Origin of the sequence: Cribrihabitans marinus (assembly GCF_900109035.1) — a bacterium.
In the GTDB taxonomy this organism is placed as follows: domain Bacteria; phylum Pseudomonadota; class Alphaproteobacteria; order Rhodobacterales; family Rhodobacteraceae; genus Cribrihabitans; species Cribrihabitans marinus.
In genome coordinates, this window is the sequence record NZ_FNYD01000008.1 from 1 (window position 1) to 109,814 (window position 109,814).

Sequence of the window (109,814 nt, forward strand, 5' to 3'; positions counted from 1 at the left end):
GACGGTCATCCCAGAAGCCGCATCGACGATCTCATGCCCTGGAACTTTGCGGCCGCGTCAAGCCGCGCCGCGTAGGGGATCGCCGAGGCGCTTACACCTAGGCACGTGTTGCCGCCCCTCTTTTATCTTGCGCTCCCATTGTTGGGCGCAAGATACCATCTCTTGATGCTCGGACTCGTCGACTCGTCTATGGAGTAGCTGCCAAGAGTGGGTTTCCGCAGTGTGCATACCAGAGGTCTGAAAACACTGCGCAATTGCAGGAAACCTGCACACGACCGATTTGCATGCACGCGAAAACGCTAGTCACGTCAGTGACTTGCAGCATTCGTGGCAGGCGTTTTTATCTTGCCCTTCTTCCTGTTGTCTTCCGCAGTCCTCCGAAACCAGCTCTTGGCGCGCGTTCAAAGTCCCAAACATGCAGTCTCAGGCGACGCTACCAGATGCATGAGTCGAGGGCCGGGCGCGACCGCCAAGATGCCAACTTCGGTGCTTCGATTTGAGCCGTGAATTTGGGAAGCTCCCCATCCGATTTGCACGCTGTGACAGGCCGCTTTGCGCGGCGCGTTCGCTTGCTCTGCACAAGACGCCCGCGCCGCCTCATGCTGCTCGACATGGCACCGTCACGCCCATCGGCAACACGCACTGAACCGGTCCAGCCGGTCGATGCTGCGCGGATCGAGGCGGCGTTGATTAAGGTCGCGATGCTTGTCGCGGAGGACCCGGCCTTCGCGCCGATCTTCGAGCGGTTGGAGGCAGAACTGGCCGCGGCCTGGAAGAAGGAGAAGCGGTTGTCGGAAGCGCAGCGCCGCGCGCGGGCGCTGCTGGCTCAGAAGGCGATGCGAGCGACGAGTTCGGCAACGTGTTCCAGCGACGCGCCCTTGCCGTATCGTTCCCGGTCGAGCCGGTGACCGAAGAGGTCGCGGCGGATGCGGTCGTCGATCCCGGCGGCAAGCATGCGGTCTTCAAAGGCATGTCGCAGGGAGTACATCGAGTGGCGCGGGGTCTCGAGCAGGCCGTTTGCGCGGAGGAACTTGTTCACAACCGCACTCAGGGTGGCGCGGTTCCGGTAGCGGGGAAAGCCCTCGGGGTACTGCTTCAGGGCTTCCAGCGAGACACCGGTCAGCGGGATCACCCGGCGGGCGTAGTGGCTCTTCAACTGCCGTCCCTCCGGTTCGATGGAGATATGGGGAACGTCGCAGTCCAGCCGGATCGTGTCCGCCGTCAGCGCGGCGCCTTCGGAGGGGCGGTAGCCCGTGTTGATCATCCCGAGCAGCAGAGCGCGGGCCTGACCGTTCAACCCGTCCAGCGCGCCTGGGGCGAGCAGGCGCGTCCTGATCCACTCCTCGCTGAATGGCGGGCGCGTCAGCTTCTCGCCCTCCTTGAAGGACAACTCGCCGAGCGGCAGCGAGAGGCCAAGCCGCTTCATCATGTTCACGGTCTTCAACACGTCGCCCAGGTGGATCAGATCCTTGTTGGCCGAATTCGCCGTGACCTCGCCTGCCTCGATCCGGTCGAGCCAGTGCTGGCGGAAGTCCAGCATGTCGTCGCGGGTGATGTTGGCGATTTCCTTGTCGCCGACGACCGCGACGAAGTTCTTAACCGCCTTCTTGCGCGGCGCTTCCCAACGGCGCAGCTGGTCCTCGCTCTTGCCGAGGGTCTTTTCCTTGGCGAGGCCCCAGTAGAGTTCCAGTGCCTTGGTGACCGACATCCGGGGTTCCGGGACGGTGCCGAGAAGGGCCGCGGCCTCGATGGCATCGGGTTGCTTCGCCGGGGCTGGGATCGCCTCGACGCGCTCGACGACTTCCTCAACCGGCAACTTGGCCACCGTCCCCGCATCCAGATACCGAAAGCCGCGCGCCCGGGCGAGGTCGCGGGCGGCTTCGTAGCGGGCCTCTGCATCTTCACTGTTCCCAGCCAGGCGCGCCTCCCAAGCCTCGATCATCTGGCTCCACGCCCGATCCGCCTTGCTCCGAGCGATGGTCTCCGAGTCGGTGTGCAGGCTGATCCAGACGGTTTCGCGCGGCTCAATGTTCCGATACCGGCGTGGGACGCGGCGGCGGAGGTGGTAGAGACGGCCCCGTTTCGCGGTGCTCATGGCGGAGAAATTCCCCATTTGTGCAGCAAATTGTGTAGCAAAACGTGCAGCAAATCAAGCGGACCAAAAACCGCCGTCAGCGCGAAAACGCCGAATTCCGCCCTACTATCAGGCGGTTGTGAAATATAGATCTTGGAAAAATGGCGGAGACGAAGGGATTCGAACCCTCGAGACGGTTTCCCGCCTACTCCCTTAGCAGGGGAGCGCCTTCGACCACTCGGCCACGTCTCCGCCGACCCGTTTAGAGGCGTGGCGGCCGGGAAACAAGGCGAAAATTCGGGTGGGCGGAGATCGGGCGGGCATTGTGCCCGCGCCGTCGGGTCAACGCCCTTGCGCGCGGCGCCGGCGCAGGTTGCGGCCCATTTGGCGTGGCCTGCCCGTCTTGCGGGGCTGGACCAAACGTGACAAGGAGGCTGCCAATCGCGCCGGATTCCCGACGCGCTCGACCGGGGGGGGCCGGCTTTGCCTCCGACGTTCTGTCACGGCGCGTGACGCGGCGGTCGGGGAAAGGTGATGCCCGCGGCGGTGTGGTGCGGTAAAGACGGAGGAACCGGGGCTGTTGTCGCCGCTCGTATTTCTGGCCCGGCACGGAAAGCTGATCCTGATCGCCGGGTTGGTGGCGGGCATCGCCTTGCCGGGTGTCGCGGCGACCCTGCGGCCCTGGATCCCGGAAATGGTCGCGCTGCTTCTGTTCCTGACGGCGTTTCGCATTGGCCCGTCGGACACGATCGAGACCTTGGATGCGGTGGCCCGGACAACGAGGGCGGTGCTGATCCTGCAGCTTGTCCTGCCGCTGGGATTTCTGGGCCTGCTGTACCTGCTGGGCCAACCCTTGTCGCCGTTGTCGCTGGCCGTCGCGCTGATGCTGTCGGCCCCGTCCGTCACCGGGTCGGCCAATTTCTCCATCCTGCTCGGGCATGACCCCGCGCCGGCGCTGCGTCTGCTGATCCTGGGCACGGCGTTGCTGCCGCTGACCTGTATCCCGATCTTCTGGCTGATGCCGCAATTCGGCGCGCTGGGCGCCGTGCTGGAGGCCGCCGGCCGGCTATTGGCGGTGATCCTCGCGGCGGCGGTCCTGGGCTTTGCCCTGCGGCACTGGGGCTTCCGGTCGCTGGGCGACCGCGGGCGGCGGGCGACCGACGGGCTGACCGTCATCGCCCTTGCGGTGATCGTCGTGGGGCTGATGTCGGCGGTGCGGCCGACCTTCGACCGCGACCCCGCGCTTCTGGCGTTCTGGATGGCGGCGGCCTTTGCCGCGAATTTCGGGATGCAGATCGCGACCTTCCTGGTTCTGCGCGCTCGCGGGCGCCGGGCGGCGGTGCCGACGTCGATCGTGGCGGGCAACCGCAATTTCGCGCTGTTCTTCGTGGCTCTGCCACCCGAAAGCACCGACGCCCTGCTGGTCTTCCTGGGATGCTACCAGGTGCCGATGTACCTGACGCCGACGCTGCTGCGGCGGCTATACGATACCGCGTGACGGCACCGGCCCTGCCGGGCCATCATCGTCACCAGAGTGAAGGAGTGAATGGACATGAGCCACGTCGACCTGAACGCCGACATGGGCGAGAGCTTTGGCCCCTGGACCATGGGCGACGACAACAGCCTGCTGGGGATCATCACCAGCGCCAACATCGCCTGCGGCTTTCATGCCGGCGATCCCGATGTCATGGCCCGGACGATGGCCAGGGCCGCCGAGCATGGCGTCGGGATCGGGGCGCATCCGGGATTTCCCGATCTGCAGGGCTTCGGCCGGCGCAACATGAAGCTGCCGGCAACCGCGCTGCGCAACCTTGTGCGCTATCAGCTGGGTGCGGCGCGGGGCATGGCCGCGGCGCTGGGGCTCAGGGTCCGCCATCTGAAGCTGCACGGCGCGCTGGCCAACATGTGCTCGGTCGATGCCGGGATGGCGCGGGCCTGTTACCAGGGGGCGCTGGATGTCGATCCGGACATCATCGTGATGGTGCTGGCCGCCACCCGCCAGCAACAGGCCGCCGAGGAGCTGGGCTGCGCCTGGGTGGGCGAGATCTTTGCCGACCGCGCTTACAACGACGATGGCACGCTGGTCGACCGGTCCTTGCCGGGAGCGGTCATCCATGACGCCGATATCGCCGGTCCGCGGATCCTCGAGATGGTGAAGGAAGGCGCGATCATCACCGAAAGCGGGAAACGCATCGACACCCCGATCGACACGATCTGCATGCATGGCGACACGCCCGAGGCGGTGGCTATCGCCCGCTCGGTCCGGCGCTGCCTGGAAGAGGGCGGCGTCAGGGTCGGCATGTTCGGCGATTGACACGCGCACTGCTTGGCGACGGCGCGGGCGCGTGTCGAGCCGCGGCGATCAGGCCGCCTGCATGTTATGCGCGCCGAGCGCCGCGTGCAGGTCGGCGATGATGTCGTCCGCGCTTTCCAACCCGACGGAAAGGCGTACCAGGCCCTCGGCGATCCCGTGTTCGGCCCGCTCTTCCGGGGTATAGGTCGAATGGGTCATGCTGGCCGGGTGCTGGATCAGGCTTTCCGCATCGCCGAGGCTGACCGCCCTCTGGATCAGCCTGAGGCGGTTCATCACCGCGATACCGCCCGCCTTTCCGCCCTTGACCTCGAAGGGGATCATCCCGCCGAACCGCGCCATCTGGCGGCGCGCCACGTCCCCCTGCGCAAAGCTGTCCAGGCCGGGATAGGAGACGCTCAGCACGGCGGGGTGCGCCTCGAGCGCGCGGGCCACGTGCATGGCCGTTTCGCAATGGCGCTCCATCCGCAGCTCAAGCGTCTTGATCCCGCGCAAAAGCAGCATCGCGGTCATCGGCGACATCACCGCGCCGGTCATGTCCTTGAGCCCGACCAGTCGGATCCGGGTGATGTCCTCGGAGCTGCCGACAATCAGCCCGGCCACGACATCGCCATGACCGCTGAGAAACTTGGTCGCGGAATGCAGGACGATATCGGCGCCATGTTCCAGCGGCCGGGTGACAACCGGGGTGGCATAGGTGTTGTCCACCACGACCCGCGCCCCGGCGTCATGGGCGATCCGAGAGATCGCGGGAATGTCGACCAGCCGGTTGTTGGGGTTTGCCGGTGTCTCGAAATAGACGATCCTCGTGTTCGAACTGATCGCTTCGCTCAGGTTGCCGGGATCGGTCAGGTCCACCAGCCTGACCTTGACGCCAAAGCGCGGCAGGCCGTGCGTCATGAAGGCGAAGGTGCAGCCATAGAGCGTCTTGTCGATGATGACCTCGTCGCCCGCCTCGAGAAAGGTCCAGAGCGTCGATGTGATCGCGCCCATGCCGGACGCGGTGCACAGGCCCGCTTCGCCGCCCTCCAGGTTGGCGATGCGCTGTTCCAGGTGATCCAGCGTCGGGTTGGAGATGCGCGAATAGAAATGCCCCTCCTGCTCACCCGCGAACATCGCGCCGCCGGCCTCGGCCGTGTCGAAGGTAAATGTCGACGACATATAGATCGGCGGGTTCAGAGCGCCCTGGTGGGATTGCGGATCATACCCGTGGTGAATGGCGCGGGTGGCGAAATCATAATCGTTGGCTGACATGCTGACCTCCTCGAATCTGATAGGTATTATCTGCTATGGTTGGGGGTCATTTGTTGCTATCTTGGGCAAAATACAGTTACTAGTTGGAACTAAATGCCAAACTTGGACGCCACCGACCGAAAAATCATCCGCGCCCTTCAGAAGAACGGCAGGATGACCAACCTCGATCTGGCGGCCGAGGTGAACTTGTCGCCATCGCCGTGCCTGCGCCGGCTTCGCCTGCTGGAAAAGTCCGGCGCGATCACCGGCTACAGCGTGGACGTGGACGCCAAGGCCTATGGGCTTCCGGTGACGGTGATGGTGCGCATCAGCCTCGAGCGTCACAACGAGGATCTCGTGCGCCATTTCGAGGCTCAGATGAAGTCGATCCCCGAGGTTCTGGAGTGCTTCGTGATGACGGGCCTGTCCGACTATCTCCTGCGCGTGGTCGTCAGTGACCTGGAAGGCTATGAGCGGTTCGTGCGCGACCGGCTGCACCCGATCGGAGGCATCAGTTCGATCGACACCAGCTTCGTCTACGGCGTGGTCAAGCGGACCCACGTATTCCCGGACGTCGGTTAGCCGGCCGTCCGGATCATGCGCAATAGATCTGGTCACAAAAGGGAAGGGGCGGTAGTTTTCCTTGGCTCCAAGTTCTCGGAGGCGGGCATGATCGTGCGCGTCGGCGTCGGCGAAGACCGGGCACCCTGGCAGTGCATCGCCTATGGCGACGGAACGACGGCGGGGATTGAATCGCTGACCGACGAAGGGGCGCTATAGGATGCCAGTGTCCCGTTCCCGCACCGCGGCGCTGCTCTGCGCCCTTGCAGGCGCCGCCCCGCTCGCGGCGCAATCCACGGCCGAGGTGAGGTTCGAGGCGGGCAGCGACACCGCCGCCGTGAACGGCGCGATCATCGGTGATGAATATGCGAACTATGTTCTCGGCGCCAACGAGGGGCAGACCATGTCCGTCGCCCTGACGGTCACGGAGTCGAACGGGCTCGGCACCGCCTATTTCAACATCCTGCCGCCCGGTAGTCATGGTGTGGCGATCTACGACGGGTCGATGGACGATGACGGTTTCGCCGAGGTCCAGCTGCCGGAAAGCGGCGACTACACGATCCGCGTCTACCAGATGGGCAATGACGCCGACACGGGCAAGACCACTAGATACGCGGTTTCTTTCACCATCGACTAAGGAGCGCCACATGACCGAAGTTCTGCACGCCCTGATTTCCGGCCTTCTGGCGGCCGGGGTCTATTATGGACTGAGATCCGCCGGAATGCTCGACGGCAAGACCAGGATGCAGCAGTTCCTGTTCCTGGCGCCGATCTTTTTCGTGGTGGTGCTGATCTTCAACCTGATCTGGCCCTACGGGCCGTAACCGCGGTGGGCTAGACCCATTTCGCCAGCGGCGGCAGGCTCATCAGCACGGCATTGGCGTCGTGGCCGGTTTCCAGCCCGAACTTGGTGCCCCGGTCATAGACCAGATTGTATTCGGCGTAGAGCCCGCGATGGATCAGCTGCGTGTCTTTGTCGGTTTCGTTGAAGTCCTGTGTCCTGCGCCGCTCGACCAGCGGCAGGAAGCCCGGCAGGAAGGCGCGGCCGATATCCTGCGTCAGCGCGAAATCCGCTTGCCAGTCGCCGGTGCAGTAATCGTCCATGAAGATCCCGCCGACACCCCGGGCCCGTCCCCGGTGCGGGATGAAGAAATACTCGTCCGCCCAGGCCTTGAGCCGCGGGTAATGCGCCGGGCCGTGCGGGTCCAGATGCGCCTTTTGCGTGGCGTGAAAATGCGCGTTGTCCTCGTCATATTCGATGCAGGGGTTCAGATCCGAGCCACCGCCGAACCACCAGGCATGCGGGGTCCAGAACATGCGGGTGTTCATGTGGACCGCCGGCACATGCGGGTTCTGCATATGCGCGACCAGGCTGATGCCGCTGGCCCAGAACCGGGGATCCTCGGCCATGCCGGGGATACCCTTGCGCGCGGCCATCGCCGCCTGCGCCCGCTCGCCCAGCGAGCCGTAGACGGTCGAAACGTTGACGCCGACCTTCTCGAACACGCGCCCGCCGCGCATCACGCTCATCAATCCGCCGCCCGCATCCGATCCGTCGTCGGACCGGCGGCGAGTCTCGCTTACGTCGAAGGCGCCGGGGGCCGCGTCCGAAAACGGGCCCGTGTCGTGGCTGGCCTCCAGCGCCTCGAAGGCGGCGACGATCTCGTCCCTCAGCTGTCGAAACCAGGCGGCGGCGGCGGATTTCTCGGTATCGAACATTCTGGCCTCAATGTGCCGGGGCGGCGACCGGGTCAAGCAGGGTCCGCCCGCCATCCAGTGTCAGGATCTGGCCGGTCATGAAGCCCGAGGCCTCGGAGGCCAGGAACTGCGCGGTCTCGGCCAGCTCGGTCGCGGGCGCGATCCGCGCCAGGGGCGTGTGCTTCTCGATGTCGTCGCGGAAGGTGCGGTTCTCCTTGAGCGTCGATTGCAGCGAGGCGCTCATCACCGAGCCCAGGGCGATGGCGTTGACCCGGATCCGGTTCGGCGCCAGCGCCACCGCCAGCGACCGCGTGAGCTGGTCCAGCGCCGCCGAGCTGACCGAATAGGCCAACAGATTGGGATGCGTCCGCCGCGCCGCGATCGAGGACAGGTTGATGATCGTGCCGGCGGGCTGGTCCTCGTCGCTCTCGTCCTCCTCGGTCTGCTTGATCATGCGCTTGGCGACGTGCTGGGACAGCCGAAGGGCGGGCATCAGGTTCTGGTCGATCAGCTGGCGCACGCTGTCGTCGTCGCCGTCCAGCGGATCGGTGGCGATCACCTGGCGCGCGCCGTTGACCAGAATGTCGATCTGTTCATAAGCGTCGATGGTGGCCGAAATCAGGTTGGCGATGGTCAGCCGTTCGCGCAGGTCGCCGGCGAAATAGCTGATGTTCTCCTCTTCGCTCCGGCCGCCCAGCTCGTCCAGCAGGCGGGATTCGTCGATGTCGGCGAACATGACATTGGCGCCCTTGTCGGCGAAGTGCCGGCCGATGGCCAGGCCGATGCCGTTGGCGGCCCCGGTCACGATGGCGGTCTTGCCGGCGATGGAAAAGGACATGGGCGGCCTCCTGATTTGCGGCGCAGCCTAGCGCGGTTCAGCGATGGGGGCGAGAGGGGCGCGCGGCATGCAGAAGCTTGAAGCGGCGGTCGCCGCCGATCTCCTCGACATGCGCGAAGCGCTCGGTCAGCGCGGTCTCGTAGGGCAGGTGCCGGTTGGCGACCATCCAGAGCCGGCCGCCCGGCGCCAGGATGCGGGCGGCGGCGGCGATGAAGCCGCGGCCGAGGTCGCTGTCGGGCGCGCGCCCGGTGTGAAACGGCGGGTTCATCACCACCGCGTCCAGCGTGTCCGAGGGCGTCCAGGTCAGCGCATCGGCCCAGTGAAACCGGGCGCGCGGATCGTTCACGTTCTGCCGCGCGCACTCCAGCGCCACGTGATCGGCCTCGACCAGGTCCAGGCCTTCGATCCCGCCGGCCCGGTCCAGCAGCGCGGCCGAGAGATAACCCCATCCGGCGCCCAGGTCGGCCACGCGGCGGCCCGGTTTGGCCGGCAACGCGGCGGCGAGCAGGGCCGAGGCGGGATCGATTCCATCCGCCGAGAACACGCCCGGCGCGGTGTGGAACCCTTGGGCCATCTGCGCGTCGGGCGCGCGCCAGTCGGCAAAGGCGGACGATTCGGAACGGAACCAGAAGATCTTGCCATGTGCCTTGGATATCGGCCCCTCGACCGGCACGCGCTTGCGGATGTCGCGCAACAGGCTGTCGATGCCGTCGGTCTTGGCGCCGTCCACGACCACTGTGCCGCTGGCCCGGTCGCAGGCCCTGGCCACCAGCGCGCGGGCCTGCGCCTTGGCGCGGGGCAGGAACAGGATCGCGTCCCGACAGGGCGCATCGGTCGCCGGCACGCACTCGAAGCCGCGCGATGCGAAATGGTCGTGATGGGGCCGGAACGGCTGCACCACCTGCACCGGGACGGGCAGGCCGGCCAGATCGGCCTCCGGCGGTGGCGCGAGAACCGACACCGGACCCTCCAGGGACAGGCCGGCATCCAGCGCGAGCGAAAGGCGGATCGACATGCGGGGGTGTCCGTTCCGGAAGGTGGACGGCGGCGTCAGGCGCGCGCGATCACTCTTCCTTTTCCATGGTGCATTGCAGCGGGTGCTGGTGGCGCCGTGCGAAATCCATCACCTGGCCCACCTTGGTCTCGGCGATCTCGTGGCTGAACACGCCGACGACCGCGACGCCCTTCTTGTGGACGGTCAGCATGATCTCGAACGCTTGCGCATGGGTCATGCCGAAGAACCGCTCCAGCACGTGGACAACGAACTCCATCGGGGTGTAGTCGTCGTTCAGCAGAAGCACCTTGTAGAGTGGCGGGCGCTTGGTCTTGGGGCGCGTCTCGACCAGGATCGAGCTGTCGCCGTCGCCATCCGTCTTGTCCGACATGGTCAGGGGCTTGAGCAGCATTGGGCAACGATGTCCGGTTCACGCTTAAGGTTTCGTATAGAGGCTTATATATCTTTCACCCCCGGATGGAAAAGGGGCCAGCGGTCAGATCGCACATGCCAGCACGACTTACCACCATAGGATTCGATGCCGACGACACGCTTTGGCACAACGAACGCTTCTTCCAGCTCACGCAGGAGAGATTTGCCGGGCTGCTTGCCGATCATGCCGGCCGCGACCACCTGATGGAGCGCCTGCTGGCCGCCGAGCGGCGGAACCTGGGGCATTATGGCTATGGCATCAAGGGGTTCGTCCTGTCGATGATCGAAACCGCCCTTGAGGTGACGGAAGCGCGGGTTCCGGCCCCGGTCATCGGTGAACTGATCGCGGCCGGGCACGAGATGCTGGCACATCCGATCGAACTGCTGCCCCATGCCCGGGAGGCGGTCGAGGCCGTGACGGACACGCACCGGGTCGTGCTGATCACCAAGGGCGACCTGCTGGACCAGGAGCGCAAGCTGGCGCAATCCGGGCTGGGCGACCTGTTCGACGCGGTCGAGATCGTGTCCGAAAAGACGCCCGAAACCTACCGCGCGGTCTTTGCCCGCCACGGCAACGGTGCGGACCGCTCGATGATGGTGGGCAATTCGGTGCGCTCGGACGTGGTGCCGGCGCTCGAGGCGGGGGGATGGGGCGTGCATGTGCCGCATGAGCTGACCTGGGCGGTCGAGGCCGCCGAGCCGCCCGCCGCCGCTGAGAGATTCCATTCGCTGGCGGATCTGGGCGGGTTGCCGGACCTGGTGCGCGGTATCGGGTGACGCCCCGGTTTTGCGGCAATCGCCGGTGTCGTGTCCGGCCGATTCATGGGCGCAAGACCTTGATCACACAACTTCAGGAATTCGACGCAAATGCCGAAACCCGTTGTTTATTCCGCGGACTTGCTGTGTTAGCCTCAAGCAAATCACAAAAAAATCGTCAGTCGGAAGAATTCGGCGGCATTGAGGCAGACAGAGAAAATGATCGTGCAGGTTCGGCGTTTCCGCCCGGCCCGTTTGGGCTTCGTAATTCTCGCCTTTATCTGGTTGTGCGTCCTACTGCCGCTCAGCGCGGCTGCGGCCCCTTATGCCGCGATGGTGATCGACGCGCGAACCGGCGAGGTTCTCCACTCCCGCAACGCGGACACAAGGCTGCATCCCGCGTCGCTCACCAAGATGATGACGCTCTACATCGCGTTCGAGGCGGTCCGGAACGGTGAGATCGACCTGGACACGCAGGTGCGCATCACCCGTGAGGCCGCCGCCGAGCCACCCTCGAAACTGGGCCTGCGCACCGGCCAGAGGATCGCATTCCGCTACCTGATCCGGGCTGCGGCGGTCAAATCGGCCAACGATGCGGCCACGGCCATCGGCGTGGCGCTCAGCGGGTCCGAGGCGGCCTTTGCCCGCCGGATGACACGGACCGCCAAGGCGATGGGCATGACCCGGACCACGTTCAAGAACGCACACGGTCTGACCGAATCCGGCCACCTGAGCACGGCCCGCGACATGACGCTTCTGGGGCGGCATATCCTCTACGACTATCCCGAATACTATAACCTCTTCTCTCGCCGCTCGACCCATGCCGGGATCAAGACTGTCAGCAACACCAACCGCCGGCTCCTCGCGGCCTACGAGGGCGCCGACGGGATCAAGACCGGCTATACCCGTGCTGCCGGCTCCAACCTGGTGGCCTCGGCCAAGCGCGGCAACGAACGCGTCATCGCGACGGTGTTCGGCGGCCATTCGAGCGCCTGGCGCAACGCGCGGGTGGCTGAGTTGCTGGATATGGGATTCCGTCGGGCGCCGTCGCGCGCGCCGATCCGCCGCCCCGACCGGCCGGTCTATGCCGGCAACAACGGCATCGGCGCCGGCACGTCCAAGACCGTGCGGGTTGCCGCCGGCCCGCCCAAGTCCAGCCTGCGCCCGCGCCTGCGGCCCGGCGGCGAAGATCAGCCGGTGGTCGTGGCGGCCGCAACCGACGATGGAAGCATCGAAGCTGCCGTGGTCGAGGCGATCGTCTCTGCCGAGGCGACCACATCGGATCCGGCTGCGGCCCCCGTCGCCAGCGCGAAGCCGGTGACGGTCGCCACGCGCCCGGCCATGCGGCCCGAAGACCTGGTGCTGGCCGCCGCGCGTGGCGGCACCGACGACGTCGCCGAAGAGACCGAAGCCGAGCAGGAGGTCGTCACCCGGCTGTCCACCTCGGGCGGACATCTTTGGGGCATCAATGTCGGGCGCTACTCGACCCGCTATGATGCCGAGAAGATTCTGCTGCGCACCGCGCTGGCCGAGATGGCCACGCTGGACGGCACCCTGCGCAAGGTGAACCAGTCCGCGCGCGGGTTCGACGCCACCTTCCAGGGCATGACCCGCGACCAGGCCGACCTGGCCTGCCGGCGGCTGAGTGCGCGCAACGTCACCTGCTTCATGATCGGACCGTCCTGAGGCCGGCAAACGGCCTCAGCCGCGCCAGTCGAAGAACCCCTCGCCTGCGCGGGCCAGCAGGTCCCGTGCCATCTCGGCCCCCAGCGCCGCGCCGTCCTCGACCGGGCAGCTGCGGTCGTCGTTCAACGCCTCGGATCCGTCGGGGCGCAGCACCTCGCCGCGCAGACGCAGGGTTCCGCCATCCAGTTCGGCCAGCCCGGCGATGGGCGTCTCGCAGGAGCCGTCCAGCGCCGCCAGGAAGGCGCGTTCGGCGGCCAGCCGCCGTGTGGTGGTGGCATCGTGGATCGCCTCGAGCATGGACGCGGCGCGGCTGTCCTGCGCCCGCCGCTCGATCCCGATGGCGCCCTGGGCGATCGCCGGCAGCATGTCGTCGGGCGAGATCGCGATGGCGGGCACGTCCTCCATGTCCAATCGCCTGAGGCCGGCCATCGCCAGAAACGTGCATTCGGCCACGCCTTCGGCCAGTTTCCGCAACCGGGTCTGAACGTTGCCGCGGAACTCGACCACCTTCAGGTCGGGCCGGCGGTTGAGCAGCTGAGACCGCCGCCGCAAAGACGAGGTGCCCACGACCGCACCATCGGGCAGGTCTCGGATCGACCCCAACCGGGGCGAGATGAAGGCGTCGCGCACATCCTCGCGCGGCAGGAACGTGTCCAGCACCAGCCCCTCGGGCTGTTCGACCGGCATGTCCTTGGTCGAGTGCACCGCGATGTCAATGTCGCCGCGCAGCATCGCCTCCTCGATCTCCTTGGTGAACAGGCCCTTGTTGCCGATTTCCTTCAAGGGCCGGTCGGCCTCGATCATCGCCCGGTTGTCGCCGGTGGTCTTGATCACGACGACCTCGAAGGCGTCCTGCGGCAGGTCGAATGCGGCGGCCAGCCGGTCGCGGGTCTCGTTGGCCTGGGCCAGCGCAAGCGGCGAACCGCGGGTGCCGATCTTCAAGGGTGTCGCGGGGGTTGGAAGCGATGCTGTCATGGCCGACAGCTTTAGTCGCGTCATAGTGCCCTGACAATGGGGGCCATGCTTGACAAAACGCCGCCGAGGCGGGAACCCCTGTCGCGAACAGGAGAAAGGGGCGGACATGGCCGAGACGAAGAAGCTGCTGCGGGCGCTGGCGGGCGAGGTGCAGAAGGTGCCGCCGATCTGGATGATGCGCCAGGCCGGGCGGTATCTGCCGGAATACCGCGCCACGCGCGAGCAGGCGGGCGATTTCCTGTCGCTGTGCTACACGCCCGACCTGGCCGCCGAGGTCACGTTGCAGCCGATCCGGCGCTTCGGCTTCGATGCCGCGATCCTGTTCGCCGACATCCTGCTGGTGCCGCAGGCGCTGGGCGCGGATCTGTGGTTCGTGACCGGCGAGGGGCCGCGCCTGTCGACCATCACGCGCCAGGCCGGGTTCGATGCGCTGAAACCGGCCGACGCGATCCACGACACGCTGGGCCCGATCTACGAGACGGTGCGGATCCTGTCGCGCGAACTGCCCGCGGACACGCCGTTGATCGGCTTTGCCGGCGCGCCCTGGACCGTGGCGACCTACATGATCGCCGGGCGTGGCACGCCGGACCAGGCGCCGGCGCATGCGTTGATGCGCGAGGAGTGCGCCCTGTTCGAGGCGCTGCTGGAGCGGATCACCGAGGCCACCATCACCTACCTCTCGGCGCAGATCGAGGCGGGGGCCGAGGTCGTCAAGATCTTCGACAGCTGGGCCGGCTCGCTGCGCGGCGACGATTTCGACCGCTATGCGGTGGAGCCCGCGCGCCGGATCACGGCCGCGCTGAAGGAGCGTCATCCGGGCATCCCGGTCATCGGCTTCCCGCGCGAGGCGGGCGAGCGTTATGTGGGGTTTGCGAGCGCCACCGGGGTGGACTGCGTGGCGCTGGACAATTCGGTCGATCCCGCCTGGGCGGCGGCGCATGTGCAGGCGGATGGCTGCGTCCAGGGCAACCTGGCGCCGGGCCACATGGTCACCGGCGGCCGGGCGCTGGTCGACGAGACGCGGGCCATCGTCGAGGCGTTTTCCGGCGGGCCGCACATATTCAACCTGGGCCACGGGATCACGCCGGATGCCGATCCCGATAACGTGCATCTGATGATCGAAGCCGTGCGCGGCGGCTGAGGGCGGGAGCGAGGGGCCAGCCCCTCGCGCTCCCCGAGGTATTTTCGGCAAGAGGAAGAGCGGATCAGGACGGTTGCGAGGACCGCAGTTCGGCGCGGATCTCGGACCCGTGCTGGTCGCGGGCCGGGCTTTCGCCTGTTTCGCTCCGGTGGGTCGAGAAGCGCGGCGCGGGGCGCGGCTGCGGTGTGGCACCGGTCGTGTCCCAGGCGCCTCGGGCAGCGTTCATCGGGTGAGCCGCGGCCTCGGATGGGCTGAGCACCGGGGCGACGCAGGCCTCCGTCCCGGCGAAATGCGCGGCCCAGTGGTCACGGGGATGCCGGGCGAAGAGCCGGGCCAGTCGATCGGTGAGCGCGGGCCAGAGTGCCCGGTCGAACTGGCGCCGGAAATCGGGGTCCCCGGCGAGGCCCATCCGGTCCAGGAACGCGGCGTAGAATTTCGGCTCGAGGCATTGCACGGTCACGTGGCCGCCATCGGCGCAGGCATAGCTGCGGCTCCAATGCGGGCCGTCGAGCAGGCTGTGGCCCCGGGTCTCGGACAGGTTGCCGCTCTGCGCCAGGCTCATCAGCAGCGACATCATATGTGCCGAGCCGTCGTAGATCGCGGCATCCACCACGGTGCCCTGTCCGGTGGCGCGGGCATTCAGCAGCCCGGCCAAGAGCCCTGCGACCAGGTAGAGCGCCCCTCCGCCGATATCGCCCAGCAGGGTGGGTGGGGTCTGTGGCGGCTGGCCCGGCGGCGAAGCATACCAGAGCGCGCCCGACAGCGCGACATAGTTCAGGTCGTGCCCCGCCGTCTGCGCCAGAGGGCCGGTCTGGCCCCAGCCGGTCATGCGGCCATAGACCAGCGCCGGGTTGCGCGCCAGGCAGGCGTCGGGGCCGAGGTCCAGGCGCTCCATCACGCCGGGGCGGAAGCCCTCGATCAGCGCGTCGGCGCCGTCAACCAGCGCCTGCGCCGTGGCGCGGTCGTCGGCCTGCTTGAGATCCAGCGCGATGGACCGCTTGCTACGGTCCAGCGGCGAGGGGTCGGGCATGCCCGGCGCCACCGGCCCCGTGGCCCGGTGGATCACGATGACATCGGCGCCCAGCTCCGCCAGCATCATGGCGGCGAAAGGCGCGGGGCCGAGCCCCTCGAACTCGATGATGCGAATGCCGGACAGCATGGGTTCCTCCGTTTCGAATGGTGTTTGGCCTGTGCGCATGGTGTCAGAACCGGGCCTTGAGCCCGGCGCGGGCCGGGCGGCGGGTGCGTCCGCGCTCGCGCAGGAAAACGAACAGGCCGGCGCCGACGATCAGCATCATGCCCAGCCAGACCTGCCAGCCCGGCAGTTCGGACCAGATCATCCAGCCCCAGAAGACCGCCAGCGGCAGACCGACATATTCGAACGGGGCCACGGTGGCCGCATCCGCCATCCGGTAGGCGGCGCTCAGGCAATAGGCGACCACGGCCGAGTTCATGCCCAGCACCAGAAAGAGCGGCCAGTCCGGGTCGTCGGGCCAGGTCCAGGCGCGCAGCAGGAATTGCAGGCTGGTGCTTTCGGTGCCGGTGGCAAAGCGCCCGTCGCCGGCCACCAGGAAGAACCCCACCGAGATCGCGAGGAACATGCCCTGGGTATAAACCGCCAGCGCCGAGGCCTTCATCGCGACCCCCAGCTTGCGGGTCAGAAGCTGCATCAGCGCATAGGTCAGCGCCGCCAGGACCGGCAGCAGCAGCACCAGCCGCGGCACGTCCAGCGCGGCGCCGCTTTGCCAGGGGCGCTGCATCAGCAGGACACCGCCGAACCCCACCAGCACCGCACCCAGCCGCATCGGGCCGACCCGTTCGCCGAGAATCGGGACGGAGAGCAGCGTAATGAAAAGTGGCGCAACGAAGAACAGCGCGGTCGCCTCGGCGATGGGAAGGGCGGCCAGTGCCACGAAAAACGTCATGTTGGCAATGACGATCAAGAGCCCGCGCAGCAGGTGCAGCCCGGGCTGGCGCGTCTTGAGGATCGACCAGCCGCCCTCGATCCGGACCAGGGCAAGGCTGAACAGCAGCCCGATGCCGGACCGGGTAAAGACGATCTGGTGCAGGGGATAGTCGCCCGACAGCTGCTTGATCAGCATGTCGTTGACCGAGATCGTGAACACGCCGGCGATCACGAAGGCAATTCCGGCTGCCGGATTGTTTGACCTGACCTGCATCATCTGAATCTCCCGCCCACGCGGCAGGGCCCCTCGGTTGACCCGTCCAACCGCTAGCACAGGCCGGGTTGCAAGTGGATTTCTGTTTTCCGGCGGACCCTGCGGCGCCGCGCAGCCGGTTGTGCGGCGGCCCCCCTGTTCCTGCCCCGGCGGGCAGGATAGGATCGCCGGCGCAACGAGGGGGGCGCATGAGCACAATCCTGTCCATCGAGAACCTGCGCAAGTTCTATGACGGCGGCTTTGAGGCGCTCAAGGGCGTGTCGCTGGACATCGCTGAAGGCGAGATCCTGGCGCTGCTGGGGCCGAACGGTGCGGGCAAGACCACGCTGATCTCGACGGTCTGCGGGATCACCACGCCCAGTTCCGGCCGTGTGACCGTGGGTGGCCACGATATCCAGAGCGATTTTCGCGCCGCGCGGCAGATGATCGGCCTGGTGCCGCAGGAGATCGCGCTGGAGCCGTTCGAGAAGGTGATGAACACGGTGCGGTTCTCGCGCGGGCTGTTCGGGCATCGCAGGGACGACGCGCGGATGGAGGAGATCCTGCGCAAGCTGTCGCTTTGGGAAAAGCGCAATGCCGCGATCCGCGAGCTGTCGGGCGGCATGAAGCGGCGGGTGCTGATCGCCAAGGCCCTGGCGCATGAGCCGCGCGTGCTGTTCCTGGACGAGCCGACCGCCGGCGTGGATGTCGAGCTGCGCAAGGACATGTGGGACATCGTGGCCGAGCTGAAACGGGCCGGTGTGACGATCATCCTGACCACCCATTACATCGAAGAGGCCGAGGCCATCGCCGACCGTGTCGGTGTCATCAACAACGGCGAGTTGCTGCTGGTGCAGGACAAGGCCAGCCTGATGGCGCAGATGGGCCAGAAACAGATCGAGGTGATGCTGGTCGAGCGGATCGATGCGATCCCCGACGCGCTGTCTTCCTATGAGCTTGCGCTGAACGGGGCGGGCGATTCGCTGATCTATACCTATGACGTTCATGGCGAGCGCACCGGCATCACCGCGTTACTCAACGACGTGGCGCAGGCCGGTCTGACCCTGCGGGATGTCTCGACGCGGCAGTCCAGCCTGGAAGAGATCTTCGTCTCGCTGGTTTCGGAGGATGCCGCATGAACTGGGCCGCCATCGCCGCCATCTACCGGTTCGAAATGACCCGGTTCTTTCGCACGTTGCTGCAGAGCTTCTTTTCGCCGGTGCTCAGCACCTCGCTCTACTTTGTGGTCTTCGGCACCGCCATCGGCAGCCGGATCCAGGAGATCGAGGGCGTGAGCTATGGCGCGTTCATCGTGCCGGGCCTGATCATGCTGTCGGTGGTGATGCTGGCGATCTCGAACGCGTCTTTCGGCATCTACTTTCCGAAATTCCTGGGCACGATCTATGAATTGCTGTCGGCGCCGGTGAACTTCCTGGAGATCGTCATCGGCTATGTCGGTGCGGCGGCGACCAAGGCGCTGTTTGTCGGGCTGGTGATCCTGGCCACCGCCACTCTGTTCGTCGAGATCCGCATACAGCATCCGCTGGCGATGGCGGCGTTCCTGATCCTGACCTGCCTCAGTTTCTCGCTGCTGGGCTTCATCATCGGCATCTGGGCGGGCAATTTCGAACAGATGTCGCTGGTGCCGCAGCTGGTGGTGACGCCGCTGATCTTCCTGGGTGGCACGTTCTATTCGATCACCATGCTGCCGCCGGTCTGGCAGACCGTCACGCTGTTCAACCCGGTGGTCTACCTGATCTCGGGGTTCCGCTGGTCCTTCTACGGCCTGGCGGATGTGCCGATCGGGCTCAGCCTGCTGGCGATCGCGGCCTTCACCGGCGGGTGCCTTGCGGTGATCTGGTGGATCTTCAAGACCGGCTGGCGAATCCGCAGCTGACCTTTCGTTGCATATTTGCCGTTCGAAGGCCGGAAAACCGCTGCCGTCGCGTTTCTGTCGCGGGCGACACCTTGTTTGCGGTCGGTGCGCAATCTACATCGGCATCCATGAAACTCAGGCTGCCTTTTCTGAAGAACCCGCCATTGGTGTCCGTTGTGCGCATGGCGGGAACCATCGGCATGGCCGGTCGCGGGTCGCTCAGCGACGCGGCGCTGGCGCCGGTGTTGGAGCGGGCGTTCCGGCGCGGCAAGCCGGCGGCGGTCGCGTTGCAGATCAATTCGCCCGGCGGCTCTCCGGCCCAGAGCGCGCTGATCGGCGCCCGCATCCGGCGGCTGGCCGAGGAACACGGGATCCCGGTTCATGCCTTCGTCGAGGACGTCGCCGCCTCGGGCGGATACTGGCTGGCGGCTGCGGCGGACGAGATCTGGGCCGACGACAATTCCGTTCTGGGCTCGATCGGGGTGATTTCCTCGGGCTTCGGCGCGCATATCTTTCTGGCCCGGCAGGGCATCGAACGGCGCGTGCACACCGCCGGCAAGTCCAAGTCGATGCTGGATCCGTTCTCTCCGGAAAAGGAAGAGGACGTCGCCCGGCTCAAGGTGGTCCTGGAGGACATCCACGAGAATTTCATCGCCCATGTAAAGGCCCGCCGGGGCAGCCGCCTGGACGGCAAGACCGATCTCTTCACCGGCGAGATCTGGCTGGCGCGCCGTGCCGCCGAACTGGGGCTGATCGACGGCATCGCGCATCTGAAACCCAAGATGCAGGAGGTCTTTGGCGACAAGGTGCAATTCCGCCAATACGGGCTGCGCCGGCCATTCCTGTCGCGGCTGACCGCGGGCGTCCTGAACGAGGCCGCAGCCGGCATCGAGGAGCGCGCCGCATATGCGCGTTTCGGGCTTTGACGTGATCGTAAAGGTCGTTCTTCTGTTTCTCATCGGCATGGCCGTGCTGGCCATGTTCGGCAAGCTGCGCCTGCCTGGGCAGGACAAGCTGGCTGCGCGCAAATGCCCGGGCTGCGGGCGCTACCGGATCGGCAAGGGACCGTGCGCCTGCGGCAAGGGAGGCCGGTCATGATGCCATGGCTGCTGTCCGGGCTGGGCCTGGTGATCCTGCTTCTGGCCGGTGACGCGCTGGTGCGCGGCGCGGTGAACCTGAGCCTGCGGCTGGGCGTTCCGGCACTGATCGTCAGCCTGACGATCGTTGCATTCGGTACCTCGGCGCCCGAGCTTCTGATCGCCATCAAGGCGGTGCAGGAAAACGCGCCCGGCATCGCGCTGGGTAATGTGGTGGGGTCGAACACCGCCAATATCCTGCTGGTGCTGGGGGTTCCGGCGCTGCTGGCGACCATGCACACCAGCGAGTGCAACACCCGCAAGACCTATGTCTTCATGCTTGCGGCTTCGGTCCTGTTCATCGCGCTGGCCTTTCTGGGCACCTTCACGGCGGCCACCGGCGTCATCCTGCTGCTGGCGCTGGCGCTGGTCCTGTGGGACGCCTTCAGGGACGCACGCGCCCACCGCAATGCCTGCGGTGCCGAGGACGACCTGGAGGGGCTGGAAGAGGCCGACCCCGACATGCCCTACTGGCGGATCGCGGTCTACCTCGTGCTGGGCCTGATCGGCCTGCCGATGGGCGCGCATCTGCTGGTCGAGAACGCCAGCATCATCGCCCGCACCTATGGAGTCAGCGAGACCGTGATCGGCCTGACCCTGGTGGCGGTCGGCACCTCGTTGCCCGAACTGGCCACGACGGTCATGGCCGCGCTGCGGCGGCAGGCGGATGTCGCGCTGGGCAATGTCATCGGGTCGAACATGTTCAACCTGCTGGCCATCGTCGGCATCGCGACACTTGTCGGCCCGATCCCCGTGGATCCCGAGTTCCTGCGCTTCGACCTCTGGGTGATGCTGGCGGCCTCTCTGCTGCTGATCCCGTTCGTGTTTTTCCGCAAGGATCTGACGCGGATCTGGGGGGTGGCCTTGACCGCGATGTACGTGGCCTATGTGATCGCGGTATTGACCTAGGTTCCGAGCGAGGTAGACCCCAATGAGCCGAGCCCTTGTCACCGGCGCCGGTGTCCGGCTGGGCCGCGAGATGGCGCTCTACTTGGCCCGTCGCGGGCATGACGTGGCGGTGCATTACGCCCGCTCGGGCGAGGCCGCGGCGCAGGTCGTCGGCGAGATCCGCGCGCTGGGCCGCTCTGCCGTCGCCCTGCAGGCCGATCTGCTGCAGGAGGACCAGTCGACTGCACTGCTGCCGGCGGCGGCCGAGGCGCTGGGCGGGCCGGTGACATGCCTCGTCAACAACGCCTCGATCTTCGAATACGACACCGTGGAAAGCGCCACCCGGGACAGCTGGGACCGGCACATGGAAAGCAACCTGCGCGCGCCCTTCGTGCTGACCCAGGCGATGGCCGCGCAGGGCCTCTCTGCAACGCGCGATGCGGCGGGTGAGCCGGTGGCGGCGGGGCTGGTCCTGAACATGATCGACATGCGCGTGCGCAAGCCGACGCCGGAATTCATGAGCTACACCATCGCCAAGATGGGCTTGTGGGCGATGACGCGGACCACCGCCCAGGCGCTGGCGCCGGCGATCCGCGTCAATGGCATTGGCCCCGGCCCGACCCTGCAGGGACACCGCCAGTCGGACGCCCATTTCGCTCAGCAGCGCGACAAGACGATCCTGCAACGGGGCTCTAACCCCGCCGACATTACCGCCGCGCTGGGTTATTTCCTGGACGCGCCGGCCGTGACCGGGCAGTTGCTTTGCGTCGATGGCGGTCAGCACCTGGCGTGGAAAACCCCGGACATACTGGGCCTTGAATAGAGGTTCTGGCTGCAAGTTTTGCACCGGTCACCGTACGGTTACGAAAGCGTTACAAAAATGCCTTTGTTTTCATAAGCTTGCTTCAGATCGATAAAAGTTTTATTGAAAATCAATCACTTGAGTTTGTGCCTATTTATTAAGCAAATTAACGAAGCCAGCCGGATTCAAAGGAAATTTCAGCGTGACGCAAAGATATCAGCAGAGTTGTCCACAGGAATCGTGGATTTGTTTTCTCTTGAACCCGGTCGCGGTTGATTGCAGCCCGGGGCAGGGAATCATATCTCGTAGCGATGGATGAGTCCCTCGACAGAAACGGCGCCACAGCCGCAAGCGGGTATGCCTGCATCCAGCAGCACCTGAAGACGCTGGACAGCTCGCCCGGTGTCTACCGTATGCTCGATGCCCAGGCCCGGGTGCTATATGTCGGCAAGGCGCGCAACCTGCGGGCGCGGGTGGCCAGCTACTCTCGCCCCGGGCACGCGCCGCGGATCGAGCGGATGATCTCCGAGACCGCCTCGATGATGTTCCTGACCACGCGCACCGAGACCGAGGCGCTGTTGCTGGAACAGAACCTGATCAAGCAGCTCAAGCCGAAATACAACGTGCTGCTGCGCGACGACAAAAGCTTTCCCAACATCCTCGTGGCCAAGGATCATGCCTTTCCGCAGATCAAGAAACATCGCGGCGCGAAAAAGGAGAAAGGGGCCTATTTCGGTCCCTTCGCCAGCGCCGGGGCGGTCAACCGCACGCTGAACCAGTTGCAGAAGGCGTTTCTTCTCCGCAATTGCTCGGACGCGGTGTTCGACAGCCGCACACGGCCCTGCCTGCTCTACCAGATCAAGCGGTGTTCGGGGCCATGTGTCGGGCTGATTTCCGGCGAGGACTATGCCGAAAGCGTCCGCGACGCCGAGCGGTTCCTCTCCGGTCGTTCGACCCGCGTACAGGAGGAGCTTGCCGAGCAGATGGAGGCCGCATCCGAGGCGATGGAATTCGAACGCGCCGCCGCGTTGCGCGACCGTATCCGGGCGCTGACCCAGGTGCAGACGGCGCAGGGGATCAACCCGCGCGGCGTGACCGAGGCCGATGTCGTCGCGCTGCACATGGAAAGCGGGCAAGCCTGTGTGCAGGTGTTCTTCATCCGCGCCAACCAGAACTGGGGCAATCGCGACTTCTATCCCCGTGTCGGCGCCGATGTCGGCGCGGCCGAAGTGATGGAGGCGTTCCTGGGACAGTTCTACGACAACAAGGAACCGCCCCGGCAGCTGATCCTGTCCGACGCGATCGAGAATGCCGACCTGATGACCCAGGCGTTGAGCGACAAGGCCGGGCGCAAGGTCGAGATCCTGGTGCCCCAGCGCGGTGAAAAGGCCGAGCTGGTCTCGGGCGCGCTGCGCAACGCGCGCGAGGCGCTGGGCCGGCGGATGGCCGAAAGCGCGACCCAGGCCAGGCTGCTGCGTGGCGTGGCCGAGGCGTTCGAGCTGGACGGTCCGCCGCAGCGGATCGAGGTCTATGACAACAGCCACATCCAGGGCGCCAACGCCGTCGGCGCGATGATCGTGGCCGGGCCGGACGGGTTCATGAAGAACGCTTACCGCAAGTTCAACATCCGGGGCGACGACCTGACGCCCGGTGACGATTTCGGCATGATGAAGGAGGTTTTGACCCGCCGTTTCACCCGCCTGCTCAAGGACGATCCCGACCGCGACAAGGGGCTGTGGCCCGATCTGCTGCTGATCGACGGCGGCGCCGGACAGGTCAGCGCGGTGGCCGAGATCATGCGCGCCCACGGGGTCGAGGACATTCCCATGATCGGCGTCGCCAAGGGCATCGACCGCGATCACGGCAAGGAGGAGTTCCACAGGGTGGGGCGGCGGCCCTTCGCGCTGAAACGCAACGACCCGGTTTTGTATTTCATCCAGCGCCTGCGCGACGAGGCGCACCGCTTCGCCATCGGCACCCACCGCGCCCGTCGCGCCAAGGCGGTGGGCGCGACGCCGCTGGACGAGGTGCCCGGCGTGGGGGCCACGCGCAAACGGGCCTTGTTGGCGCATTTCGGCAGCGCCAAGGCGGTCAGCCGGGCCAACCTTGCCGATCTCAAGGCGGTCGACGGCATCTCGGACACGCTGGCCGAGACGATCTATGACTACTTCCACGACCGTGGCTGAGCCGGGCGTCCAACCGCTCCGAAACACCGCCGGCGACACCAGGCGCATGGCGGGCACAGATTTTCCGGCCACCGGCTTTCAAGTTTCCGAACGCCGCTATAGTGTCCGCTCATGACGTGGAACCTGCCCAATATCCTGACCTTGCTGAGGCTGCTTGCGGCGCCCGGTATGGCGGTGATGTTTCTCTATTTCACGCGACCTTATGCCGACTGGTTCGCGCTGGTCCTTTTCGTCACCGCGGCCGTCACCGACTGGTTCGACGGCTACCTGGCGCGGGCCTGGAAACAGGAGACCCGGATCGGCGCGATGATGGACCCGATCGCCGACAAGGCGATGGTGGTGATCGCGCTGATGATCATCGTGGGCTATTCCGCGGAGCACTGGACGCCGTGGCTGGTGCTGCCGGCGACGGTGATCCTGTTTCGCGAGGTCTTTGTCTCGGGGCTGCGTGAATACCTGGGTGACGTGGCGGGCACGCTCAAGGTCACCAAACTGGCCAAGTGGAAGACCACGGCGCAGATGATCGCCATCGCGGTGTTGTTCAGCCAGGGCATTTTCGAGCATTACCTAGGTATGACGTCATGGAGCGTGGTCTGGTCGGGGCGTATCGGCCTGTGGCTGCTGTGGATTGCCGCGGCGCTGACATTGATCACCGGCATCGACTACCTACGTAAATCCCTGCCGCACCTGAAGGAGACGCGCTGATGGATGTGCTCTATTTCGCATGGGTCCGCGAGCGGATCGGGCTGCCTCGGGAAACCGTCGAGACCAATGCCGCGACCGTGGCCGACCTGGTGGACGAGCTGCGCGCCCGCGAGCCGCGCTATGCCGCCGCCTTTGCCGAGACCGATGCGCTGCGCGTGGCGCTGGACCAGGAACTCAGCGATTTCGACGCCCCCCTGAGCGGCGTACGCGAGGTCGCCTTTTTCCCGCCCATGACCGGCGGGTGACCGCGTGCGCATCGTCGTCCAGCAGGAACCATTCAAACCGGGCGCCGAGATGGACGCTTTCGCCGAAGGTGCCGCCGGCAGCGGCGCGGTTGTGACCTTCACCGGCATCGTGCGCGACATGCCCGGCGGCGGTCTGCAGGCCATGCAGATCGAGCATTATCCAGGTATGACCGAACGCTCCATCGCCGAGATCGCGGGTCAGGCGCGGGAACGCTGGTCGCTGGCCGATGTCCTGGTGATCCACCGTCACGGGTCGCTGCGGCCGGGCGAGCAGATCATGATGGTCGCCACGGCGGCCCCGCACCGCAAGGACGCGTTCGAGGCGGCGGAATTCCTGATGGACTATCTCAAGTCCCGTGCGCCGTTCTGGAAAAAGGAAGTCACCGCCGACGGCGCCGATTGGGTGGCCGCGCGGGACGAAGACGAGGACGCGCTGTCACGCTGGTAGAGGCGGGCGCGCGGCCCTATTGCAGGCGGCCGAGTTTCGCGCGCAGCTCTTCGGCGTCCTGCCGGGCCGCGCGCAACCCGTCCATCGCCGCGCTCAACTCGGCCTCTGTCTGGGTCAGCTGGTTGGTCAGCTCGGCCTCACGCTGCTGAAGATAGGTGATCGCCTGATCCCGGGTTTCCTCTGCCTCGTGCAGCTCCTGGCTCATCCGGTCCAGATCGGCAACGTCGCTTTGGCGGACGCGGCTGAAGCGGTGCAGCAGCCAGTTGGTGAACCATCCCATCGCAAAAGCGACGAAAAGGATGATCGCAGTCGTAATGATGAATTCGGTCCGGTTCATGTCATTCGCTTTCCCCGTCCGGGTCCGCCTCGCCGGCCCCGTCATTGCCCTCGGGCTGCGGTTCTATCGCCTCCAGCCCGGTTTCCCGTTCTACCACCGGTTCCGGCCGGATCAGGCGGAACTCGATCCGTCGGTTGGCCTCGCGCCCGTCCTCGGTGTCGTTTTCGGCGATTGGCTCGCTCTCGCCATAGCCAACCGCGACAAAGCTTGACGTCGGCACCCGGCGGGCGCGCAGTTCGTTCAGCACCGACTGCGCCCGCGCCTGGCTGAGCTGCTGGTTCATCTCCTCGCGACCCTGGCTGTCGGTATGGCCCTGGATCTCGAGCCGGATATCGCCGCATTCGCGCAGCACGTCGGCGATCCGGTTCATCGTGTCCAGCGACTCGGCGGCCACGTCGGTCGAGCCGGGATCGAAGGTGATCTTGGTGCCCGACTGGATTTCGGCGATCCGCTCCTGGCAGATTTCCGGATCGACCGGGGCATCCTCCGGCTCGGGCGGCTCCTGATAGGTGATCTCCAGCTCGAATTCCTGCGCCTCTCCCAGCTCTTCCGACAGCAGGCGGGCGATCACCGCCTTGGCCTCCTTCTGGTGGCTGACACCTCGCAGGGTGACCAGTTCCGGCGTCACGCGCAGAGCGCCGTTGCGCAGAAGCGACAGCGCCTCGATGCCCGTCAGAACCCGCACCGGCCATTCGGCCGGCAGGTCCGGCACCACCCGCGCCGTCGTGTGCACCACGTCCGAGCCGAACGCCGCCTTGGCATAGCTGGCGACCATCGTGCGCGTGGTCTCGTCGCCCAGACGCCCGCTCAGCTGGACCAGCCCCTCGGGGCTGAGCGTGGCGACGAACTCGGGCGGTCCGCTGCCCTCGGCTTCTTCCGGCTCGGTCAGCACCGCGTGCAGGGCAAAGACCGGCGGCAGTGTGTTCTCCAGCTCTCCCACCACCCGGTCGAACAGCGCCGGCTCGGTGCCTTCGGCGGCGATCAGGGTGATGTCGGCATCCGAGATCGTGACAGACCCGCGCCCCAGCTCGGCCAGGGCCGAAATGCTGCGCTCGGCGGCACTGGCCCAGGTCGGCGAGGGCACGCCCAGCCCGATGGTACAGTCGATATCGCCACGCGTCCCGGCCTGGCGCGCCGCTTCGACAATGCGGTTCCGGGACAGGTTGCTTTCCGCCGAACAGGCGTCGAAGCGGCTGCCCTCGTCGTCGATCAGGTAACGCAGTATGAACGGCGTAATGACCGGGCGCGGCGCCGCGATGTCCAGGCCCAGGCGCAGGCTGGGCGGCGCCGCGCGGGTCAGCTCGGCCTCCAGCCGCTCCTTCTCGGCGCCGCTGTCCGACATCGCGGTGACGGAAACCCGGCCGGCATCGACCGAGATCTTGGCCCGGTCCAGCAGTCGCAGCGCGGTGACCGCATAGCCCATCGCCTCGTGCCAACCTTCGGGCACCGGGTAGTCAGCGGTTTCCAGCAGGTCGGAGACCGAGTCGTCGGGATCAAGCGCCTGCAGCGTCTCGACCAGGCCTGCGCGATCCGTCTCCGACGGGATCAGGCCGATGATCGAGATGCCGCTGCCATTGCGCAGGATCTCGGCCGAAAAGCGCGGTGCGTCCAGGTCGGCGGTGGGCAGGATCTCGAAACGGTCGATCACGCGGGAGGCGTCGACCTCGGCGCCGGCCACCGACAGCGCGTTGAACCGCGTGGCCTCGTCCCTGGCCATCCCGGTCAGGATCACCCGCAGCCCGTCGGCCTCGACCTCGGCCCAGTCGTGGCCGGCATCGTCCAGCGCACGGCGAACGACGATCTCGGAGTTGTCCTCGACCGCGGTTACGGCGAACCCGGCGGCCACCAGGCACAGGCCGGCCGCCAGAACAAAAGTCAGGGCGGCCATGATCGAGAAGGGAAGGCGCATGGGAAGGTCTGGTCCAGTCCGGTCTACGCCGAGTGTCTTACATAACCGCCGGGGGAGGTTCAATCATGCCAGCAGCGCCGCCCCGAAGAAGATGAGCGGAATGAGGCCGGTGTCGCGGTTGGCGCGAAACAGCTGCAGCAGCTTGCGGTTGTCTTCCAGATCCAGCCCGCGCAGCTGCCAGGCCATGTGCCAGCCCATCGCCCAGGGCCCGCCGATGGCCAGCACCAGCACCAATGGCGAGGCATCGGGCAACACTGCCTCGAGCACCGCGACACCCATCAGCGACACCGTGCCCACCAGGAACCAGGACAGCCAGCGCGGCGTGTCCTTGCCGAACAGCAGCGCGGTGGACTTGACCCCGACCAGCGCGTCGTCCTCGGCGTCCTGGTGGGCATAGATCGTGTCGTAGAAAAGCGTCCAGGCGATACCGGCAAGATAGAGGAAACCCGCACCCCAGCTCAGCCCGCCGGCATGGGCCGCCCAGGCCAGCAGCGCGCCCCAGTTGAAGGCAAGGCCGAGAAAGATCTGCGGCCACCAGGTGAAGCGCTTGGCAAAGGGATAGATCGCCACCGGCACCAGCGACAGGAACCCCAGCGCGATGGCCGCCGGGAGGAAGGTCAGCAGGATGCCAAGCGCCAGCAGCATCTGCGCCGCCATCCAGGCCAGCGCTCCGGTGACCGAAACCTGGCCCGACGGGATCGGCCGCAGCCGCGTGCGTTCGACGCTGCCGTCGATGTCGCGGTCGGTGATGTCGTTCCATGTGCAGCCCGCGCCGCGCATCAGCACCGCGCCGATGGCGCATCCCACGGCGATCCACAGGTCGCCCCAGCGCGGGTCGCCGCCATCCAGAATCGCCAGCGTCAGCCCCCACCAGCAGGGGATCAGCAGCAGCCAGGTACCGATCGGCCGGTCGATCCGGCTGAGCCTCAGATAGGGTCGGGCAAAGGCGGGCGCACGGGTGTCGACCCAGTTGCCCTGAACCGCGTCCGCGATTTGTTCGTCTGGAACTGGTGAATTGCCTTGCATATGTAGGCCTTCATGAGTGCGAAGATCAGGCTGTATGTAGAGCACCCTCTGGGCCCGGGGCAATCGGTTCCTTTGACGCGCGAGCAGGCGCATTACCTCTTCGGGGTGATGCGGCTGACCGTGGGCGCGCCGGTGGCCCTGTTCAACGGGCGCGACGGCGAATGGCTGGCGCGGGTGGCCGAGGCGGGCAAGCGCGGCGGCGTGCTGGATTGCGTGGAACAGACCGCGCCGCTGCGGATGCCGCCCGACCTGTGGCTGCTGTTCGCGCCGATCAAGAAGGCGCGCACCGATTTCATCGTCGAAAAGGCCGCCGAGATGGGCGCGGCGCGGATCGTGCCGGTTCAGACCGACTTCACCAATGCCGAGCGGGTCCGACGCGACCGGCTGCAGGCCCATGCGGTCGAGGCCGCCGAGCAATGCGGCGGGACGTTCGTGCCCGAGGTGGCGGACCTCGTGCGTCTGGACAGGCTGCTGGCGGACTGGCCCGAGGACAGGCGGCTGATGTTCTGCGACGAGGCGCTGGCCGGCGCGTCAAGGGCCCTGGGCGCTGCGGGCGGCAAATGGGCGATCCTGATCGGGCCCGAGGGCGGGTTCTCGGACGCCGAGCGCGCGCGGCTGGGCGCATTGCCCTTCGCGCATCCGGTCAGCCTCGGCCCCCGCATCCTGCGTGCGGACACCGCGGCGGTGGCGGCCATGACCGTCTGGCAGCAGGCATTGGGAGACTGGACATGATGCGCGAAGCGATCCCCGAGGACGCAGCTGCCATGGAGGCGTTTCTTTCCGGTCATCCGGAAAGCTCGATGTTCCTGCGCGGCAACCTGATGGCGCATGGCATCGGCGAGCGTGTCGCGCCCCATGGCACGCGGTTCTTCCTGTGGATGGGCCGCGACGGGATTGCCGGGGTCTTTGGCCTGACCAACAACGGCTATCTGATGTGCCAGGTGCCCGGCCATGAGGCGGGCGCCTATGCCGCTTTCGCCTTCGCCATCGCCGGCGAGACCGTGGCCGGGATGACCGGCGTGGCGGATCAGGTGGCGGCGACGCTGGCGGCCCTCGGGCTGCGCGCCGAGGACTGCGCGCTGCACCATGACGAACCGCTTTGCCGTCTGGACCTGTCGCGGCTGGACGCGCCGACAGAGCGGCTGCGGCCCTCCGGTCCCGATGACGAGGCGCTGCTGCGCAGCTGGTTCCGCAGCTATCTGCGCGACACCGGAATCGCCTCCGACAACGCTGCCGCAGCGGACCAGGCGGACGCGCGCGCACAGGATGCCGCCCGTGACGGCAGCATTCACTTGCTGGAGGAGAACGGCCACCCGATTGCCATGGCCGCGATCAACGCACGTGTCGCGGATATGGTGCAGGTCGGCGGCGTCTTCGTGCCGCAGGAGCAACGCAATCGCGGGCTGGGGCGACGCATCACAGCCGCGCTGCTGGCAAGCGAGCGCGACCGGGGCGCGCGGAGCGCGATCCTGTTTGCCAACAACCCCGCGGCCGACCGGGCCTATTCGGCGCTGGGCTTCGAGCGTGTGGGCGACTACCGCATCGCCCTGCTGCCCGCGCCTGTGCGGATAGGGGTGCTGGCATGAGCTTCATCCGACCCGAGGCGCGCGCGGCGCTGCGGCGCTGGCGCGAGGTGCTGGTGGCCGCCCTGGTGGGCCTGCTTGGGCTGAGCTGGATCGCCGGGCCGGGCGGGCTGCTGGCCTGGGTGGGCGCCGCGCTGCTTTTGGCCAGCGGTGCGCTGCTGGTGATCGGGCTGCAGCGGGCGCGGTTCCGAACCGGTGCAGGCGGCCCCGGCGTGGTTCTGGTCGACGAGGGCGAGATCACCTATCTGGGCCCGCTCACCGGCGGGTCGGTGGCCGCGGCCGAGATCGAACGGCTGGCCCTGGATCCCACCGGCAAGCCCGCGCATTGGGTGCTGGACCGTGCCGGCCAGACCCCGCTGCGCGTGCCGGTCAATGCCGAGGGTGCGGATGCGCTGTTCGACGTGTTCGCCACGCTGCCGGGCCTGCGGACCGAGCGCATGCTGGCCGAACTGCGCGGCGAAGCAGCTCACCCGGTCGTGATCTGGGAACGCCGCCCGCTGCGGCCCGAGGGTCTGCGGCTGCATTGACACCGGCGGCGTTTCTCCGCAGGACTGGCCTGCAGACCGAAAAACAGATCACGATCGGAGCACGTCCCATGTCCATCCCCCAGTCCGGCGGCGCCCCGATCGAACGCCACGAACAACTGGCCGAATACCTGGCCGATGGCTGCAAGCCGCGCGAGGACTGGCGGATCGGGACCGAGCACGAGAAGTTCGGATATTGCAAGGACACGCTGAAACCGCTGCCATTTGCCGGTGAGCGGTCGATCGAGGCGGTTCTGGAAGGGCTGCGCGACCGTCACGGCTGGGCCGAGATCCGCGAGGGCGGCGAGCTGATCGGGCTGGAGAAGGACGGCGCCAACGTGTCGCTTGAGCCGGGCGGGGCGCTGGAGCTCAGCGGCGCACCGCTGGAGACCATCCACGAGACCTGCGACGAGGTGAATGTGCACCTGCGCGAGGTGAAGGACATCGCCGACGAGATCGGCGTGGGCTTCATCGGGCTGGGCGCGGCGCCGGTCTGGACCCATGACCAGATGCCGCTGATGCCAAAGGGGCGCTACAAGCTGATGGATGCCTACATGCAGAAGGTGGGCAGCCTGGGCACGGCGATGATGCGGCGCACCTGCACGGTGCAGGTCAACCTGGATTTCGGATCCGAGGCGGACATGGTGCAGAAGCTGCGCGTGGCTATCGCGCTGCAGCCGGTGGCAACAGCGCTCTTCGCCAACTCGCCGTTTTTCGAGGGCAAGCCCAACGGACACAAGAGCTGGCGCTCGCGCATCTGGCGCGACCTGGATCCCGACCGCACCGGCATGGTCCCCTTCGTGTTCGAGGACGGGTTCGGGTTCGAGGCCTGGGTGCAATACGCGCTCGATGTGCCGATGTATTTCGTCTATCGCGACGGCAAGTATATCGATGCGCTGGGCCAGTCCTTCCGCGACTTCCTCAAGGGCGAGCTGCCGGCATTGCCGGGCGAGACCCCGCTGATCAGCGACTGGGCGGATCACTTGACCACGCTGTTCCCCGAGGCGCGGATCAAGAAATTCATCGAGATGCGCGGCGCCGATGGCGGCCCGTGGCGGCGGCTCTGCGCGCTGCCGGCCTTCTGGGTCGGGCTGACCTATGACCAGGGCGCGCTGGACGCGGCCTGGGATCTGGTCAAGGGCTGGGATGCCGAGACCCGCGAGGGGTTGCGCGTCGCCGCCAGTATCGACGGGTTGCAGGCCCGGGTCGGATCGGTGGACATGCACGACCTGGCCCGCGAGGTGCTGGACATCGCCGATGCGGGGCTGAAGGCGCGCGCGCGCCCCGGTGCGGGGGGGCTGGTGCCGGACGAGACCCATTTCCTGAACGCGCTGCGCGAAAGCGTGCAGTCCGGCAAGGTGCCGGCCGACGAGCTGCTGGAACGCTACGGCGGCGATTGGGACGGGGATCTGAGCCGGATCTACAGCGAATACAGCTATTGAGCAGGGGCGGGCTGGTGTCTCTCTGTGTCGGGTCCATCAGTGCCGAACTGGGCCGCGACGGGTCGATAGCACCACCGGGCTCGGTGTCTGGGAGAAACTTGGACTCCAGATCGCATAGGCGGTCTGGCCAGCGGGCCTACAGGCCACAATCTGTCTCGTGTGATCAGGCCGGCGAAGTGACCCCGTCAAGCGTCAGAAGCGGTGCATAGAGGTCCGGCCTGCGGTCCCGGAACAACCCCCAATGCGCCCGCATCTCGCGGATTTCGTCCAGGTCGAAACGCTGCGTGACGAACATCTCGCTGGTCCGGTCGGCCTTTTGCAGGACCTCGCCGCGCGGTCCCGCGATGAAGGCCTGCCCGAAGAACGTCACCTCGCCCAGCGTGCCGGTTTCGGTTCCCACCCGGTTCGAGCACACCAGCGGCACGATATTGGCCGCCGCGTGACCGCGCATCACGGTTTCCCAGTGGTCGTGGCAATCCGATCCGATGGCCGAGGGGTAGAACAGCAGCTCGGCGCCTTTCAGCGCCAGGATCCGCGCGGCTTCGGGAAACCACTGGTCCCAGCACACGCAGGTTCCGATCCGGCCGTAGGCCGTGTCGAAGGTGACAAAGCCGGTATCGCCGAGGTTCGAGTAGACCTTCTCGTAACAGCCGGGCAGGCCGAGGGGGATGTGGGACTTGCGGTAGTGGCCCAGGACCGATCCGTCGGCATCGATGATGACATTGGTGTTGAAATAGGCGTTGTTGGCCCGCTCGAACACATTGGTCGGAATGACGACCGAAAGCTCCCTGGCCAGTTGCCGCATATGGCTGACCGTCGGGCCGTCCAGCGGCTCGGCCAGCTTGAAGGGTTCGGCGTCCATCTCCATGAACTGGAACTCATGCGAGGAGAACATCTCGCCCGGCAGGACGATCTGCGCCCCGGCTGCGGCGGCCGCGCGGATCAGCTCTTCGGCCTTGGCCATGTTGTCGTCGTAGCTGGGTGTGCTGGCCATCTGCATGGCTGCGACGGTGATTTCTGCCATCTGGGACCCCGACGTGCTAACTGCCTGTCTCTAGGGTCAAAGTGACCTCGTTGCGGGCCGGACTATTGCCGATCCGCGACATTTTCCGACGCGATCTGACCAGCCGCGGTTCGGCGCGGCGGGACGCGCGCGGCCGTCAGGCCTTGCCGATGCGGGGTTCGGTGCCGGCGCGGATCCGCGCGATGTTGGTGCGGTGGCGCCAGAACACGAGCAGCGTCAGCAAGATGCCCAGAAGGAAGCCCGAGCCGTCGTCGATCAGCAGGATCCAGAAGGTCGACGAGGCCGCCGCCGCCAGCGCGCCCATCGACGAGATCCGGCTGGCGAGCGCGGCGACCAGCCATGCGGCACAGCAGGCCAGCCCGACCGGCCAGGACAGCGCCAGCCAGATGCCCAGAAAGGTCGCCACCCCCTTGCCGCCGCGAAAGCCCAGCCAGACCGGGTAGCAATGGCCCAGAAACGCCGTCAGCGCCGCAAGCTGTACCGCATCTTCGCCGGCGAAGGCCCGGGCCAGCAGAACCGCCGCAGCCCCCTTGCCGCCGTCGAGCAACAGCGTCAGCGCCGCCGCGCCCTTGTTGCCGGTGCGCAGCACGTTGGTGGCGCCGATATTGCCCGATCCGATCTCGCGCAGGTTGCCCAGCCCCATCAGCCGGGCCAGCACCATGCCGAACGGGATCGACCCCAGCAGGTAGCCGAGCGCGGCCCAGAGGATCAGCAGGTAGGGAGCGGTCTCGATTGCGGGCATCAGTCTCTCCGGTAGACGGGTTCGCCCGCCACATAGGTGCCGAGCACCCTACCTTGCATCCTCTGGCCGTCAAACGGCGTGTTCTGCGACTTGGACCGCAGCGCGAACCGGTCCAGTACGAAGGGCGTGTCGGGGTCGAACAGCACAAGATCGGCCGGTGCGCCGGCGGCGAGCCGGCCGCAGTCCAGCCCCAGCCGGCGGGCAGGGTTCAACGCCATCGCCCGGAACAGACCGGGCAGGTCGATCTGCCCCGCGTGGTAGAGGCGCAGGGCCGCCGGAAGCAGGGTTTCCAGCGCAACCGCCCCGCCCGCGGCCTCCTCGAAGGGCAGGCGCTTGCTTTCCTCGTCCTGCGGCGTGTGCATCGAGCTGATGATGTCGATCAGCCCGCTGCGCACCGCCTCGACCGTGGCCATCCGGTCGTCCTCGGACCGGAGCGGCGGCTTGACCTTGAAGAAGGTGCGATAGTCGGACACGTCCAGCTCGTTGAGCGTCAGGTGGTGGATCGAGGTGCCGGCCGAGATGTCCAGCCCGTTGCGCTTGGCCCGCTCCAGCGCTGGCAGGGCGCGGGCAGTGGTGATCTGGTCGGCGTGATAGCGCGCGCCGGTCATCTCCAAGAGCGCGATGTCACGGTCCAGCCCCATGCGCTCGGCCATGGGCGAGACGGCGGCCAGGCCGTAGAGCGAGGCGAACTTTCCCGAGGTGGCGGCCGCTCCGGCGCTCAGCCCCGGCTCCTGCGGGTGGGCGATAACCAGCGCGCCCAGGCTGCGGGCATAGGTCAGCGCGCGGGAAAACACCTTGGTGTCCGTGATCACCTGGTCGCAATCGGTGAAGGCCACGGCGCCTGCATCGAGCAGGAAGCCGATCTCGGTCATCTCGCGGCCCTGCCGCCCCTTGGTCAGCGCCGCCATCGCCAGCACGTTCACCGGCGCATCCGCCTGCGCCCGGCGCGTGACGAACTCCAGGCTTTCGGGCGTGTCGATGGCCGGAGAGGTATCGGGACGGGTGACGATCGTGGTCACGCCACCGGCGGCCGCCGCGCGCCCGGCCGAGCGATAGCTTTCCTTGTGCCGTTCGCCCGGTTCGCAGACCTTGACGCCGATATCGACGATGCCGGGGGCGAGGCACTTGCCGCCGCAATCGACCGTCGCGCCGGGTGTTCCGCCCGGGTCGCCATCGCCGCGGTCGGCGATCCGGCCGTTCCGCACAAGCAGCCAGCCGGGACCGTCTGTTCCGCCCTCGGGGTCGATCAGGCGGGCATTGGTGAAGAGGATGTCGCTCATCGCGCGGCCCTTTCGATGGCGGCCCTGGTGGCGTCCGGATCGGCCTGGTACTTGATCAGGTGCTTGTCGCCGCCCCTGGTGACGACCTGAACGAAACTGCCCTGCGTCTTCACCTCGGCGATGTCGTCCAGCGGCACACGGCGCGGCCCGGGACCGGTGAGCGCGCCGCCGTCGATCTCCCACACCGCCGCCAGCTCCTCGGAGGCGAGATACGAGCCGCGCAGCGCGACCGCTGCCAGGCCCGCCGGCGCGCCGGTCCAGACATGCGGGCTGCCGATCATCCACAGAACGGCCATGGCCCCGGCCATGCCGACCGCCGCCAGCCAGGTATGGCTGCGGATATAGGCCTGGCGATCCGCGGGAAAGCGGGTCATGCGATCCACCAGGCAAGCAGCGCCACGATCAGCGCCATCACCACGGCAAAGAGGGCGAAGCCGACCCCGCGGGCCTTGCGGCGCAGCGCGCGCGGCGGTGGCGGAGGCGCGGAGTAGGGCGCGGCGCTGCCGGCCTCAAGCGGTCCGGCGGACCAGTCGGTGACCGCCTCCCGATAGGTGCCGATCAGGCGCAGCGCGGGATCGGGGTCAAGATGCGTCTCCTGCCCGCCGAACGCGCGGCTGCGCAGAAGCAACACCCACCCGGTCAACGCCGCGAGCGCGTCGTGGTCCAGCTGTTCGGGCGCGATGGCATAGCCCTCGGCCAGGTATCCCGCAAGCCCCAGGTCGTCGAGATCCTTGACCGGGAACACTTCGACCTGGTCGGCTTCCAGGGTTTCGACGCCCAGCACCTGTGCCGCCGCTCCGGGTTCGCGCAGGAACTTGGCCTGTTGCGCGGGCATGTCCAGTGCAAACAGGCGCAGCACGCCGCGCTCGCCCGCCGGTATCGTGATCGTCTCGGTCATGCCGCCTCGCTGCGCAGGTTGCGCGCCAGAAGTTCCATTGCCGCCATGCGCACCGCCACGCCCATCTCGACCTGTTCCTGGATGACCGACCGGTTGATGTCGTCGGCCAGCGTACCGTCGATCTCGACCCCCCGGTTCATCGGGCCGGGATGCATCACGATGGCGTCGGGGCGGGCCAGGGCCAGCTTCTCGTTGTCCAGGCCGAAGCGGTGGTAATATTCCCGCTCGGAGGGGATGAACCCGCCATCCATCCGCTCGCGCTGCAGTCGCAGCATCATCACCACGTCGACATCGCGCAGCCCCTCGCGCATGTCGTCGAAGACCTCGGCGCCGAACTCGCGGAAATGCGGCGGCACCAGCGTCGGCGGGCCGATCAGCCGGATGCGGTTCTCCATCTTGCCCAGAAGGATCAGGTTCGACCGCGCCACGCGGGAATGGGCGACGTCGCCGCAGATGGCGATCGACAGCCGATGCAGCCGCCCCTTGGCGCGGCGGATGGTCAGCGCATCCAGCAGGGCCTGTGTGGGGTGCTCGTGCCGCCCGTCGCCAGCGTTCAGCACCGCGCAATTGACCTTCTGCGCCAGCAGGTCCACCGCGCCGGACTGCGGATGCCGCACCACCAGCAGGTCGGGATGCATGGCGTTCAGCGTCATCGCGGTGTCGATCAGCGTTTCGCCCTTTTTGATCGAGCTGGCCTGCATCGCCATGTTCATCACGTCCGCGCCCAGCCGCTTGCCGGCCAGTTCGAAGCTGGCCTGTGTGCGGGTCGAGTTCTCGAAGAACATGTTGATCTGGGTGAGACCGGCCAGCACGTCGGAATGCTTGGCCGATTGCCGGTTCAGCTCGACATAGGTTTCGGCCAGGTCGAGGATCGCGGTGATGTCGGATTGCGACAGATGCTCGATGCCGAGAAGGTGGCGATGGGCAAAACGCATGAAAGGGCTCCGGTCCGACATCTCGCCCGCGCTTATAGGAAGAGCGCGGGCAGGGGGCAACATCAGTCCGCGCTTTCCGCCTCGGGGGCGCAGCCGCCGTCGGGACGGCAGATCTCGCCCGGCTTGCACCAGCGCCCGTTGCCGCAGTCCACCGCAAGCCGCGGCACGCATCCCTGGCCGGCCGAGCACTTGAACCCGGGGCGGCATTGCGACCCGGTTTCGGGACACAGGAACCAGCCCGGCGGGCTGCATCCACCACCGGGCAGGCAGCCCGGCGTGCCGGGCGTTTCCGGCGGGCGCGCAAGCTCGGGCACGAAATTCGGCCGGCACCCGCCGCCCGGCGCACAGGCGCGGCCCGCCGGACAGATCGACCCGTCGGCGCAGCGCGGGCTTCCGGCTGGCACGCAACGGGTGCCGCCATCGGTACAGACCTGCCCCGTCGGGCAGCTGCGCCCGCCACCGCAATAGCTGCCGCCCGGTGGGATGCAGAACCCGTCGGCGCTGCATCTCTCGCCGGCCCCGCAGCAATTGTCCGTACCGCATTGCACCCGGCCGGGCGCGCAATCGTCCCCCAGACCGGCCGCCTGCGCGGGGGCGGTCAGGACCAGGGCCAGGAGCAGGCCGGCCAGAAAACCTGTAAGCAGCTGCATGGTCCGGATGGTCGGATCAACCCGGCCCGAGGGCAAGTGGCTTCTTGGCTTTCCCTTGCCGTTGTGGCCGCTAGAGTATCCGGCATGGAATCGGCTCTGGATCACGAGGCGGCGCGGGCACTGCTGGAATGGCAGGTCGAGCTGGGCGCGACAGAGGCCATCGGGGACCTGCCGGTGGACCGCTACGCGCTGCCCGACACCGTGACGCCGGAGCGCACCCGCGCGGCGCCGCCTGCACCGGCGGCCCCAGTCACCTCCGATTCCGAGGATCCGGTGGCAATCGCCCGCGACCTGGCGGCAGCGGCCGGCAGCCTTGCCGATCTGCGCGCCGCGATGGACGGTTTCACGCTGTGCGACCTCAGGAAAGGCGCACGCAACCTGGTCTTTGCCGATGGCGTGGCCGGCGCGCCGGTGATGATCATCGGCGAGGCGCCGGGACGTGACGAGGATCGCGAGGGCCGGCCTTTCGTGGGTCGTGCCGGGCAGATGCTGGACCGGATGCTGGCCGCGATCGGGCTCAGCCGTGCCGAGAATGTCTATATTACCAACGTGCTGCCCTGGCGCCCGCCGCAGAACCGCGACCCGAAACCCGACGAGATCGGCATGATGACCCCGTTTCTGGAGCGTCACGTGGCCCTTGCCCGGCCCAGCGTGCTGATCCTGATGGGCAATATCAGCTGCCAGGCGGTGCTGGGCAAACGCGGCATCACCCGCCTGCGCGGCGGCTGGGCGCAGGCAATGGACCTGCCCGTGCTGCCGATGTTCCACCCCGCCTACCTGCTGCGCCAGCCGGCGATGAAGCGGCTGGCCTGGGCGGACCTGCTGGAGTTGAACGCGAAACTGAGGGCGGGCTGATGCGGATCCTGGCCTTCTCGGACCTGCACCTTGCGCGCAACCGCGCCGAAGAGGTCGTCGCGGCCAGCGTCGACGCGGATCTGGTGATCGGCGCGGGGGATTTCTGCGACATGCGCCGGGGCCTGGACCGGATCATGCCGATCCTCGCACGGATCCGTGTGCCGATGGTGCTGGTGCCCGGAAATGTCGAAAGCGCGCCCGAGCTGCGCGATGCCGCGCCCGAGGGCGCGCATGTGCTGCACGGGCAGGGCGTGACGATCGACAGCCTGCGCATCTTCGGGCTGGGCTATGCGGTGCCGCCGCCGCCTTTTGGCGACTGGTCCTGCAACCTGACCGAGGCCGAGGCCGAGGACCTGTTGGGCCGCTGCGGCCGAGTGGACATCCTGGTCAGCCACTCGCCGCCCAAGGGCGTCGGCGATGAAACAAGTGGCGGCAAATCCGTCGGATCCGTCGCCGTGCGCGACGCGGCGGAGCGGTTGCAGCCTCAGCTGCTCCTGTGCGGGCACGTGCATGAAAGCTGGGGCGCGCGGGGCCGGATCGGACGTGCCGAGGTGGCCAACCTCGGCCCCACGCCCAACTGGTTCGAGGTGACCCTTTGATCGACCCGGTGATCCTGCTGACCTTCGTGCCGGCGGCGCTGGCGCTGAACCTGACGCCGGGGGCCGACATGCTGTTCTGCCTTGGCCAGGGGCTGCGCGCGGGGCCGCGGGCGGCGGTGGCGGCCAGTGCCGGCATCTCGCTGGGCTCGATGGTGCATGTGACGCTGGCCGGGCTGGGCCTGGGCGCGGCGGTCGCCGCGATGCCCTGGCTGTTCGACGTGATCCGCTGGGTCGGCGTCGGCTATCTGCTCTACCTGGCCTGGGGCGCGATCGGCCACCGGCCCGAACCGGCGTCGCCGGCACCGGGCCCGGCGCGCCGGGCGTTCCGGGACGGCCTGCTGGTGAACCTGGCCAATCCCAAGGTGATCCTCTTCGTGCTGGCCTTCATCCCGCAATTTGTCGACCCTGCCGCCGGGCCGATCCTGCCGCAATTCCTGATGCTGGGCGCGGTGATCGCGCTGGGCGGGTTCGTCATCAATGCCGGCGTCGGCCTGTTCGCCGGCGGGGCCGGACGCCGCCTGACCGGCAACCCCAGCACGCGCCGTGCGCTGGGCTGGCTGTCGGGTGGGATCTTCGCGGCGCTGGCGCTGCGCCTTGCCATCATCGAAAGGGCCTGACCAAATGCCTGGAATCGACGAAACCCTGGACTTCGTTCCCGTGCGCATCGCGATCCTGACGGTTTCCGACAGCCGCACGCCGGATGACGACCGCTCGGGCGGCGTTCTGGCGGATCGGGTCTCGGGCGCGGGGCACGTGCTGGCCGCGCGCCACATCCTGCGCGATGAGCGGTCCGAGATCGCCGCGCAGCTGCGCGCCTGGATCGCCGATCCCGAAATCGACGTGGTGATCTCGACCGGGGGCACCGGGTTGACCGGGCGTGATGTCACGGTCGAGGCGCATCGCGATGTCTACGAGAAGGAGATCGACGCCTTCGGCACCGTCTTCACCATGCTGTCGCTGGACAAGATCGGAACCTCGGCCATCCAGTCGCGCGCCACCGCCGGCGTGGCGGGCGGCACCTACCTGTTCGCGCTGCCCGGCAGCCCCGGCGCGTGCAAGGATGCCTGGGACGGGATCTTGCGCAATCAGCTCGATTATCGCCACCGTCCCTGCAATTTCGTCGAGATCATGCCGCGGCTGGACGAACATCTGCGACGGAAATAGGACGCGGGTGCGTATAATTCGCGTGAATCCCTGTTCTGGCTTGGCATTTCCCGTTGCCCGGCTACCATTTGGCTGCGCAACGCAGCCCATAGCGACCGGAGCGATCTGAGACATGCGATTCCTGCGCCAAGTCCTTGTCGGCGTGTTCCTGGCGTCCCTGACCCTGGCGCTGCTGATCTATGCCGGTCAGCTGGTGCTGGGCGCGGTGCAGCAGCGCATGGCCGACGAGAATCGGGAGCCCGAGGCGCGCGAGCGCATCTTCGCGGTCAATCTGGTGACCGCCGAAACCGGAACGGTCACACCGATCCTGCAGGCCTTCGGCCAGGTTCAGAGCCGCCGGACGCTGGAGCTGCGCGCGGCGGCGGGCGGCCGGGTGATCGAGCTGGCCGAGGCCTTCGAGGAAGGCGGCGAGGTTTCGGCGGGGCAGTTGCTCCTGCGGATCGACCCGGCGGATGCGCAGTCCGCGCTGGACCGTGCCGAGTCCGACCTGCTGGATGCGCAGGCCGAAGAGCGCGATGCCGAGCGATCGCTGGACCTGGCCCGCGACGAGTTGCAGGCCACCGAGGACCAGGCGACCCTGCGCGCGCAGGCCCTGCAACGGCAGCGCGACCTGGTCGAACGCGGCGTGGGAACGGCCGCCGCGGTCGAGACCGCCGAGCTGGCGGCGGCAGCGGCCCGGCAGGCGGCGCTGGCCCGGCGCATCGCCGTCGCACGGGCCGAGGCCCGGATCGACCAGGCCGCCACCCTTGTCGCCCGCGCGCGGATCGCGGTCGACGAAGCGAAGCGCGATCTCGAGGACACCAGGGTCACCGCCCGGTTCGACGGCACGCTCACCGGTGTCACCCTGGTCGAGGGACGGCTGGTCTCGCCCAACGAGAAGCTGGCCGAACTGGTCGATCCGCAGGCACTGGAAGTGGCGTTCCGGGTCTCGACCAAGCAATATGTCCGGCTGCTGAACGAGGATGGCCGCCTGCAACCGGCGCCGGTGACGATCACGCTCGAGGCGACCGGGACAGACCTGACCGCACGCGGCCGGATCAGCCGCGACAGCGGCACCGCCGGCGAGGGGCAGTCCGGGCGGCTGATCTTTGCCCGGCTCGAGGATCCGCGCGGCTTCAAGCCGGGGGATTTCGTGACCGTGGCGGTGGAGGAGCCTGCGCTGGACGGCGTGGCGCGCCTGCCGGCCTCGGCGCTGGACGCCAGCGGCACGGTTCTGGTTCTCGGTCCCGAGGACCGGCTGGAGGCGCTGCCGGTGCGGCTGGTGCGCCGGCAGGGCGACGATGTACTTCTGCGCGGCGACGGGCTGGCGGGGCGCGAGGTCGTGGTCGGGCGCACACCGCTTCTGGGCGCGGGCATCCGCGTGCGCCCGCTGCGCGAGGACGCGGCACTGGCACCCGAGGCCGCGATGCTGGAACTGAGCGAGGAGCATCGCGCAAGGCTTGTGGCGATGGTCGAGGGAAATGCCGGGATGCCCAGCGCGGTCAAGCAGCGCGTGCTGGGCCAGCTGGCGCAGGCCCGCGTGCCCGCCAGCCTGGTGGAGCGCATCGAATCCCGGATGGGGGGCTGAGCCGTGGTGCGGCCGATCCCCGGTGCGGCCAGCGGGCTGTTCCGCTATTTCACCCGGCATCGCACTGCCGCCAACCTGCTGCTGGTGGTCATGCTGGTCATGGGGCTGGCCGCCATGCCCAACATGCGCGCGCAGTTCTTTCCCGATGTCATCATCGAGGACGTGCGCATCGGCGTGACCTGGGAAGGTGCCGGCCCCGAGGATGTGGACGACGCCATCGTGCAGGTGCTCGAGCCGGTGCTGCTGGCCGTGGACGGAGTCGAAAGCTCGTCAGCGACCGCGCGCGAGGGCCGCGCCGATATCGAACTGGAGTTCGAGCCCGGCTGGGACATGGCCCGTGCCGCCGACGATGTGCAGACCGCGCTGGACGCGGTGACCGAGCTGCCCGAAGAGGCCGAGGAGCCCAGCGTGCGGCGCGGCGGCTGGCGCGACCGGGTGACCGATGTGGTGATCACCGGGTCGGTCGGGGCGGACCAGCTGGGCCTCTATGCCGACGAGTTTGTCGCCCGGCTGTTCGCGGCCGGCGTCACGCGGTCGACGATCCGTGGGGTTGCCGCGCCCCGCACGGTGGTCGAGGTGCCCTCGGCCCGGCTCATCGCCAACGATGTGAGCATGGCCGAGATCGCCGAGGCCATCGCGGCCGAGGTCAGCGGCGATCCCGCCGGGGATGTGTCGGGCGCAAATGCTCGGGTCCGAACCGGCGTCGAAAAACGCGCGCCCGAGGATATCGAGGGCATCGTCCTGCGCTCGAACCCGGATGGTTCGAAACTGACCGTGGGCGACGTCGCGACGATCCGGGTCGAGGGCGTGGACCGCGAGCGCAGCTATTTCGCCGGAGAAAACCCGGCCATGTCGATCCGCGTGGACCGGTCCGATCGCGGCGATGCCATCGAGGTGCAGCGTACGGTCGAGGATGTCGCGACCGAGATGCAGGCCAGCCTGCCGCAGGGCGTGTCGGTCGAACTGATCCGCACCCGCGCCGAAGCCATTACCGGACGTCTCAACATCCTGCTGGACAACGGGTTGATGGGTCTGGGCCTGGTGTTGTGCCTGCTGTTCCTGTTCCTCAATGCCCGCATCGCCTTCTGGGTGGCCGCCGGCATCCCGGCGGCGATGTTCGCGGCCATCGCGCTGATGTATCTGGGCGGGCTGACGCTCAACATGGTCAGCCTGTTCGGCCTGATCATCACCTTGGGGATCGTGGTGGATGATGCCATCGTGGTCGGCGAACACGCCGATTTCCGCGCAAGGCGCCTGGGCGAGGCGCCGACGGTGGCGGCCGAACGCGCGGCCGCGCGTATGGCGATGCCGGTCATGGCCGCGACCCTGACCACGATTATCGCCTTTTTCGGGCTGACCGCCGTGGGCGGACGGTTCGGCGAGATGATCCGCGACATTCCGTTTACCGTGATCGCGGTGCTGGCCGCCTCGCTGGTCGAGTGTTTCCTGATCCTGCCCAACCACCTGGCGCATGGGCTTGCGCACAGCGCCAAGCGGCACTGGTATGACTGGCCGAACCGGGTGGTGAATCGCGGGTTTCGCCGGTTGCGCGACGACGCGTTTCGGCCGCTGATGGGCTGGGTCGTGCGCGCGCGCTACGTGGTTCTGGCGCTGGCGGTGCTGGTGCTGGCCTCGCAGCTGGCGCTGTTCATCCGCGGCGACGTGACCTGGCGGTTCTTCAACGCGCCCGAGCGCGGGTCGGTCACCGGGAATTTCGCCATGGTCGAGGGGGCGACCCGCGCCGACACGCTGGCGATGATGCGCGAGCTGCAGCGCGCCACCGAAGAGCTGGGCCAGGTCTATGAGGAGCGGCACGGCCGCAACCCGCTGGACTATGTTCTGGCCGAGGTGGGCGGCAATCCCGGCTGGGGGCTGGCAGGCGCCGATACCAAGGATGCCGATCTGCTGGGCGGCATTTCCATCGAGCTGATCGACGCCGACCTGCGCCCCTATTCCAGCTTCGCCTTTGTTGGCGAGTTGCAGGAGGTGGTGCGCCGGCACCCGCTGGTCGAAACGCTCAGCTTCCGCGGCTGGCGGTCGGGTCCGGGCGGGGATGCGCTGGATGTGCAGTTCTATGGCGCCGACGCCGACACGCTCAAATCCGCGTCCGAGGATCTGCAGACCGCCGTGGCCCGCTATCCCGAAGTGTCGGCGGTGCAGGACAACCTGGCCTATGACAAGGAAGAGCTGATCCTGGACCTGACCGCCCAGGGCCAGGCGCTGGGCTTCTCCATCGAGACCCTGGGCCGCGCCCTGCGCCACCGGCTGAACGGGATCGAGGCGGCGACCTATCCGGAAGGGCCGCGCAGCGCCGAGATCCGGGTGGAGCTGCCCGAAGGCGAGCTGACCGCCGATTTCATGGAACGCACGCTGATGCGCACGCCGGCCGGCTTCTACGTGCCGCTGGCCGATATCGTTTCGGTCAGCCAGCGCACCGGCTTCTCGACCATCCGGCGCGAGAACGGCATCCGTCTGATCTCGGTCACCGGGGACATCTCGGATGACGATCCTGCACGGGCCGCCGAGATCTCGCAGACGCTGGAAGAGGAGATCCTGCCGCGCATCGCCAGCGAACGGCAGGTCGAATGGCGCATGTCCGGCCTGAGCGAACAGGAGGACACGTTCCTGCAGGAGGCTGGCACCGGTCTGATCCTTTGCCTGACCGGCATCTACCTGGTCCTGGCGTGGATCTTCGCCAGCTGGACGCGGCCGATCGTGGTGATGGCGATCATCCCCTTCGGCCTGGTCGGCACGATCTGGGGTCACTATGTCTGGGAGGTGCCGCTGAGCATGTTCACGGTGGTGGGCCTCCTGGGCATGACCGGGATCATCATCAACGATTCCATCGTGCTGGTGACGACGATCGACAGCTATGCCGAAGAGCGCGGGCTGGTGCCATCGATCATCGACGGGGCCGCCGACCGGCTGCGGCCGGTCATTCTGACCACGCTGACCACGGTGCTGGGCCTGACGCCGCTGCTCTACGAAAGCTCGCAACAGGCGCAGTTCCTCAAGCCCACGGTCATCACGCTGGTCTTCGGCCTGGGCTTCGGCATGGTCCTCGTGCTGCTGGTGGTGCCGGCGCTGATCGCGGTGCAGCGCGACGTGTCGCGCCCGATCACCGCCCTGCGCCGGGCCCTGCGCGGACGCGACCGGTTGAGCCGCGCAACGGCGGCCGGCGCGGGGGCGCTGACCCTTCTGTGGCTGGCGCTGACCGTGGCCTGGCCCGCAGTCACCGGCGCGCTGCCGAGTCCTCTGGCCGGGGTGCTGCCCATGCTGGATCCGATGCGCGGCGGATTGGTTCTGTTCGTGGCTGGCGCGCTGACGGTTGCCGTGCTGGGCTGGTTCGCAGTCGGTGCGGTCTATGCCAGGGGGGTCTCGCGGCGGGCCTGAGCCAGCGCCAGCAGGTCGGCAACCCGGTCGTTCATCGGCAGGGCGCCCGACAGCACATCCGGAATATCGAACCATCGCGCGTCACGCGCGTCGTCACCCGCCATCGGCGTGCCGCCGCGGTAGAGACAGGAGACCGCGACCAGCAGGTAATGCGTAGCCACCTCGCCAGCCTCATCCGCCAATACCAGGTCGAGACAGGTCAGCACGTCCTGCGCCTCGGCCTCGATCCCGGTTTCCTCGCGCAGCTCGCGCACCGCCGCTGCGCGCACGGTCTCGCCCCATTCGACATGCCCGCCGGGAAAGCCCCACAGGCCGAGACCGGGCGGCTTGCCCCGTTGCACCAGAAGGACGCGGGATCCGTCCAGAATCACCGCCAGGGCGCCCAGGCGCGGGCTGCGCACCATGCGAACTCAGCCGGGCCGGCAGCCGCGGATGTCGACCGCGTGGCTGTCGCCCAGAACCGTGATGCGGATGGCCGAGCGGTCCAGGGCGAAGGCGCCGCCGCCGTCGTGACGGATCTCGGAACTGGCGATCAGCGTCCCGCCCTGCCGCGTTGTCGCGGCCTCGGACACCCAGAGCGACCGCCCGCCCGGCTCGATCACCGCGTATTCCGTGCCACCGGCAGAGGGCATCTCTATGTGCGCCTCGATCCGCATGCCACCCTCGGTCGGCGTGATCCGGCAGACCGCCGCGCGCACCCCGGCCTCGCTTGCCGAATACGGCCGCTGCGCCAGCGCCGCGGCAATCGCAGGGTTCCGGCCCGCGCCTGCGTCCAGCACGTGATCGAAGGGCAGGGTGCCCGGCACGCAGACATCCTTGCAATAGCCGAAATCCATCCGCCCCTTCAGCCGCACCGGCCGTTCGGAGTTTTCCGGGGTGATCTCGACCGGCAGGACCATCTGCCTTTCATACCCGACCGACCGCAGCCCGTTCTGGTCGAATACCCGGGGTGCGGGCCAGGTGAAGGCCATTGCGCCGATGTTGCGCGAACCGCGCCAGTCGAATTGCGGCGGAATGCCCGCATCGCCCGGTGCGCGCCAATAGGTCTTCCACCCCTCGGGCAGGGTCAGGCGGATGGCGCCCAGATATGTGCCGCGTTCGGTCCGTCCGCCATCGAGGATCTCCAGCCGCACGCCGTCACCGACATCGCCCGCAGACAGGGGCGGCGCGAGCAGCGCGCAGAGCGCAAGGGCAAGTAGCCGTCTGAACATCGTCCCTAGATGCGGGTTCCGGCGCCGATTGCCAAGTCACGATCCGGTCAAATCACGGCAATTTCGGCCGCCGTGTCCGGCCGGTCTTGAACCCCGGCAGGGCCGGGTCCATTGTTGGGGGAAATGGCAGAGGCGCGTCCGATTATGGATCTGACAGGCAAATTGCTGATCGCGATGCCGGGCATGGGCGACCCGCGTTTCGAGCATTCCGTGGTCTACCTGTGCAGCCACGGCGACGACGGCGCGATGGGGCTGATCGTCAACAAGCCCGCTGACTTGCGGGTTTCGGCACTTCTGACCCAGCTCGAGATTCCCTGCCATTTGCCGGTGGTCGGCGACAGCCCGGTGCGGTTCGGCGGCCCGGTGGAAACCGCGCGGGGATTCGTCCTGCATTCGTCGGATTACGAGGCCAACCTGCACTCGCTCTCGGTCGAGCCGGGGTTCAGCATGACTGCGACCCTGGACATTCTCGAGGATATGGCCAGCGGCAGCGGCCCCGAGAAGGGCCTTTTGATGCTGGGCTATTCCGGTTGGGGTCCGGGACAGCTGGAGGACGAGATCGGCCAGAACGGATGGCTGACCGCCGAGGCCGATCCGCATCTGGTCTATGACATGCCCGATGCCGACAAGTGGGAGGCCGCGCTGCGCTCTCTGGGGGTCGATCCGATCACCCTGTCGGCCAGCGCCGGGCGGGCCTGATCAGGCGTCGCGCGGCGCGGCGGCGCGGCGCAGCCGGTCATTGATCGCGACGCCCAGCCCGCGCTCGGGGATCGGGGCCACGGCGATGGGGCGGCCTAGCGCGTCCAGATCATGAAGTGCGGCGAACAGGCTTGCGGCGGCTTCGGACAGGTCGCCTTGTGCCGACAGGTTGCGCGTACACGGCATGTCGCCGAAACCCAGCAGGACTTCGCCGTCGCGGGGGCTGTCCGCATTCAGCCTGACCGCGGCGCTCGGGGCATAGTGGGATTGCAGCTGGCCCGGTGCGCTCAGCGCCTCGGTGGACGCACGCTGGCGCAGGGGATGGCCCAGCGCTGCCTCGATCTCGTCCGCGTCCAACCCGCCGGGTCGCAGCAGCGCGGGTGCGCCGGCCAGCCCCACGATGGTCGATTCCAGCCCGACCGGGCAGGCACCGTCGTCGAGGATCGCGGCGATGCGGCCATCAAGCCCGGCCCGCACGTGATCGGCGGTTGTCGGGCTGATCCGGCCGGAGCGGTTGGCCGAGGGCGCGGCCACCGGCCTGTCGACCGCCGCCAGGAGCGCCTGCGCCGCCGGGTGCCCGGGCACCCGCAGCGCCAGCGTTTCGAGACCCGCCGTCACCAGCGAGGCGATGCCGTGATCCGGCGCCAGCGGCAGAACCAGGGTCAGCGGACCCGGCCAGAAGGCCCGCGCCAGTGTTTCCGCCGCGTCCGACCACCGCACATGGCGGCGCGCGGCCTCGACCGAAGCCACATGCGCGATCAGCGGGTTGAAGCTGGGCCGGCCCTTGGCGGCATAGATCGCCGCGACCGCCGCGCCGTTCGTGGCGTCGCCGCCGAGGCCATAGACGGTCTCGGTCGGAAACGCGACCAACTGGCCTTGGCGCAGCAGGTCCGCGGCCTGGCCGATTTCGGCGGGCGTGGCGGTCAGGTTCAACGTGCTCATGGGCGGGCGCGCCTTTGACGCGGCGTTTCGGTTGCTTGTTGGCATGGGGCGGATAGTTAGAATTCAGGCCCCGTTCCTTACTGGCTTGTCCGCGCCGTGCCAAGCCCGTCGCCGACGAAACCAAGACGCCGAGGAGTATCATGCCGTATCGCGCCCCCGTCTCTGAACACCTGTTCCTGCTGCGCCATGTCGTTGGCTATGACCGGATCGCCGCCACCCCGCGCTTTGTCGAGGCGGGCGACGACATCCTGGCCGCGGTGCTGACCGAGGCCGGCCGCATGTGCGAGGAAGTCCTCGCCCCGCTGCAACGCAATGGTGACCTGCATCCGGCCCGGCTTGAGAACGGGGCAATGCGGACCTCGCCGGGCTATGCCGAGGGCTGGAAGGCGATTGCCGAGGGGGGCTGGATCGGGGTCAGCGGCCCCGTCGATCACGGCGGCATGGGGCTGCCGATCAGCGTTGCGACGGCGATCAACGAGGTGATGAGCGGTGCCTGCCTGTCGCTGCAACTGGCGCCGCTGATGAGCCAGGGCCAGATCGAGGCGCTGGAACATCACGCCAGCGAGGAGATCAAGGCGCTCTACCTGCCGCGGCTGCTGTCCGGTGAATGGAGCGGCACCATGAACCTGACCGAGCCGCAGGCAGGAACCGATGTCGGCGCCCTGACCACGCGGGCCGAGCCGAAGGGCGACGGCACTTATGCGATCACCGGGCAGAAGATCTATATCAGCTGGGGCGATTCGGATTTCGTGGAGAATGTCTGCCACCTGGTGCTGGCGCGGCTGCCCGACGGGGTGCCGGGCACCAAAGGGATCAGCCTGTTCCTGGTGCCCCGCAACCTGCCGGATGCCGATGGCCGGGCCGGTCAGGCCAACGGCGTCAAGGTCATCAGCGTCGAGCACAAGATGGGCCTGCACGGCTCGCCGACCTGCGTGATGGAATATGACGGCGCGACCGGCTGGCTGGTGGGCGAGGCGCATGGCGGGATGGCGGCCATGTTCACCATGATGAACAACGCCCGCCTGGGTGTCGGTGGCCAGGGCGTCGGCGTGGCCGAGGCCGCCTATCAACAGGCGCTGGCCCATGCGCTGGAGCGCAAGCAGGGACGGTCCCGCTCGGGCGTGATCGCCGATCACGCCGATGTGCGGCGCATGTTGCTGGGGATGAAGGCCGATGTCTTCGCCGCGCGCGCGATCCTTCTGGCCTGCGCCGCAGCCGGCGACATGGCCAAGGCCACCGGCGATGCCGACTGGTCGGCCCGCGCGGCCCTGCTGACGCCCATCGCCAAGGCCTTCGGCACCGAAACCGGCATCCGCGTATCCGAGACCGGGATCCAGGTGCATGGCGGCATGGGCGTGATCGAAGAGACCGGCGCCGCGCAATTCCTGCGAGATGTGCGCGTCACCGCGATCTACGAAGGCACCAATGGCGTGCAGGCGATGGACCTTGCGGGGCGCAAGATGATGGATGGCGGCGAGGCGGCGATGCGCCTGATCGACGAGATCGAGGACCAGGCCGAACGCGCCCGCGCCTCGGCCCCCGATCTGGCCGGGCCGGTCTGGGAGGCCACCGAAACCCTGCGCGAGACCACCGAATGGCTGGTGGCGCAGGGCGACATGGACGACCGGTTCGCCGGCGCAATGCCCTATCTGATGGGCTTTGCCCGTATACTGGGCGCGCATTTCCACCTGTCGGCGGCGCTGGCCGAACCGGACGGCGCGCGCGAGAAGCTGGCCCGCTTCTATATCGAGGCGATGCTGCCGGAACATACCGGCCTGCTGGCCCAGGCCCGCAGCGGCGCGTCGGTTCTCTACGCGCTCGACCTCGACGAACTGGCGTCGTGATGGACGGCGGGGGCTCGGCAACGATGCGGTTTCCCTGGAACACGCCGCCCGAGGAGGGCCAGGCCATCGAGGTGGCCGAGGGCGTGTTGTGGATGCGCCTGCCACTGCCGATGAAGCTGGATCACGTGAACGTCTATGCGCTCGATGACGGCGACGGCTGGACGGTGATCGACACCGGCATGGGATCGAAGAAAACCCGCGGCATCTGGGAGCGGCTTTTGGCCGGGCCGCTGGGCGGGCGGCCGGTGAACCGCGTGATCGTCACCCATCACCACCCCGATCACGTGGGCAATGCTGGCTGGTTCCAGTCCGAGATCGGCGCCGAGCTGGTCACGACCCGCACCGCCTGGCTGTTTGCCCGCATGCTGACGCTGGACGTGCAGGACAGCTGGCCGGAAGAGACCATCGCCTATTACCGAAGCGCCGGAATGGATCCCGATTTCCTCGCCCGAAGGCTGCAGGAGCGCCCGTTCAATTTCGCTGACATGGTCTATCCCATGCCGCTGGGCTTCGTCAGGATCAAGCAGGGTGACACGATCCGCATGGGCGGCCGCGACTGGGATGTCCACATGGGCGACGGCCACGCCCCGGAACACGCCACCTTCTGGAGCCGCGACGGAGAGCTAGTCATCAGCGGCGACCAGATCCTCAGCTCGATCAGCCCGAATATCGGCGTCTATGCGACCGAGCCGATGGCCGACCCGCTGGCGGGATGGCTGGAGAGCTGCGAGCGGCTGTCCGCGCTGGCCCGGCCCGGACAACTGGTCCTGGGCGGGCACAAGCTGCCGTTCACGGGGCTGCCGCAGCGAATGGGCCAGCTGATCGAGAACCACCACAGCGCACTCGAGCGCCTGCTGGACTTTCTCGACACGCCCAAGGCCGCGGCCGAGTGCTTCGCGCCGCTATTCAAGCGCCGGATCGGCGAGGGCGAATACGGTCTCGCGCTGGTCGAGGCAGTTGCGCATCTCAACCATCTCTACCACATTGGGTCTGCCACCCGGACCCGGCGCGAGGACGGGGCCTGGGTCTATCTGCGAAGGGAGTAGGGCATGGACGACCCCATCCAGACCGCGGCGGAAATCGCGGAATCGGCCGTTCTGCCGCGCTGTCACGAGGTCCATTCCGATCCGGACCGGCCTCGCGTCTCGGACAAGCTGCCGGAGCCTCTCAAGCAGCCGGTGCAGAAGAAGAGCCCGGCGCAATGGGCCTATGAGCGGCTGATCCTTTACATCAAGAATTTCGAGGAGCAGCTCGACGCCAGCCAGGAGGTCGCGATGGGCTTTGCCGGCGGCGATGCCGGGGTCATGCGGATCGAGGGCATGGGCTTTTTCGATCCCGACATCATCACCTTCTACGGCAACGACGCCACCGGAGCGCGCACCCAGCTGGTGCAGCACGTCAGCCAGCTGAACGTGATGCTGCGGGCCCTGCCCAAGCCGGTCGGGGACAAGCCGGCCAACCGGATCGGATTTCGCCTGGCCGCGGATCTGGAACCGGACTGAGCCAGCGCGGATGCTTTGCCTTGCGCGGTTCCGGCGCTATCACTGTCGGGGCTGAAGCGGAGGAACGCCCTTGTCCAACCTGACCGAAGTCGTCTCGGCCTATAAGGCCGCATGGGCGCGCAAGGGGCTCTTTGTCCCGCTCTATGCCGTGCTCCGGATGCTCAGCCTGGCGCTGATCGCGCCGGCGTTTGCCGCGCTGGTGAACCTGGCCGTGTCTCTCTCGAATCAATCGGCGCTGACTGATCAGGACATCGCGATGTTCGTCCTGTCGCCGGTCGGCGCACCCATCGCAATCGCGGTCTGCGGCCTGTTCCTGGTGGCCGAGGTGCTGGGCTTCTCGGTCATGGCGGCCAGCGTGCATACGCAGGCCGGCTCGGTCTGGGCCGCCGGCGCGGCGGGTCTGTCGCTGGTCCTGCGCCGGGGGCCTGCGCTTTTCTCCTTTGCGCTGCGCTTCGTGTTGCGCGTGCTGCTCATCAGCCTGCCGTTCCTTCTGTTGTCGGGTGCGGTGGCCTGGTGGACGCTCACGGAATACGACATCAACTACTACCTCACGTTCCGCCCGCCGGCCTTCCGGGTCGCCGTCCTGCTGATCGGCGCGCTTCTTCTGGTGCTGGCCTGGATCCTGATCCGCCGCCTGTCCTCCTGGGCGCTGGCGCTGCACCTGGTCCTGTTCGAACAGCGGCCGCCCGCCAACGCCTTTGAGGAAAGCGCCGAGCGCATGCAGGGGCAGACGGCCGCGCTGCGGCGGCGGCTGGCCCTGTGGCTGGCGCTGCGTCTGGCGATCGGCGCAGGGCTGGCGGCCCTGGCCGGTGCGGCGATCGGGCTGGTCCCCACCGACGGGGCCGACGGGCTGCGGACCGAGCTGCGCCTGACCCTGCTCGTGGTCGGCCTCTGGGGCCTGGCCGGGCTGATCCTGTCGGCGACGGCGCTGGGCGCGCTTGCGGTCATCATCGACGGTTTCCTGGACACGCCCCGGCTCGAAGCGCCGGCCCGCGGCAGGGCCTCGATCCGGCGGCGGCTTGCGGTGGCCGTGGCCCTCTCGGCTGCGGTTCTCTTAGGCGCAAGCTGGTTCGCGCATCGCGCCACCGAACGTTTCGCCAGCGATGGCGAGGTCGTGGTGATCGGCCATCGCGGGGCCGCAGGTGCCCGGCCCGAGAACACCATGGCCTCGATCCTGCAGGCGATCGAGGACAAGGCCGACTGGGTCGAGATCGACGTGCAGGAGAGCGCGGATGGCGAGATCGTGGTCATGCATGACAGCGACTACATGAAGTTGGCGGGCGTCGACCTGAAGGTCTGGAACGGCACCCTGGAGGAACTGCGCCAGATCGACATCGGCAGCTGGTTCGATCCGGCCTATTCCGATCAGCGCACGCCGACCCTGCGCGAGGTTCTGGAGGCGGCGCGCGGCACGTCCTCGCGGGTTCTGATCGAACTCAAGTATTATGGCCATGACGTGGACCTGGAGCGCCGGGTCATCGCCCTGGTCGACGCGGCGGGCATGACCGATCGGGTCGCCACCATGTCGCTGAAATATCCCGCGGTGCAAAAGATGCACAATCTGCGGCCCGACTGGCAGGCCGGTGTGCTGGCGGCGACCGCCGTGGGCGACCTGTCCCGGCTCGAGGCGGATTTCGTCGCGGTCAACACCGGGCTGGCGCGGGCCGGCCTGATCCGCAAGGTGCAGGCGACGGGCAAGGACTTTTTCGTCTGGACGGTCAACGACCCGCTGCAGATGAACCGGATGATCTCGATGGGCGTCGACGGGCTGATCACCGACGAACCGGTGCTGGCCCGCCAGGTGATCGCCGCGCGGGCCGATCTGAGCGCCGCCGAGCGCGCCCTGCTGATGCTGGCCGGCGCCGTCGACCTGACACGGCAGACCGAGGCGCTTGATGATCGGCCCTAGGCTGCTCCTTGCGGCGCTGCTCTTCGCTGGCGACGTTGCGGTCGCCGATCCGGACCAGCCCGGCGGGTTGGGCCGAGCCGTTGAGATGCCCGCCCATCGCGCGCTGATGGCCGAACGCCAAGGCCGGCGCCTGATGGCGTTCGAGACCGATGGCTGCTCGGGCGGGCTGTCGGCGGGATGGCGGCTGGTGGCCGACGCATTCCCCCATTTCGCCGAGGCCTACGCGGCCCATCCGCCGTGGGAGGCGTGTTGCGTCACCCATGACCGGGCCTATCACGCGGCCGGCGGCGCGACCTCGGCCGAGGAGAGCTGGCAGGCGCGGCTGGATGCGGACGCGGCGCTCCGGTCCTGCGTGGCCGGAACCGCCGAAGGGCAGGTCGCGGCGATGACACAGCTACATGACGTGACACCCGAACAGGTCAGGGCCGGCTATCGCGCCATCGCCGCGGCGATGTATCACGCGGTGCGGCTGGGCGGCGGGCCCTGTTCGGGGCTGCCGTGGCGCTGGGGGTTCGGTTATCCCGATTGCCTGCCCTTCGGTGCGCGGGAATGACGTCGTGACAGCGCGCGGAGAATCCATTAAGCAGCAGAAAACAACGCGAACGGGAACTGGATCATGGCGGATCACAAGCACGGCGAAATGGACATCACAACGCAGACCGAGACCTTTGACGGGTTCGTGAAATACATGGTTCGCGCCGTGATCGCGATTTTCGTCGTCCTGCTGTTCCTGGCCGTCTTCGCCTCCTGACGCCGCGGATCCCCTGTCCAATGTTCAGATTGCTGGCCGCTTGCGCCTTGGCCCTGATTCTGGGCGCCTGCACGGCGCAGAAGGGCCCCAGGGCTGATGACGCAACCATCGCCGCCGTGGCCTATCGCGATCCCGGGCCGGCCTATCTTACGCTCTACACGATGGTGAACAACCGCACCGGGGGCGGCGGGCACACGTCGCTGCTCATCAATGCCAGCCAGCGGGTGATCTTCGATCCGGCCGGGTCGTTCTATGCCGATATCGTGCCCGAGCGGGACGACGTTCTCTATGGGATCACGCCGGCGGTCGAGGCGGCCTATCGCGGCGCCCATGCCCGCAGCACCTATCACGTGGTCCGCCAGCGCATCGAGGTCACGCCGGCCCAGGCCGAAGCCGCCTTTCAGGCCGCGCGCCAGCTTGGGCCGGCGCCCGGTGGCTTCTGTGCAATCTACACCGCGCGCCTGCTGCAGCGGGTGCCGGGCTTTGAAACGATCAATCCCGTGTTCCAGCCCACCAGGCTTCAGGCGCAGTTCGTCCGCCTGCCTGGCGTTGTCACCGACAAGTATTTCGAGGATGACGACGAGGACCTGCAGAAGGGGCTGGCCGAGGGCAATGCGCGCCTGACCGCCGCCGGTCCGGGCTGAGCGTCAGCCCAGCAGCCAGATCAGCCCGTAGAGCGTCGCAGCGCCGCTGAGCATCGCGAAGATCACGTTCCTGGTCGTCAGTCCGACCGCCAGCGTCACCGCCGAGGCCGCCAGGCGCGGCGGATCCAGCGCGCCGCCGGTGGCCGTGGGCCAGACCGCCGCGGGGGCCACCAGCGCCGGCAGGATGGCGACGGCGGTATAGCGCAGGTGCCGCAGCACCCAGGCCGGCATGCGGCGGTCGCCCACCAGCCCAATGAAGGAGAAGCGCAGCGCAAAGCTGCCGAGTGCAAGGCCGAGGATGACGATCCAGGTGCCGTCGGGCGCGGTGCTCATTGTGACACCTTCCGCCGCTCTATCATCAATTCGGCTTGCGCGCCGGCCATCATGCCCAGCGCGCCGGCCACCAGAAGGCCCAGGTTGTGCGGCACCCAGGTGGTCAGCAGCGCCGCGATGGTCGAAACCAGCGCCGCCACCATATGGGCCGGGGTGCGCAGCATCGGCCCCAGCATCGCCAGGAACATGATCGGCAGGGCGAAATCCAGCGCCCAGCTCTCGGGGATGCGCGTGCCCAGCACCGCGCCCAGAAGCGTGCTGAAATACCAGAATGGCACGATCGGCGCCATGACGCCGAAGAAGAAGCCCATGCGCTGTGGCACGGTCATCCGCGGATTGCGCTCATATTCGATCAGGGAGCAGGCATAGGACTGATCGACGATGAAAAATGCCGCCAGCGCCCGCTGCCAGATCGGCGCAGCCCCCAGGTAGGGCGTCAGAGCCGCCGAATACATCGCGCAGCGCAGGTTCACCGCCAACGCCGAGGCGAGCACGATCAGCGTCGGCGCGTTGTCCTGCATCATCTGCAAGGCGGTGAATTGCGCGGCCCCGGCGAAGACGGTGGCGGTAAAGACCATGATCTGCACGATATCCAGGCCAGCCTCGGCCGCTAGGACCCCGAACAGCATCCCGAACGGCCCCACGACGATGATGAACGGCGCGCCAGAGCGGACGCCGGCCCAGAAGGCTGAATTCGATGTGGTGAATGGCATGGCGAGACCCTAGATTGAGCCCATTCGCACTATCCGGGATCGGGAGGGGTTGCAATTGGCCAGGGCCGAGGACGTATCCGACTATATCATCGCGCCGGTGCCGGCCGACCCGCGGTTGACGCGCGTGGTCGAGGGGGTCGACCAGACCGGCGCGGCCAGCCGCATTTCCGTGGTCGAGGAACGCCCCTTGACGATCTTCCTCAATGGCCAGGAAATCGTCACCGCGATGACCATCGGCGACTATCCCGAATACCTGGCGCTGGGCTTTCTGCGCAACCAGGGCATGCTGCGCGAAGATGACGAGGTCACGGGCGTCGATCACGACGACGAGCTGGAAACCGTGGTCGTGCGCACGGCGCGGCAGACCTCCTATGAGGACAAGTTGAAGAAGAAGACGCGCACCAGCGGCTGCGCCGTGGGAACCGTGTTCGGTGACATGATGGAGGGGCTGGAGGAAGTGCGCCTGCCGGCCACGCCGCTGCGCACTTCCTGGCTCTATGAACTGGCGGGGCGGATCAACCGCACGCCGTCGCTCTATCTCGAGGCCGGGGCGATCCACGGCACGGTGCTGTGCCGCGAGAACCGACCGCTGGTCTACATGGAGGATGTCGGCCGCCACAACGCGGTGGACAAGATCGCGGGCTGGATGCTCTCCGAGAAGGAGGCGCCCGGAGACAAGATCCTCTACACGACCGGGCGGCTGACCTCGGAAATGGTGATCAAGACGGCGCTGATGGGCATCCCGGCGCTGGCCTCGCGCTCGGGCTTCACCGGCTGGGGGGTCGAGATCGCCCGCGAGGTCGGGCTGACGCTGATCGGGCGGATGCGCGGGCAGCGATTCGTCTGCCTGTCGGGCGAGGAACGGCTGTTGCGCGACGTTGATCCCGACACCGTTCCGGTCGAGGACAGCAAGCATCGCCGCAAGGGGGCGCGGGCATGAGGCAGCCGCTGGGCGTGATCCTTGCCGGTGGCCTGGCCAGCCGCATGGGCGGCGGCGACAAGGGCCGGCTGGAGCTGGGCGGGCAGAGCCTGATCTTGCGGGTGATCGACCGGCTGGCGCCGCAGGTGGCGGCTCTGGCGCTGAACGCCAATGGCGATCCGTCCCGCTTTGCCGATCTGGGCCTGCCGGTCCTGCCGGACAGCATCGCGGGCCATGTCGGGCCGCTGGCGGGCGTATTGGCCGGGCTCGACTGGGCGGCCGGGCAGGGGGCCGAGGCCATCGTGACCGCCGCCGCGGACACGCCGTTCCTGCCCTGTGACCTGGTGCCGCGCCTGCTGCTGGCCTCCGAGGGGCAGGCGCATCCGCTGGTCCTGGCCGCCACGCGTGGCAGTGCCGAGACCAGGAGCAAGTCGCGCTCGGGCCTGATCCGCCACCCCACGTTCGGGCTGTGGCCGGTGGCCCTGCGCGAGGATCTGCGCGCTGCGTTACTGGGCGGGTTGAAGAAGGTCGTGCTGTGGACCGACGCCCATGACGGGCGCGAGGCGCTGTTTCCATCCGAGGACGGGTTCGACCCGTTCTTCAACGTGAACACGCCCGAGGATCTGCGACGCGCCGAGGCGCTCCTGGAGCGGGCATGAACCTATACGGCGTTACCGGCTGGAAGAATTGCGGCAAGACCGGGCTGATGGAACGGCTGGTGGCGGATTTCACGGCCCGCGGCCTGACCGTGTCGACCGTGAAACACGCCCATCACAGCTTTGACGTGGACCAGCCCGGGCGCGACAGCCACCGCCACCGGCAGGCCGGTGCGTCCGAGGTTCTGCTGGCCTCGGCCCATCGCGTCGCGCTGATGCAGGAATTGCGCGGCGCGCCCGAGCCGCCTCTGGCCGACCTGCTGGCCCGCTTGTCGCCGGTCGATCTGGTGCTCGTCGAGGGCTACAAGCGCGCGCGTCATCCCAAGATCGAGGCGTATCGTGCCGAAGCCGGCCAGCCGCTGATCGCGCCGGGTGATCCGACCATACGCGCGGTGGCCAGTGACACGCCGCTGGCCCTGGACCGGCCGGTTTTCGACCTGGACGACACGCGCGCGATCGCCGGATTCATCCTTGGGGAACTGGGATTGTGACCGCGTTCGACACGTTCGCGATGGTGGACTGGTCGGGCGGCAACGACACCGGGAAGCGCCCGCGCAAGGATGCGATCTGGGCCTGCGTCGCCCGCGCTGGAGAGACCGAGGCGCCGATTTACCTGCGCAACCGGGTCGTTGCGCGGGACTGGATCTCGGATCTGATCGCTGCGGAACTGGCCGCTGGACGGCTGCTGATGCTGGGCTTCGACTTTCCCTTCGGATATCCGCGCGGTTTTGCCCGCGCCCTGACCGGCTCGGACGATCCGCTGGCGCTGTGGGACTGGTTTGAGGCGCGCATCGAGGATGCGCCCGGGGCCAACAACCGCTTTGACCTGGCCGGTGAGATCAACCGCAGATTCGGCGGCGAGGGACCGTTCTGGGCCAATGCCCTGGCCCGCGACATCGATGGGCTGCCGCGGCGCAAGACTCAGTATCGCAACCCGTTCCCTGACCGGCGCGCGGTGGAGCGCTTGGCAAAGGGCAGTTTCACCTGCTGGCAACTGGCTGGCGCCGGGGCGGTGGGCAGCCAGGTGATGATGGGCCTGCCGGTGCTGTGCGAGCTGCGCCGCCGGTTTGCCGGGCAGGTCGCTGTCTGGCCGTTCGAGACCCTGGACCGGCCCGTCGCGCTGGTCGAGATCTGGCCGTCCCTGACGCTGGGGGCCGCACCGGCCGGGCAGATCCGGGACGCCTGGCAGGTCGAGCAGGTCGCGCGGGCGCTGTCCCGGCTTGATCCCGGCGCGCTGGCGCGGCAGCTTGCGGTCGAGGCCCCCGAAGAAGGATGGATCCTGGGTGTGGAGCAGATGAAGACCGAGATCGAACCGCCGCCTTTGCGCAACGACTGTTTCGCGCTGCCGGCGGGTGTTGAATGGACGCCGGTGGACACGGCGCTCGCCCATCTGCGCGACCGGCTTGGCCCGGTGACTTCGATCCGCACTGAGCCGGTGGCGGGGGCGCTGGGCCGGGTTCTGGCCGCCGACGTTGTGGCGCAACGCTCGAACCCGCCCCTGGCCAACAGCGCGGTGGACGGCTACGGCTTTGCCGGCGGACGCCCCGAGGGCAAGCACGTGCTGCCGCTGGCGGTGGGGCGCGCGGCGGCGGGGCTGGCCCATGACGGCGCCGTGCCCGCAGGGCAGGCCCTGCGGATCCTGACCGGTGCCGCCCTGCCCGAGGGGGTGGATACCGTGATCCTGGAGGAGGATGTGACGCTGGGCGAAGATCGCATCGCCTTTCGCGGACCTCTGAAGCAGGGCGCGAATACCCGCATGGCGGGCGAGGATGTGGCTGCGGGCCAGGTCGCCTTGCGCGCGGGCCGGGTCGTGACCCCGGCGGACATGGCGTTGCTGTCCGCGCTGGGCGTGTCCGAGCTTTCCTTGCGCGACCGGTTGCGGGTGGCCGTCCTGTCCACCGGTGACGAACTGGTCGAACCCGGCGAACCGGCCGGTCCGGGCCAGATTCCCGACGCCAACCGCCCGATGCTTCTGTCGATGCTGCACCGTTTCGGCTTCGTCCCCGAGGACATGGGCCGCGTGCCCGACGACCGCGACAGCCTGCGCGCGCGGCTGGACGCGGCGGCCGAGCGGGCCGACGTGATCCTGACCAGCGGCGGGGCCTCGGCGGGGGACGAGGACCATGTCTCGGCCCTGCTGCAAGAGGCCGGCGCGATGCAGCAATGGCGCATCGCGGTCAAACCGGGCCGCCCCCTGGCGTTGGGCCTGTGGCGCGGCAAGCCGGTCTTCGGCCTGCCCGGCAACCCTGTGGCGGCGATGGTGTGCACGCTGATCTTTGCGCGCCCGGCCCTGTCGCTGCTGGCCGGGGCCGGCTGGACGGTGCCGCAGGGGTTCGAGATTCCGGCCGCGTTCGAGAAGCGCAAGAAGGCGGGCCGGCGCGAATACCTGCGGGCGCGGGTCCGCGACGGGCGGGTCGAGGCATTCCGCTCGGAGGGTTCGGGTCTCATCAGCGGGCTGAGCTGGGCCGAGGGCCTGGTCGAGCTGGGCGATGGCGCCGGCCACATCCGCCCCGGAGATCCGGTGCGGTTCATCCCCTTCGGCAGTTTCGGACTGTGAGCGGCGTCACGATCGCGCCGGGCTTCGCGCCCGATGAAGGCGCCCGAGCCGCGCGGCTGTTCTGGCAGGCGTTCTCGGCCAAGCTGGGCCGGGTGCTGGCGCCTGAGGACAAGGCGTTGCGACTGATCGAGTCGGTCCTCGACCCGGAATACGCGCTGACCGCGCGCGACGACAGCGGCGCCTTGCTGGGCCTGGCCGGGTTCAAGACCGCCGAGGGTGGTTTGACCGGTGGCGGGCTGCGCGACATGGCGGCGGTCTATGGCTGGTTCGGCGGAACTTGGCGCGGGCTGGTGCTGAGCCTGCTGGAGCGCAAGGTGCAGCCCGGCGTGTTCCAGATGGACGGTATTCTTGTCGATGCGGCGGCGCGGGGCCGGGGCGTAGGCACCGCGCTGCTGGAGGCGGTGATCGCCGAGGCGCGGGCGCGGGATCTGGCCGAGGTGCAGCTGGATGTGATCGACGTCAACCCGCGGGCACGCGCGCTCTATGAGCGGGTGGGCTTTCGCGCCATCGGCGAAGAAGAGTTGGGGCCGTTCCGCCATGTCTTTGGCTTCGCGCGGGCCACGAAGATGAGCCTGGCGCTGTGAACGGCGTCAGTCGAACGTGCCGGCGACCCGCCCCAACAGCATGAAGGCGCGCGCCGTGCGCGTGTCGCTGAGCGCCGTGATCTCGGCGTCGCTGGCGTTTTCCGCGAAGTCCGAGATCATCCGGTCGAACAGCCGCAGGAAGTGATGCGCCGCATCGCGAAAGATCGGATCCTGCTTCATCCGTCCCGCCGTCAGCGCCAGGGACGAGCGGTCGCGCACCCCGCCCAGCGGCGCGATGACCCGACCGCGGACGCCTTGCGCGAACTGCCGCCAGATCTCGGGGCGCGACAGGTCGGGACGCAGGTCGTCCATGTAGATGCCGTCCTGGCTGAGCAGGGTCAGCACGTCCTGCGAGGCCTGGATCAGCTGCGCGGCCTTGCGGTCCCTCAACGCCCGGCGCAAGGCGGCGAAACCCACGGAATCCTCGGCGGTTTCCGGGAAGTTGAGGGCGCGGATGAAATCGTCGGTGGTCAGCGGCTCGCCCAGCTCGTCGGCCGGGGTGCCCAGTGCCAGGCTGCCCTGGTCGGTGGCCGCCTCGCCGAGAGGGGCCGCGACCGGCCGTACCGTGCCGCGCCGCGTGGTCGAGAAGGTGGCCAGCGCGGATTCGGTCTTGCGCGTCGCCTCGGCGATCTCGTCCAGCTTGCGCGCCACCGAGGGCTCGCTGGTGACGACCGACCTCTGCTGCTGGGTGACATAGGCGTGACGGATCGCGTCGATCGCCGCCTGCAGGCGCTGGCTTTCCTCGCGCATCACCCGGCTGGCCCGCGCCGCGGTGGCCGCGACCCAGATCATCGCCACCGGCATGAAGATCGCCAGCATCGTCACCAGAAGCCCGACACCGCCGGTCCCGTCATCCGACGGCATCACCGCGAAGAAGATGACCGCGCCCAGCAGCCACACGGCGCTGAGGGCGATGGCCACAACCTCGATCTCGGTGATCGCGGGGCGCCGTGGCTTGTCGTAGACGCCCAGCGACGTGGGCTTTTTCGATGTCTGGTCGGGCGTCTTGCCGGACATGGGCCTTGCTCCGTCAAGCGTACTCGATGGTCAGAACCTCGTAGGAGCGGACCCCGCCGGGGGTCTTGACCTCGACGCTGTCGCCCTCGTCCTTGCCGATCAGGGCGCGGGCGATGGGCGACTTGATGTTGAGCAGCCCGCTTTCGATATTCGCCTCGTGCTCGCCCACGATCTGCCAGGTCTTCTCTTCCTCGGTGTCCTCGTCCACCAGGGTGACGCGCGCGCCGAACTTGATGTTGCCGGACAGTTTCGCCGGGTCGATCACCTCGGCAAGCGACAGCACGCCTTCGAGCTCCTTGATGCGACCCTCGATGAAGGACTGCTTTTCGCGGGCCGAGTGGTATTCGGCGTTTTCGGACAGGTCGCCATGCTCGCGGGCTTCGGCGATTGCCTTGATTATGGCGGGGCGCTCGACGGACTTGAGCTGCTTCAGTTCGGACTCAAGCGCGGCGAATCCCGCTGGGGTCATCGGTATCTTTTCCATGACTGGTCCACGCATAAATTGCGTCGCCCCGCCGCGCGATGCGCCGGGGCGACAGTTAGGGTTGGCAAATACCTGAACCAATCACGAGGCGGAATGCAAGGGGGATGCGCGGGGCGCGCGCGAAATGCGGCCTAGGTGTAGGAGACCACCTCGAACTCGATCCCGTCCCGGTCGTGGAAATAGAACCGGCGGCCGGGTTCGTAATCGCCGTGGTTCTTCGGCTTGAACCCGGCCTCGCGGACCCGCGCCTCGACGGCGTCGAGATCGTCGACCACCACGCCCACATGGTTGAGCCCGCCCACGGTGGTGTAGCTGCTTTCGCCCGATGCCTTGGCCGCCTGCGGCGCGTAGAGCGCCAGATAGGTCTCGGCGTCGCCCACATGGACCGTATAACCTGCGTTCATTGCCGCACCTTCCCAGCGGGTTTCCCATCCGAACACCCGTTCCAGCCATGCGGCGGTCAGTTTGGGGTCACGGACGGTCAGGTTGATATGTTCAAGCGTGGCAGTCATGCGATGTTCCTTTCTGCTGAATCCGGTTGCCGCGACTCACCGTAGTTTCTAAACCTAACTTGAGGTCAAGGAGAATTGGGAGAACGGTCATGCCAGCATCCGAAGGGCTGTCGATCGGGGCGCTGGCCAGGCGCACGGGTCTGGCGGTCTCGGCCATCCGCTATTACGAGGCGCAGGGGCTGATCGCGCCGTGGCGCAACCCCGGCGGGCAGCGGCGCTTTCAGCGTGCCGATATCCGCCGGCTGAGCTTTGTGATGATCGCCCAGCAGTTCGGCCTGTCGCTGCCGCAGATCCGCGAGGTTCTGGCCGGCCTGCCGCAAGGCCGCACCCCGACGCCCGAGGACTGGGCGCGGATCGGCGCCGGGCTGCGCACACACCTGGACCAGCGAATCGAGACGCTGGTGCGGCTGCGGGACAATCTGGACGGCTGCATCGGCTGCGGATGCCTGAGCCTGCCCAATTGTGCGCTCTACAATCCGGGCGACCGGGCAAATGAACGCGGGGCAGGGCCGCGCTATCTGATGGGGGACCGGCCCGAGGCCTGATCAGCCGCATTGCAGAACCGTTACGCCGTGTTTTCATTGACCCGGGGTTTCGGCAACAGGTAATCAGCCGGGTAACAAAATTGCGCCCGACCGGCGACAGCAGACACTCAGACAAGGAGCCCGCGATGGCCGAGATTGAACGCGAAGCGATGGAATACGACGTGGTGATCGTCGGCGCGGGACCATCCGGTCTGTCCGCAGCCATCCGCCTCAAGCAACTGGATGCCGAGCTGAACGTGGTCGTGCTGGAAAAGGGCTCCGAGGTCGGCGCGCATATCCTGTCGGGCGCGGTGCTGGACCCCTGCGGGCTGGATGCGCTGATTCCGGACTGGAAGGAGAAGGGCGCGCCGCTCAATGTCCCCGTGACCGAGGACAATTTCTACATGCTGGGCGAGGCGGGCAAGCTGCGCATCCCGACCTGGCCGATGCCGCCGCTGATGGACAACCACGGCAATTACATCGTCAGCATGGGCAATGTCTGCCGCTGGATGGCCGAACAGGCCGAGGAGCTGGGCGTCGAGATCTTCCCCGGCATGGCCTGCTCGGAACTGGTCTATGGCGACAAGGGCGAGGTCAAGGGCGTCGTCGCGGGCGAGTTCGGCAAGAACCCCGACGGCACACCTGGGCCGGGATACGAGCCGGGGATGGAGCTGCACGGCAAATACGTGTTCCTGGGCGAGGGCGTGCGCGGGTCGCTCAGCAAGGAAGTGATTGCCAAATACGACCTTTCCGCCGGCAAGGAGCCGCAGAAATACGGCCTGGGCATGAAGGAAATCTGGGAGATCGACCCGGACAAGCACAAGCCGGGCAGCGTCACCCACACGATGGGCTGGCCGCTGGGCGGCAACGCAGGCGGCGGGTCGTTCATCTATCACCTGGACAACAACCAGGTCTATGTGGGCTTCGTAGTTCACCTGAACTACAAGAACCCGCACCTGTTCCCCTACATGGAGTTCCAGCGGTTCAAGCATCATCCGCTGGTGGCGGACCTTCTCAAGGGCGGCAAGCGCGTGGCCTATGGCGCCCGCGCCATCACCGAGGGCGGCTGGCAGTCGCTGCCGAAACTGGTGGCGCCCGGCGTGGCGCTGCTGGGCTGTGCGGCGGGCATGGTCAACGTGCCGCGTATCAAGGGCAACCACAACGCCATGCTCAGCGGCAAGGCGGCGGCCGAGGCGGCCTTTGACGCGATCAAGGCCGAGCGCGGCGGCGACGAGCTGAGCGCCTATGAAGAGGCGGTGCGCGGCGGCGCCATCGGGGCCGACCTGAAGAAGGTGCGCAACGTCAAGCCGATGTGGTCGAAATGGGGGCTGACCGCCTCGCTGGCGCTGGGCGGGCTGGACATGTGGACCAACACGCTGGGCTTTTCGCTCTTCGGCACACTGGGCCACGGCAAGACCGACGCCGCGGCGACCGAGGATGCATCCAAGCACACGCCCTTCGACTATCCCAAGCCCGACGGCAAGCTGAGCTTCGACCGTCTGACCAACGTGTCCTTCTCGATGACCAACCACGAGGAGAACCAGCCCTGCCACCTGCGGCTGAAGGATCCCGAGGTGCCGATCTCGGTCAACCTTCCGAAATATGCCGAGCCGGCGCAGCGCTATTGCCCGGCGGGTGTCTACGAGGTGGTGACCGAAGACGGCAAGGACCCGCGGTTCGTCATCAACTTCCAGAACTGCGTGCACTGCAAGACCTGCGACATCAAGGATCCCAGCCAGAACATCAACTGGGTGACGCCGCAGGGTGGCGACGGGCCGAATTACCCGAATATGTAGGCGGCAAACCGGCAGATGGCGCCCCTGTGAAGCGGGCGCCATTGCCTCTTGCGCAACTTGCGCCTAGTTTTGCGCGCGAGTGTTCAGAACAGGCAGATCTCAGGTGACATTCCTCGTCAGATCCGCGGCCGCAGCCGCGATGGCCCTTGTCCTCACCGTGCCGGCGCCCGCCCGTGCAGACGGGGGCGCGGGGGCGTATCTCGCCGGCCGCCAGGCCGTGCACAAGAGCGACTATGACGCGGCTGCGCGCTACTACTCCCGCGCGCTGTCGGTTGATCCGGGCAATCCCGCGCTGATGGAGAACCTGGTGACGTCCCAGTTGGCGCTGGGACAGATCGACCGGGCCTTTGCCGTCGCGCAGAAGATGGAGGCCGAAGGGCTGCGCAGCCAGGTGGCGCATGTCGTCGTGGCCGCCAACCTGATCGCGTCCGGAGAATTCGAGGCGCTTCTGGCCCGTGACCCCGCGCGCCAGGGCATCGGGCCGCTGGTCGACGGGCTGTTGACGGCCTGGGCGCATCTGGGCACCGGCGCGGTCAGCAAGGCGCTGGAGCAGTTCGATGCCGTCGCCAAGGAGAACGGGCTGCGGGTCTTTGCGCTCTATCACAAGGCGATGGCCCTGGCCTCGGTCGGGGATTTCGAGGGGGCCGAGGCGATCTTTGCCGCCAACGATCCGCAACTGACCACCCTGTCGCGCCGGGCCGCCATCGCGCGGGCCGAGATCCTGTCGCAGCTCGACCGGAACGACCGCGCGCTGGAGATCATGGCCGACACGTTCGGCACCCGCAGCGACCCGGCCCTGGCCGAGGTCGCCGGGCGTCTGAGGGACGGAGAGCGCCTGCCATTCTCGCAGGTGCGCGATGTGCGGGACGGCATGGCCGATGTGTTCTTCACCATCGGCGCGGCGCTCAATGGCGAGACGTCGGAGGACTATGCGCTCATCTACATCCGCACGGCCGGTTTCCTGCGCCCCGACCACATCGACGCCCTTTTGCTCACCGCCGAGCTTCTGGACAATATGGGGCAATACGACCTGGCCGTGGCGACCTACAAGAAGGTGCCGCAGGACAGCCCCGATCACTACGCCGCCGAGCTTGGCCGTGCCGAGGCGCTACGGCGCGCGGCGAAGCCGGACGCGGCGATCGAGGTTCTGGAGCAACTGGCGCAGGATTTTCCCGACCTTGCGATCGTGCACTCCTCGCTGGGCGACCTGCTGCGCCAGGAGGAGCGATATGCCGAGGCGGTCGAAGCCTATAACCGGGCGCTGGACCTGTCCGATGACGGGGTGCGCAGCCGCTGGTTCGTCCTCTATGCGCGCGGGATCTGCTACGAGCGGCTGGACAACTGGACCGAGGCCGAGGCCGATTTCCGCGCCGCGCTGGAGCTGAACCCCGACCAGCCGCAGGTTCTGAACTATCTCGGTTATTCGCTGGTCGAAAAGCAGACCGATCTGGACGAGGCGCTGGAGATGATCGAGCGCGCCGTCGCCGCCCGCCCCGACAGCGGCTATATCGTGGACAGCCTCGGCTGGGTGCTGTTCCGGCTGGGCCGCTATGACGAGGCGGTCGCGCATATGGAGCGCGCGGTGGAACTGATGCCGGTGGATCCGGTGGTCAACGATCACCTTGGCGATGTCTACTGGGCGGTCGGCCGCTATCGCGAGGCCGAGTTCCAATGGAGCCGCGCGCTGTCCTTCATCGACCCCGAGGACAGCGACGGCGAGGCCGATCCCGACCGCATCCGCCGCAAGCTGGACGCAGGGCTGGACGCGGTGCTGGCCGAAGAAGGGTCACCGCCGCTCAGGGTTGCCAATGACGGCTGAGGCCTTTGCGCCGGCCAAGATCAACCTGACCCTGCATGTCACCGGCCAGCGCGCGGATGGATACCACCTGCTCGATTCGCTGGTGGCGTTTGCCGATATCGGTGACCGGTTGCTGCTGACGCCGGGCGCCGATCTGTCGCTCGAGGTCACCGGCACCTGTTCGGATGGCGTGCCCACGGACGCGCGCAACCTGGCCCGGCGCGCGGCCGAGGCGCTGGGCTGGACCGGGCATATCGCGCTGGACAAGGTGCTGCCGCACGGGGCCGGGCTTGGCGGCGGGTCCGCGGACGCGGCGGCCGTGCTGCGGGCGCTGGAGGCGTGTGGCATATCCGTGCCGGAGGGTCTGCCGGTGTCGCTTGGGGCTGATGTTCCTGTGTGCCGGCTCGTCCGCGCTGCGCGGATGCAGGGGATCGGCGAACGGATCGCGCCGGTCGGGTTGCCCGCATTGCCCGCGCTGCTGGTCAATCCCGGTGCGCATGTGCCCACGGGGTCGGTTTTCTCGGCGCTGGCCCGGCGCGACAACCCTGGGATGCCCGCGCAGATCCCGGATTTCGAAGCCCCCCCGGATTGCGCGGATTGGCTGAAGGATCAACGCAACGATCTGGAAGTCCCGGCCATCGGGATCGCGCCGGTGATCGACCGGGCGCTGGCAGACCTTCGGCGTACTTCCGAGGTGCTGATTGCCCGCATGTCCGGGTCTGGATCGACCTGTTTCGCACTCTATCCGACGATGAAGGCCGCGCATGCGGCGGCCTACGAGATCGGGGCGGAACACCCGGACTGGTGGTGCTACGCCACCGAGCTCAGGTAAGCCGCGCCACCACGTAATCGGCCAACTCGTGCAGGATGCGGCGCACCGGATGGTCGGGCAGGGCGCCCAGCGCGGCCTTGGCCTTCTCGGCCCAGCCCAGCGCGTCCCGGCGCGTCGCCTCCAGCGTGCCGTATTTCTCCATCAGCGCCAGGGCGTGGTCCAGGTCGCCCTCGGCCTGTTGGCCCTTTTCGATGGTGCGCTGCCAGAACGCCCGCTCTTCGGCTGTGGCCTGCGCCACGGCCTTGATCACCGGCAGGGTCAGCTTGCGCTCGCGAAAGTCGTCGCCCACGTTCTTGCCGGTGGTCTTGGCGTCACCCTGATAGTCCAGCAGGTCATCGGCGATCTGGAAGGCGATGCCCAGCGCGTCGCCATAGTCGAACAGCGCCCGTACCTCTTGCTCGGACGCCCCGGAAATCACCCCGCCCACCTCGGTCGCGGCGGAGAACAGCGCCGCGGTCTTGCCGCGCACCACCTGCAGATAGACGCCTTCGTCGGTGCCCAGGTCGGTGGCCGCGGTCATCTGCAGCACTTCGCCCTCGGCGATCGTGGCCGCGGCATTGGACAGGATGTCCAGCACCCGCAGCGATCCGGTCTCGACCATCAACTGAAAGCTGCGGGCAAAGAGGTAGTCACCCACAAGGACGCTCGACTTGTTGTCCCACAGAAGGTTCGCGGTCGGCCGCCCGCGGCGCTGTGCGCTTTCGTCCACCACGTCGTCATGCAGCAGGGTGGCAGTGTGGATGAACTCGACCGTCGCGGCCAGCCGCAGATGGTGGTCACCGTCATATTCGAACAGGCGTGCCGCCGCCAGCGTCAGCATCGGCCGCAGCCGCTTGCCGCCGGCCTCGACCAGGTGCGCGGTCACTTCGGGGATGCGGGGGGCATGTTCCGAGGCCATGCGCCGGCGGATCAGCGCGTTGACCGCCTGCAGCTCGTCGGCAAGCAGGTCCGCCAGTTCCTCGTGCGGTTTCGCGACCCTGGTGGCGATATCCATCAAACTCCCGCTACAAGGCTCGACATGCACCGCGCCTTGCCCTTAGATCCATCCCCATGAAGGAACTTCTGCGCAGCACGGATCCCACCGTCATGGCCTTTGCGTCCGCCCTTCTTGAGGGCGAGGATATAGACTGCTTTCAGATGGACGTAAACATGAGCATCCTCGAAGGCGGTATCGGGGTCTTCCCTCGCCGCCTGATGGTGCGCACCGGCGATTATGACCGCGCGCTGCGGGTGGTCCGGGACAATGACATCCCGCTGAACTCGTGACCGGATTCACCGATGACGACCTGTCCTGCGATGCCTTTCTGGGTGGGCGGCTGCACCTGTGGCAACCCCGGCACGGGTATCGCGCGGGGGTCGATCCGGTATTCCTGGCGGCCGCGGTCCCGGCCCGCGGGGGGCAGTCGGTTCTGGATCTGGGCTGCGGGGCGGGCGCGGCGGGTTTATGTCTCGGCGCCCGCGTGCCGAGCCTGCGCCTGACCGGGCTGGAGCTGCAGCCGGACTATGCCGCGCTGGCCCGCCGCAACGGGGATCGCAACGGACTGGATTTCGAGGTTGTCGAGGCCGACCTGGCGCAGCTTCCCGCCGACCTGCGCCAGCGGCAGTTCGATCATGTCATCGCCAACCCGCCCTACTACCGGGCCGGCGCCCACAGCCCGGCGCGGGACAGCGGTCGGCGGATCGCCCTGGGGGGCGAAACCGCGCTGGAAACCTGGATCGAGGTCGCGGCGCGAAGGCTGGCTCCGCGCGGGGTCCTGAACATGATCCAGCGCGCTGATCGCCTGCCCGAGATGCTGACCGCCTGCGCCGCCCGACTGGGCTCGCTCGAGGTTCTGCCGCTTGCGCCGCGAGCGGGGCGCGGCGCGGAACTGGTGATTCTGCGCGCGCGCAAGGGCGGGCGCGCGGCATTCCGGCTGCATCCGCCGCTGGTCCTGCACGAGGGCGTTCGGCATACGCGCGACGGTGAAAGCTACCGCGCCGAAATCACCGCCGTTCTGCGCGCCGCCGCACCGTTGCCCTGGCCCGAAGCGACTGCGGCGCGTCCGCGCAATATGTCGCTTTCGTGACAGAAACCATGCGGCTGCGGCGTGACAGCACCAGCGCGATATGCTCAACTCGGGACGTCATCAACCAATGGAGGATCGTCATGAGCTTGAGCGCACACCTGACGGAACTGAAGAGAAAGCATGAAAATCTCAGTACCCAAGTGGAAGAGGCGCAGCGGTCCCCTGGCACCGACGACCTGACGATCTCGCAGCTCAAGAAGCAGAAGCTCAAACTGAAGGAAGAGATCGAACGTCTGTCGGCCTGACCGACCTGCCTGGCGGCGCACTGGCCCGATGACCTTGCGCCGGCAGGCTGTTCCGCGCGCGACTGGCCGTGCCACGCCGCGCGATCCCTCATGACAATGACGGCCTCATGAATCTCCGAGGCTCACGACCGGAACGACGGTGAACCCGTCGGACAGGTGGGCCGTCCGGTCGATTTCGGCCAGGAACCAGTCGCGGAATGCGGCGATCTGCGGCCGTGTCTCGGCACCCTTCAGGCACAGGAACCGGAAGCGCGCATCGGTTTCGATGGCAAGCTTGAACGGCGCGACCAATCTCCCCTCCTCGAGGTCCTTGAGGATCATGGGACGCCGCCCCAGCGCGACCCCCAGTCCGGCAACCGCCCCGTCGATGGCGTGATCGGCATTCGAGAAATGCGTGCCATGCGTCGGCCGATGGTCAATCCCCACCGCCCGGAACCATGCCGGCCAGTCGCAGGGCGGGTCGAGGAACGAGATCGAATCGTCGAAGATCAGCGGCGCCTCACGCAGGCTTTCGGGCGTGGGATATTGCCGGGCCAGCTCGGGCGTCATCACCGGCGTCATCCACTCCTTGCGCACCTGCACCGAATAGAGCCCGTCATCGCTGCCGTGGCCGAACCGGATCGCCACATCCACGTCGTCGCGTTCCAGGTCCATGATCCGCAAGGTGGCCGAGAACCGCAGGTCGATCTCGGGATGGCTCCGGGCAAAGTCATAAAGCCGCGGGGCCAGCCATTTCGCCGTCAGCGCCGGACCGGCGGTCACGGTCAGGGTGGTGTTGTCGCGCAGGCGACGCACCTGGCGCCACGCCTGGGCCAGTGCGCGAAACCCCTCCTCCGCGCCGGGGGCCAGGGCCTGTCCGGCCTCGGTCAGGGCGACGGCGCGGTTCAGGCGTCGGAACAGGGGCGTTCCCAGGTGCTCCTCCAGCGACTTGATCTGAAAGGAGAGCGCGGCGGGCGTGACCGCCAGCTCTTCGGCGGCCTTGGCAAAGGACATGTGCCGCGCCGCTGCATCGAATGCGCGCAGGGCGGTCAGAGGGGGCAGGCGGTCGCTCATAACGGTCAAGAATTCCTGAACTGAAACGCGTAAAACTCTCGTTTGTGCGGTTTCAGAATAGGGCGCATATTCGTTTCAAGTCAAAATGAACTTATCTGAAACGGAGATTGCGATGATCGAAACGGCCCCGGACAAGCGCATTCACGCCGCCTTTCGTCAGGCCCATCTGGAGCGGGCCCGCGCCGCCCGCACTGCATGGCTCTGGCTGTTTGGTTCCCGCTGAGCGCAGCGCGCGCGTTCTTACGGGATGAAGACGGGCCGGCCCCGAATGGGGCCGGCCCTGTGAGTCCCAAGGGATCCGGCTCAGCCGAAGAACTGCGCGCCGTTTGCGCTGATCGTCGAGCCGTTGATGAACTGTGCATCGTCCGAGGCCAGGAAGGCCACGCAGCGCGCGATCTCTTCCGGTTCGCCCAGCCGGCCGGCGGGAATCTGGCTGATGATCGCCTCGCGCACCTTTTCCGGCACCGCCATCACCATCTCGGTTGCGATATAGCCGGGGCAGACCGCGTTGGCGGTGATCCCGGCGCGCGCGCCCTCCTGTGCCAGCGAGCGCACGATGCCGATGTCGCCGGCCTTGGTCGCGGCATAGTTGACCTGTGCGAACTGGCCCTTCTGGCCATTGACCGAGCTGATCACGATGACCCGGCCGAACTTGCGCTCGCGCATGCCGGGCCAGACCGGGTGCACGGTGTTGAACACGCCCGTGAGGTTGGTGTCGATGACCTGCTGCCACTGTTCGGGCGTCATCTTGTGGAACGGCGCGTCGCGGGTGATGCCGGCATTGGCGACCACCACGTCGATCGGGCCGACCTCGGCCTCGACCTTCTCGATGCCGGCCTTGCTTTCCGCGTAGTCGCCGACATTCCACTTGTAGGTCTTGATGCCGGTTTCCTCGGTGAAGCTTGCGGCAGCCTCGTCGTTGCCCGCGTAGGTCGCGGCCACGTTATAGCCGTCGGCCTTCAGCGCCTTGGAAATTGCCGCGCCGATTCCGCGGCTGCCGCCGGTGACGAGTGCTGTACGTGCCATGTGAGTGCCCTCCAGTTTGATTTGACTTGGTAATCTTGTTATCGGCTGCGCCCCCGTGGCGCAATTAAGTTTCCGGGCGATCCGCCGCGTCGGCCTCGTCCCCGCGCGCCTTTCTGCCGGTTAAAGAAAAAGGCGCCCGAAAGCGCCCATTGAGGTTCCGCATCAAGCGCCGGTCACGGGCGCTCCACGCAGAGCGCGACCCCCATGCCGCCGCCGATGCAGAGCGTGGCGAGGCCCTTCTTGGCATTGCGGCGCTTCATCTCGAACAGCAGGGTGTTCAGGACCCGCGCGCCGCTGGCGCCGATCGGGTGGCCGATGGCGATGGCGCCGCCGTTCACGTTCACGATCGACGGATCCCACCCCATATCCTTGTTCACCGCGCAGGCCTGGGCGGCAAAGGCCTCGTTGGCCTCGACCAGGTCCAGGTCGTCGACCGACCAGCCGGCCTTTTCCAGCGCCTTGCGGCTGGCATGGATCGGCCCGACGCCCATGATCGACGGGTCCAGCCCGGCCGTGGCATAGGAGGCGATGCGCGCCAGCGGCTCGATGCCGCGCTTCTCGGCGTTCTCCGCGCTCATCAGCAGGGCGCCGGCGGCACCGTCGTTCAGGCCGCTGGCATTGGCGGCGGTCACGCTGCCCTCCTTGGTGAAGGCGGGGCGCAGCTTCTGCATGGCGTCCATCGTGGCGCCGTGGCGGATGTACTCGTCGCTGTCCATCACCGTCTCGCCCTTGCGCGTCTTGATGGTGAAGGGCACGATCTCGTCGGCGAACTTGCCGGCCTTCTGCGCCGCTTCGGCCTTGTTCTGGCTCGCCACCGCGAATTCGTCCTGCTGGTCGCGGCTGATCTGCCATTTCTCGGCGACGTTCTCGGCCGTCTGGCCCATGTGATAGCCGTTGAAGGCGTCCCACAGGCCGTCGCGGATCATCGTGTCGATGTATTTCATGTCGCCCATCTTGTGCCCGGCGCGCAGGTTCGCGGCATGGGGGCTGAGCGTCATGTTCTCCTGTCCGCCGGCGCAGACGATCTCGGCATCGCCCAGCTGGATGTGCTGGGCGCCCAGCGCCACGGCGCGCAGGCCCGAGCCGCAGACCTGGTTGATTCCCCAGGCCGCGCTTTCCTGCGGCAGGCCGGCGTTGATATGCGCCTGCCGGGCCGGGTTCTGGCCCTGAGCGGCGGTCAGAACCTGACCCAGGATGGTCTCGCTGACCTCGGACTTGTCGATGCCGGCGCGCGCCACCAGCGCCTCCAGCACCGCTGCGCCCAGGTCGTGGGCGGGGGTATTCGCGAACGATCCGCCAAAGCTGCCGACACCGGTGCGTGCGGCGGATGCGATTACTACGTTGGTCATGAAATCCGGTCCTCTGCCATCTTGGTCCGGGGGCAGTCTGGCCTCTGAGGAGGCAAGAGTCGATCCCGCTCCTGCCGTCCGCGCCGTCCCCCGCGGGATGGGGGTGACATAACGTAACGCTGCAAGTGCAGCAACGGACAGCTTGTCTCAGGGCGGGCGCGGGCCTCGGGGCGGGATCAGGCGCGACGCTTGCCGGGCTCGGCTTCCTCCCACGGTGGGCGGACCGATGGGGCGCCGAACAGATAGCCCTGCAGGCAGTCGACACCGGCGGCGACCAGGGTTTCGGCCTGGGCCTGTGTCTCGACCGAGACCGCCACCGCCAGCATGTCGAATTCGCGCGCCATCGCCAGCAGCGCGCGCACAAGCGACAGGTTGTCGGGGTTCTCGCCCAGGCCGCGCACGAACTGGCCGTCGATCTTGACCGCGTCGAAATAGAAGTCGCGGAAATGGCGGGGCTTCAGCGCGCCGGAACCGAAATCGTCGAGCGCGAAGGCGATGCCGTGCGGCTGCAGCTGATCCATGAAGTCGGTGACGAGTTCCGGCACGGTCATGGCCGAGCTTTCCGATATCTCCAGGATCAGCCGCTCGCCCAGGGAGGGATCCATTCGAAGATAGCGCTTCAGCACCGCCATCCAGCGCCGATAGCCGATCGACCGGGCCGACATGTTGATCGACAGCCGCAGCTCGGGCCGCTCCAGCAAGGCCCGCAAGCCAAGTGCCAGCGCCACGCAGTCAAGCTCGCGCCCGGTTTCCGAGGATTCGACCACCGGCATGAAGTGGCGGGCGGGGATGATCCGCCCGGTCTCGTCAAGCACCCGAATCAACCCCTCGTAGAAGGCCACGCCATGCGGCGCGCGGGCCTGCATCACGGGCTGATAGGCCAGGACGCATTGCCGGTGTTTCACCGCCTCGGTCGCCATCTTCAGCGTATCCGCCTGGCGCGACGCCATCGCCGCGTTCAGCGGGGTATCGACCCCTTCGGCGCGCGCCTGCATCTCCTTGCGACGTTTCCGCATCTATTGCGCCCTCTGTGGCCGGTTCCCGTGACCGGCAGATTGGCGCAAAGCCGTTAACGAGGTCTCAAAGCCCGGATTTGACTCGAATGTCGCCGGTCTGACCCTCCGGCAGACCGGCAAAGCCGGGCGTGTCGCGATCCTCGGGGTGGCGGGCCAGGTGCTTGGCCTTGATCGTCTCCGATGTGTCGCGGCTGCCGTCATGGCTGTATCCCGGCGGCGCAAAGGCATAGGCCAGCCGCTGGCGCAGGCTCAGCCCCGGCCGGGTCACGTCGCGGAACACGCCGATCCACTCGTGAAAGGCAACGCGGATCGGGTTGAACGTGCCGATATTATGGACCAGCCCGTAATCCACGCGGTCGTGGTCCTGTTCCGGCACGAATGTCCCGAACAGCTTGTCCCAGACGATGAGCACCCCGGCATAGTTGCAATCGAGATAACGGGCATTGCGGCCGTGATGGGCGCGGTGATGGCTGGGCGTGTTCATCACCGCCTCGAACCAGCGCGGCATCCGGCCGATCGCCTCGGTATGGATCCAGAACTGGTAGATCAGGTTCAGCCCGCCAACGAACAGCACCATCGCCGGGTGGAAGCCCAGCAGAATCAGCGGCGCGCGCACCACCATCATGAAGGTGAAGGTGCCGGTCCAGGTCTGCCGCAGCGCGGTGGTCAGGTTGTAGTGCTGGCTGGAATGATGGTTCACGTGGCTGGCCCAGACCCAGCGCACCCGGTGCCCCATGCGATGCACCCAGTAGTAGCGCAGGTCGTCCAGCACGAAGCACAGCAGCACCACCCAGACCGACGTGCCAAGGTCCAGAGGCGTGATCCGCCACAGGGCCATGAAGAACCCGTAGGCGATGAAGCCCAGCAGGATGCCCGAGGCCACGTTGCCTGCCCCCATGACCAGCGAAGTGACGGCATCGCGCGTCTCGTATCGGCCGCCGCGCTGTTTGATCAGGATCCAGCACAGCTCGGCCAGGATCGCGGCGATGAAGAAGGGCACCGCCCATTGCACCACGTCGGGATAGGTCAACTGGTCGGTCATGGTCTCTCGGTCAGGATGCGCCAGCCGCGGCGCTCGTCTTCGGTCAGGTGCAGCGTGGCACGCGGGGCGGTATAGTCGTGAAACACCACGTGCAGCCCGCGGGGATGTTCGATCAGGTCGTAATCCAGCAGATGCCGGCCTACGGTGTCGGCGCCCATCGCCCAGAGCAGGCCGGGCCCGGTCTCGGTCTCGATCAGCGCCGCGTGGCCGTCGCGGCTGACCGTCACGGCGCGGATGATGTCATCGGGAAAGTGCCGGTGCCATTCGGCGCGCGCATCCTCGGGCATCATCACCCTGCGCTGCGAGTTGCCGGTCCAGTGCAGCAGGGCCGCGATTGCGGCGATCCCCCCGACGACCAGGCCCAGCAACAATTCAAGCGGCATCTTCCTCTCTCCCCGATGGAGTCTGTTCGGGAAGGGGGCGCGCTGTCAAAGGTGGCGTGGCGTCACTCGGTCGCCCGTTCAAGCAGCTCGTGGCGCACCACGCGGGCGGCGAAGGGCAGAAGCCCCTCGGGCCCCGATGCGCGGTCCTTGACGTGGATGCACAGGTCCGGCCGGCGCGATGCGATCACGCCGATCAGCGCACCGCGCACCGAATCGTCCAGCCCCGCGCCCATGACCACGCAGGAGATGCGCGGCTCGGACTCAAGCTGGTGGATAACCTCGGCCTTGTCGTGTGCGCCCAGCCACTCGATGGGCAGATGGCCCAGTTGTTGCGCCACGTCGGCCACCACGTTGGGAAGCCGGCCTATCAGAAGAACGACGGGTTTCATGGCCCTGTCCTTTCGCTCAATGTCCTACTGTTCCCGGTGCCGTCCGGCACGGGTCGCGACCAGTATAGCACCAAGCGCCCGCCTGTGGGGTCAGCTGCCGGTATCGTCCACAAGCGCGCCGATGATCGCCTTGGCGCTGGCCGAATTCCATTCCGCATCGCCCAGCATCCGCGCGATCTCCTGGCCCTCCGGGTCGATCAGGACCGTGACCGGCAGGCCCAGCACGGCCATGTCGCGCGCGAGCTTCATGCCGGGATCCAGGTGGCGCGGCAGGCTCTCGATCCCGTTTTCCTCGAAGAACTTGGCGATGCCGGCGGGCGAATTCCGCCCCGTGGCCAGGGTCAGCACCTCGAACCGGTCGCCGCCGAATTCGGCGTTCAGCTCGTCCAGCTGCGGCATCTCCTTTCGGCAGGGCGCGCACCAGGTGGCCCAGAAATTCAGCAACAGATACTTGCCCCGGTAATCCGCCAGATGCCCCTCGCCGCCGTCATCCTGCAGCTGGAACGGCAGGTCCGAGACCGGCTTCGGCTCGGACTGGAACACAAGCTTCTTCATGTTCCCCTCGCGCAGCGCCTCAAGTGCCGCGATGTCGGGGCTGCCCGCGTTTGCACCCGAGACGAGGGCGGTATAGACGAGGGCGATCAACAGCTTCTTCATAATCCCTCCAAAGGGTTCCGCACGATGACAGATTCGACCTCGAACCAGATGTGGGGCGGCCGCTTTGCCGCCGGACCGGACGCGATCATGGAGGCGATCAACGCCTCGATCGGGTTCGATCGGCGGATGGCGGCGCAGGACATCGCCGGGTCGCGTGCCCATGCCGCCATGCTGGCCGCCACGGGTGTCATAAGCGATAGCGATGCCGAGGCGATTGGAAAAGGGCTGCTCACAGTCTTGTCAGAGATCGAGGCCGGCCGGTTCGAATTCTCCACCGCGCTCGAGGACATCCACATGAATGTCGAGGCGCGGCTGAAGGAGATCATCGGCGAGGCCGCCGGCCGGCTGCACACGGCGCGGTCACGCAACGACCAGGTGGCGACCGATTTCAAGCTGTGGGTGCGCGACCAGCTGGACGCCGCCGATGCCGGACTGGTGGCGCTGATCCGCGCGCTGCTGGCGCAGGCAGAGGCGGGCGCGGACTGGGTGATGCCGGGCTTCACGCATCTGCAGACCGCGCAGCCGGTCACCTGGGGGCATCACATGATGGCCTATGTCGAGATGTTCGGCCGCGACCTGTCCCGCATCCGCGACGCGCGGGCGCGCATGAACGAATGCCCGCTGGGCGCCGCCGCGCTGGCCGGCACGTCCTTTCCCATCGACCGCGGGATGACGGCGCAGGCGCTGGGGTTCGACCGGCCCGCGGCAAACTCGCTGGATGCGGTCAGCGACCGCGATTTCGCGCTGGAGTTCCTGTCGGCGGCGTCGATCTGCGCCATGCACCTCAGCCGCTTCGCCGAGGAGTTGGTGATCTGGTCCTCTGCGCAGTTCCGCTTCGTCACGCTCAGCGATCGGTTCTCGACCGGCTCGTCGATCATGCCGCAAAAGAAGAACCCCGACGCCGCCGAACTGATCCGCGCCAAGGTCGGCCGCATCTTCGGCGCCAATACCGCGCTGATGATGGTGATGAAGGGGCTGCCCTTGGCCTATTCCAAGGACATGCAGGAGGACAAGGAGCAGGTCTTTGACGCCGCCGACAACCTGATGCTGGCGCTGGCGGCGATGGAGGGGATGGTGCGCGACATGAGCGGCAACCGCGACGCGCTGGCCGCTGCTGCCGGGTCGGGATTCTCGACCGCGACGGACCTGGCCGACTGGCTGGTGCGGGTTCTGGGCCTGCCGTTCCGCGAGGCCCATCACGTCACCGGCACGCTGGTCGCCCTGGCCGAGGGCAAAGGCTGCGACCTGCCGGATCTGGACCTTGCCGAAATGCAGGAGGTGCACGGTGGCATCACCGAAGATGTCTTCGATGTCCTTGGCGTCGAGAACTCGGTCAATTCGCGCACGTCCTACGGCGGCACCGCGCCGACGCAGGTGCGGGCGCAGATCGTCCGCTGGCGGGAGCAACTGGCGTGAGACTCGCGGCCCTGTGCACAGCGCTGATCGCTCTGGCAGCTTGTGAGCCGTCCGGCCCGTCTCCGCGTCCGGAACCGACGGCGGCACCGAAGACCGGCATCTCGATCTCGGGATCCGCGCGGGTCGGCGTCAAGACCACGCGCTGACCCCCTCGTCAGGCCGCGCGCAAACCGCTAGGATCATGCCGCGCATCCATCGGGAGAGCGACAATGAGAAAACCGCTGCTTGTCATGGCCGTCCTGCTGGCCGGTTGCGGTGTCGATGGCGAGCCGATCCAGCCCACGCTGAACGCGCATCTGGGCGTCGGCAGCAGCGGCGCCCATGTCGGCGGCGGCGTCGGGCTCAGCAAGGGGCCGCTCAGCGTGTTCCTGGGCCTCTGACCACGCAGGATTGCCGCCCCGCGCATCCGCCCTAGTTGCCGGTCAGCAAAAGGAGACCGGAGATGAGCCCGCTGCGCCTGACCTTCCTTGCCCTGGCGATCTGGGGCGCGATCCATCCCATGTGGTATTTCCTGACCTGGTTCGGGGAAAACGGCTTTGACCTGTTAGGCATGGTCGATGCCTGGCATGCCAATGCCGCCAGCTCGGGGCTGGTCTGGGATCTGACCATCGCCGCAATTGCGCTGACGGTCTGGGTGTTGGCCGAAGCCGTGCGCACTGGGCGATGGTCCTATCTGCTGGCCATTCCCGCCACCTTCGGCATCGGGGTCAGTTGCGGGCTTCCCCTGATGCTGTTCCTGCGGGCGAAACCCCATTGATCCGGGCGCGGCTTCCGGTCTAAGCGCAACGTCATGGACCATTTTCTCTACCGCGACGGCGCGCTTTTCGCCGAGGACGTGCCCATCGCCGAGATCGCCGCCGCGGTGGGAACACCCTTCTACGTCTACTCCACCGCCACGCTCCTGAGGCATTTCCGCCTGTTCGACGAGGCGCTGGACGGCACCGACCACCTGGTCTGCTATGCCATGAAGGCGGCCAGCAACCAGGCCATCCTGACGACACTGGCACAGGCCGGGGCCGGGATGGATGTGGTGTCCGAAGGCGAATACCGCCGTGCCCGCGCCGCCGGCGTGCCGGGCGAGAAGATCGTGTTCTCCGGTGTCGGCAAGACCGCGGGCGAGATCCGCGCCGCGCTGACCGGTGGTATCCGGCAGTTCAACGTCGAATCCGAGCCCGAGCTGGAGGTGCTGAACGCGGTCGCGCTGGAGCTGGGGACGGTCGCGCCGATCACCGTGCGGGTAAACCCGGATGTGGACGCGCGCACCCACGCCAAGATCGCGACCGGCAAGTCCGAGAACAAGTTCGGCATCCCGATCTCGCGCGCGGGCCGGGTCTATGCCCATGCCGGGTCTCTGCCGGGGATCGAGGTGATCGGCATCGACGTGCATATCGGTTCGCAACTGACCGAGCTGGAACCGTTCGAGCAAGCCTATCGGAAAGTGGCGCAACTGACCGAAGATCTGCGCGCCGAAGGCCACGACATCCGCCGGCTGGACCTGGGCGGCGGGTTGGGCATCCCCTATGAGCGCTCGAACACCGCGCCGCCGTTGCCGGTGGAATACGGCGCGCTGATCAAGCGCACGGTGGGGCATCTGGGCTGCGAGATCGAGATCGAGCCGGGGCGTCTGATCGCCGGGAATGCCGGGCTGCTGGTGGCGTCTGTCATCTACGTGAAAGAGGGCGAGGGCCGCGATTTCCTGATTCTGGACGCGGCGATGAACGACCTGATCCGTCCCGCGATGTACGAGGCGTATCACGACATCCTGCCGGTCGCGGAACCGGCGCCGGGGGTCGAGCCGCGCCCCTATGACATCGTCGGCCCGGTCTGCGAAAGCGGCGACACCTTCGCCCGGAACCGCGGGATGCCGCCGGTCGCACCCGGCGATCTGGTCGCCTTTCGCAGCGCCGGGGCCTATGGCGCGGTCATGGCCAGCGAATACAACACCCGCCCGCTGATCCCCGAGGTCATGGTGAAGGACGATCAATTCGCGGTTATTCGCCCACGGCCCTCCTTTGACGAAATGATAAACCGCGATACCATACCTTCATGGCTCTGACGCCCTGACGGTGCGGGCCTGAGGAGGCCCGACTTGATCCGACTGCCGCAACGCTCCGACCCCGTACCGCGCCTGCCGCTCTGGCTGACCGGTTTCGGCATGCTGGCCGAACGGCTCCTGCGGCGGTTCTGGCCCGTCCTGTCAGTGGTGATGCTGACCCTGGCCGCGCTGATCCTTGGCCTTCAGGACCTGGTTGCGGTCGAATGGGTCTGGACGGCCGGAGCCGTGGCCCTGCTGGCCGCTGTGGGGGCGCTGATCTGGGGCCTGCGCGGGTTCCGCTGGCCGCGCCGGGCCGAGATCCTGGCCCGTCTAGACGCCAGCCTGCCGGGCCGCCCGATCCAGGCGGTGCTGGACGATCAGGGCATCGGCGGCGACGACCCCGCCTCGGTGGCGCTGTGGCGTGCGCATCAGGCGCGCATGGCCGAGCGGGTGCGTGCGGCACCGCCGGTCAAGCCCGATCTGCGTCTTGCCGACCGCGACCCATTTGCATTGCGGTACACCGCGCTGCTGGCGCTGGTGGTGGCGCTGCTCTTCGGGTCGATCTGGCGCGTGGGCTCGGTCGCCGACATGACGCCGGGCGCGGCCACCGCCGCCCAGGGACCGACCTGGGAGGGCTGGATCGAGCCGCCGCGCTATACCGGCCTGCCGACGCTCTATCTGGCGGACCAGGACGCCGAGGTGCTGACGGTGCCGCAGGGCAGTCGCATCACCCTGCATTTCTATGGCGAGGTCGGCGCGCTCAGCCTGGCCGAGACCGTCTCGGGCCAGACCGTCGCCGCACCCGAGGCGCCGCAGCACGGGTTCGACGTGACCCGCGCTGGCGAGATCCGCATCGACGGGCCGGGAGCCCGCGGCTGGGAGGTCGACATCGTGGCCGACTCGCCCCCGCAGATCGCCGTCGCCGGCGAGGCCGAGACCGACGCAAGCGGCCGCATGAGCCTGCCCTTCGCGGCCAGCGACGATTATGGCGTTGTGTCGGGCAAGGCGGTGATCGCGCTGGACATGGACGCGCTTGACCGACGGCACGGCCTGGCCGCCGACCCCGAGCCGCGCGAGCCGGTGACCGTCGATCTGCCGATGCCGATCGCGGGCGACCGCGCCGAATTCCAGGAGACCCTGATCGAGGATTTCTCGCAGCATCCCTGGGCGCATCTGCCGGTCACGGTGAGCCTGACCGCGCGCGATGCCGCCGATCAACCCGGCCAGGCGCCGGATCACACGATGTCGCTGCCCGCGCGCCGTTTCTTCGACCCGCTGGCCGCCGCCGTGATCGAACAGCGCCGCGACCTGTTGTGGACGCGCGAGAACGCGCCGCGGGTGGCGCAGATCCTGCGCGCGATCTCGCACCGGCCCGATGAGGTGTTCCGCTCGGAAACCGCTTATTTGCGGCTGCGGGTCACGTTGCGGCGGCTGGAGACCTTTACCGAGTTCGGCCTGACCACAGGACAGCGCGACGAAATCGCGCAGGCGCTTTGGGACCTGGCGCTGCTGCTCGAGGACGGGACGCTCTCGGATGCGCTGGAACGCTTGCGCCGCGCGCAGGAGCGGCTGGCCGAGGCGATGAAGAACGGCGCTTCGGACGACGAGATCGCCGAGTTGATGCAGGAACTGCGCGAGGCCACCGACGACTATCTGCAACAGCTCTCGCGCCAGGCTCAGCAGCAGGGCGACCAGACCGACCAGCCGCAGCAGGGCCAGAACGGCGAGTCCATGCAGATGACGCAGGACGACCTGCAGCGGATGATGGACCGCATCCAGGAGCTGATGGAGCAGGGCCGCATGGCCGAGGCGCAGCAGGCGCTGGAGGAATTCCAGCAGATGATGGAGAACATGCGTGTGACCCAGGGGCAGGGCCAGAACGGCCAGTCCGAGGGGCAACGCGCGATGGAGGGTCTGGCCGAGACCCTGCGCGACCAGCAGGGCCTGTCCGACGAGGCGTTCCGCGACCTGCAGGAACAGTTCAACCCCAACGCCCGCAGCGGCCAGAGCCAACAGAACGAGGGCCGCGACGGCGGCGAGGGGCGTGGGCAGCAGCATGACGGACAGGGCGGCCGTGGCCAGGGCCAGGGTGAGCGGCAGGGCCAGCAGGGCGAGGGCGGCGAGCAGCCCGGCGAGGGCGAGCTGGCCGACCGTCAGCAAGCCCTGCGCGACGAGTTGCGTCGCCAGCAGCAGGGCCTGCCGGGCCAGGGCACGCCCGAGGGCGACTCCGCCCGCGAGGCGCTGGACCGCGCCGGCCGGGCGATGGATGGTGCCGAGGATGCGCTGCGGCAAGACGACCTGCCGGGGGCCATCGACCGGCAGGCCGAGGCGATGGAGGCGCTGCGCGAGGGTATGCGGGCGCTGGGCGAGGCCTTGGCGCAGCAGGAGCAGCAACAGCCCGGACAGGGCATGCAGGACAGCGACCGCCGCGCCGACAGCCGCGACCCGCTGGGCCGCAACCAGGGGTCGCGCGGGTCCATCGGCACCGACGAGAACCTGCTGCAGGGCGAGGATGTGTATCGGCGCGCGCAGGAGTTGCTGGACGAGATCCGGCGCCGGTCCGGACAGGGCGAGCGGCCGGATCTGGAACTTGAATACCTCCGGAGGCTGCTCGACCGGTTCTGAGCGGCGGCCGCGCTACTCGGTGGACGGGATCAGGATCGCTGCCATCTGTGCGTCCAGCCAGACACGGGCCTGATCGACCAGCGCGACATAGGCATTCAGCATCGGTTCGGCCTGCGGCACACTGGCCGAGATCTGCGCGGCGTTCAGGTAGAGCACCGCCAGGATCACCCCGATCAGGATCATCAGGACGAACCCCCGCATGAACCCGCCCGAGCGTTTCTGTCTGTCCTCGGCCTCTTCGTCGGTGCTGGCCACGACCGAGGTTTCGCCCTCATTGCGCAGGGTCGAATTGATCTCGTCGATGTCGGGCAGCAGTCCACGGCGCGATCCGGCCTCGGCCAAGGCCTCGTCGGCGACGGGGTCCTCGCCGCGCATCCGCGCCATGCGGTCGCGCGCTTCGCGGGCGCGGCGGGCCGCCTCGTCGTCGCCGCCATCCTCGAGCCCCAGGTCGGGCTGGCTTTCCAGCGGGTCCGCCTCATGCGCGCGCAGTTGCGCCTCGCGCTCGGCCTCCTGGCGCAGGATGTTGGAGATCGAGGGATCAAGGTCGCGCCCGGTGCGGGACTGCGGGACGGGGATCTCTTCGGGCGTGTCGCCGTACTCCTCGCCGTATTCCTGCTCGTATTCATCGACCTCGTCGTCGGCCGGGCCTTCGCTGCCGGCCGCCCAGCCGGAATCGGGTTCCGGCTGAGGCTCGGTATCCAGCCCGGCCTCGGGCGAATCGGTGGCGGAATCCACCGCCTCGGCATCCTCATCCGAGACGTCGACCCGCTCGGATGAGAGCTGATACCAGGTATTGCCGCAGTTCGAGCATTGCACATCCCGGCCCTCGGGCGGGATCACCTCGTCGGGCACCTCGTACTGGGCGCCGCAATTTGGGCATGTAAGTCTCATTCCGCCTCCGGCATCGGGAACTGCCTGACCCTATTTTTGACGCGATCATAAGTCCTTAAGTTGGCACCGGGAAGGTGATTTTCGGACAAGGCGGGCATGTGTCTCCATTCCGCCCCGGTTGCGGGCATTGAAACAATCGCGGCGCTGGGGCAAAAGGCGGCGAGGCCAAGAGGGGGCAGGGTTTGATCGAGCTTGAAAACGTGGGTTACAGCTATGGCGGCGGAGAGCTGCTCAGCGACGTGTCGGTCACGCTGCCGCCCGGATCGTTCCATTTTCTCACCGGGCCGTCCGGGTCTGGCAAGACGACGCTGCTGAAACTGTGCTACGGCGCACTCGTGCCGACGGCCGGCCGGCTCTGCGCCTTCGGCAAGGACATGCGCACGCTCGACCGGGACCAGATGGCGCTGCTGCGTCGACGCATCGGCGTTGTGCACCAGGACTGCCAGTTCCTCGACCATCTGAAGCTGGCCGAGAACATCGCGCTGCCGCTGGTCGTCTCGGGCCGGGATACGGCCACCGAGGCCGGCAACCTGGACGAGTTGATGCAATGGGTGGGGCTTGCGGCGCGGACCGATGCGCTGCCGCCGGAACTTTCCGGTGGTGAGCGCCAGCGCGCCGCGCTGGCCCGGGCCGTCATCATGTCGCCGGACGTGGTGCTGGCCGACGAGCCCACGGGCAATGTCGATTGGGAGATGTCGCAGCGCCTGATGCAATTGCTGGTCGAGCTGAACCGGATGGGCAAGACGGTGCTGATCGCCACCCATGACCTGGGCCTGATCCGCGCCACCAAGAGCCAGGTGCAGACCCGCGTTTTGCGGATCTCGAACCGGCGGCTGCAACATGCGGGGGCTGACCTATGAACATCGGGGCGCTTCTGCTGCGAGACAAGCAGGCCGACCGCGTCGTGCCGCCCACCGGTTACACCGCGCATCTGACCCTGTTCGTGTCGGGCGCCATGGCCTTCCTGGCGGTATTCGCGATGGCGCTTTCGCTGGCCTCGGGGCGGCTGGCCGACCGCTGGGCCGAAGAGTTGGCCCGCTCCGCCACCCTGCGTATCACCGCGCCCGCCGACCAGCGCGCGGCCCAGACCGAGGCGGCGCTGGCAATCCTGAAACAGACCCCCGGCGTGGCCCGCGCCCGGGCGCTTTCCGACGAGGAGCAGGCGGCCCTGCTTGCGCCGTGGTTCGGCCAGGACCTGCCGCTTGATGCGCTGCCGGTTCCCCGCCTGATCGAGGTGGTCGCGGCCGAACCGGGATACGATGCGGCCGGGTTGCGCCTGCGGCTGGCGGCCGAGGTGCCGGGCGCGGTGCTGGACGACCACACCCGCTGGCGGGCGCCCTTGGTGGATGCGGCCAACAGCCTGCGCCGGCTGGCGCTGATCTCGATCCTGCTGATTGCCGGCGCGATGGCGGCGATGATCACGCTGGCGGCCAATGCCGCGCTGGCGGCGAATGCGCAGGTGATCGGCGTGCTGCGTCTGGTGGGCGCGCGCGACCGCTATATCGCCGGCGCCTTCGTGCGCCGGTTCACCCTGCGTGCGCTGATCGGCGCGGCGGTCGGCATGGTGCTGGGCATGGTCGGCGTCATGCTGCTGCCCGAGGCCTCGGACGAGGGCGGCTTCCTGACCGGGCTGGGATTCCGCGGCCTGGCCTGGGGCCTGCCGTTGCTGATCCCGCTTCTGGGTGCCATCGTGGCCTTCGCTGCGACCTGGGCCGCTGCCCGCCGCAGACTGGGAGAGCTGAGCTGATGGGGCATGTGCTGCGATGGCTGTGGTCGCTGATCTTCGTGATCGTCATCTACCTGTGGATGGCGGTACTGGGCATCCTGTTCACGCCCTACGCGCTGGTGTCGAAGCGCGGCGCGCTTCGTGCCTGCAAGATCTATGCCCGCACGGTGATCTGGCTGGCGCGCGTGATGCTGGGCCTGCGCGGCGAGGTTCGCGGTCCGGTGCCCACGGGCGAGGTGATGATCGCGGCCAAGCACCAGTCGTTCTTCGACATCATCTTGATCTTCGACGCGGTGCCGCACGCCAAGTTCATCATGAAGCGCGAGTTGCTCTGGACCCCGTTCATCGGCCTCTATGCCAAGCGGCTCGGTTGTATCCCGGTGGATCGCGGCAAGCGCGGCAAGGCGGTGGCGCGGATGGTCCGCGACGTGGCGGCCGAATTCTCGGAACCCGGCCAGCTGGTGATCTATCCGCAGGGCACGCGGGTCGCGCCGGGGGCGACAAAGCCCTACAAGGTTGGTACGGCGATCCTCTACCAGGGGCTGGGCTACCCTTGTGTGCCTGCGGCGACCAATGTGGGACTGTTCTGGCCGCGCAAGGGCATCCTCCGCAAGCCGGGCCTGGGCGTCGTCGAGTTCCTGGACCCGATCGTGCCGGGCGTTGCGCGGGACGAGTTCATGGAGCGGATCGAACGCGACATCGAGGCGCGCTCGAATGCGCTGATGCTTGAAGCGAAGGGCAAGGTCGATGCAGCCGATTGAGGATATCGACGCGCTCAAGGCGCTCTATGGCCGGCCCGCGGCGCCGGCGCTACTCAAGGTGGCCCGCCGGATGACGCCGCTCTATCGCAAGTGGATCCAGGCATCGCGCCTGTGCATCCTGTCCACGGTCGGCCCAGAAGGCACCGACGCCAGCCCGCGCGGCGATACCGGCCCGGTAGCGCAGGAGCTGGACCCCGGCCGCCTGGCGCTGCCCGACTGGCGCGGGAACAACCGGCTGGACAGCCTGCGCAATATCATCCGCGATCCCCGCGTCTCGCTCATGTTCCTGGTGCCGGGGTCGGACAACGTGGTGCGGGCGAACGGGCGTGGCCTGGTGACGGCCGATGACGATCTGCGCGCCCGGTTCGACCGCGATGGCCGTGGGCCTGCCACGGTGATCGTGATCGACATCGCCGAGATCTATACCCAATGCGCCCGCGCGCTGATGCGCGCCGAAACCTGGACCGGCGGCGACCAGAGCGCGGGCCTGCCCACGGTGGGCCAGATCCTGGCCGAGATGACCGATGGCGAGGAGGGCGGCGCCGACTATGACCGCGCCTGGCCCGAGCGCGCGCGAAACAGCCTGTGGTGACGGCGGCGGGCCTCAGCGCCCGTCCGGATCGCCCCCCAGCGACAGGGTGTGTTCGCGCAGCCAGGTCATGAAGCCGCGCGGGTCGCGCTCCAGCAGCTCCATCCGGTCCGGCACGACCGGCGCGCCGATCACCGGCGCCTGGGGTTTCTTGCAGGCGCGCACGATCTCGTGCAGCAGGAGGCCCTGCCGCAGGATCGGCGAGACCTGGCAGGCGATCTGATAGGCGCGCGAGTTGCGACCGGGGAAGAAGATCGGCACCACCCGGGCGCCCGACCGGCGGATCATCTTGGCGGTAAACACGTTCCACTCCCGCTCGATCGGCGGGCCGAACCAGGTGTCGGCGGACATCACCACGCCCGAGGGGAACAGAGCCACCACACCGCCCTCTTTCAGATGCGACATAGCCCGGTTGCGCATCTCCAGCATCTTGGCCTGCGCCTCGGGATCATGCGGAAACGGCACCGGGATCATGAAGGAACTGGCAGCCTCGTCCAGCCCGGTCAGGACCGAGCGGGTCAGGATCCGGTAATCCTGCCGAACGCGCCCGATGATGTCGGCCAGGATCATGCCGTCGACCATGCCGTGCGGGTGGTTGGCCACCACCACGACCGGGCCCTCGCGGGGGATGCGCGCGATCTGTTCCTCGGGGGTCAGCAGGTCGATGCCCATGACGTTCAACGCCCCGCGCCAGAACCGCTGGCCGCGGTAATGCTCGTTCTGTCGCTCGAACTGCCGGACCATGCGCAGGATGGTGAACTTGCCCGTCATCCATTCGATCGCCCGGATCGCCGTCGATGTCCAGACATCGTCGAAGGAATTGGCGTAGGTCAGCGTCCGGCGATCATAGATCTCGCCCACACCGTCTTGTGCGGGTGCGGCCGCGACCTCTGCCTTGTCGTTCTGAGCGGTGTCCGCCACGTAAACAGTCTTTCCATTCCGGCGCTGTCAGACAGCCGCCTTCAGTAGCCCTCGCCGAACTTGTCGGCCACGAGGGAATCCAGCGCGTCCGCCAGCGCCTCAGCATCCGGTCCGGAGGTCTCGACGTCAATAGTCGTTCCGCGAGAGGCTGCCAACATCAAAAGCCCCATGATGCTGTCGCCCGAGGCGGACAGCCCGTCCCTGGACACTTCGGCGGTGGCGTCGAATGCCTCGACCAGCTTGGCCGAGGCCCGGGCGTGCAGACCCTTTTCGTTCACGATCTTGAGCTTCCTGAGAACCATCCGGCCCGCCTTCAATCCAGCGTCACATTCTGTGCGTTGATATACTTCCTACCGGCTTCCATCGCAGTGCGCACGGCGTCGCCGACCGGCATGTGGCGGCTCTTTGCCAGTTTGATCAGCATCGGCAGATTGGCGCCATAGAGGATCCGCCGATCCACCGGCGCGCAGGCGCGCAGGCTCAGGTTCGAGGGCGAGCCGCCGAACAGGTCGGTGACGACCACAACTCCGTCCCCGGTGTCAACCCCGTCCGCGGCGCTGCAGATCTCGGCCTGTTTCGCATCGCGGTCGTCATCCGCCTCGATGCTGATCGCGGCCAGTCCGGGCTGCTGCCCCACCACATGCTGCATCGCGGCCAGGTATTCCCTGGCCAAACCGCCATGTGCCACGATCACGATCCCGATCAATCCGGCCTCACATCCGCCTTGCGGCGCATCAATTCGCGGTGCCTTATTGACACCGGCTGGCCCTTGTCTGCAAGGGCCTTTGCCGCGGCTTCGGCCACGGCAACCGACCGGTGCTGGCCCCCGGTGCAACCGAATGCAACCGAAAGGTGAGTCTTTCCCTCGGCCCTATACGACGGCAGGAGAAATTCCAGCAGATCGACGACCCGCTCCAGAAAGGGCGCATAGGACGGATCGGCGGCCACGAAGGCGGCCACCGGCGAGTCGCGCCCGTCGGCGTCGCGCAGATCAGGCTGCCAATGCGGGTTGGCCAGAAACCGGCAGTCGAACACCATGTCCATGCCGCGCGGCAGGCCGCGCTTGTAGGAAAACGACTCGACCGTCACCGACAGGTGCCGGCCCTCTTTCGGGGCGAACCAGCGTTCGACTTCCTCGCGCAGCTGGTGCACGTTCAGCGCCGAGGTGTCGATCAGCGTGTCGGCGCGTGCGCGGATCGGGGCCAGCAGTTCCGCCTCGCGCCGGATGCCCTCGCGCGGGTTGGCGTCCCGCGCCATCGGGTGACGCCGGCGGGTCTCGGAAAACCGGCGCAGCAGAACATCCTCGTTGCAATCCAGGTAAAGCGTGGTCAGGTCCAGGTCGGCGTTCGCGCCAAGCTGCTCGGCCAGGTCCAGGAAGCCGCCGGTCGAGAAGTCGCGGTTGCGCGGGTCCAGCCCCAGGGCCATCGGCGGGCGCGGCCCGGGCCCGTCGAGCAGGCGGCGCAGCAACCCCATCGGCAGGTTGTCGATCGCCTCGAAGCCGAGATCCTCGAGCACGTTGATCGCAGTGGACCTCCCGGCGCCCGACGGGCCGGTCACGAGAACGATCCTTTGCCTGGCACTCATGAGTTCGGCCATTCCGGGGCCACGCGCCCCGCCCTGAGAAGCTGCATCAAAGCTGCCGCATCAATTGGTGCAGGCGGCGCGCGAAGCAAGGGGACGGGTTGTCCCAGCAGCGTGGTTTCCAGCGGGTCCGGCAGCCGCGCCGTCTCGGGCTGGTCCAGGTCCAGCACATAAGCCACTTCGGCCGGCGCCGCCGGCGCCCGCAGCAGCCCCAGGCCGCGCGCTTCGATCAGGCCGGCGATTGCGGCGGGCGCGGCGGCCCGGATCTGGCCAGCCTCGATCGACAGGACCACACGGTCATCGGCCACAAGCCGCGCGCCCAGAGCGATCATCTGCAACGCCAGCGCGGATTTCCCGCGGCCCGAGGCGCCGCGGATCAGCAGCGCCCGGCCCTCGACCGAGACACAGGAGGCATGCAGGATGACGGATTTCTCGGCTGGCGGATCGGGCGGGGCGTCGCGGCCCACGGTTCAGACCGGCAGGCCCACGACAAAGCGCGCACCCAGCGGGTCCGAGGTGATGTCGGCCTCGGTCGGGCGGATGTTCTCGGCCCAGATCACGCCGCCATGCGCCTCGACGATCTGTTTCGAGATCGCCAGGCCGAGGCCGGAATTGTTGCCGAAATGCTCTTCGGGGCGCTGCGAGTAGAACCGCTTGAAGATCTTGCTCAGCGCCTCGTCGGGAATGCCGGGGCCGGTATCCTCGACCACCACCAGCACCCGGTTCGCGCGGCGGCGGGCCCAGATCCGGATGGCATCGCCTTCCTCGCAGAACGAGATCGCGTTGGTGATCAGGTTGACGAAGACTTGTGCCAGCCGCGCCTCGAGCCCCTGGATCACGATCGGATCGGGCGGCAGATCGGTGATGTAGTCGATGCCCTTGGCGCGCGCGTCCTCGCCCAGATACTGGCTCAGGTTGTCAAGCATCTCCAGCAGGTTGAAGGATTGCTCCTCCTCCTTGACCAGTTCGGCGTCCAGCCGCGAGGCGTTCGAGATGTCGCTGACAAGACGGTCCAGCCGGCGCACGTCATGTTCGATCACGTCCAGAAGCTTGCCGCGCTGATCCTCGCGCTTGATCATGCGCAGGGTGCCCACGGCGGATTGCAGGCTGGCCAGCGGGTTCTTGATCTCGTGCGCAACGTCGGCCGCGAATTGCTCGTTGCCGTCGATCCGGTTGTAGAGCGCGGCGACCATGCCGCGCAGCGCCCGGCTCAGCCGGCCGATCTCGTCCGGGCGGGCGGTCAGGTCGGGGATGCGGATACGCCCGGGGTTGAACCGCCGTGCGTTGCGGTCGCGGCCCAGTTCCGCGGCCTCAGCCAGGTCGGCCAGCGGGTTGGCGATGGTCGAGGCCAGCACAAGGCTCAGGCCCACGGACACCAGAAGGGCGACGACGAACATCTGAAGCACCCGCTCTCGCTCGCGCCGGGCCAGCTTGTCGATCTCGCCAGCGGCGCTGGTCATCGCCACGGCCCCGATCGGCGCGCCGTTCTGCAGGATCGGTGTCGCCGCGGCGATCACCGTGCCGCCATTGGCGTCGCGCAGGGTGTCGACCCGCGTGCCCCCGGCCATCGCGGCGGGCACAAGCGAGGTCACCTGCCGCTCGAGCGAAGGCACCTTGTCCGGGGCGGTCTCCTCTGAGAACAGGCCGCTGATTGCCGACCACAGGGCGGTCAGGCTGTCGGTGATGATCGTGTTGCCGATATCGCCGCTGGGTGCGGCCGGGCTTGTCACGCCGCCGGTGGTCTGGCCGACCAGGTTCCGGGAGGTGTCGAAGACATAGAGTTCGACACCGTTGCGCAGGGTCAGACCGTCCAACGTGGCGGACACATCGATACCATCGTCGGTGGCCAGGTTGACCGGCGCGCCGTCGGCCATCTGCGCCTCGAACACGTCGCCGACCAGCTGGGTCTCGCCAACCAGGGCGCCGGCGCGTTGAAGCACCAGGCTGTCGCGGGAATCGTTGAGATAGAGCAGCCCGCCCACCAGGACGATCAGCGCGATCAGGTTGAAGGTGATGATCTTGCGCGTCAGCGGCGAGCCACGCAGCGAGAACAGGCTGCGGCGCGCCCGCTTGACGCGCAGCTCCTGCGAAACGGTGCTGTTGGGCGCAACCCAGTCGTCGCCCAGCACAACGTCGCCGCTGCGATCCTGCATGCTCCCCGTATCTCGCACGGTGGTCCCCTTCGCGCCCAACCCCCTCGGGCGTCTATTCCTCGTTATACCGGTAACCTATACCATAAAGCGTCTCAATCGCCGAGAATTCCTGATCGGCGGTCCGCATCTTCTTGCGCAGGCGCTTGATATGGCTGTCGATGGTGCGGTCGTCGACATAGACCTGATCGTCATAGGCCACGTCCATCAGCTGATCCCGGCTCTTGACGAAACCGGGCCGCTGGGCCAGCGCCTGCAGCAGCAGGAACTCGGTCACGGTCAGCGACACGTCCTGGCCCTTCCAGCTGACGGCATGGCGCAGCGGGTCCATCCGCAGGTTGCCGCGTTCCATCACCTTGGTCTCGCCGCCGCCCCCGGTGCCGTCGGCATCGGCGTCGATCGCCTCCTGCCGGCGCAGAAGGGCGCGGATCCGCTCGACCAGCAGGCGTTGGGAAAACGGCTTCTTGACATAGTCGTCGGCGCCCATCCTCAGGCCCAGAACCTCGTCGATCTCGTCATCCTTCGAGGTCAGGAAGATCACCGGCATCTGGGTCTTCTGGCGCAACCGCTGCAGCAGATCCATACCGTCCATGCGCGGCATCTTGATGTCCAGAACCGCCATGTCCGGCAGTTTCTTGTTGAACGCGTCCAGCGCGGCCTGACCGTCATTGTAGGTTTCGACCTCGAAGCCTTCGGCCTCGAGGGTCATGGATACCGACGTCAGGATGTTCCTGTCATCGTCCACCAATGCAATTTTTGACATAGGATTTGCCCCTAATCTGCCCAAGTTTGTTATTTTTGTTCACATTCTTGGCTTTTTTATGACCCCGAATCAATCACCAACTGCCTTGCGCCCGCGCTCTGCCTCCAAACAATGCAAAAAAGCACTACCATTGGGTGAATCCCGGCGCCTCTCTGACGGGCGGTTTCGATGGTTGCGCTAAACCTCGCCTTGGTTGCGCTAACTGCGCCAAAGCGTCCTGTTCAGCCCCTAAAGCCGCGTGCTAAGACCGCGGCAACCGGGCCGAAATCCCGGTCGATTGCCCCACCGGCCCCAGGCCGAACAATGCCGCGGCACGCGCCGACACATGGAGAACGACAGCATGACAACTGGACGGGTCAACCCGAACTTCCGCCTCGAAGATCAGGGCATCGAAGGTCTGGGCAACGTCTATTACAACTTCATGGAGCCGGCGCTGATCGAAGAGGCGATCCGGCGCGGCGAAGGCACCCTGGGCCAGGGCGGCGCTTTCCTGGTTTCGACCGGCACGTTCACCGGTCGTTCGCCCAAGGACAAGCACGTGGTCAAAACCGACAGCGTTACCGACACGATCTGGTGGGAGAACAACGCAGCGATGAGCCCGACGGGGTTCGACGCGCTCCATGCCGACATGCTCGAGCACATGAAGGGGCGCGACTATTTCGTGCAGGACCTGATCGGCGGTGCCGATCCGGCGCATTGCATCCACGTCCGCATGGTCACCGAACTGGCCTGGCACAACCTGTTCATCCGCCATCTCCTGCGCCGCCCCGACCGGGAAGACCTGGACGATTTCACCGCCGATTTCACCGTCGTCAATTGCCCCAGTTTCCGCGCCGATCCCGCCCGCCACGACTGCCGGTCGGAAACCGTGATCGCGCTGAACTTCGACCGCAAGCTGATCCTGATCGGCGGCACCGAATATGCCGGCGAGAACAAGAAGTCGGTGTTCACGCTGCTCAACTACCTGCTCCCAGACAAGGGCATCATGCCGATGCATTGTTCGGCCAACCACGCCACCGGCAACCCGGTGGACACGGCCGTCTTCTTCGGCCTGTCCGGCACCGGCAAGACCACGCTGTCGGCCGATCCCGGTCGCACGCTCATCGGGGACGACGAACATGGCTGGTCCGATCGCGGCACGTTCAACTTCGAGGGGGGCTGCTATGCCAAGACCATCAGCCTCAACCCCGAGGCGGAGCCCGAGATCTATGCCACGACTTCGAAATTCGCCACCGTGATCGAGAACATGGTCTACGACCCGGAGACCAAGGAACTGGATTTCGAGGATGACAGCCTGACCGCCAACATGCGCTGCGCCTATCCGCTGGATTATATCTCGAACGCGTCGTCGAACGCGCTGGGCGGGCATCCCAAGAACATCATCATGCTGACCTGCGACGCGTTCGGAGTGCTGCCGCCGATCGCGCGGCTGACGCCGGCGCAGGCGATGTACCATTTCCTGTCGGGCTTCACTTCCAAGGTGGCGGGAACCGAGCGCGGCGTGACCGAGCCGCAACCCACCTTCTCGACCTGTTTCGGCGCGCCCTTCATGCCGCGCCGCCCGGAGGTCTATGGCCAGCTCCTGCGCTCGAAGATCGCCCAGCATGGCGCCACCTGCTGGCTGGTAAACACCGGTTGGACCGGAGGCGCCTACGGCGTCGGCTCGCGGATGCCGATCAAGGCCACGCGCGCACTGCTCACCGCGGCGCTGGACGGCTCGCTGGCCGAGGCCGAATTCCGCAAGGATCCCAATTTCGGCTTCGACGTTCCGGTCAATGTGCCCGGCGTGCCCGAAGTCCTGCTGGACCCGCGCCGGACCTGGGACGACAAGGCCGGTTTCGATACACAGGCGCAGAAGCTGGTGCAGATGTTTGCCGACAATTTCGAGCAATATCTGCCCTATATCGACGAGGACGTGAAGGCCGTCGCCATCGGCTGATCCGCACGCCATGAACCCGGCCGGCTTGTTGCAATTGCCGCACAGGTAGGGACTGCCGTGGCGGAAGCCGGGCTTGCCCCGCGCCGGTTTTTGTGTCGTATTCCGAAAAAGAGATATTGTGGTCGTCTGTGGCTATGCCCTGCCACCCGTCCGCGAAAAAACCCGACGCCTTTCGGCGCCGGGCTACTCGGAAAGCAATAAATTTGGCCACCACTCACTCACTCGCGCAGCCGGAACGAAGCAAATTTTAGGAGGCGGGCCGGCGGGTTTCAACATGATACTTGAAATTCGACCGCCAAGGATGTCCAAATTACCACAGATACCCGAACCGGCAACAAAGACCAATGGAACGACGCCACCGATGACCGACCTGCCGAAACTCGCTGAACTGCGCAAACTCCTGCAGAGCATGGAGCGGGCCCTGGGCCTGGAACAGCTGTCGCCGGTCGAGCGCGACATCTATTACGCCGCCAGCGAACTGTCGCGGCAGGATGCGCAGGTGCGCACCCTGGTTCTGATCGAGCACGAGCTGCTCAGCGGGGTGTCGCGGCCCACCTTCTTCAGGGCACTGAAATCTCTTGTGAACAAGGGCTACCTCGCGCAAAGCGCCTCGGCGAACCGCGGCCGCTATGTCGTGAACGATCCTGCTTCTTGACTGTGCCCGGTCATAGGGGCGGGCGCGGCCTGATCGTCGAGACACTGGCCGCGTCCGGTGCCTATCTGGCCGCGGTCACGATCGTCTTCACGTTCCTGATGCCGGTGCAAAACCTGTTCTTTCCGGAATATCCCAGCCGCGCCAGTCTGCTGTTCCTGCCGCACGGGGTGCGCATCCTCACGGCCTGGTTGCTGGGACCCCGTGCGATCGTCGCGCTCTTGCCGGGGGTGGCCCTGCTGTTCCTCTACGTGGCAGGCTGGAACACCTTCGCCCCCACTCGGCTGGCCGGGATCGCCGTCGTGGTCTGCGCCGCACCGCTGATCTTCGAGGCGCTCAAGCGATTGGGCGCCGACATCTATCCGCATCCCGGCCGCACGCCGTGCTGGATCTGCGTGATGGGCGTGGGTGCGGTAACGTCGCTGGTCTCGGCGGGGCTTCTGAACCTGCTGTTCGGCAACGGGTTCGAGGATTGGCTGGCGCTGTTTATCGGCGACGTCTTCGGCCTGTTCTTCCTGATGCTGGGCTTGCTGTTCGTGTTCCGCTGGCTCGACCGGCGCAGGACCTGAGCGGTCAGCCAAGAACGGCGCGGCGCAACAGGTTCAGGCCGGCAACCAGAAGCACCGCCAGCGTCGCCTTGCGGAACGTTCCCTGGTCGATCCTGTCCTGCCAGAACCCGCCCAGCCACATGCCCGCCACCGCCGGCACCACCAGCAGCGCCGAGAGCGGTGCCGTCTCGGCCCGCAGGACGCCGGAGCCCAGATGCGCCCCGGCCAGCAGCACCGACCCGAGCCCATAGATCACGCCCTGCACGCGCATCTGTTCGGCCTTCGGCGTGTCCAGGGCGGTCAGGTAGGCCACGGTCGGCGGTCCCCAGACGCCGGACATTCCGCCGATCAGACCGGCAAAGGCGCCGACCCCGGCCTCGATCCGGGCCGAACGGCGGGGCAGATGAAACCGCAGGCCCGAGAGCTGCAACAGCGCGAATCCCACGACCGTCACCCCGAGTACCGTAAGGAAGGCGTCGCGCGGGATGCGCGTGACCAGCTGTGCGCTGGCCAGCAGGCACGCCGCGCCGACCAGCAGGAACACCCGGAACCGGCGCACCGATTGCACCGCTGCCGCCACGCCCTGCCGCAGCGCCTGGATGCCGTTGGTGACCAGCGTCGGCAGGATCAGCCCGGCCAGCGCCACATCCGGCGGCAGGATCAGGCTGAGAAACGAGATCAGGATCATCGGCAGTGCAAATCCGACCAGCCCCTTGACCGTTCCGGCGAGCAGGGCAACCGCGAAGGCCAGCGTCAGGTCGAGCGGTGACAGGATCGAGAAGACGTCGAGCATCCCTCGTCTTACCACTCTGAACGGGTGCTGCACTGCAAAAAGTCAGCGCAACAATCGAACACCCATTGGCCAAAGGTTGTATTTTTGTTGCGCTGCATGCGCAAAATGATATCACCGGTCCAACAGCTGAACGGAGTGATTCATGGCCCATGATGGACAGGACCCGACGACGATGACGCAATCCCCGATCTTGCCCGACCTGCTGCGGCTGACCGGTGCCGCGCTGGACCCGGTGCAGGCCGTGTACGACCGCGCGCGCAACGCCGTGCGGGCGTTGGTCAGCGACGGCGACCGGGTGTCCGGCGCATTGATCGAGGCGCATCAGACCGCGGCGCACGGGCTGGCCTGGCTGGCCACCTATCACCAGTCGCTGCGCCAGATGCAGGCCTGGGCCGAGCGGCTGGAGGCCGATGGCAAGTTCGGCGAGATCGAGCAGCTGATCCACCAGATCGCGTTCGGCGAATACCTCTGGCAGATCTATGGCGGCATCCAGATGAACCAGGGCGAGATCGTCCGCCTGCAGGATCTGGGCCTGGCCCAGGACGACATGCGGGCCTTGATGTCGGACGAGGTCATGACCCTGACACAGGCGGGCAACACGCAGGACGCCCGCACCCGGCTGGTGTCGCTGATGGAGGATCAGGCCGGCGCGACGATGTTCGGCGCCTCGGGGCTCGAGGAAGAGCTGGAGATGATCCGCGACCAGTTCCGCCGCTATGCTGTCGAGAAGGTTGAACCGCATGCCCATGACTGGCACCTGAAGGACGAGCTGATCCCGATCGAGATCATCGAGGAACTGGCCGAAATGGGCGTGTTCGGCCTGACCATCCCCGAGGAACATGGCGGTCTGGGTCTCAGCAAGGCGTCCATGTGCGTAGTCTCCGAGGAGCTGTCGCGCGGCTATATCGGCGTCGGCTCGCTGGGCACCCGGTCCGAGATCGCGGCCGAGCTGATCCTCGCCGGCGGCACCGACGACCAGAAGGCCAACTGGCTGCCCCGGATCGCCAGCGCCGAGATCCTGCCGACAGCGGTGTTCACCGAACCCAATACCGGCTCGGATCTGGGCAGCCTGCGCACCCGCGCGGTCAAGGATGGCGATGACTGGCGCATCACCGGCAACAAGACCTGGATCACCCATGCCGCGCGCACCCATGTAATGACCCTGCTGGCCCGCACCGATCCCGGCAGCACCGATCACCGCGGGCTGTCGATGTTCCTGGCCGAAAAGACGCCGGGCACCGAGGACGACCCGTTCCCGACCGAAGGCATGACCGGCGGCGAGATCGAGGTGCTGGGCTATCGCGGCATGAAGGAGTACGAGCTCGGCTTCGACAATTTCCACGTCAAGGGCGAGAACCTGTTGGGCGGCGAGACCGGCCGCGGCTTCAAGCAGCTGATGGAGACCTTCGAGTCCGCCCGCATCCAGACCGCCGCCCGCGCCATCGGCGTGGCGCAATCCGCCCTCGACATCGCCATGCAATATGCCCGCGACCGCAAGCAGTTCGGCAAGTCGCTGATCGCCTTCCCGCGCGTGTCGGGCAAGCTGGCGATGATGGCGGTCGAGATCATGGTGGCGCGGCAGCTGACCTATTTCTCGGCCTGGGAGAAGGATCACGGCCACCGCTGCGACCTGGAGGCCGGTATGGCCAAGCTGCTGGGCGCCCGCGTGGCCTGGGCCGCGGCCGATAACGGGTTGCAGATCCACGGCGGCAACGGGTTTGCGCTGGAATACAAGATCAGCCGCGTCCTGTGCGATGCCCGCATCCTGAACATCTTCGAGGGTGCGGCCGAGATCCAGGCGCAGGTCATCGCCCGACGCCTACTGGGGTAGAGGTCTTTCGCCGCGCGTGACGGGGACCGGCTGGGGCTTTGCGCTGTCGCCCTTGTTGCCTGAGCCAGTGGCGCAACAGTGGTGGCACCCCAAAGTATTCGGCGCTACCCGGCCTCGGGAAACGCCGCCTGCAGCGCGATCTCCACCATGTCGCCGAAGCTGCGCTCCCGGTCCGCGCTGGGCAGGGCATCGCCGGTGAGCAGGTGGTCGGAGACCGTCAGCACCGCCAGGGCCCGGCAGCCGTGCCGCGCCGCAAGAAGGTAGAGCTCGGCCGCCTCCATTTCGACGCCGAGGATGCCGTGACGCACCATCTGCTCGTTCAGGTCGGGCCGTTCGTCATAGAAAACATCGGACGAATAGATCCCGCCCACATGGCATTTCGTGCCTTTGGCCTCGGCGGCCCGGGCGGCAGCCCGCAGCAGGCCCCAATCCGCGCAGGGGGCGAAGTTCAACTCGCGCAATATGCCCCGGGATGGCGTGCTGAGGGTGGTGGCCGTCATCGCAAGGATCACGTCGCGCAGCTGCACCGCGTTCTGCATTCCGCCGCACGAACCGATCCGGATCAGGGTGCGCGCACCGTAATCGCGGATCAGCTCGTTGGCGTAGATCGACAGCGACGGCATGCCCATGCCGCTGCCCTGGATGGTCACGCGATGACCTTTCCATGTGCCGGTGAAGCCCAGCATTCCGCGCACGTCGTTGACCAGGGCGGCGTCGTCCAGAAAGGTCTCGGCCGCCCATTTCGCGCGATAGGGATCGCCTGGCATCAAAACCGTCTCGGCGATTTCCCCGGACTTCGCGCCGATGTGAATTGTCATTTCGGGAACCTTGCCTTTCCGTTCAGATTTCCAGGTCGGAAATGTCGGCCCCGGATTTCAGCGCATCGTGAAGCCACTGCGGTTTCCGGCCACGACCGGTCCAGGTCTGTTCGGGATTCGCAGGGTTGCGGTATTTCGGAAGGGCTTTTGTCCCCTTTGTGCTTTTTCTGCCGTCTGTCGAGAGCTCGGACAGCGAAAAGCCGTACTTGGCCGCGGCCTGTTCAGCGGCCTTAAGCGCCTCCTGCTTCTCGCGCGCCTCGGCTTTTTTCAGAGCGCCGGCAACGTCTTCCTGCAACTTGAGCAATTCGGTGCGCGACATGGACGAAAGGTTGATCCCCATTGAATTCTCCAGAATTTCCTATTGGGCCATTCGAAAGCCGATGGCCTAACGCGGGACGTTAGCGGAAGTGCCGACGCTTTTCAGCGTCTAATTTTCCCAAACAGCATCAATTGGCGAAAACTTGCAATTCTTCTTCGGCCAGATCGACGATATCGGTCATGATGGCGTTCAATTCGAAGTCCTTTGGAGTGTAGACCTTGGAAACGCCAATTGATTTCAGTTTGCGCGCATCTTCCTCGGGAATGATTCCCCCGACGATCAGGGGCACATGACCCAGGCCCCGGGATTTCAGTTTCTCGACGATATCCTGAACCAGCGGCAAATGGCTGCCCGACAGGATCGACAGGCCGATGACATGGGCCTCGTCCTCGATCGCGGCAGCGACAATTTCCTCCGGAGTCAGGCGGATCCCCTCATAGGAGATGTCCATGCCGCAGTCGCGGGCGCGGAAGGCGATCTGCTCGGCACCGTTGGAATGCCCGTCCAGGCCCGGCTTGCCGACCAGGAATTTCAGCCGCCGGCCCAGCTTGTCGCTGACCGCATCGACACGGGCGCGGATCTGGTCCAGCCCTTCGGTCTTGTTCGAGGCCGAGCCCGACACGCCAGTGGGGCCGCGATAGGTGCCGAAGGCGCGCCGCATTTCCTCGGCCCATTCGCCGGTCGTCACCCCGGCCCTGGCCGCGGCGATCGAGGGCTTCATGACGTTGGCCCCGCTGCGCGCGGCGTCCCGCAACGCCTCGAGCGCCGCCTGCACCCGCGTCGCATCCCGGCTGTTGCGCCAGGCGGTCAGACGGTCGATCTGCTCCTGTTCGGTTGCCGGATCGACGGTCATGATGCCGCCATCCTCTGTCTGGAGGGGCGAGGGCTCGCCCTCGATCCACTTGTTCACGCCGACCACCACGGTCTCGTTGCGCTCGATCTTGTTCAGCCGTTCCGCGTTGGCATCGACCAGGCGGGACTTCATGTATTCGATCGACGCCACGGCCCCGCCCATGCTGTCGAGATTGGCAAGCTCGGCGCGCGCCCCCTGCTTGAGTTCCTCGACCCTGGCGTCGACCGCCGGGTTGCCGTCGAACAGGTCGCCATATTCCAGAAGGTCGGTCTCGTAGGCCAGGATCTGCTGCATCCGCATCGACCATTGCTGATCCCAGGGCCGGGGCAGGCCAAGCGCCTCGTTCCAGGCAGGCAACTGCACGGCCCGCGCGCGGGCCTTTTTCGAAAGCGTCACGGCCAGCATCTCGATCAGGATGCGGTAGACGTTGTTTTCCGGCTGCTGCTCGGTCAGTCCGAGAGAATTGACCTGAACGCCATAGCGGAAGCGGCGGAATTTCGGATCGCTCACGCCGTACCGCTGTTCACAGATCTCGTCCCAAAGATCGACAAAGGCGCGCATCTTGCACATTTCGGTAACAAAGCGGATGCCGGCATTCACGAAAAACGAGATGCGCCCGACCATGGCCGGGAAATCCTCGGCCGGGACGCGCGGCTTCAACTCGTCCAGCACCGCCTGCGCGGTGGCCAGCGCAAAGGCCAGTTCCTGCTCGGGCGTCGCGCCCGCCTCTTGCAGGTGATAGGAACACACGTTCATCGGGTTCCACTTCGGCACGTTGGCATAGCAGTATTCAGCGACGTCCGCGATCATCTTCAGGGACGGTTTGGGCGGGCAGATATAGGTGCCGCGGCTCAGGTATTCCTTGATCAGGTCGTTCTGCACCGTGCCCTGCAATTTCGAGATATCCGCGCCCTGTTCCTCGGCCACGGCGATATAGAGCGCCAGAAGCCAGGGTGCCGTGGCGTTGATCGTCATCGAAGTGTTCATCTGTTCCAGCGGGATCCGGTCGAACAGCATCCGCATGTCACCCAGGTGGCAGACCGGCACGCCGACCTTGCCGACCTCGCCGCGGGCCAGCACGTGATCGCTGTCATAGCCGGTCTGGGTGGGCAGGTCGAACGCCACGCTGAGGCCGGTCTGCCCCTTGGCCAGATTGGAACGGTAGAGCGCATTCGACGCCTGTGCCGTGGAGTGGCCGGCATAGGTTCGGATCAGCCAGGGGCGGTCTTTCTGCGTCTGCGACATCGGGGCCTCGTGAATCGTTTTGCGAAATTTTGTTACGCTTATGGATTGGTATAGGAAATAAAATGGCGCTGTCAATTCGCTGCGTTGCAGCGCCCGGAACCCGGATGGCCAAGCGCCTTGACCGGCTGGATCCCTATGATTACGCCGGATCGAACCGATAGATCTGGGGCGCCTCGAATGGCGGGGCATGATCGGAAACCGCGAAATGCTGCATCACATCCACATGGACCGCAATGCACGGGGCTTTTCGGTGCCAAGTCGTGCCCCGCAGCTCGGGGCGGATTGAGCTAGAATGGCGCAGGAGATCACGATACCGCTCTGGCTGTTCGCGATCATCCTGTTGTTCGCGGCCATCACCTTTGCCTCGCATTTCCTCTTTCCCTCGGTGCGCTGGTTCTTTCGGCGCCGGCTGGAGCGTGCCGTTGCGCGGCTGAACCAGCGTCTGGAACGCCCGATCCAGCCCTTCAAGCTGGCCCGGCGGCACGACACGATACAGCGGCTGATCTATGACCCGCAGGTGGGCCGCGCCGTGCAGGCCCATGCCCGCCGCGAGGGCATCCCCGAGGCGGTGGCCTTCGAACAGGCGAAACGCTATGCGCGCGAGATCGTCCCGTCCTTCTCGGCCTTCGCCTATTTCGGCCTGGCCATCCGCGTGGCACGGTTTCTCAGCAACATGTTCTACGAGGTGCGGCTGAACCATACCGCGCCGGAGGAGGTGCACGGCATCGACCCCGACGCGACGGTCGTCTTTGTGATGAACCACCGCAGCAACATGGACTACGTGCTGGTCACCTACCTGGCCGCGCGGCAATCCGCGCTGTCCTATGCGGTCGGCGAATGGGCGCGGGTCTGGCCGCTCAGCCGCCTGATCCGCGCGATGGGCGCCTATTTCATCCGGCGCAAGTCGCGCAACGATCTCTATCGCCACGTCCTGTCCTGCTATGTCCGGCAGGCGACCGAGGCCGGCGTGACCCAGGCGATCTTTCCCGAGGGCGGGCTGAGCCTGTCCGGCGGGCTGGGGCCACCCAAGCTGGGGCTTCTGAAATACATGATTGCCGGCGCCACGAACGAGAACCGCGACGTGGTTTTCGTGCCCGTGGCGCTGAACTACGATCGGGTGCTGGAGGATTCGATCCTGACCGACGCCGCCAGCCGGCCGGACCGCCGCTTTCGCGCGCGGATCGGCGTCGTCACCCGCTGGATGCTCAAGCAGCTTTGGCAAAGGTTGCGTGGCCGGTCGCACCAGTTCGGCCTGGCCGCGGTGCAGTTCGGCGTGCCGCTGTCGCTCGACCGGTTCCGGGCCGAAACCGGCAGCGACTTCATCAATCCGCTGGCCGACGAGCTGATGGCGCGAATCGGCCAGGTCGTGCCGATCCTGCCGGTCCCGGCAATCGCCTGGATGCTGACGCGGCACCAGAGCCTGACGCCGGACGAGATCGAGGCGCAATACCGGCGTCTGTCGGGCGCGGCAGAGGGCGGGGACACCAGCGCATTCGTGACCGCCGCGCTGCGGCAGCTGCAAGGGCGCGGATTGGTCGAGATGTCCGGCGATACCGTGCGCGCCAGCGGCGACCGGCCCCAACTCCTGCAATACTACGCGGCCTCGATTTCTCATCTCCTGCCAGGCGATGCTGCGGGAGCAAAGGAGAATTCTGCGCCCGCTGGGTCATAAAATTACAAAAAGTTCCCGCATACTGTTGCAAAGTTGCGTAGCGGTGAATAATCCTTCGGACAGAGCCGCGATTCTGCGTTGCGGCAACCGAGTTCAGCAAGGAGGCCGACATGGCTCTGGATACCGAAGCCGGCATCGCGTCCTACGACGCGCCCGAGAAAGACCTCTACGAGATGGGCGAGATCCCTCCGATGGGGTTCGTGCCAAAGCAGATGTATGCTTGGGCCATCCGCAAGGAACGTCATGGCGAGCCAGATACCGCGATGCAGCTCGAGGTCGTCGATGTGCCGGTCCTGGACAGCCACGAGGTTCTGGTCCTGGTGATGGCCGCCGGCGTGAACTACAACGGCGTCTGGGCGTCGCTGGGCAAGCCGATCAGCCCCTTCGACGGCCACAAGGCACCCTATCATATCGCCGGGTCCGACGCTTCGGGCATTGTCTGGGCGGTGGGTGACAAGGTGAAACGCTGGAAGGTCGGTGACGAGGTCGTCATCCACTGCAACCAGGACGATGGCGACGACGAGCATTGCAACGGCGGCGACCCGATGTATTCGCCCAGCCAGCGCATCTGGGGCTACGAGACCCCCGACGGATCCTTCGCGCAGTTCACCAATGTCCAGGCCCAGCAGCTGATGCCGCGGCCCAAGCACCTGACCTGGGAGGAAAGCGCCTGCTACACACTGACGCTTGCCACTGCCTACCGGATGCTGTTCGGGCATGAGCCGCATGACCTGAAGCCGGGGCAGAACGTGCTGGTCTGGGGCGCATCTGGTGGCCTGGGATCCTATGCCATCCAGCTGATCAACACCGCCGGTGCCAACGCCATCGGCGTGATCTCGGACGAGAGCAAGCGCGACTTCGTGCTGGAACTGGGGGCCAAGGGCGTCATCAACCGCAAGGATTTCAATTGCTGGGGACAGCTGCCCACCGTCAACACGCCGGAATACGGCGAGTGGTTCAAGGAGGCGCGCAAGTTCGGCAAGGCGATCTGGGACATCACCGGCAAGGGCGTGAATGTCGACATGGTGTTCGAACACCCGGGCGAGGCGACCTTCCCGGTCTCGACCTTCGTGGTGAAAAAGGGCGGCATGGTGGTGATCTGCGCCGGCACCACGGGTTACAACCTGACCTTTGACGTGCGTTATATGTGGATGCACCAGAAACGCCTTCAGGGCTCGCATTTCGCGCATCTCAAGCAGGCGGCCGCCGCGAACCAGCTGATGATCGAGCGCCGGCTGGATCCCTGCATGTCCGAGGTGTTCTCGTGGTCCGACCTGCCGCAGGCACACATGAAGATGATGCGCAACCAGCACAAGCCCGGCAATATGTCGGTTCTGGTGCAGGCCCCGCGCACGGGCTTGCGGACCCTCGAAGAGGTCATCGACGCCGGGGACTGATCCCGCGATTTTCGGCCCCAGCCGGCAAGACGCCCGCGAATCACCGAGGTGACGCGCGGGCGTTTCTGCGTCCGACGCACGGCTGTCCGAGGGATCAATGGCTTGCAAATCCGTGCCTCGCCATTTCTGGGGAGTGGAAAGCAGCGAATGTCTTGATGAATTTCACACATGCTATGGTTGAGTTAACCAACCGTTAACCGTTCCGGGGTGACTCTGATGCCGAACAATGACTGGATCCTGGATGTCCTGGCGGACCTCAGAACCTTCGCGGTCGCGAACGGGCTGGGCGACCTTGCCGATCAGCTTGACAAGACCAAGCTGATCGCCGCCGCGGACATCGCACTCCAGCACCAAGAGGCACGGGCGCGCGTCGATGGCAAGACTGGTCGATTTGGACCGAATCCTGGAAGATCTGGACGCCACCACCGGGCTTGAGGACCTGTCGGAAATCGCCGCGCGGCTTCGCGATGCGCTGGGCATTTGGCACATCGTCTATCACTGGGTGGACAGCGACGGAGAGCAGTTCGGCTGCGCCACCTATTCCGACGCCTGGGTCGCGCGATACAACGCGCGCAACTACCACCGGATCGACCCGGTCATCCTGGGCTGTTTCCAACGGTTCCACCCGGTCGACTGGAAGCGGATGGACTGGTCCGCCAGGGCCGCCCGGCATTTCCTGGACGATGCGCTGGCACACGGGGTGGGCGATCAGGGCTACTCCATTCCCATTCGCGGACCGAACGGGCAATTCGCCCTGTTCACCGCCAATCACAGCTGCGACGACGACGACTGGGCCGCGTTCATCGCGCAGCATGGTCGCGACCTGATCCTGATCGCGCATTATTTCAATCGCAAGGCGCTGGAGATCGGGGCCAAGCGGCAGCCCGAGCAGTCTCGCTCGCTGTCTCCGCGCGAAGTGGACGCGATGACCCTGCTGGCACTGGGCTACAACCGGGCGCAGGTCGCGCATTCGCTGGCGATCTCGGAACACACGCTGCGGGTCTATATCGAGAGTGCGCGGTACAAGCTGGGCGCACTGAACACGACGCACGCAATCGCGCGGGCGATGAGCCGCGGCCTGATCGTCGTGTAACGCGGCGGTCGTTGTCCTGACGGGTTGTTAACCTTTCTTCCGTACCCCTTTCGTTCTCAACCGGACGACAAGGGGACTCATCATGCTTCGCTACCTTTACGCCGACGAACTGAGCGCGCACCCCGTTCTGGCGGACGAGATGTTCCGGTGCCGGGCCGACCAGTTCCGGACGCGGCTGGGCTGGGACGTCTCCGTCGACGCGCAGGGCCACGAACGGGATCAGTATGATGCGCACGACCCGCTCTATGTCATCTGGCAGCAGCCCGACGGGGGCCACGGTGGCTCGATGCGCTTCCTGCCGACGACCGGGCCGGTCATGGTCAACGAGGTCTTTGGTCATCTGACGGGCAGGGGGCCGATCCATTCGCCGCTGATCTGGGAGTGCACGCGCTTCTGTCTCGACCGCGCGGCGGACTCCCGGGTTGCCTCGGCGCTGATGCTGGGCGGCAGCGAGATCATGCGCGGCTTCGGCATCCGTCACGTGGCCGGCGTGTTCGATGCCCGGATGCAGCGGATCTACAAGGCGATCGGTTGGGCGCCCGAAATTGTCGGCTCCGAGGGCGGGGGCCGGGAGGAGATCTCGGTGGGTCTTTGGGAATACTCCCAACGGGCGCATGAACGGCTGTGCCGCCGTGCGCGCGTCTCGCCCGAACTGTCGCGCCTGTGGTTCGCGCGCGCCTTCGGTCATCGCCCCACGATCCCGGCCGCACGAACGGCCTGAGCGGCGCGAAAAGCGCCGCGCCCGGCTGGCGGCTGCCCGCCGGGCGCGCTAGGGTCGCGCCATGACGAAACTGCCCGCCATCACCTATTCCACGGATCAGGCCGCCGCGCATGATTCCATCGTCGACTGGTTGAAATCGGCGGGCGTCAATCTGGACGACGAGGCTCTTCTGACCGCGCCGAAAAGCGACTCTACCAGCGTCATGGCAGTGATCGGCAAGGCGGGATCGGGCAAGACGCTTCTGTTGTCCGAGCTTTACAAGGCGCTCTCGGCGGCCGGCGTTCACATTGTCTCGGGCGACTACGAGAGCCGCCGCTCGCGCGACCGCCGCACGCTGGCGGTGCTGGCGCCGACCAACAAGGCGGCCAGCGTCCTGCGCCTCGCCGGGGTGCCGGCCACGACCATCCACCGCATCCTCTACACGCCGGTCTACGATCCGGAATACGAGCGGATCGCCGAGTGGCTGGCGGGCAGTGGAGAGCGTCCCGAGATCGAAGGGCTGACCGAAGAGGCGCTGGACCGCGCGGCGGCCTTCTATGGCCGCAACAACTCCATCCCCGGTGCATTGGCGGCCGCCGGTCTGCGCGGATCGGATTTCATAACCGGCTGGAAACGCCGCGAAGAGCCGCTGGATATCGGCTTCGTCGACGAGGCCTCGATGCTGGACGACAAGCAGTTCGATGACCTCAAGGAGATCTTTCCGACCCTCCTGCTGTTCGGCGATCCGGCGCAGCTGGCGCCGGTGAACCAGTCCGGCTCGATGGTGTTCGATGCGCTGCCCGAACCGCGAAAGCTGACGCTCAGCCGGATCCACCGGCAGGACGCGGACAACCCGATCCTGGATCTCGCGCATGCGCTGGCCGACCCGCAGCTGGATTTCCACGATTTCGAGCGGATGGTCGAGGACAAGGCCAGCCAGGACGACCGCGTCGTCTGGGGCGGGCGGGTCGAGGTCGACCTGATGGCGCGCAGCCCGGTCCTGGTCTGGCGCAACGCCACGCGCATCCGGCTGATCAACGCCTTCCGCGCGGTGCATGGCGCGCCCGAGACCGCGCTGCTGGAAGGCGAGCCACTGATCTGCGACGGGATCGAACTGCCGCTCAAGCACCGCAAGAAGCGGCTAGATCTCGAGGCGCGCGGACTGATCAAGGGCGCGCAGGTGATCTATCTGGGGCCGGGGCGCAAGCCGGGATTTTCCCGGCTGCACGTGATGGGCGCCGAGGATCCCCAGGTCAGCGCCGCCTCGATCGTCAAGATCGAGAAACCGGACGAGGAAGAGCCGTTCATCCCCTTCGCCGCCCGCATGGGCGCGACATTTCTGCACGGGGCCGCCGTGACCATCCACAAGGCGCAGGGCTCGCAATGGGAAACCGTGCAGGTCTTTGCACCGGACATCTACACCGCCGCCCGCATGGGCCGGGTGGAGGCGGGCCAGCCCTTGTGGAAACGGCTGGCCTATGTGGCGATCACCCGGGCGCAGCAGCGGCTGATCTGGGTCGTGCGAAACCGCCTGTCGAAACCCACCTACGCGCTGCGCACCGACGATCTGCGGCAGGTGGCGCCGGCCGAACTGCGTCTGGAAGGGGAAGAGGCATGAAATCCGTCATCGTGACCGGGGCCAGTTCCGGCATCGGCCGGGTCACGGCCGAGCTGTTCCTCGCCTGCGGCTGGCGTGTCGGTCTGTTGGCGCGGCGGGAACAGGCCCTGCGCGAGGTGGCCGGGGATCACCCGGCCGCGCATCTCCTGCCGGCCGATGTCACCGACGAAGCCGGAGTCGAACGGGCCTTCGCGCAGTTCCTGAAGGCGGCCGGCCGCATCGACGTGTTGTTCAACAACGCCGGCATCTTCGCGCAGGCCGGGCTGATCGACGAGATCCCGCTGGAGGCATGGCAGCGCAGCATCGACGTGAATCTGACCGGCATGTTCCTGTGCGCCCGCGCCGCTTTTTCCGCGATGCGCAGGCAACATCCGCAGGGGGGGCGGATCATCAACAATGGGTCGATCGCGGCGCATGTGCCGCGCCCCAGGTCGGTTCACTACAGCGCCACGAAACACGCGATCACCGGCCTGACCCGCAGCCTGTCGCTGGATGGCCGCGACTTCGGCATCGCCTGCGGCCAGATCGACATCGGCAATGCCCGCACCGAGATGGTCTCGGGCCTGGTCGAGGCGCAACAGGCCGAGGGGCGCATGCCCGATCCGACGATGGCGGTGGAGGATGCCGCGCGCTCGGTGCTGCACATGGCCGAGTTGCCGCCCGAGGCGAATGTCCAGTTCATGACGGTGATGGCGACCACGATGCCCTATATCGGCCGCGGCTGACGCGGGCCCCTCAGGTGTTGCGCAGGATCCGGAAGGCGGCCGAGGCGCCCCAGCCCGCCGCAATCGCGATGGCCAGCGACATCAGGCCATAGACGATGGGCTGTTCGCGCGAGAGCGTGTAGAGAAACCGTTCCAGCCCGACCTTCTGCACGTCGATCGTGGTCTGGAAGCTGGAGATCACCTGGCCGCCGCGCGTGAGAAAAATGCGCGTGGCATAGGCGCCTTCGGTCAGGTCCGCGGGCATGTCGATCGAAGTGCGGAACAGGGTCTGTTCGTCCACCGCCACCGTGTTTTCCCGGATCGAGTAGAGACCGGCGCGTTCCCGGATGCGGATCACCGCCTCGGAGAAACTTTGCGCGCCCTGGATGTTCATGTCTGCGCCGACCGATCGGATCGCACGGCGGATCGACACCTTGTGGCGCAGATCCTCGGTGTTGGTGATGACATCGCTGAAGGGGCCGCTGGTGGCCACGGCATAGAAGCTGGGCGCGCGGTCGACCAATACGCTGTCTATGTTCACCCAGATGCCGAAACGCCTTTCCTTGCGCCGCACGACAACGGGTTCGGACGGGCCCGAAACGGTCACGATCACCTGCAGGGGCTCGCCCCCGGGGATTGGCGACTCGCGCTTGATCGCGCCAAAGACAAGGATATCCGAGCCGTCGAAATTCGATGTGATCGCCACCCGGTCCTGGCTGAGGCCCAGGACCACGTTCTCGTCCGCCGCCTGCGCGGGCAGGGCGATCAGCAGCAGGAGCGACAGCAGGCGCAGCATCGTCAATGCCCCCCGACCGCGCCGAGCGAGTAAAGCTCGGCCGGTTGCAGCAGCAGGTCGAGCGCCAGCTTGACGCAGACCACCAGCACCATCAGGGCCAGCAGGATGCGAAGCTGCTCTGCCTTGAGCCGTGTGCCGATCTGGGTGCCGAACTGCGCCCCGACGACCCCGCCCACCAGCAGAAGCACCGCCAGCATGATGTCCACCGTGTAGTTCGTGGTGGCGTGCAGCATGGTGGTGAAGGCGGTGACGAAGATGATCTGGAACAGCGAGGTGCCCACGACCACCTTGGTCGGCATGCCCAGCAGGTAGATCATCGCCGGCACCATGATGAACCCGCCGCCGACGCCCATGATCGCCGACAGGATGCCGACGAAGATGCCCACGAGGATCGGCGGAATGACCGAGATATAGAGCCCCGAGGTGCGGAACCGCATCTTGAAGGGTAGGGCATGCACCCAGCCGCGCTGCCGGCGCTTGGCGGTGACCTTGCCGCCCTGCTTGCGCGCCTTGCGGATCGCGCCCAGGCTTTCGACGAACATCAGACCGCCGACGACGCCCAGGAAGACGACATAGCAGAGCTTGACCAGCAGATCGACCTGGCCCAGGCTTTTGAGGTAATTGAATACCACCACACCCAGGGCCGCGCCCGTCAGGCCGCCGATCAGCAGCACGAACCCCATCTTCAGGTCCACGGTCTTGCGCCGGAAATGCGCGAGGACACCGGAAAACGAGGAGGCGACGATCTGGTTCGCTTCGGTGGCGACGGCGACCGCTGGCGGAATGCCGATGAAGAACAGCAGCGGCGTCATCAGGAACCCGCCGCCCACGCCGAACATGCCCGACAGCACAC

The 109,814-nt window shown here is 67.1% G+C and carries 119 protein-coding genes and 1 tRNA gene (1 of these 120 running past the window's edge); 69 read left to right on the plus strand and 51 right to left on the minus strand.

Annotation, left to right across the window (positions count from 1 at the left end; genetic code table 11):
* Nucleotides 1–599 precede the first annotated feature (599 nt).
* The gene (locus BMX57_RS20435; RefSeq protein ID WP_143057921.1) at nt 600–908 is read left to right on the plus strand and encodes a hypothetical protein; all 309 of its coding nucleotides are present in this window, start codon (nt 600–602) and stop codon (nt 906–908) included.
* Here the strand turns inward: BMX57_RS20435 and BMX57_RS13565 are convergent.
* On the minus strand, nt 827–2,095 hold the full coding sequence (locus BMX57_RS13565) for a DUF6538 domain-containing protein (RefSeq protein ID WP_092368028.1): 1,269 nt from the start codon (nt 2,093–2,095) through the stop codon (nt 827–829). The two genes, BMX57_RS20435 and BMX57_RS13565, sit on opposite strands and share 82 nt — an antisense overlap.
* Before the next feature lie 141 nt (nt 2,096–2,236).
* A tRNA-Ser gene (locus BMX57_RS13570) sits at nt 2,237–2,326 on the minus strand.
* A gap of 328 nt (nt 2,327–2,654) precedes the next feature.
* Between BMX57_RS13570 and BMX57_RS13575 the strand changes: the two genes are divergently transcribed.
* Nucleotides 2,655–3,572, plus strand: coding sequence for a hypothetical protein (locus BMX57_RS13575; protein WP_229724250.1), 918 nt, complete (start codon nt 2,655–2,657; stop codon nt 3,570–3,572).
* Between the two features lie 54 nt (nt 3,573–3,626).
* Nucleotides 3,627–4,388, plus strand: a complete 762-nt coding sequence (locus tag BMX57_RS13580; RefSeq protein ID WP_092368034.1) for a LamB/YcsF family protein — start codon at nt 3,627–3,629, stop codon at nt 4,386–4,388.
* Nucleotides 4,389–4,436: 48 nt separating this feature from the next.
* Here the strand turns inward: BMX57_RS13580 and BMX57_RS13585 are convergent, their stop codons facing one another.
* The gene (locus BMX57_RS13585; protein WP_092368037.1) at nt 4,437–5,639 is read right to left on the minus strand and encodes a methionine gamma-lyase; all 1,203 of its coding nucleotides are present in this window, start codon (nt 5,637–5,639) and stop codon (nt 4,437–4,439) included.
* A 93-nt stretch (nt 5,640–5,732) separates the two neighbouring features.
* On the opposite strand from BMX57_RS13585, the gene BMX57_RS13590 reads away from it, so the two are divergent.
* The 3 genes from BMX57_RS13590 (at nt 5,733) to BMX57_RS20695 (ending at nt 7,003) form a co-directional block, all read left to right on the plus strand.
* Nucleotides 5,733–6,200 carry an Lrp/AsnC family transcriptional regulator gene (locus BMX57_RS13590; RefSeq protein WP_092368040.1) on the plus strand — a complete coding sequence of 156 codons (468 nt, stop codon included), beginning with the start codon at nt 5,733–5,735 and terminating at the stop codon, nt 6,198–6,200.
* A 199-nt stretch (nt 6,201–6,399) separates the two neighbouring features.
* Nucleotides 6,400–6,816: a hypothetical protein gene (locus BMX57_RS13600; RefSeq protein ID WP_092368045.1), complete on the plus strand. Its 417-nt coding sequence runs from the start codon at nt 6,400–6,402 to the stop codon at nt 6,814–6,816.
* Between the two features lie 10 nt (nt 6,817–6,826).
* A complete protein-coding gene (locus BMX57_RS20695; protein WP_177175460.1) occupies nt 6,827–7,003 on the plus strand; it encodes a hypothetical protein in 177 nt (58 codons plus the stop codon).
* Between the two features lie 10 nt (nt 7,004–7,013).
* Here BMX57_RS20695 and hemF read toward each other — a convergent pair whose 3' ends face one another.
* The 4 genes from hemF to clpS are packed head-to-tail and all read right to left on the minus strand — an operon-like array spanning nt 7,014 to nt 10,121.
* Entirely contained in the window at nt 7,014–7,898 is an 885-nt protein-coding gene (hemF, locus tag BMX57_RS13605) for an oxygen-dependent coproporphyrinogen oxidase (RefSeq protein ID WP_092368048.1), read from the minus strand.
* A gap of 7 nt (nt 7,899–7,905) precedes the next feature.
* Nucleotides 7,906–8,715: an SDR family NAD(P)-dependent oxidoreductase gene (locus tag BMX57_RS13610; protein WP_092368051.1), complete on the minus strand. Its 810-nt coding sequence runs from the start codon at nt 8,713–8,715 to the stop codon at nt 7,906–7,908.
* 37 nt (nt 8,716–8,752) lie between these two features.
* Nucleotides 8,753–9,730, minus strand: a complete 978-nt coding sequence (locus BMX57_RS13615; protein ID WP_092368054.1) for a class I SAM-dependent methyltransferase — start codon at nt 9,728–9,730, stop codon at nt 8,753–8,755.
* Between the two features lie 49 nt (nt 9,731–9,779).
* Complete coding sequence (clpS, locus tag BMX57_RS13620) at nt 9,780–10,121, minus strand: ATP-dependent Clp protease adapter ClpS (protein ID WP_092368057.1); 342 nt, start codon at nt 10,119–10,121, stop codon at nt 9,780–9,782.
* Nucleotides 10,122–10,216: 95 nt separating this feature from the next.
* Here clpS and BMX57_RS13625 point away from each other — a divergent pair, with 95 nt between their 5' ends.
* Nucleotides 10,217–10,918 (plus strand): HAD family hydrolase, encoded by a 702-nt coding sequence (locus BMX57_RS13625; protein WP_092368060.1) that lies wholly within the window; start codon nt 10,217–10,219, stop codon nt 10,916–10,918.
* A 198-nt stretch (nt 10,919–11,116) separates the two neighbouring features.
* Nucleotides 11,117–12,583 (plus strand): D-alanyl-D-alanine carboxypeptidase family protein, encoded by a 1,467-nt coding sequence (locus tag BMX57_RS13630; protein WP_092368063.1) that lies wholly within the window; start codon nt 11,117–11,119, stop codon nt 12,581–12,583.
* A 15-nt stretch (nt 12,584–12,598) separates the two neighbouring features.
* On the opposite strand, the gene hemC is transcribed toward BMX57_RS13630, so the two are convergent.
* The gene (gene hemC, locus BMX57_RS13635; protein WP_092368066.1) at nt 12,599–13,558 is read right to left on the minus strand and encodes a hydroxymethylbilane synthase; all 960 of its coding nucleotides are present in this window, start codon (nt 13,556–13,558) and stop codon (nt 12,599–12,601) included.
* Nucleotides 13,559–13,664: 106 nt separating this feature from the next.
* On the opposite strand from hemC, the gene hemE reads away from it, so the two are divergent.
* Nucleotides 13,665–14,699 carry a uroporphyrinogen decarboxylase gene (gene hemE / locus BMX57_RS13640; RefSeq protein WP_092368069.1) on the plus strand — a complete coding sequence of 345 codons (1,035 nt, stop codon included), beginning with the start codon at nt 13,665–13,667 and terminating at the stop codon, nt 14,697–14,699.
* A 64-nt stretch (nt 14,700–14,763) separates the two neighbouring features.
* Here the strand turns inward: hemE and BMX57_RS13645 are convergent, their stop codons facing one another.
* Nucleotides 14,764–15,858: a CaiB/BaiF CoA transferase family protein gene (locus BMX57_RS13645; protein WP_092368072.1), complete on the minus strand. Its 1,095-nt coding sequence runs from the start codon at nt 15,856–15,858 to the stop codon at nt 14,764–14,766.
* Nucleotides 15,859–15,901: 43 nt separating this feature from the next.
* Entirely contained in the window at nt 15,902–16,882 is a 981-nt protein-coding gene (locus BMX57_RS13650; RefSeq protein ID WP_373283106.1) for a DMT family transporter, read from the minus strand.
* 185 nt (nt 16,883–17,067) lie between these two features.
* Here BMX57_RS13650 and BMX57_RS13655 point away from each other — a divergent pair, with 185 nt between their 5' ends.
* The 10 genes from BMX57_RS13655 to BMX57_RS13700 all read left to right on the plus strand — a co-directional run bounded on the left by BMX57_RS13655 (nt 17,068) and on the right by BMX57_RS13700 (nt 25,144).
* Nucleotides 17,068–17,997, plus strand: coding sequence for an ABC transporter ATP-binding protein (locus BMX57_RS13655; RefSeq protein WP_092368075.1), 930 nt, complete (start codon nt 17,068–17,070; stop codon nt 17,995–17,997).
* Nucleotides 17,994–18,755 carry an ABC transporter permease gene (locus BMX57_RS13660; RefSeq protein ID WP_092368078.1) on the plus strand — a complete coding sequence of 254 codons (762 nt, stop codon included), beginning with the start codon at nt 17,994–17,996 and terminating at the stop codon, nt 18,753–18,755. The genes BMX57_RS13655 and BMX57_RS13660 overlap by 4 nt, the downstream gene beginning before the upstream one ends.
* A gap of 107 nt (nt 18,756–18,862) precedes the next feature.
* The gene (locus BMX57_RS13665; RefSeq protein ID WP_092368080.1) at nt 18,863–19,660 is read left to right on the plus strand and encodes a S49 family peptidase; all 798 of its coding nucleotides are present in this window, start codon (nt 18,863–18,865) and stop codon (nt 19,658–19,660) included.
* Entirely contained in the window at nt 19,641–19,832 is a 192-nt protein-coding gene (locus BMX57_RS13670; protein WP_092368083.1) for a hypothetical protein, read from the plus strand. The genes BMX57_RS13665 and BMX57_RS13670 overlap by 20 nt, the downstream gene beginning before the upstream one ends.
* The gene (locus tag BMX57_RS13675) at nt 19,829–20,779 is read left to right on the plus strand and encodes a calcium/sodium antiporter (protein WP_092368086.1); all 951 of its coding nucleotides are present in this window, start codon (nt 19,829–19,831) and stop codon (nt 20,777–20,779) included. Before BMX57_RS13670 ends, BMX57_RS13675 begins: the two co-directional genes overlap by 4 nt.
* A 22-nt stretch (nt 20,780–20,801) precedes the next feature.
* Nucleotides 20,802–21,581, plus strand: a complete 780-nt coding sequence (locus BMX57_RS13680; RefSeq protein ID WP_092368089.1) for an SDR family oxidoreductase — start codon at nt 20,802–20,804, stop codon at nt 21,579–21,581.
* 290 nt (nt 21,582–21,871) lie between these two features.
* Nucleotides 21,872–23,746, plus strand: coding sequence for an excinuclease ABC subunit UvrC (uvrC, locus tag BMX57_RS13685; protein ID WP_092368092.1), 1,875 nt, complete (start codon nt 21,872–21,874; stop codon nt 23,744–23,746).
* Nucleotides 23,747–23,857: 111 nt separating this feature from the next.
* Complete coding sequence (gene pgsA / locus BMX57_RS13690) at nt 23,858–24,451, plus strand: CDP-diacylglycerol--glycerol-3-phosphate 3-phosphatidyltransferase (RefSeq protein ID WP_092368095.1); 594 nt, start codon at nt 23,858–23,860, stop codon at nt 24,449–24,451.
* Complete coding sequence (gene moaD / locus BMX57_RS13695) at nt 24,451–24,696, plus strand: molybdopterin converting factor subunit 1 (protein WP_092368098.1); 246 nt, start codon at nt 24,451–24,453, stop codon at nt 24,694–24,696. The genes pgsA and moaD overlap by 1 nt, the downstream gene beginning before the upstream one ends.
* Nucleotides 24,697–24,700: 4 nt before the next feature.
* Nucleotides 24,701–25,144: a molybdenum cofactor biosynthesis protein MoaE gene (locus BMX57_RS13700; RefSeq protein WP_092368101.1), complete on the plus strand. Its 444-nt coding sequence runs from the start codon at nt 24,701–24,703 to the stop codon at nt 25,142–25,144.
* A 16-nt stretch (nt 25,145–25,160) separates the two neighbouring features.
* On the opposite strand, the gene BMX57_RS13705 is transcribed toward BMX57_RS13700, so the two are convergent.
* From BMX57_RS13705 to ubiA, 3 genes are all read right to left on the minus strand, one after another.
* Nucleotides 25,161–25,481 (minus strand): hypothetical protein, encoded by a 321-nt coding sequence (locus BMX57_RS13705; protein WP_092368103.1) that lies wholly within the window; start codon nt 25,479–25,481, stop codon nt 25,161–25,163.
* Nucleotide 25,482: 1 nt separating this feature from the next.
* Nucleotides 25,483–27,390: an OmpA family protein gene (locus tag BMX57_RS13710; RefSeq protein ID WP_092368106.1), complete on the minus strand. Its 1,908-nt coding sequence runs from the start codon at nt 27,388–27,390 to the stop codon at nt 25,483–25,485.
* A gap of 63 nt (nt 27,391–27,453) precedes the next feature.
* Entirely contained in the window at nt 27,454–28,416 is a 963-nt protein-coding gene (ubiA, locus tag BMX57_RS13715; protein WP_092368109.1) for a 4-hydroxybenzoate octaprenyltransferase, read from the minus strand.
* 12 nt (nt 28,417–28,428) lie between these two features.
* On the opposite strand from ubiA, the gene BMX57_RS13720 reads away from it, so the two are divergent.
* From BMX57_RS13720 to BMX57_RS13735, 4 genes are all read left to right on the plus strand, one after another.
* Nucleotides 28,429–29,148: a 16S rRNA (uracil(1498)-N(3))-methyltransferase gene (locus tag BMX57_RS13720; RefSeq protein WP_092368112.1), complete on the plus strand. Its 720-nt coding sequence runs from the start codon at nt 28,429–28,431 to the stop codon at nt 29,146–29,148.
* Nucleotides 29,145–30,002, plus strand: a complete 858-nt coding sequence (locus BMX57_RS13725; protein ID WP_092368115.1) for a GNAT family N-acetyltransferase — start codon at nt 29,145–29,147, stop codon at nt 30,000–30,002. The genes BMX57_RS13720 and BMX57_RS13725 overlap by 4 nt, the downstream gene beginning before the upstream one ends.
* Nucleotides 29,999–30,526, plus strand: a complete 528-nt coding sequence (locus BMX57_RS13730; RefSeq protein ID WP_092368118.1) for a hypothetical protein — start codon at nt 29,999–30,001, stop codon at nt 30,524–30,526. The genes BMX57_RS13725 and BMX57_RS13730 overlap by 4 nt, the downstream gene beginning before the upstream one ends.
* A gap of 68 nt (nt 30,527–30,594) precedes the next feature.
* Nucleotides 30,595–31,965 (plus strand): glutamate--cysteine ligase, encoded by a 1,371-nt coding sequence (locus BMX57_RS13735; RefSeq protein ID WP_092368121.1) that lies wholly within the window; start codon nt 30,595–30,597, stop codon nt 31,963–31,965.
* Between the two features lie 163 nt (nt 31,966–32,128).
* Here the strand turns inward: BMX57_RS13735 and BMX57_RS13740 are convergent, their stop codons facing one another.
* The 7 genes from BMX57_RS13740 to BMX57_RS13770 form a co-directional block, all read right to left on the minus strand.
* Complete coding sequence (locus BMX57_RS13740) at nt 32,129–32,989, minus strand: carbon-nitrogen hydrolase (protein WP_092368124.1); 861 nt, start codon at nt 32,987–32,989, stop codon at nt 32,129–32,131.
* 136 nt (nt 32,990–33,125) lie between these two features.
* Nucleotides 33,126–33,731, minus strand: coding sequence for a glycerol-3-phosphate 1-O-acyltransferase PlsY (plsY, locus tag BMX57_RS13745; protein ID WP_092368127.1), 606 nt, complete (start codon nt 33,729–33,731; stop codon nt 33,126–33,128).
* Complete coding sequence (gene pyrC, locus BMX57_RS13750; protein ID WP_092368130.1) at nt 33,731–35,011, minus strand: dihydroorotase; 1,281 nt, start codon at nt 35,009–35,011, stop codon at nt 33,731–33,733. Before pyrC ends, plsY begins: the two co-directional genes overlap by 1 nt.
* Nucleotides 35,008–35,385, minus strand: coding sequence for a hypothetical protein (locus BMX57_RS13755; RefSeq protein ID WP_092368133.1), 378 nt, complete (start codon nt 35,383–35,385; stop codon nt 35,008–35,010). The genes pyrC and BMX57_RS13755 overlap by 4 nt, the downstream gene beginning before the upstream one ends.
* Nucleotides 35,382–35,909 carry a hypothetical protein gene (locus BMX57_RS13760; RefSeq protein WP_092368136.1) on the minus strand — a complete coding sequence of 176 codons (528 nt, stop codon included), beginning with the start codon at nt 35,907–35,909 and terminating at the stop codon, nt 35,382–35,384. Before BMX57_RS13760 ends, BMX57_RS13755 begins: the two co-directional genes overlap by 4 nt.
* Nucleotides 35,906–36,844 carry an aspartate carbamoyltransferase catalytic subunit gene (locus BMX57_RS13765; protein ID WP_092368139.1) on the minus strand — a complete coding sequence of 313 codons (939 nt, stop codon included), beginning with the start codon at nt 36,842–36,844 and terminating at the stop codon, nt 35,906–35,908. The genes BMX57_RS13760 and BMX57_RS13765 overlap by 4 nt, the downstream gene beginning before the upstream one ends.
* Nucleotides 36,845–36,906: 62 nt before the next feature.
* Nucleotides 36,907–37,494 carry an FAM217 family protein gene (locus tag BMX57_RS13770; RefSeq protein WP_092368799.1) on the minus strand — a complete coding sequence of 196 codons (588 nt, stop codon included), beginning with the start codon at nt 37,492–37,494 and terminating at the stop codon, nt 36,907–36,909.
* Between the two features lie 84 nt (nt 37,495–37,578).
* Here BMX57_RS13770 and BMX57_RS13775 point away from each other — a divergent pair, with 84 nt between their 5' ends.
* The 6 genes from BMX57_RS13775 to BMX57_RS13800 all read left to right on the plus strand — a co-directional run bounded on the left by BMX57_RS13775 (nt 37,579) and on the right by BMX57_RS13800 (nt 45,072).
* Nucleotides 37,579–38,349 (plus strand): uracil-DNA glycosylase, encoded by a 771-nt coding sequence (locus BMX57_RS13775; RefSeq protein WP_092368142.1) that lies wholly within the window; start codon nt 37,579–37,581, stop codon nt 38,347–38,349.
* A complete protein-coding gene (locus BMX57_RS13780; protein ID WP_092368145.1) occupies nt 38,349–38,948 on the plus strand; it encodes a metallophosphoesterase family protein in 600 nt (199 codons plus the stop codon). The genes BMX57_RS13775 and BMX57_RS13780 overlap by 1 nt, the downstream gene beginning before the upstream one ends.
* Nucleotides 38,945–39,565, plus strand: a complete 621-nt coding sequence (locus BMX57_RS13785) for a LysE family translocator (protein WP_092368148.1) — start codon at nt 38,945–38,947, stop codon at nt 39,563–39,565. Before BMX57_RS13780 ends, BMX57_RS13785 begins: the two co-directional genes overlap by 4 nt.
* Nucleotides 39,566–39,569: 4 nt before the next feature.
* Nucleotides 39,570–40,112, plus strand: a complete 543-nt coding sequence (gene moaB / locus BMX57_RS13790) for a molybdenum cofactor biosynthesis protein B (RefSeq protein WP_092368151.1) — start codon at nt 39,570–39,572, stop codon at nt 40,110–40,112.
* A 112-nt stretch (nt 40,113–40,224) separates the two neighbouring features.
* Nucleotides 40,225–41,679 carry an efflux RND transporter periplasmic adaptor subunit gene (locus BMX57_RS13795; protein ID WP_092368154.1) on the plus strand — a complete coding sequence of 485 codons (1,455 nt, stop codon included), beginning with the start codon at nt 40,225–40,227 and terminating at the stop codon, nt 41,677–41,679.
* Nucleotides 41,680–41,682: 3 nt separating this feature from the next.
* Nucleotides 41,683–45,072 carry an efflux RND transporter permease subunit gene (locus tag BMX57_RS13800; RefSeq protein WP_092368157.1) on the plus strand — a complete coding sequence of 1,130 codons (3,390 nt, stop codon included), beginning with the start codon at nt 41,683–41,685 and terminating at the stop codon, nt 45,070–45,072.
* Here the strand turns inward: BMX57_RS13800 and BMX57_RS13805 are convergent.
* Nucleotides 45,042–45,476 (minus strand): NUDIX hydrolase, encoded by a 435-nt coding sequence (locus BMX57_RS13805; RefSeq protein ID WP_092368160.1) that lies wholly within the window; start codon nt 45,474–45,476, stop codon nt 45,042–45,044. The genes BMX57_RS13800 and BMX57_RS13805 overlap by 31 nt on opposite strands.
* A gap of 6 nt (nt 45,477–45,482) precedes the next feature.
* Nucleotides 45,483–46,283, minus strand: a complete 801-nt coding sequence (locus BMX57_RS13810; protein ID WP_092368163.1) for a protein-disulfide reductase DsbD domain-containing protein — start codon at nt 46,281–46,283, stop codon at nt 45,483–45,485.
* 144 nt (nt 46,284–46,427) lie between these two features.
* Here BMX57_RS13810 and BMX57_RS13815 point away from each other — a divergent pair, with 144 nt between their 5' ends.
* Nucleotides 46,428–46,982, plus strand: coding sequence for a YqgE/AlgH family protein (locus BMX57_RS13815; protein ID WP_092368166.1), 555 nt, complete (start codon nt 46,428–46,430; stop codon nt 46,980–46,982).
* Here the strand turns inward: BMX57_RS13815 and BMX57_RS13820 are convergent, their stop codons facing one another.
* Nucleotides 46,983–47,924, minus strand: coding sequence for an L-threonylcarbamoyladenylate synthase (locus BMX57_RS13820; protein ID WP_092368169.1), 942 nt, complete (start codon nt 47,922–47,924; stop codon nt 46,983–46,985).
* Between the two features lie 140 nt (nt 47,925–48,064).
* Between BMX57_RS13820 and BMX57_RS13825 the strand changes: the two genes are divergently transcribed.
* The 7 genes from BMX57_RS13825 (at nt 48,065) to BMX57_RS13855 (ending at nt 54,574) form a co-directional block, all read left to right on the plus strand.
* The gene (locus tag BMX57_RS13825; protein ID WP_092368172.1) at nt 48,065–49,768 is read left to right on the plus strand and encodes an acyl-CoA dehydrogenase; all 1,704 of its coding nucleotides are present in this window, start codon (nt 48,065–48,067) and stop codon (nt 49,766–49,768) included.
* Nucleotides 49,769–49,791: 23 nt separating this feature from the next.
* On the plus strand, nt 49,792–50,814 hold the full coding sequence (locus BMX57_RS13830) for an MBL fold metallo-hydrolase (RefSeq protein WP_229724252.1): 1,023 nt from the start codon (nt 49,792–49,794) through the stop codon (nt 50,812–50,814).
* Nucleotides 50,815–50,817: 3 nt separating this feature from the next.
* A complete protein-coding gene (locus tag BMX57_RS13835; RefSeq protein WP_092368178.1) occupies nt 50,818–51,270 on the plus strand; it encodes a DUF6173 family protein in 453 nt (150 codons plus the stop codon).
* A 70-nt stretch (nt 51,271–51,340) separates the two neighbouring features.
* A complete protein-coding gene (locus BMX57_RS13840; RefSeq protein ID WP_092368181.1) occupies nt 51,341–53,179 on the plus strand; it encodes a glycerophosphodiester phosphodiesterase in 1,839 nt (612 codons plus the stop codon).
* Entirely contained in the window at nt 53,166–53,732 is a 567-nt protein-coding gene (locus BMX57_RS13845; RefSeq protein ID WP_229724253.1) for a hypothetical protein, read from the plus strand. Before BMX57_RS13840 ends, BMX57_RS13845 begins: the two co-directional genes overlap by 14 nt.
* A gap of 63 nt (nt 53,733–53,795) precedes the next feature.
* Nucleotides 53,796–53,930 carry an aa3-type cytochrome c oxidase subunit IV gene (locus BMX57_RS13850; RefSeq protein ID WP_092368184.1) on the plus strand — a complete coding sequence of 45 codons (135 nt, stop codon included), beginning with the start codon at nt 53,796–53,798 and terminating at the stop codon, nt 53,928–53,930.
* A 20-nt stretch (nt 53,931–53,950) separates the two neighbouring features.
* Nucleotides 53,951–54,574, plus strand: coding sequence for a hypothetical protein (locus BMX57_RS13855; RefSeq protein ID WP_092368187.1), 624 nt, complete (start codon nt 53,951–53,953; stop codon nt 54,572–54,574).
* Between the two features lie 3 nt (nt 54,575–54,577).
* Here the strand turns inward: BMX57_RS13855 and BMX57_RS13860 are convergent, their stop codons facing one another.
* Complete coding sequence (locus tag BMX57_RS13860) at nt 54,578–54,907, minus strand: AzlD domain-containing protein (protein WP_092368190.1); 330 nt, start codon at nt 54,905–54,907, stop codon at nt 54,578–54,580.
* The gene (locus BMX57_RS13865; protein ID WP_092368193.1) at nt 54,904–55,620 is read right to left on the minus strand and encodes an AzlC family ABC transporter permease; all 717 of its coding nucleotides are present in this window, start codon (nt 55,618–55,620) and stop codon (nt 54,904–54,906) included. The genes BMX57_RS13860 and BMX57_RS13865 overlap by 4 nt, the downstream gene beginning before the upstream one ends.
* A gap of 49 nt (nt 55,621–55,669) precedes the next feature.
* On the opposite strand from BMX57_RS13865, the gene BMX57_RS13870 reads away from it, so the two are divergent.
* Genes BMX57_RS13870 through BMX57_RS13890 form a run of 5 tightly spaced genes read left to right on the plus strand, consistent with a single transcriptional unit; the run spans nt 55,670 to nt 60,336 of the window.
* Nucleotides 55,670–56,560, plus strand: coding sequence for a formate dehydrogenase accessory sulfurtransferase FdhD (locus BMX57_RS13870; protein WP_092368196.1), 891 nt, complete (start codon nt 55,670–55,672; stop codon nt 56,558–56,560).
* Complete coding sequence (gene mobA, locus BMX57_RS13875) at nt 56,557–57,198, plus strand: molybdenum cofactor guanylyltransferase MobA (protein WP_092368199.1); 642 nt, start codon at nt 56,557–56,559, stop codon at nt 57,196–57,198. The genes BMX57_RS13870 and mobA overlap by 4 nt, the downstream gene beginning before the upstream one ends.
* A complete protein-coding gene (mobB, locus tag BMX57_RS13880; protein WP_092368202.1) occupies nt 57,195–57,686 on the plus strand; it encodes a molybdopterin-guanine dinucleotide biosynthesis protein B in 492 nt (163 codons plus the stop codon). The genes mobA and mobB overlap by 4 nt, the downstream gene beginning before the upstream one ends.
* Nucleotides 57,683–59,752: a molybdopterin-binding protein gene (locus BMX57_RS13885; protein WP_373283107.1), complete on the plus strand. Its 2,070-nt coding sequence runs from the start codon at nt 57,683–57,685 to the stop codon at nt 59,750–59,752. Before mobB ends, BMX57_RS13885 begins: the two co-directional genes overlap by 4 nt.
* Nucleotides 59,749–60,336, plus strand: coding sequence for a GNAT family N-acetyltransferase (locus BMX57_RS13890; RefSeq protein ID WP_092368205.1), 588 nt, complete (start codon nt 59,749–59,751; stop codon nt 60,334–60,336). The genes BMX57_RS13885 and BMX57_RS13890 overlap by 4 nt, the downstream gene beginning before the upstream one ends.
* A 6-nt stretch (nt 60,337–60,342) precedes the next feature.
* Here BMX57_RS13890 and BMX57_RS13895 read toward each other — a convergent pair whose 3' ends face one another.
* From BMX57_RS13895 to BMX57_RS13905, 3 genes are all read right to left on the minus strand, one after another.
* Complete coding sequence (locus tag BMX57_RS13895; RefSeq protein WP_092368208.1) at nt 60,343–61,353, minus strand: hypothetical protein; 1,011 nt, start codon at nt 61,351–61,353, stop codon at nt 60,343–60,345.
* 13 nt (nt 61,354–61,366) lie between these two features.
* Nucleotides 61,367–61,837, minus strand: coding sequence for a transcription elongation factor GreA (gene greA / locus BMX57_RS13900; protein ID WP_092368211.1), 471 nt, complete (start codon nt 61,835–61,837; stop codon nt 61,367–61,369).
* A gap of 131 nt (nt 61,838–61,968) precedes the next feature.
* On the minus strand, nt 61,969–62,349 hold the full coding sequence (locus tag BMX57_RS13905; RefSeq protein WP_092368214.1) for a VOC family protein: 381 nt from the start codon (nt 62,347–62,349) through the stop codon (nt 61,969–61,971).
* An 89-nt stretch (nt 62,350–62,438) separates the two neighbouring features.
* Here BMX57_RS13905 and soxR point away from each other — a divergent pair, with 89 nt between their 5' ends.
* The 4 genes from soxR to BMX57_RS13925 all read left to right on the plus strand — a co-directional run bounded on the left by soxR (nt 62,439) and on the right by BMX57_RS13925 (nt 67,299).
* Nucleotides 62,439–62,894: a redox-sensitive transcriptional activator SoxR gene (gene soxR, locus BMX57_RS13910; protein WP_092368217.1), complete on the plus strand. Its 456-nt coding sequence runs from the start codon at nt 62,439–62,441 to the stop codon at nt 62,892–62,894.
* A 125-nt stretch (nt 62,895–63,019) separates the two neighbouring features.
* Entirely contained in the window at nt 63,020–64,669 is a 1,650-nt protein-coding gene (locus tag BMX57_RS13915) for an electron transfer flavoprotein-ubiquinone oxidoreductase (protein ID WP_092368220.1), read from the plus strand.
* Nucleotides 64,670–64,808: 139 nt separating this feature from the next.
* A complete protein-coding gene (locus tag BMX57_RS13920; protein WP_092368222.1) occupies nt 64,809–66,488 on the plus strand; it encodes a tetratricopeptide repeat protein in 1,680 nt (559 codons plus the stop codon).
* Entirely contained in the window at nt 66,478–67,299 is an 822-nt protein-coding gene (locus BMX57_RS13925; RefSeq protein WP_092368225.1) for a 4-(cytidine 5'-diphospho)-2-C-methyl-D-erythritol kinase, read from the plus strand. Before BMX57_RS13920 ends, BMX57_RS13925 begins: the two co-directional genes overlap by 11 nt.
* Here the strand turns inward: BMX57_RS13925 and BMX57_RS13930 are convergent.
* On the minus strand, nt 67,292–68,293 hold the full coding sequence (locus BMX57_RS13930; protein WP_092368227.1) for a polyprenyl synthetase family protein: 1,002 nt from the start codon (nt 68,291–68,293) through the stop codon (nt 67,292–67,294). The two genes, BMX57_RS13925 and BMX57_RS13930, sit on opposite strands and share 8 nt — an antisense overlap.
* A 56-nt stretch (nt 68,294–68,349) precedes the next feature.
* Between BMX57_RS13930 and BMX57_RS13935 the strand changes: the two genes are divergently transcribed.
* The 3 genes from BMX57_RS13935 (at nt 68,350) to BMX57_RS13945 (ending at nt 69,610) form a co-directional block, all read left to right on the plus strand.
* A complete protein-coding gene (locus tag BMX57_RS13935; RefSeq protein ID WP_092368230.1) occupies nt 68,350–68,565 on the plus strand; it encodes a putative signal transducing protein in 216 nt (71 codons plus the stop codon).
* On the plus strand, nt 68,562–69,365 hold the full coding sequence (locus BMX57_RS13940) for a tRNA1(Val) (adenine(37)-N6)-methyltransferase (RefSeq protein WP_092368233.1): 804 nt from the start codon (nt 68,562–68,564) through the stop codon (nt 69,363–69,365). The genes BMX57_RS13935 and BMX57_RS13940 overlap by 4 nt, the downstream gene beginning before the upstream one ends.
* An 80-nt stretch (nt 69,366–69,445) precedes the next feature.
* The gene (locus BMX57_RS13945; protein WP_092368808.1) at nt 69,446–69,610 is read left to right on the plus strand and encodes a YdcH family protein; all 165 of its coding nucleotides are present in this window, start codon (nt 69,446–69,448) and stop codon (nt 69,608–69,610) included.
* Between the two features lie 105 nt (nt 69,611–69,715).
* Here the strand turns inward: BMX57_RS13945 and BMX57_RS13950 are convergent, their stop codons facing one another.
* From BMX57_RS13950 to BMX57_RS13985, 8 genes are all read right to left on the minus strand, one after another.
* A complete protein-coding gene (locus tag BMX57_RS13950; RefSeq protein WP_092368236.1) occupies nt 69,716–70,663 on the minus strand; it encodes a transcriptional regulator GcvA in 948 nt (315 codons plus the stop codon).
* Between the two features lie 303 nt (nt 70,664–70,966).
* A complete protein-coding gene (gene phbB, locus BMX57_RS13955) occupies nt 70,967–71,689 on the minus strand; it encodes an acetoacetyl-CoA reductase (protein WP_092368238.1) in 723 nt (240 codons plus the stop codon).
* 173 nt (nt 71,690–71,862) lie between these two features.
* Nucleotides 71,863–73,038: an acetyl-CoA C-acetyltransferase gene (locus BMX57_RS13960; RefSeq protein ID WP_092368241.1), complete on the minus strand. Its 1,176-nt coding sequence runs from the start codon at nt 73,036–73,038 to the stop codon at nt 71,863–71,865.
* Between the two features lie 176 nt (nt 73,039–73,214).
* Nucleotides 73,215–74,054, minus strand: coding sequence for an EAL domain-containing protein (locus BMX57_RS13965; RefSeq protein ID WP_092368244.1), 840 nt, complete (start codon nt 74,052–74,054; stop codon nt 73,215–73,217).
* A 64-nt stretch (nt 74,055–74,118) separates the two neighbouring features.
* Nucleotides 74,119–75,096: a sterol desaturase family protein gene (locus BMX57_RS13970; protein ID WP_092368247.1), complete on the minus strand. Its 978-nt coding sequence runs from the start codon at nt 75,094–75,096 to the stop codon at nt 74,119–74,121.
* Entirely contained in the window at nt 75,093–75,479 is a 387-nt protein-coding gene (locus BMX57_RS13975) for a hypothetical protein (RefSeq protein ID WP_092368249.1), read from the minus strand. Before BMX57_RS13975 ends, BMX57_RS13970 begins: the two co-directional genes overlap by 4 nt.
* 62 nt (nt 75,480–75,541) lie before the next feature.
* Nucleotides 75,542–75,868: a hypothetical protein gene (locus tag BMX57_RS13980; RefSeq protein WP_092368252.1), complete on the minus strand. Its 327-nt coding sequence runs from the start codon at nt 75,866–75,868 to the stop codon at nt 75,542–75,544.
* A 90-nt stretch (nt 75,869–75,958) separates the two neighbouring features.
* Nucleotides 75,959–76,525, minus strand: coding sequence for a TlpA disulfide reductase family protein (locus BMX57_RS13985; RefSeq protein ID WP_092368255.1), 567 nt, complete (start codon nt 76,523–76,525; stop codon nt 75,959–75,961).
* Nucleotides 76,526–76,549: 24 nt separating this feature from the next.
* On the opposite strand from BMX57_RS13985, the gene argH reads away from it, so the two are divergent.
* From argH to BMX57_RS14005, 5 genes are all read left to right on the plus strand, one after another.
* On the plus strand, nt 76,550–77,941 hold the full coding sequence (argH, locus tag BMX57_RS13990; protein ID WP_092368258.1) for an argininosuccinate lyase: 1,392 nt from the start codon (nt 76,550–76,552) through the stop codon (nt 77,939–77,941).
* Between the two features lie 209 nt (nt 77,942–78,150).
* Nucleotides 78,151–78,321 (plus strand): hypothetical protein, encoded by a 171-nt coding sequence (locus BMX57_RS20700; RefSeq protein ID WP_177175461.1) that lies wholly within the window; start codon nt 78,151–78,153, stop codon nt 78,319–78,321.
* Between the two features lie 62 nt (nt 78,322–78,383).
* Entirely contained in the window at nt 78,384–78,698 is a 315-nt protein-coding gene (locus BMX57_RS13995; RefSeq protein ID WP_092368261.1) for a DUF2834 domain-containing protein, read from the plus strand.
* 33 nt (nt 78,699–78,731) lie between these two features.
* Nucleotides 78,732–79,997, plus strand: a complete 1,266-nt coding sequence (gene lysA / locus BMX57_RS14000; RefSeq protein WP_092368264.1) for a diaminopimelate decarboxylase — start codon at nt 78,732–78,734, stop codon at nt 79,995–79,997.
* Between the two features lie 33 nt (nt 79,998–80,030).
* Nucleotides 80,031–82,601, plus strand: a complete 2,571-nt coding sequence (locus tag BMX57_RS14005) for a TIGR02302 family protein (protein ID WP_373283108.1) — start codon at nt 80,031–80,033, stop codon at nt 82,599–82,601.
* A 12-nt stretch (nt 82,602–82,613) separates the two neighbouring features.
* Here the strand turns inward: BMX57_RS14005 and BMX57_RS14010 are convergent, their stop codons facing one another.
* Nucleotides 82,614–83,492: a zinc-ribbon domain-containing protein gene (locus BMX57_RS14010; RefSeq protein ID WP_092368266.1), complete on the minus strand. Its 879-nt coding sequence runs from the start codon at nt 83,490–83,492 to the stop codon at nt 82,614–82,616.
* A 182-nt stretch (nt 83,493–83,674) separates the two neighbouring features.
* Between BMX57_RS14010 and BMX57_RS14015 the strand changes: the two genes are divergently transcribed.
* The 4 genes from BMX57_RS14015 to BMX57_RS14030 are packed head-to-tail and all read left to right on the plus strand — an operon-like array spanning nt 83,675 to nt 86,571.
* On the plus strand, nt 83,675–84,352 hold the full coding sequence (locus tag BMX57_RS14015; protein ID WP_092368268.1) for a cell division ATP-binding protein FtsE: 678 nt from the start codon (nt 83,675–83,677) through the stop codon (nt 84,350–84,352).
* Complete coding sequence (locus BMX57_RS14020; protein ID WP_092368270.1) at nt 84,349–85,239, plus strand: cell division protein FtsX; 891 nt, start codon at nt 84,349–84,351, stop codon at nt 85,237–85,239. Before BMX57_RS14015 ends, BMX57_RS14020 begins: the two co-directional genes overlap by 4 nt.
* The gene (locus BMX57_RS14025) at nt 85,239–85,979 is read left to right on the plus strand and encodes a lysophospholipid acyltransferase family protein (protein ID WP_092368273.1); all 741 of its coding nucleotides are present in this window, start codon (nt 85,239–85,241) and stop codon (nt 85,977–85,979) included. Before BMX57_RS14020 ends, BMX57_RS14025 begins: the two co-directional genes overlap by 1 nt.
* The gene (locus BMX57_RS14030) at nt 85,966–86,571 is read left to right on the plus strand and encodes a pyridoxamine 5'-phosphate oxidase family protein (RefSeq protein WP_092368276.1); all 606 of its coding nucleotides are present in this window, start codon (nt 85,966–85,968) and stop codon (nt 86,569–86,571) included. The genes BMX57_RS14025 and BMX57_RS14030 overlap by 14 nt, the downstream gene beginning before the upstream one ends.
* 12 nt (nt 86,572–86,583) lie before the next feature.
* Here BMX57_RS14030 and BMX57_RS14035 read toward each other — a convergent pair whose 3' ends face one another.
* From BMX57_RS14035 to BMX57_RS14065, 7 genes are read right to left on the minus strand one after another with little or no spacing between them, the layout of a single operon-like run.
* On the minus strand, nt 86,584–87,489 hold the full coding sequence (locus BMX57_RS14035) for a lysophospholipid acyltransferase family protein (RefSeq protein ID WP_143057922.1): 906 nt from the start codon (nt 87,487–87,489) through the stop codon (nt 86,584–86,586).
* Nucleotides 87,490–87,530: 41 nt separating this feature from the next.
* A complete protein-coding gene (locus tag BMX57_RS14040; RefSeq protein ID WP_092368279.1) occupies nt 87,531–87,791 on the minus strand; it encodes an HPr family phosphocarrier protein in 261 nt (86 codons plus the stop codon).
* 11 nt (nt 87,792–87,802) lie between these two features.
* Entirely contained in the window at nt 87,803–88,195 is a 393-nt protein-coding gene (locus BMX57_RS14045; RefSeq protein WP_092368282.1) for a PTS sugar transporter subunit IIA, read from the minus strand.
* On the minus strand, nt 88,192–89,085 hold the full coding sequence (gene rapZ, locus BMX57_RS14050) for an RNase adapter RapZ (protein WP_229724254.1): 894 nt from the start codon (nt 89,083–89,085) through the stop codon (nt 88,192–88,194). The genes BMX57_RS14045 and rapZ overlap by 4 nt, the downstream gene beginning before the upstream one ends.
* Nucleotides 89,070–89,537, minus strand: coding sequence for an HPr kinase/phosphorylase (locus BMX57_RS14055; protein WP_092368288.1), 468 nt, complete (start codon nt 89,535–89,537; stop codon nt 89,070–89,072). The genes rapZ and BMX57_RS14055 overlap by 16 nt, the downstream gene beginning before the upstream one ends.
* Nucleotides 89,538–89,540: 3 nt before the next feature.
* Complete coding sequence (locus BMX57_RS14060) at nt 89,541–91,223, minus strand: sensor histidine kinase (protein WP_092368293.1); 1,683 nt, start codon at nt 91,221–91,223, stop codon at nt 89,541–89,543.
* Between the two features lie 52 nt (nt 91,224–91,275).
* Nucleotides 91,276–91,983, minus strand: a complete 708-nt coding sequence (locus BMX57_RS14065; protein ID WP_092368296.1) for a response regulator transcription factor — start codon at nt 91,981–91,983, stop codon at nt 91,276–91,278.
* Nucleotides 91,984–92,323: 340 nt separating this feature from the next.
* Here BMX57_RS14065 and BMX57_RS14070 point away from each other — a divergent pair, with 340 nt between their 5' ends.
* The 3 genes from BMX57_RS14070 (at nt 92,324) to BMX57_RS14080 (ending at nt 95,143) form a co-directional block, all read left to right on the plus strand.
* Entirely contained in the window at nt 92,324–93,922 is a 1,599-nt protein-coding gene (locus BMX57_RS14070; protein ID WP_092368816.1) for a phosphoenolpyruvate carboxykinase, read from the plus strand.
* 361 nt (nt 93,923–94,283) lie between these two features.
* Nucleotides 94,284–94,577: a cyclic nucleotide-binding domain-containing protein gene (locus tag BMX57_RS14075; protein ID WP_092368299.1), complete on the plus strand. Its 294-nt coding sequence runs from the start codon at nt 94,284–94,286 to the stop codon at nt 94,575–94,577.
* Nucleotides 94,578–94,579: 2 nt separating this feature from the next.
* Complete coding sequence (locus BMX57_RS14080; protein WP_229724256.1) at nt 94,580–95,143, plus strand: hypothetical protein; 564 nt, start codon at nt 94,580–94,582, stop codon at nt 95,141–95,143.
* Between the two features lie 4 nt (nt 95,144–95,147).
* Here the strand turns inward: BMX57_RS14080 and BMX57_RS14085 are convergent, their stop codons facing one another.
* Entirely contained in the window at nt 95,148–95,915 is a 768-nt protein-coding gene (locus BMX57_RS14085) for a sulfite exporter TauE/SafE family protein (RefSeq protein WP_092368302.1), read from the minus strand.
* 142 nt (nt 95,916–96,057) lie between these two features.
* Between BMX57_RS14085 and BMX57_RS14090 the strand changes: the two genes are divergently transcribed.
* Nucleotides 96,058–97,746: an acyl-CoA dehydrogenase family protein gene (locus BMX57_RS14090; protein WP_092368305.1), complete on the plus strand. Its 1,689-nt coding sequence runs from the start codon at nt 96,058–96,060 to the stop codon at nt 97,744–97,746.
* 104 nt (nt 97,747–97,850) lie between these two features.
* Here BMX57_RS14090 and deoD read toward each other — a convergent pair whose 3' ends face one another.
* The 3 genes from deoD to BMX57_RS14105 form a co-directional block, all read right to left on the minus strand.
* Complete coding sequence (gene deoD / locus BMX57_RS14095) at nt 97,851–98,564, minus strand: purine-nucleoside phosphorylase (protein WP_092368308.1); 714 nt, start codon at nt 98,562–98,564, stop codon at nt 97,851–97,853.
* Nucleotides 98,565–98,586: 22 nt separating this feature from the next.
* Complete coding sequence (locus tag BMX57_RS14100) at nt 98,587–98,904, minus strand: H-NS histone family protein (protein ID WP_092368311.1); 318 nt, start codon at nt 98,902–98,904, stop codon at nt 98,587–98,589.
* A 106-nt stretch (nt 98,905–99,010) separates the two neighbouring features.
* Nucleotides 99,011–100,981, minus strand: coding sequence for a methylmalonyl-CoA mutase family protein (locus BMX57_RS14105; RefSeq protein WP_092368313.1), 1,971 nt, complete (start codon nt 100,979–100,981; stop codon nt 99,011–99,013).
* A 292-nt stretch (nt 100,982–101,273) separates the two neighbouring features.
* Between BMX57_RS14105 and BMX57_RS14110 the strand changes: the two genes are divergently transcribed.
* The 7 genes from BMX57_RS14110 to BMX57_RS14135 all read left to right on the plus strand — a co-directional run bounded on the left by BMX57_RS14110 (nt 101,274) and on the right by BMX57_RS14135 (nt 108,186).
* The gene (locus BMX57_RS14110) at nt 101,274–102,653 is read left to right on the plus strand and encodes a 1-acyl-sn-glycerol-3-phosphate acyltransferase (protein WP_092368316.1); all 1,380 of its coding nucleotides are present in this window, start codon (nt 101,274–101,276) and stop codon (nt 102,651–102,653) included.
* A 110-nt stretch (nt 102,654–102,763) separates the two neighbouring features.
* Nucleotides 102,764–104,050 (plus strand): crotonyl-CoA carboxylase/reductase, encoded by a 1,287-nt coding sequence (ccrA, locus tag BMX57_RS14115; RefSeq protein ID WP_092368319.1) that lies wholly within the window; start codon nt 102,764–102,766, stop codon nt 104,048–104,050.
* 216 nt (nt 104,051–104,266) lie between these two features.
* Nucleotides 104,267–104,485: a hypothetical protein gene (locus BMX57_RS20440; RefSeq protein WP_143057923.1), complete on the plus strand. Its 219-nt coding sequence runs from the start codon at nt 104,267–104,269 to the stop codon at nt 104,483–104,485.
* Complete coding sequence (locus BMX57_RS14120; RefSeq protein ID WP_092368322.1) at nt 104,424–105,143, plus strand: helix-turn-helix transcriptional regulator; 720 nt, start codon at nt 104,424–104,426, stop codon at nt 105,141–105,143. Before BMX57_RS20440 ends, BMX57_RS14120 begins: the two co-directional genes overlap by 62 nt.
* Nucleotides 105,144–105,225: 82 nt before the next feature.
* Nucleotides 105,226–105,864 carry an acyl-homoserine-lactone synthase gene (locus BMX57_RS14125; RefSeq protein ID WP_092368325.1) on the plus strand — a complete coding sequence of 213 codons (639 nt, stop codon included), beginning with the start codon at nt 105,226–105,228 and terminating at the stop codon, nt 105,862–105,864.
* A 61-nt stretch (nt 105,865–105,925) separates the two neighbouring features.
* Nucleotides 105,926–107,461 carry an ATP-dependent DNA helicase gene (locus tag BMX57_RS14130; RefSeq protein WP_092368328.1) on the plus strand — a complete coding sequence of 512 codons (1,536 nt, stop codon included), beginning with the start codon at nt 105,926–105,928 and terminating at the stop codon, nt 107,459–107,461.
* Nucleotides 107,458–108,186, plus strand: a complete 729-nt coding sequence (locus BMX57_RS14135; RefSeq protein ID WP_092368331.1) for an SDR family oxidoreductase — start codon at nt 107,458–107,460, stop codon at nt 108,184–108,186. Before BMX57_RS14130 ends, BMX57_RS14135 begins: the two co-directional genes overlap by 4 nt.
* Nucleotides 108,187–108,196: 10 nt before the next feature.
* Here BMX57_RS14135 and BMX57_RS14140 read toward each other — a convergent pair whose 3' ends face one another.
* Together BMX57_RS14140 and BMX57_RS14145 are read right to left on the minus strand one after the other, a co-directional pair.
* A complete protein-coding gene (locus BMX57_RS14140) occupies nt 108,197–108,961 on the minus strand; it encodes a TIGR02186 family protein (protein WP_092368335.1) in 765 nt (254 codons plus the stop codon).
* 2 nt (nt 108,962–108,963) lie between these two features.
* Nucleotides 108,964–109,814 carry the 3' portion of a sulfite exporter TauE/SafE family protein gene (locus BMX57_RS14145; protein ID WP_092368338.1) on the minus strand. It continues 73 nt past the right edge of the window, so 851 of the gene's 924 nt are visible here — the last part of the coding sequence; the start codon falls outside the window, past its right edge — the gene reads right to left on this strand; its stop codon occupies nt 108,964–108,966.

Coding starts and splice junctions, on each gene's coding strand:
- BMX57_RS20435 (WP_143057921.1), top strand. CDS start 600: ATGCTGCTCGACATGGCACCGTCACGCCCATCGGCAACACGCACTGAA.
- BMX57_RS13565 (WP_092368028.1), bottom strand. CDS start 2,095: ATGAGCACCGCGAAACGGGGCCGTCTCTACCACCTCCGCCGCCGCGTC.
- BMX57_RS13580 (WP_092368034.1), top strand. CDS start 3,627: ATGAGCCACGTCGACCTGAACGCCGACATGGGCGAGAGCTTTGGCCCC.
- BMX57_RS13585 (WP_092368037.1), bottom strand. CDS start 5,639: ATGTCAGCCAACGATTATGATTTCGCCACCCGCGCCATTCACCACGGG.
- BMX57_RS13590 (WP_092368040.1), top strand. CDS start 5,733: ATGCCAAACTTGGACGCCACCGACCGAAAAATCATCCGCGCCCTTCAG.
- BMX57_RS13600 (WP_092368045.1), top strand. CDS start 6,400: ATGCCAGTGTCCCGTTCCCGCACCGCGGCGCTGCTCTGCGCCCTTGCA.
- BMX57_RS20695 (WP_177175460.1), top strand. CDS start 6,827: ATGACCGAAGTTCTGCACGCCCTGATTTCCGGCCTTCTGGCGGCCGGG.
- hemF (WP_092368048.1), bottom strand. CDS start 7,898: ATGTTCGATACCGAGAAATCCGCCGCCGCCGCCTGGTTTCGACAGCTG.
- BMX57_RS13610 (WP_092368051.1), bottom strand. CDS start 8,715: ATGTCCTTTTCCATCGCCGGCAAGACCGCCATCGTGACCGGGGCCGCC.
- BMX57_RS13615 (WP_092368054.1), bottom strand. CDS start 9,730: ATGTCGATCCGCCTTTCGCTCGCGCTGGATGCCGGCCTGTCCCTGGAG.
- clpS (WP_092368057.1), bottom strand. CDS start 10,121: ATGCTGCTCAAGCCCCTGACCATGTCGGACAAGACGGATGGCGACGGC.
- BMX57_RS13625 (WP_092368060.1), top strand. CDS start 10,217: ATGCCAGCACGACTTACCACCATAGGATTCGATGCCGACGACACGCTT.
- BMX57_RS13630 (WP_092368063.1), top strand. CDS start 11,117: ATGATCGTGCAGGTTCGGCGTTTCCGCCCGGCCCGTTTGGGCTTCGTA.
- hemC (WP_092368066.1), bottom strand. CDS start 13,558: ATGACAGCATCGCTTCCAACCCCCGCGACACCCTTGAAGATCGGCACC.
- hemE (WP_092368069.1), top strand. CDS start 13,665: ATGGCCGAGACGAAGAAGCTGCTGCGGGCGCTGGCGGGCGAGGTGCAG.
- BMX57_RS13645 (WP_092368072.1), bottom strand. CDS start 15,858: ATGCTGTCCGGCATTCGCATCATCGAGTTCGAGGGGCTCGGCCCCGCG.
- BMX57_RS13650 (WP_373283106.1), bottom strand. CDS start 16,882: ATGATGCAGGTCAGGTCAAACAATCCGGCAGCCGGAATTGCCTTCGTG.
- BMX57_RS13655 (WP_092368075.1), top strand. CDS start 17,068: ATGAGCACAATCCTGTCCATCGAGAACCTGCGCAAGTTCTATGACGGC.
- BMX57_RS13660 (WP_092368078.1), top strand. CDS start 17,994: ATGAACTGGGCCGCCATCGCCGCCATCTACCGGTTCGAAATGACCCGG.
- BMX57_RS13665 (WP_092368080.1), top strand. CDS start 18,863: ATGAAACTCAGGCTGCCTTTTCTGAAGAACCCGCCATTGGTGTCCGTT.
- BMX57_RS13670 (WP_092368083.1), top strand. CDS start 19,641: ATGCGCGTTTCGGGCTTTGACGTGATCGTAAAGGTCGTTCTTCTGTTT.
- BMX57_RS13675 (WP_092368086.1), top strand. CDS start 19,829: ATGATGCCATGGCTGCTGTCCGGGCTGGGCCTGGTGATCCTGCTTCTG.
- BMX57_RS13680 (WP_092368089.1), top strand. CDS start 20,802: ATGAGCCGAGCCCTTGTCACCGGCGCCGGTGTCCGGCTGGGCCGCGAG.
- uvrC (WP_092368092.1), top strand. CDS start 21,872: ATGGATGAGTCCCTCGACAGAAACGGCGCCACAGCCGCAAGCGGGTAT.
- pgsA (WP_092368095.1), top strand. CDS start 23,858: ATGACGTGGAACCTGCCCAATATCCTGACCTTGCTGAGGCTGCTTGCG.
- moaD (WP_092368098.1), top strand. CDS start 24,451: ATGGATGTGCTCTATTTCGCATGGGTCCGCGAGCGGATCGGGCTGCCT.
- BMX57_RS13705 (WP_092368103.1), bottom strand. CDS start 25,481: ATGAACCGGACCGAATTCATCATTACGACTGCGATCATCCTTTTCGTC.
- BMX57_RS13710 (WP_092368106.1), bottom strand. CDS start 27,390: ATGCGCCTTCCCTTCTCGATCATGGCCGCCCTGACTTTTGTTCTGGCG.
- ubiA (WP_092368109.1), bottom strand. CDS start 28,416: ATGCAAGGCAATTCACCAGTTCCAGACGAACAAATCGCGGACGCGGTT.
- BMX57_RS13720 (WP_092368112.1), top strand. CDS start 28,429: ATGAGTGCGAAGATCAGGCTGTATGTAGAGCACCCTCTGGGCCCGGGG.
- BMX57_RS13725 (WP_092368115.1), top strand. CDS start 29,145: ATGATGCGCGAAGCGATCCCCGAGGACGCAGCTGCCATGGAGGCGTTT.
- BMX57_RS13730 (WP_092368118.1), top strand. CDS start 29,999: ATGAGCTTCATCCGACCCGAGGCGCGCGCGGCGCTGCGGCGCTGGCGC.
- BMX57_RS13735 (WP_092368121.1), top strand. CDS start 30,595: ATGTCCATCCCCCAGTCCGGCGGCGCCCCGATCGAACGCCACGAACAA.
- BMX57_RS13740 (WP_092368124.1), bottom strand. CDS start 32,989: ATGGCAGAAATCACCGTCGCAGCCATGCAGATGGCCAGCACACCCAGC.
- plsY (WP_092368127.1), bottom strand. CDS start 33,731: ATGCCCGCAATCGAGACCGCTCCCTACCTGCTGATCCTCTGGGCCGCG.
- pyrC (WP_092368130.1), bottom strand. CDS start 35,011: ATGAGCGACATCCTCTTCACCAATGCCCGCCTGATCGACCCCGAGGGC.
- BMX57_RS13755 (WP_092368133.1), bottom strand. CDS start 35,385: ATGACCCGCTTTCCCGCGGATCGCCAGGCCTATATCCGCAGCCATACC.
- BMX57_RS13760 (WP_092368136.1), bottom strand. CDS start 35,909: ATGACCGAGACGATCACGATACCGGCGGGCGAGCGCGGCGTGCTGCGC.
- BMX57_RS13765 (WP_092368139.1), bottom strand. CDS start 36,844: ATGCGTTTTGCCCATCGCCACCTTCTCGGCATCGAGCATCTGTCGCAA.
- BMX57_RS13770 (WP_092368799.1), bottom strand. CDS start 37,494: ATGCAGCTGCTTACAGGTTTTCTGGCCGGCCTGCTCCTGGCCCTGGTC.
- BMX57_RS13775 (WP_092368142.1), top strand. CDS start 37,579: ATGGAATCGGCTCTGGATCACGAGGCGGCGCGGGCACTGCTGGAATGG.
- BMX57_RS13780 (WP_092368145.1), top strand. CDS start 38,349: ATGCGGATCCTGGCCTTCTCGGACCTGCACCTTGCGCGCAACCGCGCC.
- moaB (WP_092368151.1), top strand. CDS start 39,570: ATGCCTGGAATCGACGAAACCCTGGACTTCGTTCCCGTGCGCATCGCG.
- BMX57_RS13795 (WP_092368154.1), top strand. CDS start 40,225: ATGCGATTCCTGCGCCAAGTCCTTGTCGGCGTGTTCCTGGCGTCCCTG.
- BMX57_RS13805 (WP_092368160.1), bottom strand. CDS start 45,476: ATGGTGCGCAGCCCGCGCCTGGGCGCCCTGGCGGTGATTCTGGACGGA.
- BMX57_RS13810 (WP_092368163.1), bottom strand. CDS start 46,283: ATGTTCAGACGGCTACTTGCCCTTGCGCTCTGCGCGCTGCTCGCGCCG.
- BMX57_RS13815 (WP_092368166.1), top strand. CDS start 46,428: ATGGATCTGACAGGCAAATTGCTGATCGCGATGCCGGGCATGGGCGAC.
- BMX57_RS13820 (WP_092368169.1), bottom strand. CDS start 47,924: ATGAGCACGTTGAACCTGACCGCCACGCCCGCCGAAATCGGCCAGGCC.
- BMX57_RS13825 (WP_092368172.1), top strand. CDS start 48,065: ATGCCGTATCGCGCCCCCGTCTCTGAACACCTGTTCCTGCTGCGCCAT.
- BMX57_RS13830 (WP_229724252.1), top strand. CDS start 49,792: ATGCGGTTTCCCTGGAACACGCCGCCCGAGGAGGGCCAGGCCATCGAG.
- BMX57_RS13835 (WP_092368178.1), top strand. CDS start 50,818: ATGGACGACCCCATCCAGACCGCGGCGGAAATCGCGGAATCGGCCGTT.
- BMX57_RS13845 (WP_229724253.1), top strand. CDS start 53,166: ATGATCGGCCCTAGGCTGCTCCTTGCGGCGCTGCTCTTCGCTGGCGAC.
- BMX57_RS13850 (WP_092368184.1), top strand. CDS start 53,796: ATGGCGGATCACAAGCACGGCGAAATGGACATCACAACGCAGACCGAG.
- BMX57_RS13855 (WP_092368187.1), top strand. CDS start 53,951: ATGTTCAGATTGCTGGCCGCTTGCGCCTTGGCCCTGATTCTGGGCGCC.
- BMX57_RS13860 (WP_092368190.1), bottom strand. CDS start 54,907: ATGAGCACCGCGCCCGACGGCACCTGGATCGTCATCCTCGGCCTTGCA.
- BMX57_RS13865 (WP_092368193.1), bottom strand. CDS start 55,620: ATGCCATTCACCACATCGAATTCAGCCTTCTGGGCCGGCGTCCGCTCT.
- mobA (WP_092368199.1), top strand. CDS start 56,557: ATGAGGCAGCCGCTGGGCGTGATCCTTGCCGGTGGCCTGGCCAGCCGC.
- mobB (WP_092368202.1), top strand. CDS start 57,195: ATGAACCTATACGGCGTTACCGGCTGGAAGAATTGCGGCAAGACCGGG.
- BMX57_RS13895 (WP_092368208.1), bottom strand. CDS start 61,353: ATGTCCGGCAAGACGCCCGACCAGACATCGAAAAAGCCCACGTCGCTG.
- greA (WP_092368211.1), bottom strand. CDS start 61,837: ATGGAAAAGATACCGATGACCCCAGCGGGATTCGCCGCGCTTGAGTCC.
- BMX57_RS13905 (WP_092368214.1), bottom strand. CDS start 62,349: ATGACTGCCACGCTTGAACATATCAACCTGACCGTCCGTGACCCCAAA.
- soxR (WP_092368217.1), top strand. CDS start 62,439: ATGCCAGCATCCGAAGGGCTGTCGATCGGGGCGCTGGCCAGGCGCACG.
- BMX57_RS13915 (WP_092368220.1), top strand. CDS start 63,020: ATGGCCGAGATTGAACGCGAAGCGATGGAATACGACGTGGTGATCGTC.
- BMX57_RS13920 (WP_092368222.1), top strand. CDS start 64,809: ATGGCCCTTGTCCTCACCGTGCCGGCGCCCGCCCGTGCAGACGGGGGC.
- BMX57_RS13925 (WP_092368225.1), top strand. CDS start 66,478: ATGACGGCTGAGGCCTTTGCGCCGGCCAAGATCAACCTGACCCTGCAT.
- BMX57_RS13930 (WP_092368227.1), bottom strand. CDS start 68,293: ATGGATATCGCCACCAGGGTCGCGAAACCGCACGAGGAACTGGCGGAC.
- BMX57_RS13935 (WP_092368230.1), top strand. CDS start 68,350: ATGAAGGAACTTCTGCGCAGCACGGATCCCACCGTCATGGCCTTTGCG.
- BMX57_RS13945 (WP_092368808.1), top strand. CDS start 69,446: ATGAGCTTGAGCGCACACCTGACGGAACTGAAGAGAAAGCATGAAAAT.
- BMX57_RS13950 (WP_092368236.1), bottom strand. CDS start 70,663: ATGAGCGACCGCCTGCCCCCTCTGACCGCCCTGCGCGCATTCGATGCA.
- phbB (WP_092368238.1), bottom strand. CDS start 71,689: ATGGCACGTACAGCACTCGTCACCGGCGGCAGCCGCGGAATCGGCGCG.
- BMX57_RS13960 (WP_092368241.1), bottom strand. CDS start 73,038: ATGACCAACGTAGTAATCGCATCCGCCGCACGCACCGGTGTCGGCAGC.
- BMX57_RS13965 (WP_092368244.1), bottom strand. CDS start 74,054: ATGCGGAAACGTCGCAAGGAGATGCAGGCGCGCGCCGAAGGGGTCGAT.
- BMX57_RS13970 (WP_092368247.1), bottom strand. CDS start 75,096: ATGACCGACCAGTTGACCTATCCCGACGTGGTGCAATGGGCGGTGCCC.
- BMX57_RS13975 (WP_092368249.1), bottom strand. CDS start 75,479: ATGCCGCTTGAATTGTTGCTGGGCCTGGTCGTCGGGGGGATCGCCGCA.
- BMX57_RS13980 (WP_092368252.1), bottom strand. CDS start 75,868: ATGAAACCCGTCGTTCTTCTGATAGGCCGGCTTCCCAACGTGGTGGCC.
- BMX57_RS13985 (WP_092368255.1), bottom strand. CDS start 76,525: ATGAAGAAGCTGTTGATCGCCCTCGTCTATACCGCCCTCGTCTCGGGT.
- argH (WP_092368258.1), top strand. CDS start 76,550: ATGACAGATTCGACCTCGAACCAGATGTGGGGCGGCCGCTTTGCCGCC.
- BMX57_RS20700 (WP_177175461.1), top strand. CDS start 78,151: ATGAGAAAACCGCTGCTTGTCATGGCCGTCCTGCTGGCCGGTTGCGGT.
- BMX57_RS13995 (WP_092368261.1), top strand. CDS start 78,384: ATGAGCCCGCTGCGCCTGACCTTCCTTGCCCTGGCGATCTGGGGCGCG.
- lysA (WP_092368264.1), top strand. CDS start 78,732: ATGGACCATTTTCTCTACCGCGACGGCGCGCTTTTCGCCGAGGACGTG.
- BMX57_RS14010 (WP_092368266.1), bottom strand. CDS start 83,492: ATGAGACTTACATGCCCAAATTGCGGCGCCCAGTACGAGGTGCCCGAC.
- BMX57_RS14020 (WP_092368270.1), top strand. CDS start 84,349: ATGAACATCGGGGCGCTTCTGCTGCGAGACAAGCAGGCCGACCGCGTC.
- BMX57_RS14025 (WP_092368273.1), top strand. CDS start 85,239: ATGGGGCATGTGCTGCGATGGCTGTGGTCGCTGATCTTCGTGATCGTC.
- BMX57_RS14030 (WP_092368276.1), top strand. CDS start 85,966: ATGCAGCCGATTGAGGATATCGACGCGCTCAAGGCGCTCTATGGCCGG.
- BMX57_RS14040 (WP_092368279.1), bottom strand. CDS start 87,791: ATGGTTCTCAGGAAGCTCAAGATCGTGAACGAAAAGGGTCTGCACGCC.
- rapZ (WP_229724254.1), bottom strand. CDS start 89,085: ATGGCCGAACTCATGAGTGCCAGGCAAAGGATCGTTCTCGTGACCGGC.
- BMX57_RS14060 (WP_092368293.1), bottom strand. CDS start 91,223: ATGCAGGATCGCAGCGGCGACGTTGTGCTGGGCGACGACTGGGTTGCG.
- BMX57_RS14065 (WP_092368296.1), bottom strand. CDS start 91,983: ATGTCAAAAATTGCATTGGTGGACGATGACAGGAACATCCTGACGTCG.
- BMX57_RS14070 (WP_092368816.1), top strand. CDS start 92,324: ATGACAACTGGACGGGTCAACCCGAACTTCCGCCTCGAAGATCAGGGC.
- BMX57_RS14075 (WP_092368299.1), top strand. CDS start 94,284: ATGACCGACCTGCCGAAACTCGCTGAACTGCGCAAACTCCTGCAGAGC.
- BMX57_RS14085 (WP_092368302.1), bottom strand. CDS start 95,915: ATGCTCGACGTCTTCTCGATCCTGTCACCGCTCGACCTGACGCTGGCC.
- BMX57_RS14090 (WP_092368305.1), top strand. CDS start 96,058: ATGGCCCATGATGGACAGGACCCGACGACGATGACGCAATCCCCGATC.
- deoD (WP_092368308.1), bottom strand. CDS start 98,564: ATGACAATTCACATCGGCGCGAAGTCCGGGGAAATCGCCGAGACGGTT.
- BMX57_RS14100 (WP_092368311.1), bottom strand. CDS start 98,904: ATGGGGATCAACCTTTCGTCCATGTCGCGCACCGAATTGCTCAAGTTG.
- BMX57_RS14105 (WP_092368313.1), bottom strand. CDS start 100,981: ATGTCGCAGACGCAGAAAGACCGCCCCTGGCTGATCCGAACCTATGCC.
- BMX57_RS14110 (WP_092368316.1), top strand. CDS start 101,274: ATGGCGCAGGAGATCACGATACCGCTCTGGCTGTTCGCGATCATCCTG.
- ccrA (WP_092368319.1), top strand. CDS start 102,764: ATGGCTCTGGATACCGAAGCCGGCATCGCGTCCTACGACGCGCCCGAG.
- BMX57_RS20440 (WP_143057923.1), top strand. CDS start 104,267: ATGCCGAACAATGACTGGATCCTGGATGTCCTGGCGGACCTCAGAACC.
- BMX57_RS14120 (WP_092368322.1), top strand. CDS start 104,424: ATGGCAAGACTGGTCGATTTGGACCGAATCCTGGAAGATCTGGACGCC.
- BMX57_RS14125 (WP_092368325.1), top strand. CDS start 105,226: ATGCTTCGCTACCTTTACGCCGACGAACTGAGCGCGCACCCCGTTCTG.
- BMX57_RS14130 (WP_092368328.1), top strand. CDS start 105,926: ATGACGAAACTGCCCGCCATCACCTATTCCACGGATCAGGCCGCCGCG.
- BMX57_RS14135 (WP_092368331.1), top strand. CDS start 107,458: ATGAAATCCGTCATCGTGACCGGGGCCAGTTCCGGCATCGGCCGGGTC.
- BMX57_RS14140 (WP_092368335.1), bottom strand. CDS start 108,961: ATGCTGCGCCTGCTGTCGCTCCTGCTGCTGATCGCCCTGCCCGCGCAG.